The organism is Micromonospora sp. M71_S20 (assembly GCF_003664255.1).
Taxonomy (GTDB): Bacteria; Actinomycetota; Actinomycetes; order Mycobacteriales; family Micromonosporaceae; genus Micromonospora.
On record NZ_RCCV01000002.1, the window covers coordinates 681208 to 796550 of the forward strand.

The 115343-nt window shown below is 73.6% G+C and carries 99 protein-coding genes, 4 tRNA genes and 2 pseudogenes (2 of these 105 only partly in view); 36 read left to right on the plus strand and 69 right to left on the minus strand.

Annotated features, from left to right (window positions below; genetic code table 11):
- From DER29_RS24050 to DER29_RS24120, 16 genes are all read right to left on the minus strand, one after another.
- Window positions 1-516, minus strand: the 5' portion of a protein-coding gene (locus tag DER29_RS24050) for a hypothetical protein (protein WP_121399896.1). 174 nt of this gene lie to the left of the window's left edge; the window shows 516 of its 690 coding nt (coding positions 1-516); it begins with the start codon at window positions 514-516; its stop codon lies off the left edge, out of view.
- A complete protein-coding gene (locus DER29_RS24055) occupies window positions 513-1367 on the minus strand; it encodes an ATP-binding cassette domain-containing protein (protein ID WP_199729517.1) in 855 nt (284 codons plus the stop codon). Before DER29_RS24055 ends, DER29_RS24050 begins: the two co-directional genes overlap by 4 nt.
- A gap of 76 nt (window positions 1368-1443) precedes the next feature.
- Window positions 1444-2160: a 50S ribosomal protein L1 gene (rplA, locus tag DER29_RS24060; RefSeq protein WP_121399897.1), complete on the minus strand. Its 717-nt coding sequence runs from the start codon at window positions 2158-2160 to the stop codon at window positions 1444-1446.
- 80 nt (window positions 2161-2240) lie between these two features.
- Window positions 2241-2672, minus strand: a complete 432-nt coding sequence (gene rplK, locus DER29_RS24065; protein ID WP_121399898.1) for a 50S ribosomal protein L11 — start codon at window positions 2670-2672, stop codon at window positions 2241-2243.
- Window positions 2673-2856: 184 nt separating this feature from the next.
- Window positions 2857-3579, minus strand: coding sequence for a transcription termination/antitermination protein NusG (nusG, locus tag DER29_RS24070; RefSeq protein WP_088998338.1), 723 nt, complete (start codon window positions 3577-3579; stop codon window positions 2857-2859).
- Window positions 3580-3617: 38 nt separating this feature from the next.
- Window positions 3618-4010 (minus strand): preprotein translocase subunit SecE, encoded by a 393-nt coding sequence (gene secE / locus DER29_RS24075; protein WP_121399899.1) that lies wholly within the window; start codon window positions 4008-4010, stop codon window positions 3618-3620.
- Between the two features lie 213 nt (window positions 4011-4223).
- Window positions 4224-4296: transfer RNA gene (locus DER29_RS24080), tRNA-Trp, on the minus strand.
- Between the two features lie 128 nt (window positions 4297-4424).
- Window positions 4425-4817 carry a MaoC family dehydratase gene (locus DER29_RS24085; RefSeq protein ID WP_121399900.1) on the minus strand — a complete coding sequence of 131 codons (393 nt, stop codon included), beginning with the start codon at window positions 4815-4817 and terminating at the stop codon, window positions 4425-4427.
- 1 nt (window position 4818) lies between these two features.
- The gene (locus DER29_RS24090; RefSeq protein WP_121399901.1) at window positions 4819-5265 is read right to left on the minus strand and encodes a MaoC family dehydratase N-terminal domain-containing protein; all 447 of its coding nucleotides are present in this window, start codon (window positions 5263-5265) and stop codon (window positions 4819-4821) included.
- 126 nt (window positions 5266-5391) lie between these two features.
- Window positions 5392-5559, minus strand: coding sequence for a 50S ribosomal protein L33 (gene rpmG, locus DER29_RS24095; protein WP_013288652.1), 168 nt, complete (start codon window positions 5557-5559; stop codon window positions 5392-5394).
- A gap of 132 nt (window positions 5560-5691) precedes the next feature.
- Window positions 5692-5764, minus strand: a tRNA-Met gene (locus DER29_RS24100).
- A gap of 25 nt (window positions 5765-5789) precedes the next feature.
- A tRNA-Thr gene (locus DER29_RS24105) sits at window positions 5790-5862 on the minus strand.
- A gap of 96 nt (window positions 5863-5958) precedes the next feature.
- Window positions 5959-8487: a bifunctional diguanylate cyclase/phosphodiesterase gene (locus DER29_RS24110; protein ID WP_121399902.1), complete on the minus strand. Its 2529-nt coding sequence runs from the start codon at window positions 8485-8487 to the stop codon at window positions 5959-5961.
- 51 nt (window positions 8488-8538) lie between these two features.
- Window positions 8539-8682: a hypothetical protein gene (locus tag DER29_RS34255; RefSeq protein WP_158619077.1), complete on the minus strand. Its 144-nt coding sequence runs from the start codon at window positions 8680-8682 to the stop codon at window positions 8539-8541.
- Window positions 8683-9253: 571 nt separating this feature from the next.
- Window positions 9254-12022 carry a fibronectin type III domain-containing protein gene (locus DER29_RS24115; RefSeq protein WP_158619078.1) on the minus strand — a complete coding sequence of 923 codons (2769 nt, stop codon included), beginning with the start codon at window positions 12020-12022 and terminating at the stop codon, window positions 9254-9256.
- A 1596-nt stretch (window positions 12023-13618) separates the two neighbouring features.
- Window positions 13619-13702: transfer RNA gene (locus tag DER29_RS24120), tRNA-Tyr, on the minus strand.
- A 148-nt stretch (window positions 13703-13850) separates the two neighbouring features.
- Between DER29_RS24120 and DER29_RS24125 the strand changes: the two genes are divergently transcribed.
- A complete protein-coding gene (locus DER29_RS24125; RefSeq protein WP_089003198.1) occupies window positions 13851-14345 on the plus strand; it encodes a YajQ family cyclic di-GMP-binding protein in 495 nt (164 codons plus the stop codon).
- Window positions 14346-14572: 227 nt separating this feature from the next.
- Here the strand turns inward: DER29_RS24125 and DER29_RS24130 are convergent, their stop codons facing one another.
- The 8 genes from DER29_RS24130 to DER29_RS24165 form a co-directional block, all read right to left on the minus strand.
- Window positions 14573-15832, minus strand: a complete 1260-nt coding sequence (locus DER29_RS24130) for an MFS transporter (protein ID WP_121399904.1) — start codon at window positions 15830-15832, stop codon at window positions 14573-14575.
- Window positions 15833-15974: 142 nt separating this feature from the next.
- Entirely contained in the window at window positions 15975-16850 is an 876-nt protein-coding gene (gene htpX / locus DER29_RS24135; RefSeq protein WP_121400158.1) for a zinc metalloprotease HtpX, read from the minus strand.
- 169 nt (window positions 16851-17019) lie between these two features.
- Window positions 17020-18546 (minus strand): NADH-quinone oxidoreductase subunit N, encoded by a 1527-nt coding sequence (locus DER29_RS24140; protein ID WP_121399905.1) that lies wholly within the window; start codon window positions 18544-18546, stop codon window positions 17020-17022.
- A 40-nt stretch (window positions 18547-18586) separates the two neighbouring features.
- Complete coding sequence (locus DER29_RS24145; RefSeq protein WP_121399906.1) at window positions 18587-20092, minus strand: NuoM family protein; 1506 nt, start codon at window positions 20090-20092, stop codon at window positions 18587-18589.
- Window positions 20089-22035: an NADH-quinone oxidoreductase subunit L gene (locus DER29_RS24150; protein ID WP_121399907.1), complete on the minus strand. Its 1947-nt coding sequence runs from the start codon at window positions 22033-22035 to the stop codon at window positions 20089-20091. The genes DER29_RS24145 and DER29_RS24150 overlap by 4 nt, the downstream gene beginning before the upstream one ends.
- Complete coding sequence (nuoK, locus tag DER29_RS24155; RefSeq protein ID WP_121399908.1) at window positions 22032-22355, minus strand: NADH-quinone oxidoreductase subunit NuoK; 324 nt, start codon at window positions 22353-22355, stop codon at window positions 22032-22034. The genes DER29_RS24150 and nuoK overlap by 4 nt, the downstream gene beginning before the upstream one ends.
- Complete coding sequence (locus DER29_RS24160) at window positions 22352-22963, minus strand: NADH-quinone oxidoreductase subunit J (protein ID WP_121399909.1); 612 nt, start codon at window positions 22961-22963, stop codon at window positions 22352-22354. The genes nuoK and DER29_RS24160 overlap by 4 nt, the downstream gene beginning before the upstream one ends.
- The gene (locus DER29_RS24165) at window positions 22960-23586 is read right to left on the minus strand and encodes an NADH-quinone oxidoreductase subunit I (RefSeq protein ID WP_121399910.1); all 627 of its coding nucleotides are present in this window, start codon (window positions 23584-23586) and stop codon (window positions 22960-22962) included. Before DER29_RS24165 ends, DER29_RS24160 begins: the two co-directional genes overlap by 4 nt.
- 93 nt (window positions 23587-23679) lie before the next feature.
- Here DER29_RS24165 and DER29_RS24170 point away from each other — a divergent pair, with 93 nt between their 5' ends.
- A complete protein-coding gene (locus DER29_RS24170) occupies window positions 23680-24252 on the plus strand; it encodes a Uma2 family endonuclease (RefSeq protein WP_121399911.1) in 573 nt (190 codons plus the stop codon).
- Here the strand turns inward: DER29_RS24170 and DER29_RS24175 are convergent.
- Complete coding sequence (locus DER29_RS24175; RefSeq protein ID WP_121399912.1) at window positions 24233-24667, minus strand: ester cyclase; 435 nt, start codon at window positions 24665-24667, stop codon at window positions 24233-24235. The two genes, DER29_RS24170 and DER29_RS24175, sit on opposite strands and share 20 nt — an antisense overlap.
- Window positions 24668-24889: 222 nt before the next feature.
- Here DER29_RS24175 and DER29_RS24180 point away from each other — a divergent pair, with 222 nt between their 5' ends.
- The gene (locus DER29_RS24180) at window positions 24890-25909 is read left to right on the plus strand and encodes a glutathione S-transferase family protein (protein WP_121400159.1); all 1020 of its coding nucleotides are present in this window, start codon (window positions 24890-24892) and stop codon (window positions 25907-25909) included.
- 9 nt (window positions 25910-25918) lie between these two features.
- Here DER29_RS24180 and DER29_RS24185 read toward each other — a convergent pair whose 3' ends face one another.
- Together DER29_RS24185 and DER29_RS24190 are read right to left on the minus strand one after the other, a co-directional pair.
- The gene (locus tag DER29_RS24185) at window positions 25919-26881 is read right to left on the minus strand and encodes a complex I subunit 1 family protein (RefSeq protein WP_121399913.1); all 963 of its coding nucleotides are present in this window, start codon (window positions 26879-26881) and stop codon (window positions 25919-25921) included.
- A gap of 278 nt (window positions 26882-27159) precedes the next feature.
- Window positions 27160-27756: pseudogene (locus tag DER29_RS24190) on the minus strand (NADH-quinone oxidoreductase subunit C); the annotation flags it as partial.
- Between the two features lie 224 nt (window positions 27757-27980).
- On the opposite strand from DER29_RS24190, the gene DER29_RS24195 reads away from it, so the two are divergent.
- Complete coding sequence (locus DER29_RS24195) at window positions 27981-29027, plus strand: glucose 1-dehydrogenase (RefSeq protein ID WP_121399915.1); 1047 nt, start codon at window positions 27981-27983, stop codon at window positions 29025-29027.
- Window positions 29028-29034: 7 nt separating this feature from the next.
- Here the strand turns inward: DER29_RS24195 and DER29_RS24200 are convergent, their stop codons facing one another.
- A complete protein-coding gene (locus DER29_RS24200) occupies window positions 29035-30351 on the minus strand; it encodes a DUF2252 domain-containing protein (protein ID WP_121399916.1) in 1317 nt (438 codons plus the stop codon).
- A gap of 59 nt (window positions 30352-30410) precedes the next feature.
- On the minus strand, window positions 30411-31001 hold the full coding sequence (locus DER29_RS24205; RefSeq protein WP_121400160.1) for an NADH-quinone oxidoreductase subunit B: 591 nt from the start codon (window positions 30999-31001) through the stop codon (window positions 30411-30413).
- Between the two features lie 176 nt (window positions 31002-31177).
- On the opposite strand from DER29_RS24205, the gene DER29_RS24210 reads away from it, so the two are divergent.
- Window positions 31178-31744, plus strand: coding sequence for a SigE family RNA polymerase sigma factor (locus DER29_RS24210; protein WP_233600117.1), 567 nt, complete (start codon window positions 31178-31180; stop codon window positions 31742-31744).
- Window positions 31737-32924, plus strand: a complete 1188-nt coding sequence (locus DER29_RS24215) for a hypothetical protein (protein ID WP_121399918.1) — start codon at window positions 31737-31739, stop codon at window positions 32922-32924. Before DER29_RS24210 ends, DER29_RS24215 begins: the two co-directional genes overlap by 8 nt.
- 40 nt (window positions 32925-32964) lie before the next feature.
- Here the strand turns inward: DER29_RS24215 and DER29_RS24220 are convergent, their stop codons facing one another.
- From DER29_RS24220 to DER29_RS24230, 3 genes are read right to left on the minus strand one after another with little or no spacing between them, the layout of a single operon-like run.
- Entirely contained in the window at window positions 32965-34563 is a 1599-nt protein-coding gene (locus DER29_RS24220) for an aminotransferase class V-fold PLP-dependent enzyme (RefSeq protein ID WP_121399919.1), read from the minus strand.
- A gap of 27 nt (window positions 34564-34590) precedes the next feature.
- Entirely contained in the window at window positions 34591-36012 is a 1422-nt protein-coding gene (locus DER29_RS24225) for an MFS transporter (RefSeq protein WP_121399920.1), read from the minus strand.
- Between the two features lie 32 nt (window positions 36013-36044).
- On the minus strand, window positions 36045-36356 hold the full coding sequence (locus DER29_RS24230; RefSeq protein WP_121399921.1) for an MGMT family protein: 312 nt from the start codon (window positions 36354-36356) through the stop codon (window positions 36045-36047).
- A 13-nt stretch (window positions 36357-36369) separates the two neighbouring features.
- Between DER29_RS24230 and proB the strand changes: the two genes are divergently transcribed.
- From proB to DER29_RS24270, 8 genes are all read left to right on the plus strand, one after another.
- Window positions 36370-37527 (plus strand): glutamate 5-kinase, encoded by a 1158-nt coding sequence (proB, locus tag DER29_RS24235; protein WP_121399922.1) that lies wholly within the window; start codon window positions 36370-36372, stop codon window positions 37525-37527.
- Between the two features lie 11 nt (window positions 37528-37538).
- On the plus strand, window positions 37539-38783 hold the full coding sequence (locus DER29_RS24240) for a glutamate-5-semialdehyde dehydrogenase (RefSeq protein ID WP_121399923.1): 1245 nt from the start codon (window positions 37539-37541) through the stop codon (window positions 38781-38783).
- Window positions 38784-38911: 128 nt separating this feature from the next.
- Window positions 38912-39310, plus strand: a complete 399-nt coding sequence (locus tag DER29_RS24245; protein ID WP_121399924.1) for a YbaB/EbfC family nucleoid-associated protein — start codon at window positions 38912-38914, stop codon at window positions 39308-39310.
- Between the two features lie 2 nt (window positions 39311-39312).
- Window positions 39313-39639, plus strand: a complete 327-nt coding sequence (locus tag DER29_RS24250; RefSeq protein WP_121399925.1) for a WXG100 family type VII secretion target — start codon at window positions 39313-39315, stop codon at window positions 39637-39639.
- Window positions 39640-39666: 27 nt separating this feature from the next.
- Entirely contained in the window at window positions 39667-40161 is a 495-nt protein-coding gene (locus DER29_RS24255) for a hypothetical protein (RefSeq protein WP_121399926.1), read from the plus strand.
- Entirely contained in the window at window positions 40154-40771 is a 618-nt protein-coding gene (locus DER29_RS24260; protein ID WP_121399927.1) for a hypothetical protein, read from the plus strand. Before DER29_RS24255 ends, DER29_RS24260 begins: the two co-directional genes overlap by 8 nt.
- Entirely contained in the window at window positions 40768-41388 is a 621-nt protein-coding gene (locus DER29_RS24265) for a hypothetical protein (protein ID WP_121399928.1), read from the plus strand. Before DER29_RS24260 ends, DER29_RS24265 begins: the two co-directional genes overlap by 4 nt.
- Window positions 41389-41469: 81 nt before the next feature.
- On the plus strand, window positions 41470-41985 hold the full coding sequence (locus tag DER29_RS24270) for an SUKH-4 family immunity protein (RefSeq protein ID WP_121399929.1): 516 nt from the start codon (window positions 41470-41472) through the stop codon (window positions 41983-41985).
- 146 nt (window positions 41986-42131) lie between these two features.
- On the opposite strand, the gene DER29_RS24275 is transcribed toward DER29_RS24270, so the two are convergent.
- The 6 genes and pseudogenes from DER29_RS24275 to DER29_RS36115 all read right to left on the minus strand — a co-directional run.
- Window positions 42132-42953: a prenyltransferase/squalene oxidase repeat-containing protein gene (locus tag DER29_RS24275; protein ID WP_121399930.1), complete on the minus strand. Its 822-nt coding sequence runs from the start codon at window positions 42951-42953 to the stop codon at window positions 42132-42134.
- Window positions 42954-43052: 99 nt separating this feature from the next.
- Window positions 43053-44234, minus strand: coding sequence for an adenylyltransferase/sulfurtransferase MoeZ (gene moeZ, locus DER29_RS24280; protein ID WP_121399931.1), 1182 nt, complete (start codon window positions 44232-44234; stop codon window positions 43053-43055).
- 110 nt (window positions 44235-44344) lie between these two features.
- Window positions 44345-45070, minus strand: a complete 726-nt coding sequence (locus DER29_RS24285) for a DUF3152 domain-containing protein (RefSeq protein ID WP_233600118.1) — start codon at window positions 45068-45070, stop codon at window positions 44345-44347.
- Between the two features lie 239 nt (window positions 45071-45309).
- Window positions 45310-46260 carry a DUF3152 domain-containing protein gene (locus tag DER29_RS24290; protein WP_121399933.1) on the minus strand — a complete coding sequence of 317 codons (951 nt, stop codon included), beginning with the start codon at window positions 46258-46260 and terminating at the stop codon, window positions 45310-45312.
- 5 nt (window positions 46261-46265) lie between these two features.
- Window positions 46266-47240, minus strand: coding sequence for an alpha/beta fold hydrolase (locus tag DER29_RS24295; protein ID WP_121399934.1), 975 nt, complete (start codon window positions 47238-47240; stop codon window positions 46266-46268).
- A 38-nt stretch (window positions 47241-47278) separates the two neighbouring features.
- Window positions 47279-49018 (minus strand): annotated as a pseudogene (locus DER29_RS36115) (hypothetical protein); the annotation flags it as partial.
- 1560 nt (window positions 49019-50578) lie between these two features.
- Between DER29_RS36115 and DER29_RS24305 the strand changes: the two are divergent.
- Both DER29_RS24305 and DER29_RS24310 read left to right on the plus strand, forming a co-directional pair.
- Window positions 50579-51217, plus strand: a complete 639-nt coding sequence (locus DER29_RS24305; protein ID WP_088998297.1) for a TetR/AcrR family transcriptional regulator — start codon at window positions 50579-50581, stop codon at window positions 51215-51217.
- Window positions 51218-51282: 65 nt separating this feature from the next.
- On the plus strand, window positions 51283-51510 hold the full coding sequence (locus DER29_RS24310) for a DUF3107 domain-containing protein (protein WP_088960194.1): 228 nt from the start codon (window positions 51283-51285) through the stop codon (window positions 51508-51510).
- 60 nt (window positions 51511-51570) lie between these two features.
- Here the strand turns inward: DER29_RS24310 and DER29_RS24315 are convergent, their stop codons facing one another.
- Window positions 51571-52224: a ferritin-like fold-containing protein gene (locus tag DER29_RS24315; RefSeq protein WP_121399935.1), complete on the minus strand. Its 654-nt coding sequence runs from the start codon at window positions 52222-52224 to the stop codon at window positions 51571-51573.
- A gap of 316 nt (window positions 52225-52540) precedes the next feature.
- Between DER29_RS24315 and DER29_RS24320 the strand changes: the two genes are divergently transcribed.
- The 3 genes from DER29_RS24320 (at window position 52541) to DER29_RS24330 (ending at window position 56206) form a co-directional block, all read left to right on the plus strand.
- The gene (locus DER29_RS24320) at window positions 52541-54229 is read left to right on the plus strand and encodes a DEAD/DEAH box helicase (protein ID WP_121399936.1); all 1689 of its coding nucleotides are present in this window, start codon (window positions 52541-52543) and stop codon (window positions 54227-54229) included.
- A gap of 172 nt (window positions 54230-54401) precedes the next feature.
- Window positions 54402-55604 carry an SAM-dependent methyltransferase gene (locus tag DER29_RS24325; RefSeq protein ID WP_121399937.1) on the plus strand — a complete coding sequence of 401 codons (1203 nt, stop codon included), beginning with the start codon at window positions 54402-54404 and terminating at the stop codon, window positions 55602-55604.
- 185 nt (window positions 55605-55789) lie between these two features.
- On the plus strand, window positions 55790-56206 hold the full coding sequence (locus DER29_RS24330; protein WP_091627481.1) for a helix-turn-helix domain-containing protein: 417 nt from the start codon (window positions 55790-55792) through the stop codon (window positions 56204-56206).
- Between the two features lie 213 nt (window positions 56207-56419).
- On the opposite strand, the gene DER29_RS24335 is transcribed toward DER29_RS24330, so the two are convergent.
- Together DER29_RS24335 and DER29_RS24340 are read right to left on the minus strand one after the other, a co-directional pair.
- The gene (locus DER29_RS24335) at window positions 56420-57520 is read right to left on the minus strand and encodes a hypothetical protein (RefSeq protein ID WP_233600120.1); all 1101 of its coding nucleotides are present in this window, start codon (window positions 57518-57520) and stop codon (window positions 56420-56422) included.
- 182 nt (window positions 57521-57702) lie between these two features.
- Window positions 57703-59901 carry a RecQ family ATP-dependent DNA helicase gene (locus tag DER29_RS24340; protein ID WP_121399938.1) on the minus strand — a complete coding sequence of 733 codons (2199 nt, stop codon included), beginning with the start codon at window positions 59899-59901 and terminating at the stop codon, window positions 57703-57705.
- 292 nt (window positions 59902-60193) lie between these two features.
- Between DER29_RS24340 and DER29_RS24345 the strand changes: the two genes are divergently transcribed.
- Window positions 60194-61039, plus strand: coding sequence for a hypothetical protein (locus DER29_RS24345; RefSeq protein ID WP_121399939.1), 846 nt, complete (start codon window positions 60194-60196; stop codon window positions 61037-61039).
- Window positions 61040-61197: 158 nt separating this feature from the next.
- Here DER29_RS24345 and DER29_RS24350 read toward each other — a convergent pair whose 3' ends face one another.
- The 6 genes from DER29_RS24350 to DER29_RS24375 form a co-directional block, all read right to left on the minus strand.
- On the minus strand, window positions 61198-62325 hold the full coding sequence (locus tag DER29_RS24350) for a branched-chain amino acid ABC transporter permease (protein ID WP_121399940.1): 1128 nt from the start codon (window positions 62323-62325) through the stop codon (window positions 61198-61200).
- On the minus strand, window positions 62322-63212 hold the full coding sequence (locus DER29_RS24355; protein WP_121399941.1) for a branched-chain amino acid ABC transporter permease: 891 nt from the start codon (window positions 63210-63212) through the stop codon (window positions 62322-62324). Before DER29_RS24355 ends, DER29_RS24350 begins: the two co-directional genes overlap by 4 nt.
- Entirely contained in the window at window positions 63212-63976 is a 765-nt protein-coding gene (locus DER29_RS24360) for an ABC transporter ATP-binding protein (RefSeq protein WP_121399942.1), read from the minus strand. Before DER29_RS24360 ends, DER29_RS24355 begins: the two co-directional genes overlap by 1 nt.
- Window positions 63976-64719 carry an ABC transporter ATP-binding protein gene (locus tag DER29_RS24365; RefSeq protein ID WP_121399943.1) on the minus strand — a complete coding sequence of 248 codons (744 nt, stop codon included), beginning with the start codon at window positions 64717-64719 and terminating at the stop codon, window positions 63976-63978. Before DER29_RS24365 ends, DER29_RS24360 begins: the two co-directional genes overlap by 1 nt.
- A gap of 6 nt (window positions 64720-64725) precedes the next feature.
- The gene (locus DER29_RS24370) at window positions 64726-65925 is read right to left on the minus strand and encodes a substrate-binding domain-containing protein (protein WP_121399944.1); all 1200 of its coding nucleotides are present in this window, start codon (window positions 65923-65925) and stop codon (window positions 64726-64728) included.
- Window positions 65926-66572: 647 nt separating this feature from the next.
- A complete protein-coding gene (locus DER29_RS24375; protein ID WP_121399945.1) occupies window positions 66573-67697 on the minus strand; it encodes a glycerophosphodiester phosphodiesterase in 1125 nt (374 codons plus the stop codon).
- Window positions 67698-67837: 140 nt separating this feature from the next.
- Between DER29_RS24375 and DER29_RS24380 the strand changes: the two genes are divergently transcribed.
- Both DER29_RS24380 and DER29_RS24385 read left to right on the plus strand, forming a co-directional pair.
- Window positions 67838-69172, plus strand: a complete 1335-nt coding sequence (locus tag DER29_RS24380) for a TrkH family potassium uptake protein (protein WP_121399946.1) — start codon at window positions 67838-67840, stop codon at window positions 69170-69172.
- Complete coding sequence (locus DER29_RS24385; RefSeq protein ID WP_121399947.1) at window positions 69162-69830, plus strand: TrkA family potassium uptake protein; 669 nt, start codon at window positions 69162-69164, stop codon at window positions 69828-69830. The genes DER29_RS24380 and DER29_RS24385 overlap by 11 nt, the downstream gene beginning before the upstream one ends.
- Before the next feature lie 11 nt (window positions 69831-69841).
- On the opposite strand, the gene DER29_RS24390 is transcribed toward DER29_RS24385, so the two are convergent.
- The 7 genes from DER29_RS24390 to DER29_RS24420 form a co-directional block, all read right to left on the minus strand.
- On the minus strand, window positions 69842-71539 hold the full coding sequence (locus tag DER29_RS24390) for a serine/threonine-protein kinase (RefSeq protein WP_121399948.1): 1698 nt from the start codon (window positions 71537-71539) through the stop codon (window positions 69842-69844).
- 70 nt (window positions 71540-71609) lie between these two features.
- On the minus strand, window positions 71610-73163 hold the full coding sequence (locus DER29_RS24395) for a fused MFS/spermidine synthase (RefSeq protein ID WP_121399949.1): 1554 nt from the start codon (window positions 73161-73163) through the stop codon (window positions 71610-71612).
- 36 nt (window positions 73164-73199) lie between these two features.
- Window positions 73200-74243 (minus strand): hypothetical protein, encoded by a 1044-nt coding sequence (locus DER29_RS24400; RefSeq protein WP_121399950.1) that lies wholly within the window; start codon window positions 74241-74243, stop codon window positions 73200-73202.
- A gap of 192 nt (window positions 74244-74435) precedes the next feature.
- Complete coding sequence (locus tag DER29_RS24405; protein WP_121399951.1) at window positions 74436-75248, minus strand: inositol monophosphatase family protein; 813 nt, start codon at window positions 75246-75248, stop codon at window positions 74436-74438.
- Window positions 75241-75693, minus strand: coding sequence for a response regulator (locus DER29_RS24410; RefSeq protein ID WP_121399952.1), 453 nt, complete (start codon window positions 75691-75693; stop codon window positions 75241-75243). The genes DER29_RS24405 and DER29_RS24410 overlap by 8 nt, the downstream gene beginning before the upstream one ends.
- Window positions 75690-77441, minus strand: coding sequence for an ATP-binding protein (locus DER29_RS24415; RefSeq protein ID WP_233600121.1), 1752 nt, complete (start codon window positions 77439-77441; stop codon window positions 75690-75692). The genes DER29_RS24410 and DER29_RS24415 overlap by 4 nt, the downstream gene beginning before the upstream one ends.
- The gene (locus DER29_RS24420; protein WP_121400162.1) at window positions 77438-78616 is read right to left on the minus strand and encodes a PP2C family protein-serine/threonine phosphatase; all 1179 of its coding nucleotides are present in this window, start codon (window positions 78614-78616) and stop codon (window positions 77438-77440) included. Before DER29_RS24420 ends, DER29_RS24415 begins: the two co-directional genes overlap by 4 nt.
- 307 nt (window positions 78617-78923) lie before the next feature.
- On the opposite strand from DER29_RS24420, the gene DER29_RS24425 reads away from it, so the two are divergent.
- The gene (locus tag DER29_RS24425; RefSeq protein ID WP_121399954.1) at window positions 78924-81299 is read left to right on the plus strand and encodes a M28 family peptidase; all 2376 of its coding nucleotides are present in this window, start codon (window positions 78924-78926) and stop codon (window positions 81297-81299) included.
- A gap of 69 nt (window positions 81300-81368) precedes the next feature.
- On the opposite strand, the gene DER29_RS24430 is transcribed toward DER29_RS24425, so the two are convergent.
- The 6 genes from DER29_RS24430 to DER29_RS24455 all read right to left on the minus strand — a co-directional run bounded on the left by DER29_RS24430 (window position 81369) and on the right by DER29_RS24455 (window position 85686).
- On the minus strand, window positions 81369-81836 hold the full coding sequence (locus tag DER29_RS24430; RefSeq protein ID WP_121399955.1) for a hypothetical protein: 468 nt from the start codon (window positions 81834-81836) through the stop codon (window positions 81369-81371).
- Between the two features lie 99 nt (window positions 81837-81935).
- Window positions 81936-82583 carry a response regulator transcription factor gene (locus tag DER29_RS24435; protein ID WP_121399956.1) on the minus strand — a complete coding sequence of 216 codons (648 nt, stop codon included), beginning with the start codon at window positions 82581-82583 and terminating at the stop codon, window positions 81936-81938.
- Window positions 82580-83842 (minus strand): sensor histidine kinase, encoded by a 1263-nt coding sequence (locus DER29_RS24440; RefSeq protein ID WP_121399957.1) that lies wholly within the window; start codon window positions 83840-83842, stop codon window positions 82580-82582. Before DER29_RS24440 ends, DER29_RS24435 begins: the two co-directional genes overlap by 4 nt.
- A 91-nt stretch (window positions 83843-83933) precedes the next feature.
- Complete coding sequence (locus tag DER29_RS24445) at window positions 83934-84188, minus strand: Smr/MutS family protein (protein ID WP_088987488.1); 255 nt, start codon at window positions 84186-84188, stop codon at window positions 83934-83936.
- A gap of 216 nt (window positions 84189-84404) precedes the next feature.
- The gene (locus DER29_RS24450; protein ID WP_121399958.1) at window positions 84405-84773 is read right to left on the minus strand and encodes a M48 family metallopeptidase; all 369 of its coding nucleotides are present in this window, start codon (window positions 84771-84773) and stop codon (window positions 84405-84407) included.
- A 142-nt stretch (window positions 84774-84915) separates the two neighbouring features.
- Entirely contained in the window at window positions 84916-85686 is a 771-nt protein-coding gene (locus DER29_RS24455; protein ID WP_121399959.1) for an ROK family protein, read from the minus strand.
- A gap of 74 nt (window positions 85687-85760) precedes the next feature.
- Here DER29_RS24455 and DER29_RS24460 point away from each other — a divergent pair, with 74 nt between their 5' ends.
- From DER29_RS24460 to DER29_RS24470, 3 genes are all read left to right on the plus strand, one after another.
- A complete protein-coding gene (locus DER29_RS24460) occupies window positions 85761-87398 on the plus strand; it encodes an ABC-F family ATP-binding cassette domain-containing protein (protein WP_121399960.1) in 1638 nt (545 codons plus the stop codon).
- Window positions 87399-87436: 38 nt separating this feature from the next.
- Window positions 87437-87754, plus strand: coding sequence for a hypothetical protein (locus DER29_RS24465; protein WP_121399961.1), 318 nt, complete (start codon window positions 87437-87439; stop codon window positions 87752-87754).
- A gap of 74 nt (window positions 87755-87828) precedes the next feature.
- On the plus strand, window positions 87829-88554 hold the full coding sequence (locus DER29_RS24470; RefSeq protein WP_121399962.1) for a methyltransferase domain-containing protein: 726 nt from the start codon (window positions 87829-87831) through the stop codon (window positions 88552-88554).
- 24 nt (window positions 88555-88578) lie between these two features.
- On the opposite strand, the gene DER29_RS24475 is transcribed toward DER29_RS24470, so the two are convergent.
- Window positions 88579-89586, minus strand: a complete 1008-nt coding sequence (locus DER29_RS24475) for a LacI family DNA-binding transcriptional regulator (RefSeq protein ID WP_121400163.1) — start codon at window positions 89584-89586, stop codon at window positions 88579-88581.
- 135 nt (window positions 89587-89721) lie between these two features.
- On the opposite strand from DER29_RS24475, the gene DER29_RS24480 reads away from it, so the two are divergent.
- The 5 genes from DER29_RS24480 to DER29_RS24500 are packed head-to-tail and all read left to right on the plus strand — an operon-like array spanning window position 89722 to window position 95518.
- Complete coding sequence (locus tag DER29_RS24480) at window positions 89722-91236, plus strand: alpha-N-arabinofuranosidase (protein WP_121399963.1); 1515 nt, start codon at window positions 89722-89724, stop codon at window positions 91234-91236.
- 58 nt (window positions 91237-91294) lie between these two features.
- Window positions 91295-92623, plus strand: coding sequence for an ABC transporter substrate-binding protein (locus DER29_RS24485; protein WP_121399964.1), 1329 nt, complete (start codon window positions 91295-91297; stop codon window positions 92621-92623).
- A gap of 6 nt (window positions 92624-92629) precedes the next feature.
- The gene (locus tag DER29_RS24490; RefSeq protein WP_121399965.1) at window positions 92630-93595 is read left to right on the plus strand and encodes a carbohydrate ABC transporter permease; all 966 of its coding nucleotides are present in this window, start codon (window positions 92630-92632) and stop codon (window positions 93593-93595) included.
- 10 nt (window positions 93596-93605) lie between these two features.
- Window positions 93606-94505, plus strand: coding sequence for a carbohydrate ABC transporter permease (locus tag DER29_RS24495; protein WP_233600122.1), 900 nt, complete (start codon window positions 93606-93608; stop codon window positions 94503-94505).
- Complete coding sequence (locus DER29_RS24500; protein ID WP_121399966.1) at window positions 94502-95518, plus strand: glycoside hydrolase family 43 protein; 1017 nt, start codon at window positions 94502-94504, stop codon at window positions 95516-95518. Before DER29_RS24495 ends, DER29_RS24500 begins: the two co-directional genes overlap by 4 nt.
- A 116-nt stretch (window positions 95519-95634) precedes the next feature.
- Here DER29_RS24500 and DER29_RS24505 read toward each other — a convergent pair whose 3' ends face one another.
- Window positions 95635-97128, minus strand: coding sequence for an amino acid permease (locus DER29_RS24505; RefSeq protein ID WP_121400165.1), 1494 nt, complete (start codon window positions 97126-97128; stop codon window positions 95635-95637).
- 321 nt (window positions 97129-97449) lie between these two features.
- Between DER29_RS24505 and DER29_RS24510 the strand changes: the two genes are divergently transcribed.
- Both DER29_RS24510 and DER29_RS24515 read left to right on the plus strand, forming a co-directional pair.
- Window positions 97450-99114: a glycoside hydrolase family 10 protein gene (locus tag DER29_RS24510; protein ID WP_121399967.1), complete on the plus strand. Its 1665-nt coding sequence runs from the start codon at window positions 97450-97452 to the stop codon at window positions 99112-99114.
- A gap of 178 nt (window positions 99115-99292) precedes the next feature.
- On the plus strand, window positions 99293-99829 hold the full coding sequence (locus DER29_RS24515) for a phospholipase (RefSeq protein ID WP_121399968.1): 537 nt from the start codon (window positions 99293-99295) through the stop codon (window positions 99827-99829).
- Between the two features lie 74 nt (window positions 99830-99903).
- Here the strand turns inward: DER29_RS24515 and DER29_RS24520 are convergent, their stop codons facing one another.
- Entirely contained in the window at window positions 99904-102738 is a 2835-nt protein-coding gene (locus tag DER29_RS24520; protein WP_121399969.1) for an adenylate/guanylate cyclase domain-containing protein, read from the minus strand.
- Between the two features lie 100 nt (window positions 102739-102838).
- The gene (locus tag DER29_RS24525; RefSeq protein WP_121399970.1) at window positions 102839-103060 is read right to left on the minus strand and encodes a zinc ribbon domain-containing protein; all 222 of its coding nucleotides are present in this window, start codon (window positions 103058-103060) and stop codon (window positions 102839-102841) included.
- Window positions 103061-103116: 56 nt separating this feature from the next.
- Between DER29_RS24525 and DER29_RS24530 the strand changes: the two genes are divergently transcribed.
- From DER29_RS24530 to DER29_RS24540, 3 genes are all read left to right on the plus strand, one after another.
- Entirely contained in the window at window positions 103117-104697 is a 1581-nt protein-coding gene (locus tag DER29_RS24530) for a lytic murein transglycosylase (RefSeq protein ID WP_370040509.1), read from the plus strand.
- Between the two features lie 72 nt (window positions 104698-104769).
- Complete coding sequence (locus DER29_RS24535) at window positions 104770-105786, plus strand: GNAT family N-acetyltransferase (RefSeq protein ID WP_121399972.1); 1017 nt, start codon at window positions 104770-104772, stop codon at window positions 105784-105786.
- Window positions 105787-105883: 97 nt separating this feature from the next.
- The gene (locus tag DER29_RS24540) at window positions 105884-109162 is read left to right on the plus strand and encodes a lamin tail domain-containing protein (protein ID WP_121399973.1); all 3279 of its coding nucleotides are present in this window, start codon (window positions 105884-105886) and stop codon (window positions 109160-109162) included.
- 65 nt (window positions 109163-109227) lie between these two features.
- Here the strand turns inward: DER29_RS24540 and DER29_RS24545 are convergent, their stop codons facing one another.
- From DER29_RS24545 to DER29_RS24565, 5 genes are all read right to left on the minus strand, one after another.
- Window positions 109228-109959, minus strand: coding sequence for a multiprotein-bridging factor 1 family protein (locus DER29_RS24545; protein ID WP_233600124.1), 732 nt, complete (start codon window positions 109957-109959; stop codon window positions 109228-109230).
- Window positions 109960-110619: 660 nt separating this feature from the next.
- A complete protein-coding gene (gene hemB / locus DER29_RS24550; protein ID WP_121399974.1) occupies window positions 110620-111603 on the minus strand; it encodes a porphobilinogen synthase in 984 nt (327 codons plus the stop codon).
- 19 nt (window positions 111604-111622) lie between these two features.
- Window positions 111623-113203 (minus strand): uroporphyrinogen-III synthase, encoded by a 1581-nt coding sequence (locus tag DER29_RS24555; protein ID WP_121399975.1) that lies wholly within the window; start codon window positions 113201-113203, stop codon window positions 111623-111625.
- Window positions 113200-114195 carry a hydroxymethylbilane synthase gene (gene hemC / locus DER29_RS24560; RefSeq protein WP_121399976.1) on the minus strand — a complete coding sequence of 332 codons (996 nt, stop codon included), beginning with the start codon at window positions 114193-114195 and terminating at the stop codon, window positions 113200-113202. Before hemC ends, DER29_RS24555 begins: the two co-directional genes overlap by 4 nt.
- Window positions 114192-115343 carry the 3' portion of a glutamyl-tRNA reductase gene (locus DER29_RS24565; protein WP_233600125.1) on the minus strand. The gene runs 270 nt beyond the window's last position, so the window shows 1152 of its 1422 coding nt (coding positions 271-1422); the start codon falls outside the window, past its right edge — the gene reads right to left on this strand; its stop codon occupies window positions 114192-114194. The genes hemC and DER29_RS24565 overlap by 4 nt, the downstream gene beginning before the upstream one ends.

Genomic DNA, 115343 nt, shown 5'->3' on the forward strand with positions numbered 1-115343 from the left:
GACGACCGCGCCGACCCCGCCGAGCGCGAGCACCGCGACGCCGTAGCCGGCGCTGCCCGTGCAGGCGCGACTGGCCAGCGCCCCGAGCGCCACCGCCGCGGGTACGGCCAGCAGGTGCGCCCACAGCCCGACGGCGATCCCCACCGGCACCGACCGGTCGCCCGGCTCCACCGGACCGGCGACCCCGCCGACCAGCCACGGGAAGACCAGCGCGACGGCCACCGTGCCGAGCCCGGCCACGCCGGCCGCCAGCAGCCCGGCCAGTCGCTCCCGGCGCACCCCGACGAGCGCCTGGGCCAACCGGCGCTGCACGTCCGGCTCGACGTCCAGCAGCACCTTGGTCTGCCAGGCGAGCACCGGGAAGAGCACCACCGCCGAGACGCCGTACGCCTCCCCCGGCTGCGCCCGGCCGCCGCCGTAGAGGACGCCGAGGGCCACGAGGCCGGCCAGCAGCGGGGCCAGCGCCCGTCCCGTACGCAGGAAGCCCGCCAGCCGCAGCCGCAGCAGTGCGGTCACCGCGGCCCCCCGGTGGTCCCGCCCGTGGCCTCTGGCGCCCGGGCGACGGGCGGCGTGCCGGGGTCCACGGTCTCCGCCGGCGGCCCCTCGGCGCCGTCCGGGGCGACCCTGCCGGGCCGGGCGGGCCGGCGTACGCGAAGGATCCGATGCCCCTCGGCGCGCAGCCGGGCGACGGTGCCGTCGACCCGCGCCGCGGGGACCGCGACCTCGACCACCGCCAGCGCCGCGTCCGGCGACGGGGCGGCCTCGGTGACCGTGCCGTCCGCCACCGTCCAGCGGCGGGCACCGGGCAACCGGGCGATCTCGCCCCGGTGGTCGCTGACCAGTACCGACCCGCCCGCCGCCACCACCTCGTCGATCACCTCGGGCACGAGGTCCCGGGTCGCGGCGTCGAGGCCCTCCCACGGCTCGTCGAGCACCAGCAGGCCGGGCGGACGCAGCATCGCCTGGGCCAGGCCGACCTTCTGGGCGGTGCCCTTGGACAGCTCCGGCAGGCGGACCCGGCGGAACGCGGCCAGGCCTAGCCGGGAGGTCCAGTGGTTCACCGCGTGGGCGGCGGCCGCCGGGTCGAGGCCGGCGACACGTCCCATGGCGGTCAGGTAGTGCTCGACGGTGAAGGGCTGGTCGGCCGGGAAGCGCTCCGGGACCCACCCGACGTGCCGGGGTCGACCGGTGACCCGCCCCCGGCTCGGCCGCAGCACCCCGGCCGCCACCTGGAGCAGGGTCGACTTGCCCACGCCGTTGCGGCCGAGGACGACCACGACCTCACCGGGGCCGACCCGCACCGCGGCTTCCCGCAGCACCCACGGGCCCCGCCGCCGGTAGCGCAGCCAGACGTTCTCCAGGTGCACCGGCCGAGCATGCCACAACCGACACGGAACGGGGCGCCGCCACGATGTGGCGACGCCCCGTCACGGGTACGGATGCTCAGCCCTCGGCCGAGGCCTCCTGCAGGTTCTTCACCACGTTGGGGTCGACCGGGACGCCCGGGCCCATGGTGGTGGTCAGGGTGACCTTCTTGAGGTACTTGCCCTTCGCGGCGGACGGCTTGGCCCGCAGGACCTCGTCGAGGACCGCCGCGTAGTTGTCGATCAGCTGGGTCTCGGAGAACGAGGCCTTGCCGATGATCAGGTGCAGGTTGGAGTGCTTGTCCACCCGGAAGGTGATCTTACCGCCCTTGATGTCCGAGACGGCCTTGGTGACGTCCATGGTCACCGTGCCGGTCTTCGGGTTCGGCATGAGACCGCGCGGGCCCAGGATCCGCGCGATCCGGCCGATCTTGGCCATCTGGTCCGGCGTGGCGATCGCCGCGTCGAAGTCGAGCCAACCGCCCTGGATCCGGGCGACCAGCTCGTCGGTGCCCACCTCGTCCGCACCGGCGGCGGCGGCCTCCTCGGCCTTCGCGCCGGCCGCGAAGACGATCACGCGGGCGGTCTTACCGGTGCCGTGGGGCAGGTTGACCACGCCACGGACCATCTGGTCCGCCTTGCGGGGGTCGACGCCGAGGCGCATGGCGACCTCGACCGTGGCGTCGAACTTGGCGGTGGTGGTGTCCTTGGCCAGCTTCACGGCCTCGGCGGGGGTGTAGAGCTTCGACCGGTCGATGACCTCGGCGGCCTTGCGGTAGCTCTTGCTGCGCTGCATTTTCTGGTACTCCTGTGGTCTATGGCGGGCCGCGACTTCCCGCGCGCCCTCCCACGAACTGGATCTGGCGGTGACCGAGGTCAGTCGGTGACGTTGAGGCCCATCGACCGGGCGGTGCCGGCGATGATCTTCTCAGCCTGGTCGATGTCGTTGGCGTTGAGGTCGGCCATCTTCTTTTCGGCGATCTCACGCACCTGGGCGCGGCTGACGGAGCCGACCTTCTCCTTGTGCGGGACGCCCGAGCCCTTCTGCACGCCGGCGGCCTTGATCAGCAGCCGGGCGGCGGGCGGGGTCTTCAGCACGAAGGTGAAGCTGCGGTCCTCGTAGACGCTGATCTCGGCGGGGACGATGTCGCCCCGCTGGGACTCGGTCTGCGCGTTGTAGGACTTGCAGAACTCCATGATGTTCACGCCGTGCTGGCCGAGCGCGGGGCCGACCGGCGGCGCCGGAGTGGCCTGGCCCGCCGGCAGCTGAAGCGTGAAAGTCTTGACGAGCTTCTTCTTCGGAGGCATGTCTCTTCCTGGGGCTTGAAACTGGGAAAGGTGCCGGCCGCAGGCGCGCACGGTCAGCGCGATGCGACAGCGGCGACGTTCTAGAGTAGCGCAGCGTCCCGCCGCCGCCTGCGCCGAGGTCGGGCGGGGGGGCGGAACAGGTACGCCGGCGGCGGGCCGCTGCCCACCGCCGGCGCTCCCGACGTCAGATCTTGGCGACCTGGTTGAAGTTCAGCTCCACCGGCGTCTCGCGACCGAAGATCGACACCAGCACCTTGAGCTTCTGCTGGTCGGCGTTGATCTCACTGATCGTCGCCGGCAGCGAGGCGAAGGCGCCGTCGGTGACGGTGACCGAGTCGCCGACCTCGAAGTCGAGGACCTTGATCTCGGGCTTGGCCTTCTTCTGCTCGGTCTCGACGGCCGGCGCCAGCCACTTCAGCACCTCGTCGAGGGAGAGCGGGGCCGGACGGTCGGCCCGGTCCGTCGCGCCCACGAAGCCGGTGACGCCCGGCGTGTTGCGCACGCAGGAGTAGGACTCGGCGGTCAGCTCCATCCGGACCAGGATGTAGCCCGGGAAGACCTTGGCCTGGATCTGCGACCGCTTCCCGTTCTTGACCTCCACCTCTTCCCGGGTCGGCACCTCGACCTGGTAGATGTAGTCCTCCATGTCGAGGCTCGTGATCCGGGTCTCGAGGTTGGTCTTGACCTTGTTCTCGTAGCCGGCGTACGAGTGCACCACGTACCAGTCGCCCGGCGCGTAGCGCAGCTTCTGCCGCAGCTCGGCGACCGGGTCGTAGTCCTCGTCCGGCGCGGGCTCGGTGGTGGGGAACTCCGGCTCGCTGGCGGCCTCGACCGACTCGTCACCAGCCGCCGTCGCCACCGTGGACTGCTCGTCCGTGGTCTCGGCGGTCTCGTCGTACTCAGGCACGCTCGCTCACTTCCGTCACTATCGGCTCAGTCGGCCGGTCAGCTGGGGTTGCCGAAGACCCACAGCACGCCCTTCGCGAAGGCGAAGTCAAGGCCGGCCACGATCGTCAGCATCACCGCGACGAAGGCGACCACCACGGCCGTGTAGGTCAGCAGCTCCTTGCGGGTCGGCCAGATGACCTTACGCAGTTCGGCCACGACCTCGCGGATGAATCGGGCGATGCGGCCGAACAGGCCCACCCGATCGGTTTCCGCCTTGGTCTTCGGTCGGCTGTCCGCCGAATCCGCCTTCGCCCGCGAGCGCGTCGCGGTGCCGCCGCGGGATACCGGCTCCTCGGCGTCGGTGGCGTCGTCGTCGGCCACGTCGTCGACGACCTCGTCGTGCAGACGGTCGTCGCCGGCGTCCTCGCCGCGCCGCTTCTTGTCGGCCACTTCGCCCTCCGTCGCGGGATGTCGGGTCGCACGCTGTCGGGCGTGCGCGGCGCTTGGTCACGCCGGCCGGACCAACCGTCCCGCGACGGGCCGCGGCCGGCGGATCAGCCGGGAGGGCCCGAATGCCTCGGGGCCACCCCGCCGATGCCACCACCACGGGCCGGACGCCGCCATACGGCGGCGCGACCCACGGGAACGGTCAGGCCTGAGGCGCAGGGGTGACAGGACTTGAACCTGCAGCCTGCGGTTTTGGAGACCGCTGCTCTGCCAATTGAGCTACACCCCTGTGCGGCAATGCTCGCCCCGCCCGGTCATGCACGACCGTGCAGGGGTTACTTGCCCCACGGCGGACCAGTGTACGGGTAGCGGCACCACTTTCCCAACCGGTCTGCCCTTCGCGCGTCGGGAGCCTGGTCAGCGGGCCGTCCGGACGGTCGCCCGAGCCTGCGAGAGCACCTTCTCGCCCCGGCAGACGGCGGTCACGTCGAGCCTGGTCAGCCCGTCCTCGGTGACCTCCCGGACCACGGCCGTGACCTCGATCTCGGTGCCCTCGTCGTCGTCCGGGACGACCACCGGCCGGGTGAAGCGGACGTTGTAGTCGACGATCGCGTCGGGCGCCCCGGCCCACTCCGCCACCGCGCGGCCGACCAGCGCCATGGTGAACATGCCGTGGGCGATCACGCCCGGCAGACCCACCTTCGTGGCGGTCCGGTCGTTCCAGTGGATCGGGTTGAAGTCCCCCGAGGCGCCGGCGTAGCGGACCAGGTCCGCGCGCGTCACCCGGAACGTCCTGACTGGCAGCTCCATCTCAGCCCTCCCCGCGTACGACGAGCTTCGACCAGACGGTCACGACCGGCTCGCCGGCCGGGGTGGCGACCTCGGTGCGGGTGGTCAGGAAGCCGTGCCCGCCACGGCTGCTGACGTCGTCGATGACGCTGACGCAGACCAGCTCGTCCCCCGCCACCACCGGCCGGGTGTAGGCGAAGCGCTGGTCGCCGTGGACGACGCGGCTGTAGTCGACACCGAGGGCCGGGTCGTCGATGATCTGCTGGTTGGCCGCCATCGTGAGCACGATGGGGAAGGTCGGCGGGGCGACCACGTCCGGGTGGCCGAGCGCACGGGCGGCCTCCGGGTCGTGGTGGGCCGGATCGGCGGCGCCGATCGCCGTGGCGAACTCGCGGATCTTTTCTCTGCCCACCTGGTAGGGGGCGGTCGGCGGATACGTCCGGCCGACGAAGGACGGGTCCAGGGACATGCCGCGAACCTACACGCAAACGCCGATCGCCGATCCGTACGGTCGGCGGCGGCCGGAGCCGCGCCGTCCCTACGGACCGGCGATCGGGAAGTGCCTGAGGACCGGGCCGGCGGTGCCGGCCGTGGGTCAGCGGGTCTCGCGGTGGACCGTGTGCTTGCCGTCCCGCGGGCAGAACTTCTTCAGCTCGATGCGGTCGGGGTCGTTACGGCGGTTCTTGCGCGTGATGTAGTTGCGCTCCTTGCACTCCACACACGCCAAAGTGATCTTCGGCCGGACATCGGTCGCCTTCGCCACGGCGGAGTGCCTTCCTCGCTACGGGTAACAACTACGGCGCATCAGCCTACGCGCTGACGGCGCGGACATGCAAAGTGGGCGCCAGTGGCGCCCATCCCACCGACCGCCGGGAGCTGGCCCGGTGGACGAGAGTAGCGGTGGCCGGACTTGAACCGGCGACACAGCGATTATGAGCCGCTTGCTCTACCATCTGAGCTACACCGCCGTGGCGGGTCCAGCCGGACCCTCTGAGCCCCCTTACGGAATCGAACCGTAGACCTTCTCCTTACCATGGAGACGCTCTGCCGACTGAGCTAAGGGGGCCTGCGCGATCTCCCCGGGGGGTGACGCGCAGGGGATACATTACACGGCCCTGCGGCGGAGATGAAATCGGATCCCCCACAGGGGCGTTTCCGCAGGTCAGGGCACGGCCCGCAGCCGGGGCAGCTCCCCCGGGGAGATCGTCTCCGGGTCCACCTGGGCGCCGAACCAGGCCTCCAGGCGCTCGTACGGCAACGGGCGGCTGAACAGGAAGCCCTGGCCGATCTCGCAGCCGATGTCCTGGAGCAGTTCCAGGGTCAGCTCGCTCTCCACGCCCTCGGCGACCACGGCCAGGCCGAACTGCTGGGAGAGCGTGACCACCGCGTTGACGATCGCCAGGTCGCCCGGGTCCGTCGCCATGCCCTGCACGAAGGAGCGGTCGACCTTCACCTCGTGCACCGGCAGGCGGCGCAGGTGGGCCAGGGACGAGTCGCCGGTGCCGAAGTCGTCCACCGACAGCCGCACGCCGAGGTCCCGCAGCCGCCGCAGGGTCGGGATGGGCCGGTCGGTGCCGTCCAGCACCCCGGCCTCCTTGATCTCCAGCGTGAGCAGCTGCGGCGGTACGCCGTACTCGTCGAGCAGCTCCTTGACGCGGGCCGGGAAGTGCTGGTCGGTGAGCGTACGCGCGGAGAGGTTGACCGCGACGGCGAGCGGCTGGCCGGCGTGCGTCCAGTCCCGGCTGCGCCGCAGCCCCTCGCGGAGCACGAACTCGGTGAACCGGCCGAGCTGGCCGGTGTGCTCGGCCACCGCGACGAAGTCCTCCGGGGCGACCGTGCCGTGCGCCGGGTGCGCCCAGCGGGCCAGGCACTCCACGCCGACCAGCCGGCGGTCGCGCAGCGTCACCTTGGGCTGGAAGTAGACCTCCAGCTCGTCGGCGTCCAGCGCGCGCCGCAGGTCGCCGGCGAGGCCGAGCCGCCGCAGCGACCGCGACTCCAGCGTCGGGCTGAACAGCTGCACGCTGCCCGGCACGGACTTGGCCGCCGTCGCCGCCAGGTCCACCCGCTGCAACAGGGAGACCGCGTCGCTGCCGTGGTCGGGGTACACGGCGACCCCGACCGCCGTGTCCACGTCGAGGGTGAGCGCGTCGAAGACCATCTCGTCGCGGATCTGCTCGCGCAGCTGCGCGGCCAGCTCCATCGCCGCCTCGGCGCTCTCCAGACGCAGCGTCACCAGGAACTCGTCCCCACCGGCCCGCCCGACCAGGGCCGACGAGGGTACGCAGGAACGCAGCCGGTTCGCGACCTCCACCAGGACCTTGTCGCCGGCGGCGTGCCCGAGCGACTCGTTGACCTGGCGCAGCCGGTCGACGTCGAACAGCAGCAGGGCCACCACCTCGCCGGGCGCCCGGATCTTGACGGCCTCCTCCAGCGCGCCCGTGATCCGCCGCCGGTTGGGCAGCCTGGTCAGCGTGTCGTGGCTGGCGTCGTGCCGGAGCCGGTCGACCAGCCGCGAGTTCTCCAACGCCACCGCCGCGTGCGCCGCCACCGTCTCGAAGAGAGGCACGTCGGTGCGGACGAAGTAGTTGCTGTCGCCCAGCCGGTTGGCCACCTCCAGCGTCCCGATGACCGCCTGACCGGACCGCAGTGGCAGGACGATCACGTCCTTGACCCGGTGCGTCGAGAGCGGGGCGCGCAGGTCACCGTCGGTCGTCAGTCCTCGGCCGACGGCCACGGTGCGGCCCTCGTCGCGGGCCCGTTCCCGCAGGGCGGCCGGGGTCTTGGCGAAGTCGAGCAGACCGGGGGCGTCGTTGCGCGCGGTCAGCAGCACCTCGGGGTGCCTGCCCTGGGCGGGCAGCCAGAGCGTGGCGTACTCCGCCTGCATGAGCGCCCGCACGCGGCCCAGGAGGGCGTCGGGCAGGGTGCCGTACTCGCCGCTCTCGCTGACCGCGCGGCTCAGTTCGTACATGTCGGTGAGGGTGCGGTGCTGCCGGAAGAACTGCGCGTACGCCCGGTAGACGAAGGCCAGCGCGACGAGCAGCGCCCCCAACAGCAGCAACGACCACCAGGTGGCCGCGATGAGGATGAGGACGATGATGCCGATGGCGATATTGATCATCGCTGCCAGGAGCCCCGGCATCGACTGTCGGATCGCGCCCCGTCCCGCCTGCCAGCCCTGCAACAGGGTGTGCACGCCGGCGACCGAGGCCATGCTCAGCAGGTTCACCATGCTGGCCGCGAAGAACAGTTTGAGCCAGGTGGCCGGGCCGACATCCTCGACGGGCGGCAGGGCCTGGAGCACGAGGACGGCCAGGGACGAACCCGCGGCCGCGCGGCCCACGTTGAACCAGAACTTCGTCGGGCCGAACCGGTGCCTGAGGTGCGACACGGCCGACGCGACCGTGTAGATCATGACAACCGTCAGCGGTTCGACGAGATAGAACGCCAGGACCAGTGGGATCTCGGTCAGCGTCACGCCGAGGGACTGCCGCCGGACGGTGAAGTTCAGTACCGGGATCCCGGCGGCCACCATGGCCACGAGAAGTGGCAGCGCGAGCGACCACCCGCCGAACGGCTGCGGCGCGACCAGGCCGACCACCGTCGTGCAGACGATGGCCATCAGGGCCAACGGTCCGGTGATCAGCCACGCGTATTCAGTCGAGCGGGGGCCGGTGGGGCCACGACCCGCCATCCCGTGCCCCCTTACCGGCCCGCCGGTGTCACGTCATCGAGCGGTGGTCACTCAACGAGGCGCGGGCATGTTCCAGATGATGTCGGCGGTCTGGAAGTCTCCGGATCCCTGGAGGTCACCGACCAGGACGCCGCTCGCGAGAACGGCGAGCGCGAAAAGCGAGCCAAGCAGCCGGCCGGGCTTTCGACGAGACATGGTTGCTCCTGCAGGGGAAGTGTCACGGGGATGGTGGAGGTTCCACGATCGTGCCACAAGGCAGGTACCCAGAAAAGCGGTGCGCGTACCGCCGAGCCGAGCGTCGGCGACGTTCCGCCGTTCGGCCCAGCGGCCACCCCGACAGAGCCCTGATCACGGGGCTGAGTGGGCACTGTGCACTTCGCACATTGCGGATTGCGACCTTCCACGCAATTGGGGGAAGGTCGGGAGTCCGGGCGCACCCGCCTTCACCGTGGGTGACCTCCTGCCCAGGAGGAGGCCCGACCGGACATCGACCACCATACTCGTTCTGCGCCAGCATGCCACAGCTTCTGCCGGCGGCCCGACAAACCTCGTGCGCGGACGGGACCGGACGCCGGTGACCGGCAGAGCCACCGCTGCAAGCACCACCGGTCACAGCCCAACCGGAGCCGCCAACGGCAAGATCGGCCTGCCACAACCGGTCGGTCAACGGCTGGGCGCAGCCGGACTCGGTCAGACGAACGCCAACGGCCCCTCGATCAGCATTCCTGCTGGTCAGGGGCCGTTGACGCTCCTGGCGGTAGAGGATTCAGTGGACCTCGAAGCTGCGGGTGTCGCTGTAGCTGGCCAGGTGGTCGATGTCGGGCGGCATGTGAACCCGGTAGTGGTGGGTGCCCTTCGCGGAGGGCTGGATGGTGAACGAGTAGGCGCCGGTCCACGACAACGCCGTGCTGCTCACCGTGGACCAGCTTCCGTCCACGTAACGCTCCAGGCGCACCGTCTTGCCTGGGTGGGCCGGGGACACGCTGCCCGACAGGGTGACCGAGTCGCCGAGGGGCACGGACGTCTTCGACAGCGTGGCGGTGACGGTGGTCTTCACCCAGACCGTCGTGAGGCTGCTCTCCGAACCCAGGGCGGCCGTCGAGCCGCGGTACTGCCACTTGTAGTCCAGCCCCCACGAGGGCTTGTGGCTGTAGCTCGCCTCGCCTGAGTTGTCAGTGGTCGACGTGGTGATCAACGTCCACTGGCTGGTGCCCTTACGCCTGCCGTAGAGCCGCATCGGAGCGTTCGCGATACGCGCACCGGTGTCCGCGCGCACTGCCGTGCCCGACACCGTCACCGCCGATCCGTGCGCCAGCGACGTGGCGCTGGCCGCGATCGTGGTCGTGCTGCCGAGCAGGGTCACACCCGGTGCGGCCGACAGCTTGCCGTTGCTGTCCTTGACCCACACCGCGAACGTGTACGTCGTACCCGGTGCCAACCCCGTCGCCGTGGCACTGCTGCCCGTGCCCTCGTACACCGCCGTGCCGGCGGTTGGCGACGACGGCGCCGTCGAGCCCGTGGCACTTCGCACGATCACCTGGTCCAGATCTGTGATCGACGGCAGCGTCCAGGACAGCGTGGCCGAGCCGACACCACCGGTCGCCTTGAGATTCGACACCATCGGCGGGCCCTCGACGATGAAGCTGTACGTGGTGACCATGGAGGCGGTGCGGTCAGCCGTGAAGCTGCGGACGCTCAGGACGTACCTGCGGGCGGCCGGCGGTGTCCAGGTCAGCGCCGCGCTGCCATCGGCCTTGGCGGCAACGGTGCCGCCCGATCCGTCGCTGACCCACCATTGGTACGAGGTCGAGCCGGGCATGCGCGGCGTGAAGCTGAAGGTGCCCGGGGCGAGGCGACCGCTGCCGGTCGCCGGGAAGTCGGTCGAGGCGACCCGGGGCCCGTCCGTCACGGTCCAGGTCACGCCGTCCGACTCCGTCTGCACGCCGGCGGCGTTGCGGGCGATGACGGTGACGGCCTTGTAGCCACTTCTGGTCGGGGTGAAGCTGAAGGTGGCGGTGCCGTCGGCGGCCGGCCTGACGACCTGGCTGCTGGCCTCGTCGTAGTGGAGCGTCGCCACGTAGTCGACCACGTCGGCCATCCGGCTGCGGGCCGTGAAGGTCGCCGGCGTGCCCAGGTCGGTGCCGCCGGTGCGGGTCACCGTCGGTGCCGCGCCGTCGACGGAGATCGGTTGCCAGCGCGGATGGGAGAGGGTGCCGTCGGCGCTCCGGCTCTGGATCCGCAGGCCGGCGACGCCGGTCTCGGTGGCCGTCCAGGTCAGGTCGGCGGTGCCGTCCGGCCGGGCCGGAACGGTGATCTTCTCGATCGGCCGCTGCTCCAGGCTCGAGTATTCCGCCCAGTAGACGTACGCCTCGACGTTTGGCATCCGGGGCGCGAGGCGGAAGGCGAGCGACGACCCGATGACCACGCTGCCGCGCGTGTCCCCGGTGAGCGTCGGACCGTTGTCGACGATGAACCGGTAGGCGCGGTCCGCGTGCGCCGTGCCGTCGCGCGTGACGCTGTGCACGTGGAGGGTCTGCCAGCCGCCGCGCGTCGGAGCGATCATGACCGTCGCCTTTCCGGCGGCGTCCGCAGGCACGGTTCCCGATGGTCCGCCCTCGTCGATCCGCCATGCGAACGACGCTGTGCCGGCGACCGTGGCGGTGAACTCGAACGCGCCGGGCACGCCGACGTTGTAGTCGAGGTCCGGAGACAGGTCCTGGTACGCGGCAGAGAAGACCGACGGCCTGGTCTCCTTGACGTAGAACTCGTGGTAGGCCGGCTCTGACGAGTTGCCAGCCCGGTCGATGGCTCGGACGGTGAGCGAGTGGTGGCCGGCAGTTCGCGGGCTCCAGCGGACGGTCGCCGGCCCGCCGAGCCTCTCGGCGTTCACCGTGCCCTCGACGGTGTCTTCCGAGAGCTCGCCCGAGTAGAACCGGTACCGGTAGCTGACCGTATCGGCGGAGGCTGGGGCCAGCGCGAACACGCCGGGGACGCCGATCGCGCCGCTGGCGTTGTCCCAGCTGCCTGCGGGATATTCGGCAGAGGTGACGGTCGGTGCCGGGCCACCGCTGCGGTCGACGGTGAAATGGCACGTGTCGCTCCACGCCGACGCTGCCGCGCCGTCGAGGACCCGCACCCGCCAGGCGTACGTGACGCCGTCGAGCTGCTTCGCCTCGTCCTCGAGCTGGACGTAGACCTCGTTGCTCTGCTCGCCGACGGTGCGGAGCCACTGCTGCGGGTGCTCCGGGTCGGCCACGTCCCAGACCTGGAAGTCGGCCTCCAGATGGGAGCCCGCACCCGTACGGTCGAAGGTGCCCCGCAGCACGACGGCCTGGGCGGCGTTGAGCAAGACCGGGCTCAGGTACGGCCCCGGTGCGGCGGTGGCGCACGACTGGCCGGCGGTCTTCAGGTCAGTGGGTGCGCCCACGGCCGCGGTGGCCGGAGCCGCGGTGAGCCCCACGATCGTTCCGCAGCCAAGTGTCGAGGCCATGATCAGCGCCATGGCACGCTGACGAGCGCGCGGAGCGTTACGCACGTGGTCTCCCCATGATTGACGGGTGGCGATTATCAGCCGCGAAGAGGATCGCATGCCGCCGCGACGGAGGGGTGCCCCGGAGCCGTTGCCCGGCAAGCAGCGCGGGAGGTGCGGCACCGGCGACGTCCGGCAGGAATGCCGCCCTCAGCCGCAGATCCCCCCTTTCCGCGCCCGGCCACATGCTGGTGAGCGCGGCGTCAGCTACGCCCGAGCGGCGGCGAAGCTTGCAAGGAGGCGGGGCTTGCTACGTAGCAAACTTGCCTGCAAGCAGAGTTTCTAGCGGTATCGGACTGCACACACGGAAGCTGGATGCGGATCGAGCGATTCGAACCGGCGATCGGAAAGCTGCAACAGAGGCCAGTAACTCAGTAGATACTGCAAGTGTGGCGTGCATAGAACACCATGTGTGACGTGTGTAGAGTGCACTTCTATAAGCTCAGGTTTGGAAGGTGAGATGCGTTGCACGTTCAACGCATGGAGCTTCCACCGAAGATGTGGTGACCTGTCGTGTAGTGCGAGAGGTTCCCATGCAGGAACGGGCCCCCGCCGTGCCGTCGGAAGCGAAGGCGGGAGCCCGTCGGGCGGTCGGCCTACCTAACTAGCTAGGTGGGCCGACCCCCATCCCCACCCCTGAACATTTCCATGATCAGCGATGCCATGATGGGCGTGCTGAGCTTGAAGAGCCAACTGAGCGCGTCCAGCAGGCGGCGACGCCGGCAGGAATCGTTCCTACGGACCCGACCCCGCGCTTCGCGGGACCTGGGCCTCTTGGGGGACCTGGCCATACTCCACCTCCTCGCGGCGACATAAACGGATCGCCGCCAAGGTTCAGGAGGCGATCGGACCGGTTGCGCGTCGCGGGTCAGTCGAGTCTGACTCGGAAAGAATCATAGCCATACGGTCGGGAATAATTGCAAGCGACACTCCTCGAATTGACGCCAAACTCTGATCTTGGACGGACGATTCTTTGATGTGCCGCGTGGCTCCTTGACCAGGACCAGCATCTCCTGTAGCTGCGCCATTCGCGGTGACGCACTCCACAGCCCCGCTCTAAGCTCTCGCCACTGGGTATAGGCACCGCCATGGCGGATAAGCAAGGGAGCCAGGCTGGCAACGAAGCCATTTGCGGCCGGCGGGCGTGGACGACACGACCGTCGAGGCGCTAGGCAACTTGAGTAAGGCGCTGGAGACGTCTACCGAGTGCGGGGTCACTCGCCGACCGCCGCCCCGAACCCGCTGCTCCCGAGAGCGGCACGATCACGGCCAGGCGGTACGGAAGCCGACGGACCGGCCTAGTCGGCGCTCAGGGCTTCCGACTGCCGCGCCAGTCCAACCCCGGGACTGGCTGCCCCCGGCCTGCCTCCCGTAACCAGCGGCACGCCAGCGCGGAGCCCTCAGCCGGTCCCTACGTGCACGGCCCGCGACAGCCCGGCAAGCACCACCAACACCCACAGGCGCAGCCCAGAGGCGCATTCAGAGGCAAGATCGACCTGCCCACGATCTGCCCACAACCAGTCGTCAACGACTGGACGCAGCCGGACAAACGACAACGGCCCCCGATCAGCATTCCTGCTGGTCAGGGGCCGTTGGTGCACCTGGTGGCGGGTAGAGGATTCGAACCTCTGTAGCTTTCGCGACGGATTTACAGTCCGCTCCCATTGGCCGCTCGGGCAACCCGCCAGGGCACCCCACCGCGTCGTAACGCGGCAGCGGAAGCAAGGATAGCGGCTCCCCCCGGCACCGACGCAACCGGGTACCGTCAGGGGGTCGTACCGCTGGTCAGCGGGGGACGAAGGACCACAGACCGCCGGACAGCAGGAGCATGAGCATGGCAGCGAACCCGTCGTTCGACATCGTGAGCAAGGTCGACCGTCAGGAGGTCGACAACGCTCTCCGCCAGGCGGAGAAGGAGCTCGCGACGCGGTTCGACTTCCGGGGCACCGGCGCCGAGATCTCCTGGTCGGGCGAGGAGGCGATCAGCCTCCAGGCGGAGACCGAGGAGCGGGTGCGGGCGGCGCTGGAGGTCTTCAAGGAGAAGGTCATCAAGCGGAACATCTCGCTGAAGTCGCTGGACGCCGGCGACCCCCGGTCGTCGGGCAAGATCTTCAAGATCGACTGCAAGGTGATCCAGGGCATCGACTCGGACAAGGCCAAGGCCATCAGCAAGAAGATCCGCGACGAGGGCCCGAAGGGCGTCCAGGCCCAGATCCAGGGCGACCAGCTTCGGGTGACCGGCAAGAAGAGGGACGACCTCCAAGCCGTCATCGCGCTGCTCAAGGGCGAGGACTTCGGCGTCGCCCTCCAGTTCACCAACTACCGCTGACGGGTGCCCGGTCGGCCCTGCCACGACAGGGCCGACCGGGCGACGGACGGCCGACCCTGGCAACCCGGGTCGAGAGGACCGCACCGGGTCAGCGGGAGAAGACGAGCAGCAGCACCACCGTCAGGATTGCGCTGATGAGCAGGGAGCCGAGGCAGCCCACCCGGTTCGAGAAGAAGACGAACACGACCGGGTGGTACCCCGCAAAGGCGGCGGGAACCCTGGGGACGTCAGGCGGGCAGCAGCTCTTCGGTGCGTACCGCCGTGGCCTCCGCGCGGGCGATGGGCCCGGCGGGCAGGGCCGCGACCCCGGCCCCGACGGCGACCGCGGCCCCGGCGAAGACGAACGCCCAGGGCACCCCGCCGGCGTGGTCGACGATCAGGCCGGCCACCGCACCGCCGGCGGCGCTCGCCCCCACCGACATGGTGACCACCCAGGTGTACGCCTCGTTCAGCATGCCGGTCGGGGAGACCCGGCCGACCAGGGTGTTCTCCAGGGTCAGGGCGGGCGCGATCATGGCGCCCCCGATCACCAGGGCGGTGCCCAGCGCCACGGGGGTGGGCATCACCGCGAAGACGGCGAAGCTGGCGGCCACCCCGCCGAGCAGCAGCGAGAACTGCCGGGTCATGTTCCGGGCCGGCTTGCGGACACCGAACCAGAAACCGCCCACGGCGCTGCCGACGCCCCAGACGGCCAGCAGCACCCCGGCGAGGCTGTCGGGGTCGTCGGCGGTGTAGGCGGTGGCGAACGCCGGCACGGTCACGCCGGCCGCGCCGAAGGCGATGCCCAGGCTGGCGACGCAGAGGAGCAGGGCCGGGAAGCCGGGCACGCGCAGCGGACCGAGCCCCGTGGTCCGGTGCTCGCGCGGCGGTGGCCGCCAGCCGCGCATCACCCGGCCGAGGGCTACGGCCAGGGTGCCGACCAGGGTCACCACGGCCGCGCCGACCAGCGCGGCCCCGGCGTCGGCGAACAGGATGAAACCGGCGACCAGCAGCGGACCGAGCACGAAGACGATCTCGAAGAGCGTGGTCTCGGCGGCGAGGGCCGTGTTGCGCAGGTGCCACCGGCCCGACGTGGGCGAGGTGAGCTCGTTCCAGGCGCCCCGGATCGCGGCGGTCAGCGGCGGGTAGGTGGCCCCGGCGACGCCGGAGGCCACGAAGACCAGCGTCAGGCTGCCGGCGTCGGAGCGGGCGGACCAGAGCAGGCCGAGCAGGGCGAACGGGTGGGCTATGGCGGTACCGACGAGCACCGGGGTGGGCCCGATCCGGTCGGCGATCCGGCCGGCGACGGGACTCAGCGCGGCGCCGGAGAGGGCGTAGATGGCGCCGGCGACGGCCGCCAGCGAGTAGCGGCCGGTGACCTGTTCGACGACCAGCAGCAGCGCCAGCGGCGTCATGCCGATCCCGAGCCTGCCGATGATGCCGGTGAGCAGCAGCATCGGCGCTCCGGGGATCCGCCAGACGCCCAGGTACTGGCGCAGTGCGGCCACGATCGACCTCCAGGGGATGTAACGAGCGGGGAACCTTTCGACCCTAACGCCGCCGGAGGCGTGGAAGGAACGGTTAACGCGCTCACACGGCGTTCCGCCCGTGTCCGGCGGACCGGACACGGGCGGAAAGGTGATCAGCGCCTCAGCGCTGGAACTGCACGGGGCCGCTGTTCGCGGCCATCCGCTCCAGCCGGGCGACCCGCTCCTCCATCTTGGGGTGGGTGGAGAAGAGCGCCGCCACGCCGCCGCCCTTGAACGGGTTGGCGATCATGAGGTGGGCGGTGCTGGTGAGCTGCCCCTGGGCCGGCAGCGGCCGGCGCTGGGCGCCCATGTGGATCTTCCGCAGGGCGCTGGCCAGGGCCAGCGGGTCCTTCGTGAGCCGGGCGCCGGAGGCGTCCGCCTGGAACTCCCGGCTGCGGCTGATCGCCAGCTGGATGACGGTGGCCGCGATCGGCCCCAGGATGATGGTGAGCAGCAGCACGGCCGGGTTCGGGGAGTCCTCGTCGTCGCCCCCGCCCAGCGGGATGAACCAGGCGATGTTCGCCAGCATGGTGATGATGCCGGCCAGACCGGCCGCCACGCTGGAGATGAGGATGTCCCGGTTGTAGACGTGCGACAGCTCGTGCCCGATCACGCCCCGCAGCTCGCGGTAGTCGAGGATCTCGGTGATCCCCTGGGTGACGCAGACGGCCGCGTGCTGCGGGTTGCGCCCGGTGGCGAACGCGTTGGGCTGCGACGTCGGGCTCACGTAGAGGCGCGGCATGGGCTGCCCGGCCTCGGTGGCCAGCTCGCGGACCATCCGGTACAGCTCGGGGAACTGTGCCTCGCTGACCGGTTGCGCCCGCATCGAGCGCAACGCGAGCTTGTCGGAGTAGAAGTAGGTGACGCCGTTCATGACCAGCGAGACGACGACGGCGATGACCAGGCCGCCACTGCCGCCGAACCAGTAGCCCACCGCCAGGATCAGCGAGGTGAGCAGGCCGAGCAGCGCGGCGGTCTTCAGACGGTTGTGGTGCACGATCACTCCTTCGGTGCAGCACGGATCGCGCGGGATCCGCTGACCGGTTCAACAACCCGGTACCCGTCAACCATCCGTCTCATGGCTGTGAGTTGCCTGGGATGTCCGAAGTGCCCGTCGGGACTACCGCCCCGAAAGGCGGGTAGGCCGCCCCGACGAGGTTGCCGCGTCAGCGGACGGCGACGTCGAGCACGAGCTGCGGGGCGAAGCCGAGCACCAGCGCCGCCGCCGTCGCCACGGCCAGCACCACGCCGACCGTCCGGGCCCGCACGGGGACCACGGCCGGGGCGCCGCCGGGCCCGACGCCCGGCGCGGCGGCCCCGCCCACCGGGGCGGCCGGCCCGTCGGCCGGCGCGGCCCACAGGGTGGCGGTGAGGCGCAGGTAGTAGGCGAGGCCGATCACCGCGTTCACGGCCACCACCACGGCGAGCCAGCCCGCGCCACCGTCCAGCAGCGAACGGACCACTGTCACCTTCGCGAAGAGGCCGGCCAGGCCCGGCGGCAGGCCGGCGAGCCCGATCAGCGCCAGCCCGAGCGCCGCCGCCCGCCACGGGTGTCGCCGGGCCGCCCCGCGCAGGTCGTCGACCGTGCCGCCGTCCGCGCCCGCCGGGCGCAACGCCACCACGGCCGCGAAGGCCGCCAGCTCCAGCACCACGAAGAAGACGGCGTACGCGACGGCGGCCGCGTACGCGGCGGTGCGGGCGTCGGCGGTGCGCCCCGAGGCCAGCGCCAGCGCGCCGAGCGGGGCGAGGATGTAGCCGGCCTGGGCGACCGAGGACCAGGCGAGCAGCCGGACCGTACGCCGCTGGCGCAGCGCCACCAGGTTGCCGACGGTCATCGTCAGCACCGCGAGCAGGGCGAGCACCGGGCCGGTCACGTCGGCCGGCAGCGCGTGCTGCACCACGGCGAGCAGGGCCACCACGCCGCCCAGCTTCGAGGCGGTGGACAGGTACGCGGCCACCGGCAGCGGCGCGCCGTCGTAGGCGGCCGGCGCCCAGGCGTGGAACGGCACCGCCGCCACCTTGAACGCCAGCCCCAGCACCACCAGCGCCACGGCGGCCGTGGTGAGCGGCAGGTCCAGCAGGTCCGGCCGGTCGGCGAGGATCGCGCCGATCCGGCCCAGGTGCAGCCCGCCGGTGGCCGCGTAGAGCAGCGCCGCCCCGAGCAGCGTCAGCGTGGTGGCGACCACGCTGACCACGAAGAAGGTGACGGCCGCCTCGGCGCTGGCCAGGCTGTCCCGGCGCAGCCCGACGAGGACGTACAGCGGGAGGGTGAGCGTCTCCAGCGCCACGATCAGGGTGATCAGGTCGCCGGCCGCGCCGAGCACCACGCCGCCCGTCATGGAGCAGGCGAGCAGGAAGCAGTACTCCCCCGCCGGCGACTGCCCCGCCCGCAGCAGCGGGCCGGACAGCGCGAGCACGCCGAGGGTCAGCAGCGCGACGACGACGGCGACCAGGGCGGCCCGGCCGCCGAAGACGTACGAGCAGTCGGGGCCGACGCAGAACGTCCGCCGTTCGTTACCGGCACCGACCAGGGCCGCGCCGAGCGCCGTGGCCGTCGCGCCGACCGCAGCCGTCGCCAGCGTGACCCGGGCACGGGCCACCAGCAGGTCGGCGAGCAGCACCAGCACGGCCGTGCCGGCGGCCAGGTACGCCGGGAGCAGCGCCACGTTGTCGACGCTCTGCACCACGCTCATGCCGGCACCCCCTCACGTCCGTACCGTCGGCCCGGTTCGCTCACCGCAGCACCTCCACGAGGGCGTCGACGGGGGCCTCGGCGACGCCGAGCACCAGGGTCGGGGCCAACCCGACCGCGAGGGCGAGCAGCACCAGCGGCGCCCACGCGACCAGTTCCGCGCCGGCCAGGCCGGGGGTGAGCCGCCCGACCGCCGGGCTGGGCCGCCCGTGCGTCACCCGGCGCAGCAGCCGCAGCAGGTACGCCGCGGTGAGCGCCCCGCCGATTGCCGCCAGCACGCCCAGGGTGGTCCAGAGCGCCCGGCCCACCTCCACGGCCGCGACCACGGCGAACGCCTCGCCCCAGAAGCCGGCCAACCCGGGCAGACCGAGCGAGGCGACGGCGGCGAAGCCGAGCAGCCCGGCGAGCCGGGGAGCGGTCTCCCGCAGCCCGGACAGCTCGTCCAGCGACCCGGTGTGCGTACGGTCCTTGATCGCGCCGGCGAGGAAGAAGAGCAGGCCGGTGATCACCCCGTGCGCGACGTTGCCGATCAGGGCCGCCTGGATGCCGGTGGTGGTGAGCGTGGCGACCCCGAGCAGCACGAAACCCATGTGTCCGACGCTGGAGTACGCGATCAGCCGCTTCAGCTCGCGCTGGGCGAGGCAGACCAGCGACCCGATCAGGATGGCCGCCACCGCCAGCACGCCGAGCACCGGGGCGGCCCAGCGGGCGCCCTCCGGGGCCACCCCGACCGCGATCCGGATCAGCCCGTACGTGCCCATCTTGAGCAGCACCCCGGCGAGGACCACGCTGCCGACGGTGGGCGCCTGCGTGTGTGCGTCGGGCAGCCAGGAGTGCAGCGGCCAGAGCGGGCTCTTCACCGCGAAGGCCAGCGCGAGCAGCGTGAACGCCGCGAGCTGGGTGCCCCGGGACAGCCCCGTCCCCCCGGTGAGCGCCACCACGTCGGCCGTCCCGGCGGCGGCCACCACCACGTAGACGCCGACCAGTAGCAGCACCGAGCCGAGCAGCGTGTAGAGGGCGAACTTGCGGGCCGCCCGCCGCCGGTCCGCGCCGCCCCAGCCCGCGATGATCGCGTACATGGGGAGCAGGACGACCTCGAAGAAGACGAAGAAGAGCACGAGGTCGAGGGCGAGGAAGGTGCCGAGGATGCCGACCTCGACGACCAGCAGCAGGGCCACCAGCGCCCGCCCGCTGCCGCCGTCGGGCACCTTCCACAGGGTGTAGGCGCAGCAGAGCAGGGTGAGCAGGGCGGTCAGCACGACCAGCGGCCAGGAGATGCCGTCCACCCCGAGGTGGAAGCGCAGGTCCAGGCCGGGCACCCAGGGCAGGTCGAGCCGGTGCCACGGGCGCACGGCGGGGGTGTCGGCCGCGTACGTGGTCCGGCCGCGGTCGCCGAGGAAGAGCAGCGCGGCGGCCACCAGGGTCAGCGCGGCGACGGCCGTGCCGACCGCCCGGGCCGCGCGGTCCCGGGGCGTCGCCGCCACCGCCAGCGCGCCGAGCGCCGGCAGCGCCAGCACCGCCACCAGCAGGAACTCCCCCGTGGTCATGCGGAAACTCCGATCACGACGGCCGCCAGGCCGATCAGCAGCGCCCCGGCCAGCACGCCGACCGCCGCGCGGTGCAGCGCCGCGCGGTGCAGCGCCGCCAGACCGCCGCCGAGGCCGAGCGCGGCCCGGCCGCTGCCCTCGACCGCGCCGTCCACCACCACCTCGTCGGCGGTACGCGTCGCGCGCGCCAGCGCCTTCGTCGGGCGTACTACCAGGGCACGCTGGGCGTCGTCGAGCCGGAACGCGGCGGCGAAGACCGGCCGCAGCGGACCCAGCGCGGTCGCCGGGTCGGCGGCCGGGTCCCGCCGCCAGCGGAGCCAGGCGAGCCCCGCCCCGGCGGCCAGCAGCGCCAGCGGCAGCAGCAGTTCCGGGCCGACGTGGATCAGCAGGTGCTCCCCGGCCGGCGCGCCGGAGGCGGGCGTCAGCAGCAGCCGGCGGGCGAAGGCCTGGACGAAACCGGCGAGGCCGAGCAGGGCGGCCGGCACGGCGAGCAGCAGCAGCGGCCAGCGCATCACGGCGGGCGGGTCGTGCGGGTGGGCCAGCGGCATCCGCGCCTCGCCGAGGAAGGTGCGCAGCAGCAGGCGGGTGGCGTACCAGGCGGTGACCGCGACGCCGACCAGCCCGGCCAGCCAGACCAGCCAGCCGACCCAGACCGGGGCCGGACCGGTCCCGTGCAGGGCGGCTTCCTGGGCGACGGTCAGCACGCCGTCCTTGCTCCAGAAGCCCGACAGCGGCGGCACCCCCGCCAGGGCGCCCAGCCCGACCACCGTGCACCAGAAGGTGACCGGCATGCCCCGGCGCAGCCCGCCCATCCGGGACATCAGCGTGGTGCCCACCGCGTGGATCACCGCGCCGGCGGCGAGGAAGAGCAGCGCCTTGAAGGCGGCGTGGGTGAGCAGGTGGAACAGCGCGGCGGGCGGCGAGCCGACCGCGAGCGCGCCCGTCATGTAGCCGATCTGCGAGACCGTCGACCAGGCCAGCACGCGCTTGAGGTCGTCCTGGGCGGTGGCGGCGAACGCGCCGAGCAGCAGGGTGACCGAGGCCATGACGCCGAGCACGGCCAGCGCCACCGGGGTCGCCTCGAACAGCGGGTAGAGCCGGGTCACCGCGTACACGCCGGCGGCGACCATGGTGGCGGCGTGGATCAGCGCCGAGATCGGCGTCGGGCCGGCCATCGCGTCGGGCAGCCAGGTGTGCAGCGGGAACTGGGCGCTCTTGCCGGCCACCCCGGCCAGCAGCAGCAGGCAGGCGGCGGTCAGGGTGCCGGCGGCGTGGTCGTGGGCGAGCACGTCGGCGATCCGGAAGCTGCCGGCAGAGACGCCGAGCAGCGCGATGCCGAGCAGGAAGCCGACGTCGCCGACCCGGGTCACCAGGAACGCCTTCATCGCGGCGGCCGGCGGCTCCGGCAGCCGGCGGTCGTGGGCGATGAGCAGGTAGGAGCAGATGCCCATCACCTCCCAGCCGACCAGCAGCAGGATCAGGTCGCCGGCGACCACCACGAGCAGCATGGCGGCGGTGAAGAGGCTGATCTGCGCCGCGTACGGCGGGTAGCGGTGGTCGGTGTCGACGTCGTCGTGCGGGCCCCGCCGCAGGTAGCCGACCGAGTAGACCTGCACGGCCAGCGCCACCGCGGCGACCGCGACGGCGACCAGCGCGGCGGCGGAGTCCAGCCGCACCCCGAGGCTCACGGTCAGCCCACCCAGGTCCACCCAGGTGGTGGACGCCTCGGCGGGCCGGTCGAGGCTGACCAGCAGGGCGACGGCGAGCGCCAGCGCACCGGCCGCCCCGGCCACGCCGAGCGCGATCGCCACCCGCCGGGCCCGGTCGCCGCCGGTCCGGGGCCCGTCGGCGTCGCGCGGGGCCGGCGGCAGCAGCAGGCCGAGCAGACCCGCCACCAGCGGTACGGCCGGCAGCAGCGCGCCGAGCAGGGTGGTCGTGCTCACCGTTCCCCCTCCGGGCGCTCGGTCAGCGGCACCTCGTCGACGGCGACGGTGGTCCGCAGCCGGTAGAGCTGGAGCACGATCGCCAGGCCCACCCCGATCTCGGCGGCGGCCAGCACGATCACGAAAAGCGCGAAGACCTGCCCGCCGTGCGGCAGTTGCGCGCGCACGGTGGTGTCGGCGGTGACCAGGATCAGGTTGACCGCGTTGAGCATCAGCTCGACGGCCATCAGCACCAGCACCGCGTTGCGCCGGCGCAGCACGCCGTAGACGCCGAGGCCGAACAGCAGCGCGGCGGTGACGTACGGGATGACGGGTCTCACCGCGACCGCCCGCCGTCGTCGTCCGGACCTCCGTCGGCGACGGCCGCGCCCGACCGTCCGGCGCCCGGCCCGCCGGTGCGGGACCGGTCGGTGTCCGGCCCACCGGTCCTCGGCCGGCCGATGTCGGGACGGGAGATCACGATGGCGCCGACCAGGGCGGACAGCAGCAGCACCGAGAGCACCTCGAAGGGGAGCACCCAGCTACGGAAGATCTGGTCGCCCAGGCGTTCCGCGGTGCCCGCCTCGGGCAGCTCCACGGCCGTCCACCGGTACGCGTCGACCAGCAGGGCGGCCAGCCCGAGCCCGGTGCCGCCGCCGACCAGCGCCGCCGCCCAGCCGGGCCGGTCCAGGTCGTCGGAGGCGCCGATCGGGGCGCGGGTGAGCATCACCGCGAAGAGCAGCAGCACCACCACCGCGCCGACGTAGATCAGCACCTGCACCCAGGCCACCAGCTCGGCGGTGAGCACCAAATACATCCCGGCCAGCGCGCCGAGGCAGAGCACCAGGTAGAGGCCGGCCCGGACCAGGTGCCGCGTCGCCACCACCAGCACCCCCGAACCGACCGCCAGCGCGCCGAGGGCGAGCAGCAGCACGTCCGCACCGGTCATGCGCCGGCCTCGGACTCGGGGCGTACGGGCGGGGCGGCGGGACGGGCGGCGGGCGCGGCCGGGACCGCGGCCTTGCGCGCGGCGGCGGTCTCCTCCTTCGCCGGCTCACCGTTCGGGTCATGCGCGGGCGGCGGCGGCACGGTGCCCATCCACTGCCCGAGGTGGTCCTTGTCGTGCAGCAGGTCCTTGATGTCGTACTCGGAGTATTCGAACTCCGGCGACCAGTAGAGGGCGTCGAAGGGGCAGACCTCCACGCAGATGCCGCAGTACATGCAGAGCGAGAAGTCGATGTCGAACTTGTCGAGCACGTTGCGCTGGCGGGGGCGGGCGGCGCCGGGCACCGCCACCTCCTCCTTGTGCGAGTCGATGTAGATGCACCAGTCCGGACACTCCCGGGCGCAGAGCATGCAGACCGTGCAGTTCTCCTCCAGCAGCGCGATCACCCCGCGCGAGCGGGGCGGCAGCTCGGGGGCGACGTCCGGGTACTGCTGGGTGGTCGAGCGGCGCGTCATCGTCTTCAACGTGACCGCGAGCCCCTTCACCAGGCCCGCGCCCGGCAGGCCACGGTCTCCGCCGGCGCCGCCCGGCTCGCTGCGCTCGCTGCGGTCGGTCATGCCGACCATCCTGCCCTGTGGCCGCGGCGCGCGCGACCACCACCCAGGGTCTGCCGGCGGTACGGTGAGGCGGGGAGAACGACGCACCGGAAAGGGCTCGCCATGACCGCCGCGCTGCAGGGCGACTATCCGCCGCCGGGCGAGTGGACGGCCGACGACCTCGACCGCCTGCCCGACGACGGCCGCCGCCACGAACTCCTGGACGGAAACCTCATCATGTCGCCCTCCCCCACGCGACTCCACCAGTCGATCGCACTGATGCTCGGTGCGGCTCTTCAGGAGACCTGCCCGCCCGACCTCGACGTCACGCAGGGTGTCGAGGTGCGGCTCTCCCGCACCCGGGCCTTCATCCCCGACGTGCTGGTCACGGAGCTGGACGCGGCCTCGCGCAACCCCTCGCACTACCGGCCCCACGAGGTGATGCTGGTGGTCGAGATCGTCTCCGAGGGATCGCGGAGCATCGACCGGGTGCTCAAGCCCGCGCTCTACGCCGAGGCGGACATCCCCTACTTCTGGCGGATCGAGACCGAGTCGGGGATCGTCGTGCACGCCCACAAGCTCGACCCGGCCAAGCGGGTCTACGTCGAGCAGGCCCGGATGACCGACGGCATCCTCGTCCCGGAGCCGTGGGAGATCGACATCCCGCTCGCCAGGATCACGCCCCGGTCGCGCTGATCCCGCCCGCCGCGGGCGGGAGCATCTCGACGCCGAGCTGCTGGAGGAGCTGGAACAGCTCGTTGCAGCTCCACACGTCGATGATCCGGCCCGCGTCGTCGAAGCGCAGGAAGCTCGCCCCCGAGTAGCTGACCACCTGCCCGGTCGGCGGCACCGGGCCGAACGGCCCGGCCTGGGTGCCGGCCGCCCGCCAGTGCACCGCCACCCGGTCCCCGGCGGCCACCACGTCCACGATCTTGTAGCGCAGGTCGGGGAAGGCCGCGCGGCGTTCCCGGTGCCACGCCAGCGTCGCCTCCGGGCCGGCCCCGCCGAGCCCCGGGCACTCCGGCCCGACCAGCTCGTACGCGGACTCCTCCCGCCGGGCGTTCCACACGTCGGCGATGAAGCGCCGCGCCGCCGCCTCCACATCGATCATCGCGGCAGCCTATCCGCCGGCCGGGGCCGAGCTTGGGCGGCGGAGTCGGCACTCGGCGCGCCGGAGGGCGGCGCAGCCGCCATGATGGGACGAGGGACGGGCGACGACGGAGGGGCGGGCATGGGCGGCACGACCGAAGGCGGCACGACCGGAGGCGGCGCGGCGGGCGGCGGCGCGCCGGCGCACGCGGGCGGCACCGCCAGCGGCGGCGACGAGGTGCTGATGCGGACGGGCGGCAGGTACGTCGAGCCGGGCCGCGAGTTCACCCGGGACCAGCGCTACATCGCCACCCGGATCACCGCCGACGCCCGCGACGGCTGGCCGGTGGAACCCGGCCGGTACCGACTGGCGGTCAGCCGCGCCTGCCCCTGGGCGAACCGGCTGATCATCGTCCGGCGGCTGCTCGGGCTGGAGGACGCGATCTCGCTGGCGGTGGCCGGCCCGACCCACGACAAGCGGAGCTGGACGTTCGACCTCGACCCGGGCGGGCGCGACCCGGTGCTCGGCATCGAGCGGCTGGCCGAGGCGTACTTCGCCCGCTTCCCCGGCTACGAGCGGGGCATCACCGTGCCGGCGATCGTGGACGTGCCGTCCGGTCAGGTGGTCACCAACGACTTCGGGCGGATGAGCCTCGACCTCTCCACCGAGTGGACGGCGTACCACCGCGACGGGGCGCCCGACCTCTACCCGGAGCGGCTGCGCGACGAGATCGACGAGGTGAGCGCGCTGCTATTCCGGGACGTCAACAACGGCGTCTACCGGTGCGGCTTCGCCGGCGACCAGGCGGCGTACGAGAAGGCGTACCACCGGCTGTTCGACCGGCTGGACTGGTTGGGCGAGCGGCTGGCGGGGCAGCGTTACCTGGTCGGGGACACCATCACCGAGGCGGACGTGCGGCTGTTCACCACGCTGGTCCGCTTCGACCCGGTCTACCACGGGCACTTCAAGTGCAACCGGAGCAAGCTGACCGAGATGCCGGTGCTCTGGGCGTACGCCCGGGACCTGTTCCAGACGCCGGGCTTCGGCGACACGGTCGACTTCGACCACATCAAGCGGCACTACTACGAGGTGCACCGGGACATCAACCCGACCGGGATCGTGCCGCTCGGCCCGGACCTGGCGAACTGGCTGACCCCGCACGGCCGGGAGGCCCTCGGCGGCCGTCCCTTCGGCGACGGCACCCCGCCCCCGCCGCCCCCGCCCGCCGAGCGCGTCGACCCCGCCCACACCCCGCTGCGCTGACCGCGCGCCCTACAGCGCGACGCGGACGGCGGCGGTGAGGACCAGCTGGCCCAGGGAGACGGGGACCAGGACCAGCCAGCAGAGGCGCTGGAGCTGGTCCTCGCGCAGGCGGGGGTAGGACACCCGGAGCCAGATGATCAGGAACGAGACGGCGAAGACCTTCAACAGGGTCCACAGCCAGCCGAGCTGCGCGTCGGCGAACGGGCCCTGCCAGCCGCCGAGGAAGAGCACGGTGGTGAGCGCGGCGATCACCACGATGCCGACGTACTCGGCGAGCAGGAAGAACGCGAAGCGCAGGCCCGTGTACTCCGTCATGTAGCCGAAGACCAGCTCCGAGTCGGCGACCGGCATGTCGAACGGCGGGCGGCGGATCTCGGCGAGCCCGGCGAGGAAGAAGACGACCATGGCGGGGGCCTGCCAGAGCAGCCACCACGGCTGCCACGCCTCGACGATGCCGGAGAGGCTGAGCGTGCCGGCCGCCATCGCCACCGACGCGGCGGCCAGCACCAGCGGCAGCTCGTAGCCGAGCAGCTGGGCCGCCCCGCGCAGGCCGCCGAGGAGGCTGTACTTGTTGGCCGACGCCCACGCCGACATCAGCACCGCCACGACGCCCACGCCCACGACGGCCAGCACGAAGAACAGGCCGATGTCCAGCGGCTGCCCGACCAGGTCGTTCGGGCCGAGCGGGATCACCAGCAGGACCAGCAGGTAGGGCACGAGGGCGACCGCCGGAGCGAGCCGGAAGACCGCCCGGTCCGCCTCCCGGGGCGTGACGTCCTCCTTCTGCACGAACTTCACACCGTCGGCGACCAGCTGGGCCCAGCCGTGGAAGCCGCCCGCGTACATCGGGCCGAGCCGGCCCTGCATGTGCGCCATCACCTTGTGCTCGGCCTGCCCGACCAGCAGCGGCAGGGTGAGGAAGGCGACGAGCACGCCCCCCACCCGGATGACCAGCTCCAACCACAGTGGCATCAGGGCGTACCTCCGTCGTCGCCGGAACCCTCCGACGCGGCCGGCCCCTCCGGCGCGGGCCGGTCCGCCGGCGGGTCGGAGCGGACCGGCCGGTCGCCGGGCGCGCCGGGCGGCGGGCTGGCGTCGGCGGGTCCGGTAGCCGCCGGGTCGGCCGGTGCCGGGCCGTCGGCGGTGGCGGCGGGCCGGGCGGTACGGGGTGGGCGGGCCCCCGGGGCCGGCCGGGCGGGCCGCTCCCGGGCCGGGCGGGCCGGCGTGCCGCCGCGCGGCCCCTCCCCGACCCCGCCCGCGCCGGCAGGTGTCGGCGTCGTCCCCCACTCCCCCGGCGCGGGTACGCCCGGCGGGCGGATCGGCCGGCGCCCGCCGCCGGCCTCGGACTCGCCCGGTTCCTTCGCGCCCGGCCAGGGCTTCGCCACCCGGGAGGCGAGCACGAACTCCTTGCGCAGCGGGTGCCCCTCGAACTCGGGCGGCAGCAGCAACGGCGCCAGCCCGGCGTGGCCGGGAAAGTCGATGCCGAACATCTCGTGCGTCTCCCGCTCGTGCCATGCGGCACCCGGGTAGACGTCGACCACCGTGGCGACCACCGGGGCCTCCCGGGGCACCCGGGTGCGCAGCAGGAGCCCGTGCCGGCGGGTGGTGGACCAGAGGTGCGCCACCACGTCGAAGCCGCCGGCGAGCTCGTCGACGGCGGAAAGCCAGTCGAAGTAGTCGCAGGCCAGCTCCGCGTCGTCGCGGGCCGCGCGGAGCGCGTCCGGCCAGTTCACCGGCGGCACGTCGACGGTGGCGCGGGCGTGCGCCTGGCCGCCGGAGACCGACGGGGTCACCTCGGCGGGCGCGAGCAGCGCCGCCATCCGCTGCCCGACCTCTTCCGGAGTCATGCCGCTGATCCTAGGTGCTGCCCCGCGCCCCCCACCCAACCGAACGCCCCACCGGCTCCCGCCACCCCACCTCGCCACCCGGTCGATCATGCAGCCGTGTGCCCGGTCCGACCCGGTACGCAACCTCCGTCCCCCACCACAACTGCATGATCGCGAGGGCGGGGAGGCCGGGCGGTTCTGGGGCTTTGGCGGCGGGGGGACGGGCGGCGGGGAAGGATGAGGTCGTGCGCGCTGTGACTGTCAACCCGGGTGTCGCCGACTCCCTGCGGCTGGTCGACGATCATCCGGAGCCGCCGCCCGAGGAGGGCGCGATCCTGGTCGAGGCACTGGCGGTGGGGATCTGCGGCACCGACCACGAGATCATCGCCGGCGAGTACGGCGAGGCGCCGCCCGGCGCGGACCGGCTGGTGCTGGGGCACGAGTCGCTGGGCCGGGTGCTGGAGGACCCGTCGGGCACGCTGCAACCCGGCGACCTGGTGGCGGGCGTCGTCCGGCACCCCGACCCGGTGCCCTGCCCGAACTGCGCGGTCGGCGAGTGGGACATGTGCCGCAACGGTCGGTTCACCGAGCACGGCATCAAGGCCCTGCCCGGCTTCGCCCGGGACCGCTGGCGGCTGCAACCCCGGTTCGCCGTGGGACTGGACCGGGCCCTCGCCCCGGTCGGCATGCTGCTGGAGCCGACCAGCGTGGTGGCGAAGGCGTGGGAGCACATCGAGCGCATCGGTGCCCGCGCCGAGTGGCAGCCGCAGACCGTACTGGTCACCGGGGCCGGGCCGATCGGCCTGCTGGCCGCGCTGCTGGCCACGCAGCGCGGGCTCGCCGTGCACGTGCTGGACCGCAACACCACCGGGCCGAAGCCGGACCTGGTCCGGGCGCTCGGGGCGACCTACCACACCGTGTCCGTCTGCGAGCTGGACTTCGAGCCGGACGTGGTGCTGGAGTGCACCGGGGCGCCGGTCGTCGTCCTCGACGTGATGTACAAGATCGCGCCGACCGGCATCGTCTGCCTGACCGGCGTCTCCAGCGGCGGGCGGACCATCGACCTCGACGCCGGGGCGCTCAACCGCGCGCTCGTGCTGGAGAACAATGTGGTGTTCGGCTCGGTGAACGCCAACCGCCGGCACTGGGACCTCGCCGCAGCGGCGCTGGCCCGCGCCGACCGGTCGTGGCTCGACTCGCTGATCACCCGCCGGGTGCCGGTGGAGGCGTACGCCGAGGCGTACACCTCCGAGCCGGACGACATCAAGGTGGTGCTGGAGTTCGGCTCCTGACTTCCGCTCAGAGGCCGGGCAGCCGGCCGTTGCGGAACAGGTCGACGAAGAGCTGGTGGTCCTGCCGGGCGCGGACGCCGTACGCGTGGGCGAAGTCGACCAGGTGCGCCACGAAGCCCACCTCGTCGGCGTCCACCGCCGCGACGATCGCCTCCTCGGTGGAGTAGTCGACCAGGTCGTGGCTGGACTCGTCGTCGGCCACCGAGTGCATCCGGGCGACGGCCCGGCCCAGGTCGGCCAGCACGCCGGCCAGCTCCTCCGGCTCGTTCACGTCGGCCCAGTCGAGGTCGGCCGCGTACGGGGAGACCTCGGCGACGAGCTGGCCGGCACCGTCCAGCTCGGTGAAGCCCAGCCACGGGTCGGCGTGCGCCTGGAGGGCGCGCTGCGACTCGGCGGTGCGGTGCCCCTGGTGCTGGAAGTAGCCCGCGACCGTCTCGTCGGCGATGTGCCGGGCCACCGCCGGCACCTGGGCCTGCTTCATGTAGATGACGACGTCGTTCTCCAGCGCCTGGGTGTGCCCCTCCAGCAGCAGGTTGTACGACGGCAGCCCGGCCGAGCCGATGCCCACGCCCTTGCGCAGCACCACGTCCTTGATGTGCGTGGCGACGGGACGGAACTGGGCGGAGGAGGCGGGCAGCGTGCCGAGGTAGTCCTCGAACGCGGCGCAGACCCGCTCCCGGGTCTCGGCGTCGATCTCGTAGACGCCGTCGCCCAGCGAGAACCGGCGTTCGTAGTTGTCGATGGTGGTCTGCGTGGCGAGCAGGTCGACCCGGGTGTTGAGCCGCGCCTGCTGGAGCACCCGGCGGAGCACCCCGTCGGCGTTGTCCAGGGTGATCGAGCCGATCGCGTCGTCGCCGCCGGCCGCGATGGCGCGCAGCTCGGTCAGGTACGACCCCGCGAAGCCGGCGACGAGGTCGCTGATCGCCCGGTCCGAGAGCGCCTTGGCGTAGCCGAGCAGCGCCACGCTGGCCGCCAGCCGCTTCAGGTCCCAGCTGAACGGCCCCACGTACGCCTCGTCGAAGTCGTTGACGTTGAACACGAGCTGCCCGGACGCGTTCATGTACGTGCCGAAGTTCTCCGCGTGCAGGTCGCCGTGGATCCACACCCGGCTGGTCCGGTCGTCGAGGAACCGGTCGTCGGCGAAGTCGCCGACCTGGTCGGCGTAGAAGAGCGAGGCGCTGCCCCGGTAGAAGGCGAACGGCGACGCGGCCATCTTGCGGAACTTGCGCCGGAAGGCGGCCGGGTCGAGAGCCATCGACGCGCCGAACTCCTCGGTGAGCACGTCGACGATGTGGGCGGAACGCTGGTCGGCGGAGTGGTTCATGGTGCGCAGGCTAGCCCCCGCCGGCCAACCGGGACCCTCGTCCGACCGGACGGTACGGCTCAGGTGGTGGGCGGGCGGACCGGCGGGGCGGTCAGCGACTCCGCCGAGCGCGGCGGCACGCCGGTGGAGCCGGCGTCGGCCGGCGGGGCGTCGACCGGCGGGGCGAGCGCGTCCGGCCGGGGCACGCCGCCGATCCCGGACTGCTCGGCGGCGATCTTCTCCTGGAGGCGCAGGATGCCGTGCAGCAGCGCCTCGGGGCGGGGCGGGCAGCCGGGCACGTAGACGTCGACCGGGATGAGCTGGTCGACGCCCTTGGTCACCGAGTACGAATCCCAGTAGGGGCCGCCGCAGTTGGAGCACGCGCCGAACGAGATGACGTACTTCGGCTCGGGCATCTGGTCGTAGAGCCGCTTGATCGCGGGGGCCATCTTGTCGGTGACCGTCCCGGAGACGACCATGAGGTCTGCCTGCCGGGGCCCGTGCGCGAACGGGATCACGCCGAGGCGCATGAAGTCGTGCCGGCCCATGCTGGTGGCGATGAACTCGATCGCGCAGCAGGCCAGGCCGAAGTTGAAGACCCAGAGCGAGTAGCGGCGGCCCCAGTTCAGCACGAACCGGATCGGCTCACCGAGCACTCCCGGCACCTGCACGACCGCCCCCTTCCCGAGCACCGCCACCAGTCAACCACAGCCCGCGGCGGCCCCGGTCGACCCGTCGACGGCCCGTCCCGCCGTCGGATCCACGACCACGCCAGCCGCAACCGGCCGCAGCCCGGTGGAGTGTTACCGCCGCCAGACACCCACGGTGGCTCGAACGGGGAGGGACAGTGACAGTGACGATGGGGGCCCGCGCCAACGAACCACCTCCGACGGTCGACGCGCCGGCCGGCGGGGGCGGGGCGGCGATCACCTTCGACGACTTCTACCACGCGCACTTCCGCAGCGTGACCGCGCAGCTCTGCGCGTACACCGGAGACCTGGGCCAGGCCCAGGACCTGGCCCAGGAGGCGTTCTGCCGGGCGCTCGCCCGGTGGGACCGGCTGGTCCGCTACGACGACCCGGTGGCCTGGATCCGGCGGGTGGCCTGGAACCTCGCCCGCAGCCGGTGGCGTCGACTGCGTACCGCCCGGAGCCACCTGCTGCGGCAGCGGCGGGTGGAGACGCAGGTGCCGGGCCCGACGCCGGACCGGGTGGCCATCGACAGGGCGCTCGCGGCGCTGCCCGAGAAACACCGCCGGGCCGTCGTCCTGCACTATCTCGCCGACATGTCCGTCGCCCAGATCGCCGTCCAGGAGGGGGTGGCCGAGGGAACGGTCAAGTCGTGGCTGCACCGGGGCCGCGCCGTCCTGGCCACCCTGCTCGACGAGAACCCGGAGGGAGTCGGTCATGCCTGAGCAGGACCCGCTGCGGGCGCGCTTCGCCGCGTACCGCGGAGACGTGACGGACCGGATCGACGGTCCGGGCCCGGACGCGGCCCGGCGTACGCTGCGGCGTCGCCGCCGCGCCACCGTCGCGACCGGGGCGCTCGCCGTCGCGCTGGTGGTGACCCCGATCGCCGCCGTCGCGGCGCTGCGGGAGACCCCGCCGCCGGGACCGCCGGCGGCCACGCCGACGGCCGACCCGACCTGGTCCCCGTCGCCCGAGCCCTCGCCCGACGCGTCGCGGTCACCGTCGGCACCGACCGCGCCGGACGGCCGGATCACCGAGCGGCAGCTGCGTGCCGCCGCGCTCGACCTGCCGGCCTGGGCCGGCCGCAACTGCGCCGACACCACGCGGATCACCCTGCTGCCGGCCACCACGACGGAGGTGGACCGGCCGTACGTGATCAGCGTCACGCACGGCGACGTCGACGCCGACGGCGCCACTGAGACGCTGGCCCTGCTCGGCTGCCGCATCGGCGAGGCGTCGGCGAAGCAGGTGGTCGCCTTCGACCGGGACCCCGCCGGGCGGATCGTCACGCTGGGGCGGGTGGCCCGGACGCACGAGAAGGGTGACGGCGGCTTCGAGGACGTCCGCGCCGTCGCCGTGGCCGACGGGAAGGTCCGCGTCCAGGTCGCCGACATCCAGCCCTGTTGCAGCATCCCGGCGTACTGGGCGCGACAGCAGTGGCGGACGTACGGCTGGGACGGCGAGCGGTTCGCCCAGACCGGCGGTCCGACCACCTGGGGCCGGGACTCCCGCCTCACCGACCTCGCGATCTCGGCCGGGCCGCTCGTCCTCGGCCCGGCGGACCAGCTCGGCCGGCGGCCGGCCACGGTGACGTTGACCGTGACCAACCGGGGACCGGTCGACGCGGACCACGTCGCCTTCCACGAGCTGGAGGGCGTCGGCACGCCGGACGGCGGCGACTGGGACCGGTGCGAGCCGGCCCGGGGACGGTCGGACTGGCCGCCGTGCCTGACCGACGGGGTGCCGGTCGGGGAGCGCCGGAGCTGGACCTTCCGTTTCCGCGTCGGACCGGAGGGTCCCGGGGCGGACGTGTCGGCCCGGGTGGTCCACCACGGCGCCGATCACCGCCACTGGCCGGACCTCGCACCCGGCAACAACCAGGTCGACGTCCGCGTGGACAGGTGATCCGGCGGCGGCGTCCACCCTGCCGGGTGGACGCCGCCGCTCACCAGGTGGGACGTTGCAGCAGGCCGACGAACTCCACCAGCAGGCGTTCCCGCAGCGCTGGCGGCGCGGCGTCGAGCAGGGTGTTCACCACCGCCATCCGCCCCGGCGGCGAACCCACGGGTCCGGCGGCGTCGTCGGGACCGGCGGGACCGGCGGGACCGGCCGCGTCGGCGGCACCGGCCGCTCCGGCGGCACCGGCCGCTCCGGCGGCACCGGCCGCTCCGGCGGGGGTGGGGCCGGTCAGGCCCAGGCCGGCGGCCAGGCCCGCGACCAGGTCCGGGGTGAGCGCGTCGGGGGTGAGTGTGGTCGCGAGCGCGAGCAGCTCGGCGGGGAGCGTCACCGGCCCGGCGGCCCGGGTGGCGGCCACGGCGTCGGCCAGGTCCGGGCCGAACTCGGCCACCCGCGGCGCCACCGCCGCGGTCACCGTCAGGTGCACGCTCGGCGGCAGGTCGGCGTACGACAGCTGCGGCTGGGTGTGCCAGCCCCGGGCGGCCAGCTCGTCGACCAGCACGAAGAGGTCGAGGCCCGGATCGGTGGCGGTGAAGCAGACGACGGTCGACTCCGGCTCGGCCATCAGACGCAGCCCGTCGACCGCGCGGACGGCGTCGGCGAGGCCGGCGACGGCGTCCCGCGTGGCCGCCGCGAGCCGCAGGTACCCGTCGTCGCCGAGGTGCCGCAGGGTGGCGTACGCGGCGGCGATCGGCCCACCGGAGCGGGTGGAGGCGATGACCGGGTTGACCATCGTGTAGCCGGGCCAGTCCGCGTACGCGAAGTACTGCGGGGCGCGCAGCGCCGGATCGCGGTGCAGCAGCACCGACACGCCCTTCGGGGCGTACGCGTACTTGTGCAGGTCCACCGAGATCGAGGTGACCCCCGCGACCGCGAAGTCGAACGGCGGCACGTCCGCCCCGAGGCGGCGCAGGTACGGCAGGGTCCAGCCCCCGAAGCACGCGTCCACGTGGCAGCGCACCCCGGCGGCGGCGGCCGCTCCGGCGATCTCGGCGACCGGGTCGACCACGCCGTGCGCGTACGAGGGGGCGGAGCAGGCCACCAGCACGGTCTCCGGGCCGATGGCGGCGGCCACGTCGGCGGCGGCCGGCCGCAGCGTCGCCGCCGACACGGGCACCGTGTCCACGGCGACCCGCAGGTAGTGCGCCGCCTTGGCGAACGCGGCGTGCGCGCTGGCCGGCACCACGATCCGGGGCACGGCGATCTCCGGGTGGGCGTCCCGGGCGGCCTTGACCGCGAGGATCAGCGACTCCGTGCCGCCGCTGGTGACGCTGCCGACGACGTCCGGCGCGGCGCTGCCGGGGCCGCCGCCGAGCAGCCGGGCGGCCGCACCGACCAGCGCGTTCTCCATCGCCAGCAGCGACGGGAAGGCCGTCGGGTCGAGCCCGTTGACGTGGGCGCTGCCGGCATACGCGGCGGCGGCCAGCTCGTCCAGCCCCGGCACCGCCGGGTCGTAGACGTACGCGAACAGCCGCCCCCCGTGCGTGGGCCGGTCGGCGCCCCGCAGCGCCGACACCTCCGCCAGCACCCGCTCGGCGGGCAGCCCGTTGCCGGGCAGGGCCCGCCGGTCAGCTTCGTCGTCGATCATGGAGTCGTGGTGCCCTTTCCATGGGGTTCAGCGGCTTTCGTCCCCCACCACAACCGCATGATCGGCGGGGTGGGTACGGGCGGTCGGGTCGGCCTCGACGGCGGCCAGGCGGGCCGGGGTCAGGTCGTAGGGGCGCAGGGCGAGGACCGCCAGGCCCACCAGGAGGGCGGGGAGGACGGTGAAGCCGATCAGGATGCCCAGCCGGGCGGTGTCGGACTGGCTTGCCGCCGTGCCGGTGTCGGAGGAGACGTAGCCGCTGAGCTGGAGCACCAGGCCGAAGATGCCCGGCCCGAGGGCCAGCCCGAAGGTCTCCCCGGCCGTCCAGAGCCCGGTGAAGACGCCGGCCTGCCGCCGGCCGGTGCGCGCCGTGTCGTACGCGATGCAGTCCGGGAGCATGGCGAGGGCGAACACCTGCTGCCCGGCGTAGCCGACGCCGATCAGCGCGACCAGCAGGTAGACCGCGGGCGGGGGCAGCACCGGGGCGGCGACCAGGGCCAGCGCGCCCACCGCGAAGATCAGCGAGGCGGCGACCAGGGCGGCGAGCTTGCCGACCCGCGCCCCGACCCGGGTCCAGAGCGGCATCACCAGCAGCGCGGGCCCGACGAAGCAGGCGAACAGGACGGTCGGCCCGCCCTTGGGATCGCGCAGGATCTGGTCCGCGAAGTAGTTGACCCCGGCGAGGACGGTGGCCACCCCGGCGGACTGCACCACGAAGCAGACCAGCAGCGCCCGGAACGGTCGGTTGCGGGCGGCGACGGCGAGCTGGGCGCGCAGCGTCGGCTCGCTCTCCCCCACCGTGCCGCCGGGCGCGGAGCGGGTGCCGAGGAACGCGCCGAGCGCGCCGAGCACGATCAGAGCGGCGACGAAGAGCCCCATCCAGCGGTGCCCGGGGACGCCTCCCCCGCCGGCGTCGCGCACCAGCGGGGCCACCGCGCCGGAGACCAGGATGGCCAGCGCCAGCACCGCGATCCGCCAGCTCATCAGCCGGGTACGTTCGGCGTAGTCGCCGGTCAGCTCCGCCGGCATCGCCACGTACGGCACCTGGAAGAAGGCGAACGCGGTGGCGGTGGCGAGGAAGGCCACCGCCACGTACGCCCCGGCGGCCGGCCCGGCGCCGAACGGCGCGGCGAAGATGGCGGCGAAGAGCACGCCGAGGGCGAGCCCGGCGCCCAGCAGGTACGGCCGGCGGGCGCCCCAGCGCGACCGGGTGCGGTCGGAGATCCGGCCGGCGACCGGGTTGACCAGCACGTCCCACGCCTTCGGCAGGAGCACCAGCAGGGCCGCCGCGCCCGCCGCGACGCCGAGGGTGTCGGTCAGGTACGGCAGCAGGAGCAGGCCGGGCACGGTGCCGAACGCGCCCGTGGCCAGCGATCCGAGCGCATAACCGGCGTGCACCCGGCGCGGCAGCACGCCAGCGACCGGAGCAGCTCCACCCGAGGGCGCGTCCATGACGCCGAATGTTACTCACGTTATGGCACGGGTCACATCCCCTCCTCGGGGGACCAGCTCGCCCTCATGTCCACCCCGTCGCCGCGCAGCGGCGTCCCCTCGGCGCGCAGCCGGTCCCGCGCCTCCCGCTCGTGGCCGGGCGGCAGGCGGCCGGCCGCGTTCACCACCCGGTGCCAGGGCACGCCCCCGCCGTGCCGGGCCATGATCGAGCCGACCAGCCGGGCCGACGCCCGCCCCGAGCGTTCGGCCAGCGCGTCGGCCACCGCCCCGTACGACATCACCCGGCCCGGCGGGATCCGCTCGACCAGCTCCAGCACCGCCTCGACGTACTCGTCAGGTCTCACGACCGGCCACGATATGAGAACGCGCCGGGGCCCGCCCGCACCGACCACGCAGAATGGGCGGGTGCGCGACATGGTCACGGCGGCCCGGCGGGTCGTCGTCAAGATCGGTTCCTCCTCGTTGACCACCGCCGCCGGCGGGCTGGACGACGGGCGGGTCGACGCGCTCGTCGGCACCCTGGGCGCGCTCGCCGCCGAGGGCCGGGAGGTCGTACTGGTCAGCTCCGGCGCGATCGCGGCCGGCCTCGCGCCGCTGGGGCTGTCCCGGCGTCCGCGCGACCTGGCCACCCAGCAGGCCGCCGCCAGCGTCGGGCAGGGCCTGCTGATCGGCCGGTACGCCGCCGCCTTCGCCCGGCACGGGCTCACCGTCGGGCAGGTCCTGCTCACCGTCGACGACGTGACCCGGCGGGCGCACTACCGCAACGCGTACCGCACCCTGCGCAAGCTGCTCGACCTGCGGGCGGTGCCGATCGTCAACGAGAACGACACGGTCGCCACCGAGGAGATCCGGTTCGGCGACAACGACCGGCTGGCCGCCCTCGTCGCCGCCCTGGTCCACGCCGACCTGCTGGTGCTCCTCTCCGACGTGGACGCCCTCTGGACCGGCGACCCCGCCAGCCCGGGCTCCAGTCGGATCAGCGAGGTGCTCGACGAGCGGGACCTGACCGGGATCGACATCGGCGGCGCCGGCCGGGCCGGCGTGGGCACCGGCGGCATGGTGACGAAGGTGGAGGCGGCCCGGATCGCGACCGGATTCGGCATCCCGGTGGTGCTGACCGCCGCGCCGCTGGCCGCCCCGGTGCTGGCCGGCGAGCCCGTCGGCACCCTGTTCCACCCGAGCCGCCGCCGCCCGACGGCCCGGCTCTTCTGGCTGGCCCACGCCACCACCCCCCGGGGGCGGCTGCATCTCGACCCGGGCGCGGTCGCGGCGGTGGTGGGCCGACGCAAGTCGCTGCTGCCCGCCGGGATCACGGCCGTGGACGGGGCGTTCACCGCCGGCGACCCGGTCGACCTGGTGGACGTCGAGGGCGCGCCGGTCGCCCGGGGACTGGTCAACTACGACGCGGTCGAGCTGCCCGGGCTGCTCGGCCGGTCCACCACGGAACTCGCCGCGGCGCTCGGCCCGGCGTACGAACGGGAGGTCGTCCACCGCGACGACCTCGTACTGCTGTGAGGAGTGCGGCGATGAGCGTGAGCGAACAGGCCCGACGGGCGCGTACGGCGGCGGAGGCGCTGGCCGTCGCCACGCGTACGGCCAAGGACGCCGCGCTGGTGGCGATGGCCGACGCGCTGGTGGCGCGTACGCCGGAGATCCTGGCCGCGAACGCGACGGACCTGGCGGACGGGCGCGAGGCCGGGCTGAGCGAGGCCGTGCTGGACCGGCTGGCCCTCGACGCGGGGCGGGTGGCCGGCATCGCCGACGCGCTGCGGCAGATGGCCGCGCTGCCGGACCCGGTGGGCGAGGTGGTCCGGGGCTCGACCCTGCCCAACGGGCTGGAACTGCGCCAGATCCGGGTGCCGTTCGGCGTGGTGGGCATCATCTACGAGGCCCGGCCGAACGTGACGGTCGACGCCACCGGCATCTGCCTGAAGTCCGGCAACGCGGCGCTGCTGCGCGGCTCCTCGTCGGCGGCCAACTCCAACGCGGCCCTGGTCGCCGTGCTGCGGGACGCGGTGGGCGACGCGGGCCTGCCGGCGGACGCGGTGCAACTGCTCGACGCCACCAGCCGCGACTCGGTCAAGGAGCTGATGCGCGCCCGGGGCCTGGTCGACGTGCTGATCCCGCGCGGCGGCGCGTCCCTGATCCGCACGGTGGTGGAGGAGTCCACCGTGCCGGTGATCGAGACCGGGGTGGGCAACTGCCACGTCTACGTCGACGCCGCCGCCGACCTGTCGAAGGCCGTCGCCATCGCGCTCAACGCGAAGACCCAGCGGCTCTCCACCTGCAACACCGCCGAGTCGCTGCTCGTGCACGCGGCGGTCGCCGACGCCTTCCTGCCGCCGGTGCTGGCCGCCTTCGCCGAGGCCGGCGTCACCGTGCACGGCGACGACCGGGTCGCCGCCCACTCGGCCGCGGTGCGACCCGCCACCGACGAGGACTTCGCCACCGAGTACCTCTCGGCCGACATCTCGGTGGCCGTCGTCGACTCGCTCGACGCGGCGGTCGCGCACATCCGGCGGTACGGCACCGGGCACACCGAGGCGATCGTCACCGACTCGACCACCGCCGCCCGGGATTTCGTCGCCCGGGTGGACGCGGCGGCCGTGATGGTCAACGCCTCGACCCGGTTCACCGACGGGGGCGAGTTCGGCTTCGGCGCCGAGATCGGCATCTCCACGCAGAAGCTGCACGCCCGCGGCCCGATGGGCCTGCCCGAGCTGACCTCCACCAAGTACGTGGTGACCGGGAACGGCCACCTGCGCGGCTGACCCTCCCCCGACGCTCGCATGTGCCCGGACGGCCGGAGGCGTCACCGCCGGGCGGCGGGGCCACCGCCGGATTGCGGGTGACCGCTAGTCTGGGTCGGGTTCGGCACGGCTTGTCTTGGGGAGGCGGCATGCTGGGCGAGAGTGCCCTGGAACAGCAACTGGCGCAGGCGCGGGCCGCGCTGCGCGAGGTGGGTGGCGCCGCCGCACCCCGGGAGCGTTCGGAGTCGGTGGCCGAGGCCGCCGACGGCCGGATCCGGGTCACGCTCGGCACCGACGGCCGGGTCAGCGCCGTCGACATCGACCCGCGGGTGCTCCGGGAGGGCTCGGAATACCTCGCCGCCGAGCTGCGCCAGGCGGTCAACGCCGCGCTCGACGGCCAGGACGACGGGGTCGCCGCCAGCGAACCGATGCCCGACCTCGCCGCGATGACCGCCACGATCGAACGCCTCCAGGACCAGGGCCTGCGGCAGATGCGGGAGATCAGCCAGGCCGTCAGCGAGACAATGCGGAAACTGCACGGGAGCTGAGCGTGGAGAGCCTCGACGTCGACATCGACGCGCTGGGTCGCGGCGCGGACGAGCTGGAGCAGGCCAAGGAGTCCGTCCGCCAGGTCTTCGAGGGCTTCCAGGCGGCGGTCGGCGGCTACGCCGCGGCCTTCGGCGGCGACGACATCGGGTCGCTGCTGGGCGTCGCCCACCAGGCGTGCGTGGACGCGCTGGCCGAGTGCCTCGGCACCAACATCACCGAGCTGGAGAGCTACGTCGACGGCCTGCGCGGGATGGCCGACGGCTACCGCGCCGCCGAGGAGAACGTGGCCGCGTCCTTCCGCTCGATCCTCGGCTCGCTGGGCGGTTGAGCCGCCCGGCCTACGAAAGGAGTCGCGGTGGGTCTGACGCTCCCGGGTGAGCTCGCCTCCCTGCTCTCGATGCTCGGCTACGAGTGGCCCCAGTCGGACGAGACGGCGATCTTCCAGCTCGCCGGGGAGTGGACCGGCATGGCCGGCCAGATCTCCGGCTCGGTCGCGCAGCTGGAGTCGGCGGCGCGCACGGTGCTCGACAACAACCGGGGCGAGAGCTTCACCGCCTTCGCCGGCGAGTGGAACGACAAGGAGTCGGCCGCCCGCAACGTCGCCGACGTCGCCCGCCCGGCCACCGTCATCGGCGTCGGGCTGATGGTCGCGGCGGGCGTGGTGCTGGCCCTGAAGATCCAGGTGATCGTCCAACTGGCCCTGCTGGCGATCCAGATCGCGCAGGCCATCGTGACGGCGGCGGTCACCTTCGGGGCGTCCCTCCTCCAGATCCCGATCTTCAAGATGATCACCGGTCTCATCATCGACCAGCTCATCGGCATGGCCGTCGAGACGGTGCTCAATGGCTAGGAAGCGGACCAGCCCGCCCCGGCAGACGCAGGCCAAGGGCGCCCGCGTCGTCTCGGCCTACCTGGAGAACGCCGACGTCTTCCGCACCGCCAAGTCGGCCGGCACGAAGCCGAAGGGCCCGGCGGTGCTGGTGCTGAAGAACCGGCCGGACTTCGACAGGCGGGACTTCGACCGCAAGGCCCGCGACCTGCAACGGCTCGGCCAGGACGGGGCGCTGAAGAAGGCGCCGTCGGACCGGGACAGCAACAAGGTCTACGACCCCGCCACGGGCAAGCGACGCACCCGCACCAACGTCTACCGGGACCGGATGATCCGCAGCCTGACCAAGGACGGCCGCCTCACCCAGGACATGGGCACCCCGGAGACGAACAAGTACCTGGCCAACAAGAACGTGGTGGAGCGCCTCTACGCGGGCAAGGGGCCGATCACCGCCCGGGGCCAGGGTTACGACCCCGACCACATCCAGGAGCTGCAACTGGACGGAACGGACACGTACGATAACCTCAGGCCGATGGACGCCTGGACGAATCGCCAGCTCGGCAGCGACATCTCCGTCGCGCTGCGGGACGTTCCCGAGGGCACCCCGGTCATCGTGAAGGTGATCCCGTGACCGGCCCGCAGGACCCGGCGCGCCTCGACCGCATCCGGGAGAAGCTCGCGCTGCTGCGGCGCCTGGAGGCCGAGCACGGCTTCGGCGTGGTCATCGGCGAGCCGACCCCGCTGGAACCGATCCCCGACCTGCCCGGCGTGGCCGAGGTCTACGCGCTCTTCGGCCGGCTGGCCGGCGACAACTTCCGGTTCGAGACGCCCGAGGAGATCCGCAGCCCCGCAGCCTGGGCGGCCCGCACGGTGGACGAGGACGACCCGATGGGCAGCCCGCTCGCGGTCGGCCACGAGGTGCACAGCATCCCGCCCCGGCTGCGCGGCGAGATCGGGGCGGGGGCGCCGATCCGCCTCGACACCGAGGATCTCGACGTCTACTGGATGGAGCCGGACGACTACGTCTTCCAGTACGAGCACCCCGACGAGGACGTGGAGTTCACCGTCGTCGCGCCCGACGTGGCCACGTTCTTCGACGAGCACGTGCTCGGTCCCGCCTATCCGGAGCTGGTGGCCGTCGTCCTCGGGCCCGGCGTCCGGGACCAGCGGCTCCGCAAGGGCCCGCACGCCGGTGAGTACGCCGACAACTGGCGGCGCCTGCTGATCGCCGCCGACCTGTCGTCCTGACGCCGCTGCGCACCCGGCGTCCCGGCGCCGCCACCCGCGACGCCCGCACACCGTCCACACCCGAGACGCGAAGGACCAACGATGGCCGCTGACCCCCGGTTCCGCTCACTGTGGAACGAGGACGAGCTCATCCCGTACCCGCGCGAGGCGTGGCTGGAGGGGGGATTCGACCCCGACATGCTGCCCGCCGGCGACGAGATCCCGCTCGACGTGGCGGTCGTCTACACCGCGTTCCTCGAAGGCGACATCGAGCTGTTCGACACGATCCAGCTCAGCACCGAGGACGGCTCGCTGGACATCCGGCTGATCGTGGTGGGCGCGGTCGCCGACAACCCCGACCTGCTCTACGTGCTCGACCCGAGGACCGGCGAGATCCTCCAGTTCGACCTGGAGCAGCAGGACGTCCAGGCCGTCAACAGCAACTTCCGCACCTTCGTCGAGTTCCTCTACCAGTTCGCGCTCTTCGTGGAGGCCGACGAGGGCAAGCCGGGCCGGGCCGAGCGGGCGGAGACGCTGCGCACCGTCCTGGAGAGCATCGACCGCGCCGCGTTCGCCCCGGACGCCTGGTGGCCGCTGGTGATCAGCCAGCTCAAGTGAGGCCGGCCGGTCCGGTGCCCGGCTGACGGGGAGTGCGCTCCGGGCGTCCGCGCCGGCGACGCCGACGTGCGCCACCCCCGGGCCGGCGACGCCGAGGTGCGCCAGCCGCGGCGACCGCCCGACGGCGACGGCCGACGGATCGAGGCTCAGCGGCAGGCCCGGATCGCGCTCAGCGTGGTGTGCACGTCGAACTGGTGCCCGTCGTCGCTGGACCATCCGCCGTCGCTGCGCTGGGTCTCGGCCAGCCGCCGCCGCGCCCGCCCCAGCAGCCAGTCCTGCCCGTCGATGCCGACGCGGCGCAGCGTCGCGGCCAACCAGGCCACGTCGCCGGGAGACATCTCCGGCACCCGTTCCGCGAGGATCACCTGGATCCGCGCCGCCTCGTGGAACATCTCCTGCCGGTGCAGGACCGCCGCGCTGAGCCAGCCGCCGGGCAGGAAGGACGGCCAGCCGCCGTCCGGGCGCAGCCGGGCGACGAGCGACTGCGCGGCGGCGTGCACGACGCCCGCGTACGCGCCGCCGACACGGTGGTCGAGCGGTCCGGCCGCCCGCGCGTCCAGGCCGGCGACGGTCAGCCAGAACCCGGCGTTCGCGGTCAGGTGGAACCCCGCCTCGGGGTCGCCCGGCCGGGCCCACTCGGGGGCGACGTCGGCCAGCGCCGGGTCCTCCTCCCAGCCGCCGTCGGGCAGCTGACGGGCGGCCAGCCAGTCCAGCGCCCGGCGGGCGGCCGGACGGCCGAGCGCACCGAGATCGTCCAGCTCGGACAGGCGGAAACAGGTGGCGTCCACCGAGGAGACAGCGCCGTCCAGCGTCGGCGGCCAACCGCCGTCAAGCGCCTGGCCGACCTCGGCGTCGTCGAGCAGTTCGGGAGGTGGCGGCGCGCCGGTGCGCAGCCGGGACAGACGGGCGCGGTCCACCGCGTCCCCGTGTGCCACGACGAACCCGACCGCCGCATCGATGTCGACCACGGCGGCAACGCTACCTGCGCAAACGTGATCGCGCCTCGGCGAATCGGCCGAGGTCGCGGGGGTCGGGACGGCCCGCCGCGACCTCGGCCGACGGCGCGGTCAGTACGCCGGCAGCGACGGGTCGATCTGCTTGATCCAGGAGAGCACGCCGCCCTGCACGTGCACCGCGTCGCGGAAGCCGGCCGCCTTGAGCGCGGCGAGCGCCTCCGCCGAGCGGACCCCGGACTTGCAGTGCAGCACGATCTGCCGGTCCTGCGGCAGCTTGGCGAGCGCCTCGCCCGAGATGATCTCGCCCTTGGGGATCAGCGTCGCGCCGGGGATCCGGACGATCTCGTACTCGGCCGGCTCGCGGACGTCGACGAGGAAGATGTCCTTCCCGGCGTCCTGCCACTCCTTGAGCTCAAGCGCGGTGATGGTCGCGTCGACCACCGCCTCCTGGGCCTCCACCGACACCGCGCCGCAGAAGTCCTCGTAGTCCTCCAGCAGGTCGGTGACCGTGGGGTTCTCGCCGCAGAGCACGCAGTTCGGGTCCTTGCGGACCTTGATCTTGCGGTACTCCATCTCCAGGGCGTCGTAGACCATCAGCCGGCCGACCAGCGGCTCCCCGATGCCGGCGAGCAGCTTGATCGCCTCGTTGACCTGGATGGAGCCGATCGACGCGCAGAGCACGCCGAGCACGCCGCCCTCGGCGCAGGAGGGGACCATGCCGGGCGGCGGGGGCTCCGGGTAGAGGCAGCGGTAGCAGGGGCCGTGCTCGGCCCAGAACACCGACGCCTGGCCGTCGAAGCGGTAGATCGACCCCCAGACGTACGGCTTGCCGAGCAGCACCGCCGCGTCGTTGACCATGTAGCGGGTGGCGAAGTTGTCGGTGCCGTCGACGATCAGGTCGTAGCGGGAGAAGATGTCGCGGACGTTCTCGCGGTCCAGCGCGGTGTTGTGGATCTCCACGTTGACCAGCGGGTTGATCTCGCGGATCGAGGACGCGGCCGACTCGGCCTTGGAGCGGCCGACGTCGGAGACGCCGTGGATGATCTGGCGCTGGAGGTTGGACTCGTCGACGGTGTCGAAGTCGATGATGCCGAGCGTGCCGACCCCGGCGGCGGCGAGGTACATCAGGGCCGGCGAGCCGAGGCCGCCGGCACCGACACAGAGCACCCGGGCGTTCTTCAGCCGCTTCTGCCCCTCGACCCCGACGTCCGGGATGATCAGGTGGCGCGAGTAGCGGCGGATCTCGTCAACGGTCAGCTCGGCGGCGGGCTCGACGAGCGGGGGCAACGACACGGTGGACTCCCCGGGATCGGCTGAAGGCGAACCGAGCCATTGTCACTCGCACCGAGCTCGGTCGGCCATGAGGAGCGACACGTCGCCCGAACTGCGGGAAGGGGAATAACTCAGGTGCCGGGAACGACCTCGCCGTCGTAGCGCGAGCCGTCGACGTACGGCCAGGCGTTGGCGGCGCAGCCGTCCAGCCCGTACGTCTGCTGCTGCATCACCGGGGCCGGCTCGCCGGGGCCCGGGCAGGCCTGGTGCACCTCGCCCAGCTCGTGGCCCACCTCGTGGTTGACCACGTAGGCGCGGTAGATCTCCAGCGGCGCCCCGTAGTCGGGGACCGCCTCCAGCCAGCGCGCCAGGTTGATGATCACCTGGCCCGGGAGTTGGCAGGAGGTGTAGCCCTCGGTGCTCAGCCCGCCCTCGGCGCACATCCGCTCCGAGGTGCCCGGTGTGGCGAGGTAGACGGTGAAGTCGGCGTCGGCCGCCTCCGCCACCCGCCGCAGCCGCAGCTCCTCCGAGGCGATCCAGCTGCGGGGATCGCCCAGCACCTCGTCCACGGTGGCGGCGAAGGCGGCGACGTCCTGGCCGGTGCCCTGCTCCACGGCCACCCGGTAGTACCGGACCGGCCCGTCGGTGCCCCGCACCGGGGAGTCGCCGGGCGCGGCGGTGAAGTCGCCCGTACCCGTGCGGGGGTAGGCGGGCGGCCGTGCGGGCTTGTCCGCCCCCGCCGCGTACGACGTCCGGTTCCCGTCGCCCGAGGTCGGCACGGTCGCGCGGTCGCCGGTCCGGGTCAGCGTCACGGCGGCGGTCGCCGCGAGCAGCAGGGTCACGCCGAGCCCCACCACCCGCCGGTCCCGGAGCGGGGCCGGCGGACGCCACCACCGCGCCGGCACGGGTGACGACGGCCGGATCGGCGTCGGGCGGCGTGCCGGGCCAGGCGGGTCGGAAGGGGACGACGACGTCATGCGTCGAGCGTCCCACGCTAATCGGTCATTACGCGCGATAAACGCGAATCCTGCTCATCCCCCCGGGGTTGCTTCGGGCCGTTCCTCCCGGCCCGCGCCCGGCACCCGATCGCCGCCGGTCAGAGCCGTGGGCCCGCGTACCGGCGACCGTCGCGGTACGGCCACGGGTTCGCCACGCAGCCGTTGAGGAAGAGCGTCTGCTGCATCATCACCGGCGCCACCCGGCCCCTGCCGGGGCAGCGCTCGTGCCGGTGGCCCAACTGGTGCCCGACCTCGTGGTTCACCACGTACGTCCGGTAGACCGAGAGCGGCACCTTCGCGCTGACGTAGTGCGGCACCGAGAGCCGCCAGCGGTCCAGGTTGATGATCACCTTCCCGGGCGCCCGGCACGACGTGTAGGGCCGCCCGCCCACCCGGATGTCCACCCCTCCGGCGGCACACAACCGGCCCGCCGTCTTCGCCGTGGCGAGGTAGACCGTGAAGTCGTGCCGGGAGGCGGCGCGTACCTGCTGCAACCGCAGCCCGCCGTCGACCCAGCTCCCCGGCCCGGCGAGCGCCCGCTCGACGGCGGCGGCGAACTCGCCCGCGTCCTCGCCGGCGCCCGACTCCACGGCGACCCGGTAGCGGCGCAGCGTGCCAGCGTCACCCAGCACCGGGCCGACCCGGTCGTCGTAGCCGAAGCTGCCCCGGCCCGCCGACGGCACCGGCCCGGGCAGCCGGAGCACGGCCGGCGGAGGCTCGACGGCCGAGGGCGACGCGGCGGGCGACGACGGCAGCGGCGAGGCCGCCCCCGGCGCGAGCATCGGCGCGGGAGGTAACTGCTCGGCGGTGAGCGTCTCCGCGCCGACGTCGGCGCCCCGCCGGTCGGCGATCACCGCCACCGCCGCGCCGACCGCGAGCACCAGCGCGACCAGCTCCACGAGACGGCGCCGACGCGCCGGACGGCGGTGCCGCGGGCGGGTCAGGTCCACGCCGCCGTCCCGTGGCGGCGCCCCGGCGGGGGCACGGCGGCGGCCCTCGGCGGGGGCGGGGGCACGGCGGGACGGGGTGGGGTGACGGGCGGGGGACATCCCGGTCAGCCTGCCATGTCGGACCGCCGGGCGGTGTCCCCCGTTTCGGTGAGCAGGCCCAGCACGGCCCGGGCCACCAGGCGCGGCACCTCCAGTTGCGCCACGTGGCCGACCCCGTCGAGCATCAGCAGCCGGCTGTCCGGGACGACGCGGGCCGTCTGCGGGGCCACCCGCACGTCCACCAGCCGGTCGGCCCGCCCGCCGACGACCAGGGTGGGCGCCTCGACCGTCGCGGCGAGCCGCCACAGCGACCCCGACCCCGGCAGGTACGACCGCAGGAAGCTGGAGACCAGTCCCCGGAACGTCCGGACGTACGCGGCGGCGTAGTGCGCGGCCTCGTGCCGCACCCGGATCTCCTCCAGCGCCTCCTGACGGCGCTGGTCGCAGATCCGGCTGAGGTCGGCGACGCAGGACTCCATCACCTGCTGGGCCATCACCTCGGGCGCGATCTGGGCCAGCCGCCAGGCGGCGAGGCGCTCGCCCCGGGGGATCGCCAGCAGCGGCAGCATCCGGCCCTGCAACGAGCGCCGGAAGTCCAGGAACGGCAGCGCCGGCGAGATCAGGGTCAGGCTCCGGACCAGGTCCGGCCGCGTCCCCGCCACCTGCACCGAGATGGCCCCGCCCAGCGAGTTGCCGAACAGGTGCACCGGCCCCCGGCCGGAGTGTTCGATCCAGCGGATCACCCGGTCGGCGAAGGCCGGCACGGTGTACCGGCGACCCGGCTCGCTGCGGCCGAACCCCGGCAGGTCGATGGCCTGCCCGTCGAGGTGGTCGGCGAGCAGGTACGCCAGGTCGGTCCAGTTCTGCGACGAACCACCGAGCCCGTGCACGTAGAGCGCCGGCTCCGCGTCGGGCGCGGTGGCCGGCGTGTCCCGGACGTACGTCACCGTGCCGTCGAGGCGTACCTCCCGCCCCGGCCAGGGCGGTGGGACGGAGTGCTCGGGAAGGAGGTGGTCCGGCCGGAGGGTGGCGCGCTTCATGACTCCAGTCTGCCCGGGGCCGCAACGACCGGCAGCGCTCAGGCCAGCAGCGCCTCGAGCCGGCGGTTGACCGCGGCCAGGGTGGCCCGGACGACCGCCTGCCGGGGGTCACCGGCGACCAGTGCGGAGCCGACGAGCTGCTCCACCCAGCCGTCGCAGACCAGCAGCACCACGACCGTGGCCACGTCGCAGTTGCCGAAGGGCACCACGGCGGCGTGCTCGACGAAGCAGCGCCCACGGTCGGGGCCGGCGTCGGGGCCGGGCTCGCCGCCGCGCAGCAGCTCGTCCACCGCCGCCGCCGCGGCCACCGCGCAGAGCCGCAGCACGTACCCGTCGACGGCCGGCCCGGTCGAGTAGCCGGCGGCGCTCTCCCCACCGGCGAGCAGGCGTACCTCCACGGTGGCGTCGAGCCCGAAGGTGCTCACCTGGACGTGGTCGATCACCACCCGGGGGCCCACCGCGCCGCCGGTGTCCAGCGGCCGGGACGGCGCGGTCTCCGTCGTCGTCACCTGCCCACCCGAGTACGACGTGCCGACGGTCGCCGGGGCACCGGCCGGAGTTCCGGCCGGGGCGGCGGAGACCGAGCCGGGCTCCTCCACCGTGGCCCGGCCCCGGTGCGGGGCGACGGGTTGCCGGCGCCGGCGCGGGGTCTCGGGCGTCGCCTCGGGACGCTGTTCGGCGCGGGTCGCGGCGGCCTCCGACGGGCTGCCGGGCGCCCTGCCGCCGGGCACCCGGGGCTCGGCGGAGGACGGCTCGGCGGGGCGTGCCGCGACGCCCGCCGACCGGGAGTCGGCGCCGCGCGGCTCCGCCGAGCGACGGCGCACCGGCGGGGCGGGTGCGGCCGGCATGCCGGGCAGGTTCTGCGGCGCGGCGGCCAGCCCCATCCGGTCCTGGAGCAGGCGGGCGACCTGCCGACTCACCTCGGCCGGGTCGGCCCCGTCGGCGAGGTCGAGCCGCAGGCTGTGCGCGCCTGCCGGGGTACGGCGCAGCGCCGCGTCGCGGACGCCGGCCACGCCGCGGACGGCGTCGAGGATGGCGTTGACGTCGAAGCCCTCCGGGCGCTCCCGCAGCGGGGCGGGCTCGTCGTCGCGGCGCAGATGGGTGGCGATGCGGGCGAGTTCGGGGGTCTCGGCGGGTGGCTCCACGGCTGGCGGCTCCGGCACGACGGGCACGTCCGGCTCGGCGGGGACGCGCTGCGGCAACACCGCCGATGCGGGGTCCGGCGCCTGGTCGACGGCGGCCGGCTGGGCCGTCGGTGCCGGTTCGGGGGCGGACCGGCGGGCCGCGTACGGGGGTGCGCTCGCCGGGGCGGGCGCGGGCGGGGTGGCCTCACGCCGCCCGAATCCGCTGGTGGCGGCCTCGGCGACGGGCCCGGCGGCGGTCTGCGCAACGCCCGGGGACCTCGGGGCCGGCTCCGCGCTCTCCGGCCGGAGCCGGAACGGGCGGGTGACCCCCCGGTCCGGGGTGTCCTCGGCGCGGGGCGCCGCGGCGGCGCTTTCCGGGGCGTACGCGAGCGGGGGCGCGCCCGCCGGCGCGGGGACCGACCCGCCCGACGCCCAGGCCGGTCGCTCGGTCGGGGTCGACGGTTCGGCCTCGGGTCCCGTGGGCCGGTCGACAGGGGCGGGCGGTCGCTCGTACGCCGGCCGGTGCACCGGCGCGGTCTGGGCGACGTCGTAGGGGCGGCCGGGCTCGCGGGGCGGATCGTAGGGGCGGGGAGCCTCGCCGCGCGACGGCTCGTGCGGTCGCTGCGGCTCACCGGCCCAGGCCGGCGGCTGTTCCTCGCGGGATCGGCGGCCGACGGGCTCCGGCTCCTCGCGGGACCGGCGACCGACCGGCTCCGGCTCCTCGCGGGACCGGCGACCGACCGGCTCCGGCTCCTCGCGGGAGCGACGACCGGCCGGCTCGGCCTCATCCCGGGACCAGGGCGGCGCCCACGCGGCACCCCAGCTCGGGCGGTTCCAGTTCGGGCCGGTCCAGTCCGGTTCGGTGCTCGGCGGCCACTCGGCGGCCGACTGTCGCGAACCGCCCGGTTCGGAGCGCGACGACGGTTCCCGGTCGCCGCCCGGAACGTGCTGCGCACCGGCCGCCGGCTCGGCGACCGGGGACCGGTCGGCACCCGGCTCCGCGCCGAAGCCACGCCCGCCCCGCTCGTGCCCGGTGGCACCCGCCGTGCGGTCCTGGTCGAACCCGCCGGCCGTGCGGTCCTGGCCGGCGGCGCCCGGCGTCCGCTCGGCGCGGGGCCCGCCCGGGGCGCGGTCCTGGCCGAACTCCCCCGCCGCGTCGTGCGTGCCGGCGGCGACCGGGTCGGCGCCCCGGTCCTCGCGGAAGGCGCGGTCCGCGCCCAGCGCGCGGTCGACGCCGGCGACCCGGTCGCCGGCGGTCGCGCGGTCGACGGTGGCGGGCGCCGCATCGACCGGGCGCTCGGCGGGCGGGCGCTCGGCGGGCGGCGGGAAGTGGCGCGGGTCGGAGGCCGACGGCTCCGGCGCGTAGTGGTCGCTCCAGCCGCGCGCCGGGCCGGCGGCCGACGGGGGCTCGTCGGCCGCGGCACGGTCGACCGTCGGCGCGTGGAAGCCGGGCGGCACCTCGAAGCCGCTGGCGGCGGTGCCCACCGGCGGGACCTGGACGGCGGGGGGCGCCGACGTCGGCAGGCCCGGCTCCGACCAGCGGTTCTGCCGGCCGGCCGACGGGTCCTCGGAGGATCGCCGGGCCGGGCCGGACTCGGGGTCGGTGAACCCGTGCTGCGTCCGGGGCGGCTGCTCGGCCGTCGGCGCCGGGCGCTGAGCGGGCACCACCAGCCGGTCGTTGCCCGGGTCGCGGCGCTGTTCGCCGAGGATGCCGGGCGGGGCGCTCACCGGGGCCTGGCGGTTGACTGGCGCGTCGTCGGCGGCATGGTCGACGCCGTTGGCGTGGTGGCCGTTGACCCGGGCCGGCGGCTCGGCCCCGGCCGGCGGGCCGGGCAGCGGTGGCGGCAGGTCGCCGTGCCGCGGCGACGAGGCGGCCCAGCCGGGGGTCGGCTCGGGCGGACCCCACGGCGAGGCCGGCTCGCGAGGGCTGGAGATGTCCCCGCCCCGGGACCAACTGGCCGCCGGGGGCGCCCACCCGCTGCCGGAACGGGCCAGGTCGTCCTGCGGACCCGTCCCGTCGCCGTGCTCTCCCGGGGTGGCGGCACCGGGTTGCCCTGTTTCACTCACCGCGCGCTCCTTGGTCGCCCCCGCTGAGGCTACCGTGTGGTGACAGTGGCGATAAGTTACAGCGGCGGGCCAATTCCGCGACGGGTCCCCGGGCCCCGACCGGTTCGGGTGAATTGCCGGCTCGTACGAAGAGACTCGGAGGTTCCCATGACCGCTGTGGGGAACGGTGCCCAGACCGCCGGCCGGCCCACCCGCCTGCCCCGCTCCGCGCGCCGCAAGCAGCTGCTCGCCGCGGCCCAGGAGGTGTTCGTCGCCCAGGGCTACCACGCGGCCGCGATGGACGACATCGCCGAGCGGGCGGGAGTCTCCAAGCCCGTGCTCTACCAGCACTTCCCCGGCAAGATGGAGCTCTACCTCGCCCTGTTGGACACGCACTGTGACGCGATCCTCGCGAAGGTCGACGACGCCATGCGCGGCACCAACGACAACAAGGAGCGGGTCGGCGCGTCGGTGCGCGCCTACTTCGACTTCGTCGACCACGAGAGCGAGGCGTTCCGCCTCGTCTTCGAGTCGGACCTGCGCAACGACCCGGCGGTGCGCCAGCGCGTCGAGCGGGTGGAGCAGGGCTGCATCGCGGCGATCACCGACACCATCATCTCCGACACGGGGATCAGCCGGGCCCACGCCGAGCTGCTCGCCTCCGGCCTGGTCGGCGCGGCCGAGACCGCCGCGCAGTTCTGGCTGGCTCGTGGCCGGCAGCTGCCCAAGGCCGAGGCGGAGGCACTGGTCGCGGCGCTCTCCTGGCGGGGCATCGCCAGCTTCCCGCTGCAAGGTGAGTCAGCCTGAACATCCGGCCGCGAGATCGGATAGCCTTCCCATCGGCGGCTCTTTCGCCCGAATGAGGAGGCACAGTGGAGGTCAAGATCGGCGTGCAGTACGCGCCCCGCGAGCTGGTCCTGGAGAGCGCGCAGTCGCCGGCCGAGATCGAGCAGATCGTGACCGACGCCTTCGGCAAGGACGAGGGCACCCTCTCCCTGACCGACGAGAAGGGCCGGCGGGTGATCGTGCCGGTCAACAAGGTCGCCTACGTCGAGATCGCCGAGGCGTCGCCGCGCGCGGTCGGGTTCACCGTCCGCTGAGTGGTCCGGTCGGCCGCGACGGGTGGCCCGACGATCGCCCGTCGCGGACGCCGGCCGCGGTCAGTTGTTCAGCCCGGCGGCGGCCATCCGCGTGGCGTGCGCCGCGGTCAGCCGCCCGAACAGCCCCGGCACGTCCACCCGGCCGCTCTGTGCCACGAGCGCGGTGAGCGCCCCCCGCTCGGCGGCGGCCACCCGGCCGGCCTGTGACAGCGCCTCGCCGACCAGTCGCCGCGCCCACATCGAGAGCCGGCCGGCCACCCTCGGGTCGGCCTCGACGGCCGCCCGGATCTCGGCGACGGCGAAGTCGGCGTACGACGAGTCGTGCAGCACGTCGAGGACGAGCTGACGGTCCGGCTCGGCCAGGGCCGCGGCGATCTCCCGGAGGAAGTCGTCGGTGATGGCGTCGCCCACGTACGCCTTCGTCACCGCCTCCGCCCAGTCCCTCGGCTCGGTCGAGTCGTGGTACGCCTGGAGCGGCTCGACGTACGGCGCCATGGCGTCGTCGGGAAGCACGCCGAGCGCGGCGAGCCGGTCGGCGAGCCGCCGGTAGTTGCCGATCTCGGCGGCGGCCATCTCGCCCAGCGCCGCCCGCCGGCGCAGGTCGGGGGCGAGTCGGGCGTCGACGGCCATCCGTTCGAAGGCGAGCAGCTCACCGAAGGCCACCAGGCCGAGCAGGTCGACGACGGCATGGTCGGGCAGATCGGTCGCGGACACGAGCGCAGGCTACCGCCCGTCGGCAACCGGGCCAGAAGTGACACAGGTCACCTGGGTGACCCCCGGCGTGGCGCGCGCGCATGGAATCAGGACGCCTCCGGGTCGGTTCAGGTAGCATGGAGCAGTTGCCACGGGCGCCGACCTGACCCAGGCTGATCCGAGCGATCAGCCGGCCCGGTCGAAGTGTGAGGCCCGCGGCGCGCGTGCGGCCCGGTCCGGCGAGGCATTCAGCCGCCGACCGTGTGGCCCGCGCCACACCGAACGCGCCCTGAGGACATGACGGGGCGCACCCACGAGAGGGCACCCCCAAATCCATATGAGCGAGCTGACTCAAGACCTCATGGACGGCCAGGAACTGGCCGCCACCGCTCCGGTGCGCCCGGAGGCACCCACCTTCGCCGAGCTGGGCGCGCGTCAGGAGACCGTCGACGCGCTGGCCGCGGCCGGCATCACCCGCGCCTTCGCCATCCAGGAGTACGCGATCCCGATCGCGCTGCGCGGCGTCGACATGATCGGCCAGGCGCCCACCGGCACCGGCAAGACGCTCGGCTTCGGCGTACCGCTGCTGGAGCGGGTGTTCGCGCCGGGCGAGGGCAGCGACGGCGTGCCGCAGGCCCTGGTCGTCGTACCCACCCGTGAGCTGGGCATCCAGGTGGCCAAGGACCTCGCCGCCGCGGGCCGGACCCGGGGCGTCCGGGTGCTGCCGATCTACGGTGGCGTGGCGTACGAGCCGCAGATCGACGCGCTACGCAAGGGCGTGGAGATCCTGGTCGGCACCCCCGGCCGCCTGATGGACCTGCAGAAGCAGAAGCACCTGCGGCTGGACCGGATCCGCGCGCTGGTGCTGGACGAGGCCGACCGGATGCTCGACCTGGGCTTCCTCGACGACGTCGAGAAGATCCTGGCGATGCTGCCGGAGGACCGGCAGACCATGCTCTTCTCGGCGACCATGCCGGATCCGATCGTCACCCTGTCCCGGCGCTTCCTGCGCCAGCCGATGACGATCCACGCCGGGCACACCGCCGAGACCGGGCCGTCGCCGCAGACCGAGCAGCTGGTCTACCGCACCCACTCGATGAACAAGGTCGAGATCGTGGCCCGCATCCTCCAGGCGGAGGGGCGCGGACTGACCATGATCTTCACCCGCACCAAGCGGGCCGCCGACCGGGTCGCCGAGGACCTCGACTTCCGGGGTTTCGCGGTCGCCGCCGTGCACGGTGACCTCGGGCAGGGCGCGCGCGAGCGGGCGCTGCGGGCGTTCCGGGCCGGCAAGATCGACATTCTGGTCGCCACCGACGTGGCGGCGCGTGGCCTCGACGTCAGCGGCGTCACCCACGTCATCAACTACGACTGCCCCGAGGACCAGGACACCTACACCCACCGGATCGGTCGTACCGGCCGGGCCGGCGCGACGGGCGTCGCGGTGACCTTCGTCGACTGGGACGACATGCCCCGCTGGCGGATCATCGACAAGACGCTGGGTCTGGAGATGCCGGAGCCGGCGGAGACGTACCACACGTCCCCGCACCTCTACACCGACCTGCACATCCCCACCGACGTCAGCGGCACCCTGCCGACCGCCGAACGCACCCGCGCCGGGCTGTCGGCCGAGGTCGAGGAGGACCTCGGCGGCGGACGGTCCCGTCGGGGCGAGGGCGGCCGGGGTTCCCGCCGTGGCGAGCGCAGCGAGCGTGGCGAGCGTGGCGAGCGTGGCGAGGGCCGTGGTCGCGGCGAGCGCCGCGCGGGCCGCGCCGGCGGTGCGACCGACGCGCCGGTGACCGACGCGCCGGCCGACGCCGCCGAGGAGGGCTCCCGCGTCCCGCGTCGCCGTCGGCGTCGCCGCGCCGGAGAGACCGTCGCGGGCGAGTCGACCACGGTGATCGCCGCCGAGGCCACCGACGCCCCGGCCGCCGCCGAGGGCGAGGGCCCGAAGCCCCGCCGCCGCCGGCGCCGTCGTGGGGGTGGCTCCGCCGCCGGTACGCCGGCCGAGGCGACCGCCGACTGACCGCCGTACGTCACCCGAGATCCCCCGGACCGGTGCACCCGGTGCCGGGGGATCTCCTCGTCCGGGCCGTGCCCCGCCGGGCGGACGCGACACCACACCGGCAGGCCTGCGTCGGACACCGCCGCCGGACCGCGTGCCGGAGAGAACGCCGGTCGACCAGGAAGATGGAGCAATGCCCGAACCGCTGGACGCCGCCCTGACCGAGGTCCGGGCACTGCTGCTCGACCCGGCGCTCACCCGTGCGGTGGCCGCCGGACGCCGACGTGGACACCGCCCCTCGATGGTCCGCGCCGAACTGCGGCCGGTCGTGCTCAAGGCGGGCCCCCGGTTGCAGATCTCCACCTCCGACGGCTCCCGCCCGTACACCCGCAACGTGGCCCCCGGCCCGGAGGCGGACGCGGCGGTGGACGCGCTGCTGGCCGAGCCGTTCGGCAACTGGCACGTGGAGACGGCCGACGCGACGCTCCAGCTGCGGGTCACCAAGTCCGGCGAGGCGCAGGTGCACCGGGCCGCCGCCGTCCGGCCCGCCGCCGAGCCGGGCGGGCACGACCGGGCGAAGGAGTACCTGCTCGACCCCGGCGACCCGATCTTCGCCGAGATCGGCGGCTCGGCCGCGAAGCGCCGCCAGGTCGACGCGTTCCTGCGGGCGCTGGCGGCCACCCTCCCGGATGACCTGACCGGCCCGCTGCGGGTGGTCGACCTGGGCTGCGGCAACGCGTACCTGACCTTCGCCGCGTACCGGTGGCTGGCACAGCGGGGCGTCGACGTCGAGTTGGTCGGTGTGGACGTCCGGGAGGACCAGCGGCGACGCAACACCGAGCTGGCCGAGCGGCTGGGCTGGGCCGACCGGGTCAGGTTCGTGGCCGGCACGATCGCCGACGCCGTCGTGGAACCCGCCCCCGACCTGGTGCTGGCCCTGCACGCCTGCGACACCGCCACCGACGAGGCGCTGGCCCGGGCGGTGCGCTGGCGGGCCCGCTGGGTGCTCGCCGCGCCGTGCTGCCACCACGACGTCGCGGCCCAGCTGCGTGCCCGGCCGGCCCCGGCCCCGTACGAGCTGCTGACCCGGCAGGGCATCCTCCGGGAGCGCTTCGCGGACGTCCTCACCGACGCGCTGCGGGCCGGGCTGCTCCGGCTGCACGGCTACCGGGCCGAGGTGGTGGAGTTCGTCGACTCCCGGCACACCCCCCGCAACCTGCTCATCCGGGCACGACGCACCGGCACCGCGCCGACCGCCGCCCAGCGGACGGAATACCGGGAACTGGTCGAGCAGTGGGCGGTCACCCCACGGCTGGAGGCGCTGCTGCCGCCGGCGCCCGCGCCGAACACCGCCCCCGACGCCCCGGCGCCCGACGACGTCGCGGCCGCCCGCTGACCGGACGTCGCCCGGGCCGCCTGCCCGCCTGAGCGGCGGCCCTCGGGTGTGATCCGCGCCATTCCGGGGGCGGAACATCCCATACACGAGCCGGTCTGGTCGGTCAGTCAATTGTTTCCCTACCTTTCCGTACTACCCTCAAGGGCGCACCGCCGGGTGCCGGCCGGGAGGGAAGACCCGCAGGGATGGGTTCCGTAGAGGTTTCGCCGCAGATGGCCTTCGCACGTTTCGTGCGGCGCGCCATCGACGACGCCCGCGAGGAACGCGGCTGGACCGTCACCGACCTGGCGTCCCACACGGGCGTCGGTCGGTCGACCGTGTTCCGTTGGCTCGCCGGGGACTGGCAGGACTACCCCGAACTGGCGAAGGTGCGCGGCTTCTGCGCAGCACTGGACCTGCCGGTCGCGGCGGCGTTCCGCGCGCTCGGCCTGCCCGACGCCGGTCCCGCGCCCCGCCGGCGCGTCGACGACGGCCCGGTCGAGGCGGACGTCCGGGTGATCCTGCAACGGTTGGCCGACCCCACCGTGCCCGCCGAGGAGAAGCACCACATCCGCGACCTGCTGCGCTACCTGGCCCGCCGCCCGATCCGCCGCGCCGGCTGAGCGGCCCACCGGCGCGAACGCGGCCCACCCGATCCACCGTGCCGCCCGATCCACCGTGCCGCCGTGCCGCTGTGCCGCCGTGCCGCCGCCAGGCTCCCTCCCCGGCTTCCCCCCTGGTGATCAGGACGCCATGGACGCTACCCGGCGCTCTTGACGTCCACGGTGTCCTGATCACCTTCGGCTGATGCGGCCTCGGGCCGGCATCCGGCGAGGTCAGGGCACGGTGAGCGTGAACTCGGCGGTCCGCACCACGCCTGCGACCTGGAAGTCCAGGTAGAGCCGGTACCGGCCCGGGTCGGGCGCGGTCACCCAGAACGTCACCGCGCCGTCGACGGGCTGCGGTTCGGGGTGGACGTGCAGGTAGCCGAGATCCCCCTCGCGCAGGGCGACCAGGTGCCCGTACGCGCCGAGGTAGCGCTCCAGCGCCGGGCGTCCGCCGGCCGAGTCGACGCGGAAGGCCAGCGGCACGGTCACGCCGGCCTGCGGGGTGCCCTGGTAGCTGACGGTGAACCCGTCGACCGTGGCGGAGGACGCCGGTGCCGGCAGCGGCCTCGGCTGGTAGCCGCCCGGCGCGGTCAGGTCGACCCCGAGGGTCACCGCGGTCTGCCGGCCGTCGTCGGCGAGCGCGGTGAAGTCGGCGTACGCCCGCCAGACCCCCGGCTGCGGCAGGGTCAGCGGCACCGACCAGGTGCCGTCTGCCGCCATCGTCGGGTGCAGGTGCTGGTAGCCGGTCAGGTCGCGACGCACCACGATCAGGTGCATCGGCTTGTCGTGCACGACCGCGAACCGGGTCACCGGGCGGCGTTGCGCGTCCCGCACCAGGAAGCGCAGCTCGCCCGGGCGGCCGGCGGTGAACGCGGCGGCCACGGGGGTGAGCGTGTAGCCCGCCGAGCTGATCGAGAGGCCGGCGGCCTGCGCCGCCGCGGCCTGGTCGACGCCGTGCTCGTGGGCGCCCGTGCCGGGCGCGTGGCTGTGACCGGTGAGGGCGCTGTCCGCTCCCACCGCCGCGGACGGGCCGCCGCCTTCGAGGCGACCGAGGCCGAAGCCGAGCAGGACGGCGAGCACCAACCCGCCGACGACCAACGCCAGCCGGACGGTGCTGCGATCCGGCACGGCCGACACGTACTCCGCCTCGGCGGGCGCCTGCTCCAACGAGGCCGGCGCAGCGCCCGACGCGACCGGCGCAGGGCTCGACGCGACCGGCGCCTGGTCCGGCGCGGTCGGCACGCGCTCCGGCGCGGTCGATGCGTGGTCCGGCGCGGCCGACACCCGGTCAGGCACCGCCGCCGTCCCGGTCGCGAACGGGCTGCTCATCGGTCATGCCGCCCACGCTACCGCCCGTGGCCACCGCGCCGGCCCGCCGGTGGCGCGGCGTGGCGACGGTCGCAGTCCGCCCCCGCCGGGAACTTTCCCTGCCGGTCCGGCCACGACGTCGCCGCCGCTCGGGCCTCTCCGCGGCGGCATCGGCGGCCGGGCACGGCCGACGGAGACGGCTGTCAGCCGGCCACGGCCAGCGCGAGCGGGAGCACGTCGGGGGCGCCGGCCCGGCGCAGCTCCCGGGCGACCATCGTCATCGTCCAGCCCGAGTCGACCAGGTCGTCGACGAGGAGCACCGGCCCGTCGAGCCCGGCGAGGGCGTCGGCCAGCTCGTCCGGCACGGCGAAGGCGCCGTGCAGGGCGCGTACCCGCTGGGCGCTGTTGCCGCGCGGGCCGCCGGCCGGCGCGCCCGTCGGCGTCACCTGGCCGAGCAGCGGCAACCGGCCCACGGCGGCGATCCGCTCGGCGAGCGAGCCGACCAGCCGGGGCCGGCCGCGCGAGCCGACCGCGACCACACCGACCGGGCGGCGCGGCCACCGCTCGTCGCCGTGCGCCCACGCCTTGAGCACCTCGACCACGGCGGCGGCCACGTCGTCGGGGACGACGGCGTCGGCCGCCTCCGGCCCGACCAGGTCGCGCAGCCGGCCGCCCCACCCCAGGTCGGACAGCCGCCCCACCGCGCGCCCCGGCAGCGCCTGCTCCGCCGGGGCGATCCGCCCCTTCAGCGGTACGCCCACCGCCTCCAGCCCGGTCGGCCAGAGCTTCTTCGGCGTGATCTCCACCCCCGGCCGGCCGAGGAAGGTCTGTGCGGCGGTCAGCGCCACGTCCGACACGTCGGCTGTGAACAACGGGCCGGCGCAACGGTCGCACCGGCCGCAGTCGGCGGCCCCGGCGTCGTCCAGGCACTCACGCAGGTAGCGCAGCCGGCAGTCGGGGGTCCTCGCGTACTCCCGCATGGCCTGCTGCTCGGCGGTGCGCGCCTCGGCGACGCGGCGCAGCCGGGCCTCGTCGTAGACCCAGGGTTCCCCGGTGGCGAGCCAGCCGCCGCGCACCCGGCGGACCGCGCCGTCGACGTCGAGCACCTTGAGCATCAGCTCCAGCCGGGCCCGGCGCAGGTCGACGATCGGTTCGAGCGCCTGGGTGGAGAGCGGGCGGTCGGTACGCAGGGCGGCCAGGACGGCGCGGACCTGCTCCTCCGGCGGGAAGGCGAGCGAGGCGAAGTAGCGCCAGATGGCGGCGTCCTCGGTGCCGGGCAGCAGCAGCACCTCGGCGTGCGCGACGGCCCGGCCCGCGCGGCCGACCTGCTGGTAGTACGCGATCGGCGACGGCGGCGCGCCGAGGTGCACCACGAAGCCGAGGTCGGGCTTGTCGAAGCCCATGCCCAGCGCGCTCGTGGCCACCAGCGCCTTGATCTTGTTGTCCAGCAGGTCCTGCTCGGCGGCCCGCCGGTCGGCGTCCTCGGCCTGCCCCGTGTAGGAGGCGACGGCGTAGCCCCGGGAACGCAGGAACTCCGCGGTCTCGCCCGCCGCGGCGACCGTCAGCGTGTAGATGATGCCCGAGCCGGGGAGCCGGTCCAGGTGGTCGGCGAGCCACGCCAGCCGGTACGCCGGGCTCGGCAACTCGACCACGCCGAGGCGCAGCGACTCCCGGTCCAGGCTGCCGCGCAGCACGAGGGCGTCGCCCAGCTGCTCCGCCACGTCGGCGGTGACCCGGGCGTTGGCGGTGGCCGTGGTGGCCAGCACCGGGGTGCGCTCGGGCAGGTTGCCCAGGAAGGTACGCAGCCGCCGGTAGTCCGGCCGGAAGTCGTGCCCCCAGTCGGAGACGCAGTGCGCCTCGTCGACCACCAGCAGGCCCGTGGTGGCCGCCAGCTTCGGCAGCACGGTGTCCCGGAAGTCCGGATTGTTGAGCCGCTCCGGGCTGATCAGCAGCACGTCCACGGCGCCGGCGTGGATCTCGGCGGTGATCTCGTCCCACTCGTCGAGGTTGGCGGAGTTGATGGTGCGGGCCCGGATGCCGGCCCGGGCCGCGGACTCGACCTGGTTGCGCATGAGCGCCAGCAGCGGCGAGACGATCACGGTGGGCCCGGCGACGCCGTCGCCGGGCAGCGCCCGCTCGCGCGCCGGCGCGGAGACACCGCCCCGGCCTCCCTCGGGCGGCGGGCCACCGCCCTGGTCGCGCTCGCGCAGCAGGGCGGTGGCCACGAAGTAGACCGCCGACTTGCCCCACCCGGTGCGCTGCACGCAGAGGACCCGACGGCGGTCGACCACCAGCGCCTCGATCGCCCGCCACTGGTCCTCCCGGAGCCGGGCGTGCTCGCCGGCCAACCGCCGCAGCACCGCCTCGGCCCGCTCCCGTACCGCCGTCCGATCCTGACTCATCCGGCATTTCTACCAGCTACGACGGACGTTCCCGCCGGCCGAGAGCGGACGGGCGGCCAGGGACGTCGCGTCCGCGCCGGTCCGCCGGCCATGGACGGCCCGCGTCCGGCGTCGGGACGGGCACCCGGCGCCCGGGGAGGGGCGACACGGCCCGGCTGTCAGAACCGGACCAACGGTGGCGATCCGCCGATCCGGGCGCACACGGCGCCCACGGCGCGGGCGGGCGGCTGACGGTGACCTCGTGCCAAGATCTGCGGCGGCGACAGTCCAACCAGGAAAGAGAACAATGCGAATGACGCAACGAACCGGCACCGCCGGACGGGTCCGGCGGGTCGCGACGGCCGCGGCCGTCCTGCTGGCCGCGACCTCCCTGCTGGCCGGATGTGGCGACGACGACACCCAGGACTCCCCGGCGGCCTCCTCGCCGGTCCCGTCGGCATCCCCGTCGGCCAACCCGAAGAGCACGCTCCTGGCCGCGGTGCCGGACGAGGAGGACCCGGCCTTCCGGTTCAGCGGCAGCGACCCGACCGGTGTCGTCACCGGCGTGGTGGACCCGGCGGGCAAGGGCATGGACCTCACCGTGACCGAGAAGGACGAGAAACTCGACTTCACGATGAAGCTGTCCTTCCGCCTGATCGAGCAGCGCTCCTGGATGAAGGTGAGCTTCGACGGCGCCGAGGAGCTCAGCAGCATGCTGAAGCTGCCGAAGAAGTGGATGGAGCTGGACCACGCGAAGCTGACCGACCCGGCCAGCGTGCCCTACTACGAGGGTGCCGACCCGGGCAACACCGGCGCGATCCTCGGGGCGGCGGGGGACACCGTGACGGACCAGGGCGGCGGGACCTACACCGGGACGGTGGACCTGACCCACGGCGAGCACGTGCGCCAGGCCATGGCGGACGCCGTGGACGTCGACGCGCTCGGCGCCGCGGCGAAGACGATCCCGTTCACGGCCGTCGTCGGGGCGGACGGGAACCTCACCTCGCTCACCCTGGAGATCCCGGCGGCCGGCAAGAACAAGGCCACGAAGTACGTCGTGAAGTACTTCGACTTCGGCAAGGCCCCGAAGGTCGTCGTGCCGACGGGCAGCCAGGCGCAGAAGGCGCCGGCGTCGGCGTACGAGCTGCTGAACGGCTGACGTACGCGGACACGGGCAGACGGGGTCGCGGTCGCACGAGGGGGCCGCGGCCCCGTCGCGTACGCGTTGGCGCTCCCGTCCACGCGCAGGCCCCGCCGATGACGAGCCGTCGCCGGGCGGCGGCAGCTTCGTCATCGGCGGGGCCTGAGCCCGCGCCGTCAGGGGCGGCGGGACGGGGTGCGCAGGGAGTGCCGCAGGAGTGCCAGGCGCGGGGCGAGGCTGGCCAGGCCGCCGGGGAAGAAGTAGACGGCCAGGATGAAGACCGTGCCGAGCACGAAGAGCGGCTGGGACAGCGGGTTGCTCAGGAACGCCGGCAGGGCCTCCACCGCGTCGGACGTGCCGAACGCGACCAGCCGGTGGTCCAGGTACATGTAGAGGATGCCGCCGATCACCGGGCCCCACCGGGTGCCCGGCCCGCCGAGCACGACCATGACCAGCAGCGCCAGGGTCCACTCGGAGGAGGTGATGTGTGGCGAGGCGCCGCCCACGATCAGGACGTAGACCGCGCCGCCGGCCGCCGCGAGGCCGCCGGCCAGGGTGAACGCCACCAGCTTGAACCGGTACGGGTCGAGCCCCAGCACCCCGATCCGCCGCTCGTCGTCGCGCAGGCCGGCGAGCACCCGCCCGGTCGGCGAGCCCGACACCCGGTGCACCACGAAGACCACCACGACCAGGTACGCCAGCGCCAGCCAGTAGAGGTTGACGGTGTTGGTGACCCCGACCAGCCCCTCGGGCAGCCCGGACACGTCCAGCGGCAGCCCTTCCTCGCCGCCGGTGAGCCCGCCGAAGTCGCGGGCCACCAGGATCGCCCCGACCTGGGCGAAGGCGAGCGTCACCATGGCGAACGCGATGCCGACCGTACGCAGCGCCACCGCGCCGAGCAGCGCGGCGAGGATCGTCCCGCCGGTGATCGCGAGCAGCGCGGCCTGCCACAGCGGCAGTCCCGCCTTGGTGACGAGGATGTCGGTGCCGTAGACGCCGGCGGCGAAGTAGAGGGCGTGCCCGAAGGAGAGCATCCCGGTCCGCCCGAAGAGCAGGTCGTACCCGGCGGCCAGCCCGCCGAAGACCAGGCAGACGGCGAGCAGTTGCAGAGTGCCCGGGGAGTTGAGCGCCCCCTCGAAGACGCCCGGCAGGTGCAGCGTGGAGTAGGGCAGGATCAGCGCGACCAGCAGCGCGACCAGCGGCAGGAACGGGCGCAGCCCGTGCCACCGCCGGCGCCCCGGCGTCAGCTCGTCGGGCACCGCCGCGGGCGGCGCCGGAACCTCGGGGCTCTTGACCTCGGTCATGCCGTTGCCACCTTTCCGGCGATGCCCTGCGGGCGCAGCAGCAGCACCACGGCCAGCAGCGCGACCACGCAGATGTCGCCCAGCCCGGAGGTGCCGTAGTAGTTGACGAACTGTTGGGTCAGGCCGACGGCGACCGCCGCGTACGCGGACCCGATCACCGAGCCCATCCCGCCGATGACCACGACGATGAACGCGAAGATCAGCAGCGAGCCGCCCTGTCCGGGCGAGACGGTGCCGAAGTAGACGCCGCCGAGCGCGCCGGCCAGCGCCGCCGCCGCCCCGCCGATCGCGAAGACCAGGGTGAACGCCTTGCGCACGTCGATGCCGAGCGCGGTGACCATCTCCCGGTTCTCCACGCCGGCCCGGATCACCAGGCCGTAGCGGGTCCAGCGGAGGAAGGCCAGGATCGCGCCGAGCACCAGCACCGCGGCGATGATCAGCAGCAGGCCGCCGTTGGGCACGTTGGCGCCGAGGATTCCGGTGACCTGCCGGGTCCACTCGGGGCGCGGGAACGGCCGGGCGTCCGCGCCCCAGGTCGCCTGGAGCAGCGCCACGCCGGCCAGCGAGAGGCCGACGGTGACCAGCACCTGCTCGATGGTGCGGGAGTAGAGCGGCCGGATCAGCACCAGCTCGACGAGTACCGCCACCAGCGTGCCGGCGGCCACCCCGAAGGCGACCGCGACCACGAAGCCGAAGCCGTCCGATCCGGCCCCGGGCAGGTTGCCGGCCGCCCACCAGGTCCCGTACGCGCCGACGCCGAGGAAGACGCCGTGTGCGAAGTTGAGCACGTCGGCCAGGCCGAAGACCAGGGAGAGTCCGCTGGCGACCAGGAAGTAGAGCGCCGCCAGGCCGAGCCCGGTCAGCGTCAACAGGATGACGGTGTCCATCAGTGCTGGTCCTTCCGCGCACCGGCCGGCGTACCGGCGGGGTGATGCCCCTCCGCCGAGCCGACGCCCAGCAGCGACTTGGTCAGGGCTGTCTCCAGCAGCAGTTCCTGCGCGTCGCCGGTCCAGGCGACCTGGCCGGCGGCCAGCACGACCGCGTCCCGGGCGAGCCGCCGGACCACGGCGAGGTTCTGCTCGACCAACAGCACCGGCACGGACTCGGCGACCCGTTCCAGCACCTCGGCCACCTCGGTCACCACCTTCGGCGCGAGCCCCTTGGTCGGCTCGTCGACCAGCAGCAGTCGGTTGTCGTTGAGCAGCACCCGGCCGATCGCGAGCATCTGCTGCTGCCCGCCGGAGAGCGAGCCGGCCCGTTGCCGTCCGCGCCGGTCCAGCTCGGGAAAGAGCGCGAAGACCTTGTCGTACGCCGGGGTGCTGCCCCGCCGCTCGGCGAGCCGGAGGTTCTCCGCGACGGTGAGCCCGGCGAAGACGCACCGGTCCTCCGGCACGTAGCCCAGCCCCCCGCGGACCAGCCGGTGGGTCGGCCGGGCCAGCAGGCTCTGGGCGCCCATCCGGACGGCGCCCCGGACCTCGCCGGCGGGCGGGGTGAGGCCGACGATCGCGCGCAGCGTGGTCGTCTTGCCGACGCCGTTGCGCCCGAGCAGGACGGTGACGCCGGTCGGGGCGACCGTGAAGGACACCCCCTGGAGGATGTGCAGCCCGGCGATGCGGACCGACAGGTTCTCCACGCTGAGAATGGGTTCCACTAGAGCGACTCCCCCAGGTAGGCCTCTTGCACGGTGGGGTTGGCCATCACGGTCTCCGGGGTGTCGCAGGCCAGCAGCGCGCCGTGGTGCATCACGGCGATCCGGTCGGCCAGCTCCAGGATGACGTCCATGTGGTGCTCGACCATCAGCACCGACCGGCCGCTGTCGCCGGTGAGCGAGCGGATCACCGAGACCAGCTCGGGCACGTCCTCGGCGCTGACCCCGGCCATCGGCTCGTCGAGCAGCATGACCCGGGGCTCCCCGGCGAGCAGCAGGGCGATCTCCAGCTTCCGCTTCTCGCCGTGGGCGAGGGTGCCGGCCAGCGCCGTACCCCGGTGGGCGAGGCCGACGCGGTCGAGCGCCGCGTCGGCGGCGGCGGCGACCTCCCGGTCGGCCGCCGCCCGCCGCCACAGCTTCATCGAGCCCCCGCGGTGCGCCTGCACGGCGAGCCGGACGTTCTCCCGCACGCTGAGCGAACCGAAGACCGAGGATGCCTGGAAGGTGCGGCCGAGGCCGAGACGGGCCCGCTTGTGCGGCGGCAGGGAGCCGATGTCCTGCCCGTCGAGGGTGATCCGACCTTCCGTGGCCCGGCGTATGCCGGTGATCAGGTTGAACAGTGAGGTCTTGCCGGCGCCGTTGGGCCCGATGACGCCGAGGAACTCCCCGGGCGCCAGGTCCAGGTAGACGCTGTCGACGATGGCGACCTCACCGATCCGCCAGGTCAGACCGCGGGTGGCGAGCATCCGGTGTCAGCCCTTCATCGCCACGGCCGGCGGTGCGGACTCGTCCCCGGTCAGCGCCTTCTGGGCGGTGGCCGTGAACGCGGTGCCGCTGCCGGACAGCTTGGCCTGGAACATCGGCTGGAGCAGCGCGTGGTCCTCGGCGCGGATGGTCATCTTGCCCTTGACCCCGTCGAAGCTCCAGCCCTCCAGCGCCTTGACCATCTTCTCGACGTCGTCGCCGCCCTCTTCGATGGCGCGGACGACCATCTGCGCGGCGGCGAAGCCGTCCGGGTGGAACAGGTCGACGGTGCCGACCTTGGCCTTCAGCGCCTTCACGGCCTCGTTGTCGGAGGCCCCGTCGAAGTAGTGCGACAGGAAGGAGATCTTGCTGCCGGCGGCGCCGAAGGTCGGCCACGAGGCGCGGATGTCCAGGCCGGTGACGACCGTGGTGGCGGAGAGTACGCCCTGCTGGTCGAGCGTCTGCCACATCGCGGGGGCGGTGGTGCCGGCCCAGGCGACGAAGAGCAGGTCCGGCTTGGCGGACTTGATCTGGCTGGCGAACGGGGTGAACTCGGTGGCGCTGGCCGGCGCCCGGACGCTGCTGACGGCAGCGCCCGCGCCGCCGATGACGGCCTTCACGGCCGCCTCGTTGGCGTCGCCGAAGGCGCCGTCCTGGGCGAACACCACGACCTTCTTGCCGGCCGGGTCGCCGATGAACGACTTGGCGGTGACCACGTCCTGGTACGACTGCCGCCCGGACCGGAACGTGTACTTGTTGGCACCGGTCACCGCGTCGGTGGCGGCGGGCCCGGAGATGAAGAGGACCTTGTTCTGGGCGGCGATCGGGGCGACCTGGAGGGCCACGCCGGAGGCCGTCGAGCCCGCGATGATCTTGTTGCCCTTGCCGATCAGGTCCTTGGCCGCGGAGACCGCCTTCGCCGGGTCACCCGCGTCGTCGACCTCGGTGACCTCGACGGCCCGGTCGCCCACCTTGTTGGTGCCCTTGGTGGCGAAGTCGAGGCCGGCCTTGAATCCCTCGATGTACTGCTTGCCGTAGCTGGCGAGCGCTCCCGACTGGGAGTAGACCAGGCCAACCTTCACCGGGGCGGCGCTGTCGCCGCCACCGGAGGCGGTGTCCTGCGGGCTGCCACAGGCCGTGGCGGCGAGCGCCGCGGCCATCATCGTGGCGGCGGAGAGGAACACCCGCCGCGTCGTCCGGACCGTCATTGCGACTCCACGTGAGGACTCGGAGGTAGGGAACTCATATGACGGCTCACGCTAGAAGTGACGTCACCCACGGGCTATGTGGTCGAAACACACAAGTAACAGGGGTGGGGTGGCCGAGGGGTACAACGATCGCGGTGCGGCAGTGACCTCGCGCGTGCGCGATGGGTGCCCGGGCCATCGACGGAAGTGATGCTGTGTCTCCGCGCGCCACCGATACCCGCCGAATGCCGTATTCCTCCCGCCGCCCGACCGGTTCGCCGCCCGACCGGTTCGCCGGCCACCGCCCGGGACGACGGGACCGCGGGACAACCACCTGCGAGATCTTGGTAGGAAGACGCCCCTGGCGGGGCCGTTCCGTACCAAGATCTCGGGCGTTCGCCGCCTGACACCCCCGTGAGTCACCGGCCGGGGTGAAGAACCTCGTTTTCTATCGGCCCGCCCCCACAGGTGGGGCAGCTCGACAGCGTCCGCGCGCAGCCACCCCCGGTACACCTGAACCGCCTACGACATCAGCTCGACAGCCTCGCGAAGCCCGGGTGCCAGCGGGCCAGGTGCCAGCGGCCGGGTGCCTGGCACCCCAGACGACGGCGCCGGCCCGCCGCCCCCGGGGAGTGGGGTGGCGGGCCAGCGAGCGGTGACGGAATCGGTCAGCGCCGGGCGAGACCCTCCCGGGCCGCGACGGCGGTGTCCGGGTGGTCGGTGAAGACGCCGTCGAGGCCGAGGCTGAGGAACAGCTCGTACTCGGCCTGGATGTCGCCACGGGCGTTCGGGTCGGCGCCGATCCGCAGGTCGGCCGGCAGGAACTGGTTCTCCGCCCGGAACGTCCAGGCGTGCACGATCAGCCGTTCCCGGTGCGCGTCCCGGACCAGGGTGGTCGGGGCGAGCAGCCTGCCGGCGGCGTCACGCGGGACGATCAGGTTCTTGTTCGCCCCGACCCCGTCGGCGTACGAGGCGATCCACTTCAGGCCGGCCGGCTTCGCCAGGTCCTGGTAGGTGCGGGCGTCGCCGGCGACGGTGAAGTCGTACGGGCGGCCGGTGGCGTCGAGTAGCTGCGCGAGCCTGACGTCGACCATCCGGTTCAGCTTGCGCAGGTTCGCCGTCTCGAACGACTGGACGATCACCGGAGAGTTCCGGTGGGTCAGCCTGTTGCGCCGCAGCACCTCGACCAGCGGCTCCTCCAACGGCAGCCCGATGGACGCGAAGTAGCTCGGGTGCTTGGTCTCCGGATAGACGCCGATCGTCCGGCCCCGCGCCCGCCCCTCGGCGCGGGCCAGGTCGATGACCTCCTGGAGGGTGGGCACCTGGAACTGGCCGTCGAAGGCGGTGTTGGCGACGCGGACCTTGGGCAGCCGCTCCTTGGCCCGCAGCGTCCGCAGCTCCGCGAGGGTGAAGTCCTCGGTGAACCAGCCGGTGACCGCGACGCCGTCGATGCTCTTCGTGGCCCTGCGGGCGGCGAACTCGGGGCGGGCGGCCACGTCGGTCGTACCGCTGATCTCGTTCTCGTGCCGCGCCACCAGCGCGCCGTCGCGGGTGGCGACGAGGTCCGGCTCGATGTAGTCCGCGCCCTGCCGGATCGCCAACCGGTAGGCCTCCAGGGTGTGTTCGGGCCGGTAGCCGCTCGCGCCCCGGTGAGCGATCACCAGGGGCCGGTCCGTGGCCCGGTCCCGCTCGGCGGCGGGCGCCGGGGCGGCCGAGGCGGTCACCGTCGGCACGGCCACGGCTGCCGCCAGCAGGGCGCCGGCCACACCGAGGGCGGAAAGGGTACGTCGCAACGCCGTCTCCTTGTCGTCGAGGAATCCGCCTCAGCAGACACGCCCGGACTGACGGCGAGTTGGTCGGCGCCTGGCCGGCGGGTGAACCCCGGCCTGCCGGTTTCCACACCCGACTCGCGGCGGAAAAGGAAGATTGTCTGGTGCGCCGGCTCCTTCGTCACCCCGTGCGGCTCGTGCCGCTCGGCTTCCTGGTGACGATCCTGGTCGGCACCGGGCTGCTGATGCTGCCCTGGGCCACCAGCGAGCACCGGCACACCCCGTTTCTGACCGCCCTCTTCACCGCCACGTCGGCGGTCTCGGTGACCGGGATGGCGGTGGTGGACACCCCGAACTACTGGAACGAGTTCGGGCTCGTGATGATCACCGTGCTCACCCAGGTCGGCGGCCTCGGCATCGTGACCGGTGCCACCCTGGTGATCCTCGTGGTGGCCCGGCGGCTGGGGCTGCGCAGCCGGCTGCTGGTGCAGGCCGAGACAGCCGAGTTCGGCATCGGCGACGTACGCCGGCTGCTGCTGCGCATCGCCGGCCTCGCGCTCGCCTGCGAGGCCGTCATCACCGCGATCCTGACCGCCCGGCTGCGGATCAGCTACGACTACCCGTTCGGCCGGGCCCTCTGGGGCAGCGTCTTCCACGCCGTCCAGGCCTTCAACAACGGCGGGTTCGCCCTCTACACCGACAGCCTGGTCGCCTTCTCGACCGACGCCTGGGTCACCCTGCCGCTGGCGTTCGGCACCATCGTCGGCGGGATCGGCTTCCCGGCGCTCTTCGAGGCGGTACGGGAGTGGCGGCAGCCGACGCGGTGGGCGGTCGCCACCAAACTGACCGTCTGGGGCAGCCTGACGCTGCTGGTGGTGGGCTTCCTCGGCCTGCTGGCCATCGAGTGGGCCAACCCGCGGACCCTGGGCATCTACGCCTGGTCGGAGAAGCTCCTCGTGGCGTTCGCCCAGAACTCGTACATCCGCACCGGCGGTTTCAACGTCCTGGACATGGACGGACTGGAGGAGGAGAGCTACCCCCTCGTCATCGCGCTGATGTTCATCGGCGGCGGCAGCGCCAGCACGGCCGGCGGGATCAAGGTGGCCACCTTCTTCCTGCTCGCCTTCGTCATCCGGGCGGAGTTGCGGGGAGAGCCGGACGTGACGGTCGGGAACCGCCGGGTGGCCACCGCCAGCCAGCGGCAGGCCATCACCGTCGCCCTGCTCAGCGTCGCGCTGGTGGTCTGCGGCACCGTGCTGCTGGTCTTCCTCACCGAGGGGGTTCCCGGCTACGCGGCGCTGTTCGAGGTGACGTCGGCGTTCACCACCACCGGCCTCAGCGTCGGGATCGCCGCGTCGCTGCCGGAGAACGGCCAGCTCGCCCTGATCATTCTCATGTTCGTCGGCCGGATCGGGCCGCTGACCCTCGGGTCGGCGCTCGCCCTGAACACCCGCCGGCGGCTGTACCGCTACCCGGAGGAGCAACCCATTGTCGGCTAGGAAGACGGACGGAAGCGGCGTCGTGGTGATCGGACTGGGCCGGTTCGGGTGCCACCTGGCCGGCGCGTTGACCGCGATGAACCACGAGGTGCTGGCCATCGACCGCAATCCGGACCAGGTGCAGCGGTGGTCGGCCCAGCTCGACCGCGTCGTGCAGGCCGACACCACCGAGGAGGGGTCGTTGCGCCAGCTCGGCGTGGCGGACTTCGGCCGGGTGGTGGTCGCCATCGGCGCCTCGCTGGAGGCGAGCGTGCTGACGGTGCTGGCGCTGGCCGAGCTGGGCGTACCGCAGATCTGGGCGCGGGCCACCTCGACCAAGCACGCCAAGATCCTGGACTCGGTCGGCGCGCACCACGTGATCTTTCCCGAGGCGGAGACCGGCGAACGGGTGGCCCACCTCATCGTCAGCAGGATGCTCGACTTCATCGAGTTCGGCGACGACTTCGCCATCGCCAAGGTGTGCACCCCGGAGACGATGCTCGGCCGGCCGCTCGCGGAACTGACGCCCACCGCGCGCTACGGGGTGCGCGTGGTGGGCGTGAAGCTGCCCGGGGAACGTTTCCGGTACGCCACCGACGCCACCGTGATCGCCCCGGGCAGCATGCTGATCGTCGAGGGGGACATCGAGCAGGTGCAACGATTCGCGGAACTCAGCTGACCCCGGCGGGCTCAGTCGTCGTCATCGTCCTCGTCCCTTTCCGTGTCCCTTTCCCTTTCCGTTTCCTGGCTTACTTTTTTTCCACCACCTGCCCCCTTGCCCTTGCCGGAGTTGTCGGACTTCGCCTTCGACCCGCCGGAGCTTCCGCCCGAACTGCCGCCGGAACTCCCGGCCGACGTGCCGGCCTTCTTGGTCGGGGGCTTGGCCGGCGCCTTCGTCGGCGCCTTGGTGGGCGCCACGCTGGGCGCCGCACCGGCCACCCCGGAGACCTGCGCCGCGCAGGTGTCGTCGCCGAGGCGGAACTCCAGCGGCAGCGGGTTGACCCCGGCGTGGCGGCCGGTCAGGGTGAGCTTCTCGGAGGCCCCGGGGGCCAACGCGGCCCGCCCGGGGGCGGGCTCCACGAGCACCGTGCGCCCCTGCTGGCGCACCGGGACGGGCGTCGCCTTCGTCACCGTCTGCTGGCCGGGGAAGGCGAAGCTCAGCCGCCAGTCGCGCAGCTCCCGCGTGCCGGTGTTGGTCAGGGTCAGCTCGGCGGCGAAGTCCTTGCCCGAGTCCGTGCGCAGCGCGTAGGAAACCCGGCAGGGCGGCGTCGTCGGCGCCTGGGCGCCCATCCGCGCCTGGGTCGGCTGGTCGATTCCTCCGCTGGCCGGGCTGCGGGAGGTGAAACCCCACAACCCCGCCGTCACCGCCACCAGCCCGGCGGCGGCCACCCCCGCCTCGATCCGCCGGCGCCGGGTCGCCGCCCGCCGGTTGCGCGTACGGGAGAACGGCAGCGCGTCGGTCGCGGCGGACCAGGGCAGGATCGTGGTGCCGGCGGCGGCCAGCGCGTCCTCGTCCACGGGCCCCGCCGCCGGGGAGACCGGCACCGCGGCGATCATGCCGGCGGCCTCGGCGAGCGTCCGCGCGACCTCCGTGGTGGCCGGCCGGTCCCCCGGGCGCTTGGCCAGGCAGCGGCTCACCAACTCGCGCACCTCGTCGGGCAGCCCCGGCACCGGCGGCATCGGCTCCGGCTCGTTGTACATGTGCGCGCGCAGCATCTGCGTGGTGGTGCTCGCCTGCCAGGGCAGCCGACCGGTGAGCATCCGGTAGAGCAGCAGGCCGACCGCGTACACGTCGGTGGCCGGGGAGACCTGACCGTTGTCGAGCCGCTCCGGGGCCAGGTACGCGGGCGTGCCGAGCAGGGCGCCGTCCGGCCCCTTCTCCTTCTCCCCCACCAGCGCGGAGATGCCGAAGTCGACCACCTTCACGCCGGTGGCGGTCAGCATGACGTTGCCCGGGGTGACGTCGCGGTGCACCACGCCACGGGCGTGCGCGGTGGCCAGCGCCGAGGTGACCTCCGCGCCGATCGTCACCGCCTCCCGCCACGGCAGGCTGCCCCGGCGCAGCCGGCCGGTCAGCGACTCCCCGTCGACCAGCTCCATGACGACGTACGGCACCGTCAGGCCGACCTGCTCGGACTCGCCGTAGTCGTAGACGTTGGTGATGTTGGGGTGGCACAGCCGGGCCGCGGCCTGCGCCTCGATCCGGATGCGGTGCCGGAACGCCCTGTCGGCGGCCAGCCGCGACGCGAGCACCTTGACCGCCACCTGCCGGCCGAGCACCTCGTCGTAGCCGCGCCAGACGACGGACATGCCGCCCGCCCCCAGCTGTTCGATCAGCCGGTACCGCTCACCCAGCAGTTGCGCGCCGTCCCGGATCGGTCCACCCATGAGGATCGTTGTTGCCCCGGACCGGCCCGGCTACACCTCAAGGGTCGGAATCGGTCAGGGATTCACCCGTTCAGGCGGTGGCGAGGAGCTGGTCCACGGGCGCGTAGTCGTCGGTCAGCACCAGCGCCTCGCCGACGAACGCGGTGAGGTCGGCGCCTGCCAGCAGGTTGGCGCCCTCCCGCAGTTCCGCCAGCCGGGCGCGGACCGCCGCCAGCGGCAGCGGGGCGTCGGAGGCGACGATGAGGAAGTTCGAGCCCTCCCGACCGGCGAGCGCCGCCGCCGGGGCGATCAGGGCGACGTGCCGGAACTCGGCGGCGACGGTGGCCAGCTCGCTGCGGATGAAGCGCAGCGGCGGGTAGTCGATGACGTTCTGCACGTAGACGCCGCCCGGTCGGGTCACCCGGCGGACCTCGGCGGCCATCTCCCGGGTGGCGAGGTGCCAGGGCACCACCAGGTGCCCGAACGCGTCGCCGACCACGAGGTCGCGGCTGTCGGTGGCCTCCCCGGCGACCAGCATCCGGGCGTCACCCACCACCGCCCGCAGGTCCGGCCCCTGGCGTACGCCGAGCTGACGCTCGCCCAGCTCCACCAGTCCCCCGTCGATCTCGAACACGACGTTGTCCGTGCCCGGACGGGTGGCGGTCAGGTAGCGGGGCACGGTGAACCCGCCGCCGCCGAGGTGCAGCGCGTCGAGCCGCTGCCCCTTCGGCGCGACCACGTCGGCCACCGCCCCGATCCACCGGGTGTACGCGTACTCCAGGTGGGTGGGGTCGGCGAGGTCCACGTACGAGTGCTGGGCCGAGTTGAGCAGCAGGGTGCGGCCGGAGTCCCGGGCGGGATCGGCCTCCACGCTGGCGCAGTGGTAGGCGGTCTCGATGTCGCACGGGTTCGGGGCCACCGTGGTCAGCCCGGCGCCGACGAGGCCCAGCACCGCCAGGGCGGCCTTGGCGCGGGCAGGGCCGGGCAGCTCCGCGCGGTCCTGGCGGCGCAGCCACACCCCGAGGCCCAGCCCGGTGAGCCCGAGCGAGGCCGCCAGGGCGAACAGGATGACCGTGCTGGGCAGCGCGGCGACCAGCACGAACCCGGTGCCCAGGGTGGCCGTGATGCCGCCCAGCGTGCCGATGCCGGAGAGCCGGCCGACCACCTGCCCGGTACGCCGCAGGTCGGCGAGCTGGAGCTTCACCACCAGCGGGGTGACCGCGGCGAGCAGGGCCGCCGGCACGAAGACGGCGAGCGCGACGAGCAGCAGGATGGCCGAGGCCGCCCCGCCGCGCAGCACCTCACCGGCGTACCGGACGACGGGCAGGGTGACGGCGGTGGCGATGCCGGCCAGCACCAGCGCCGGGGCCAGCAGGGCCCTCGGGTTGCGCCGGTCGGCCAGCCAGCCGCCCGTCCACGCGCCGTAGGCGATGGCGGCCAGGGCGATGCCGATGACCGAGCTGGTCACCTGGAGGGTCACCCCGACGTACGGCCCGACGAGCCGCAGGGCGACGGTTTCCAGCACCAGGACTGCGCCGCTGGAGAAGAAGACCAGGAACGCGGCGAGGCCGTTGGGCAGGGCCCGGGCGGTCGAGGCCGCCGGTGTGGCGGGCGGGACCGTGACGTCGGAGGATGCGGAGCTCACCCGCGCGATGGTACGCAGGAAAACTGGGCCACCGGGTCAGTACATCGAGAGATGAACATGGTTCGTGTGGTCGGCGGCGGGGCTGCCGCTGCCGCCGTACGCCCGCCATCCGGTGCCGGGGTGCCAGATCTGCCGATACCAGATCACGTAGAGCACGCCCAGCCGGCTCGCGTTGCGCACGTGCCAGGCGGCGAGGCTGTCCCCGTACGCCTTGTCCCCGCCGGTGGCGGTCTTGTCCTCGAACCCGCCGGCGGCGGCCGAGAAGTCGCAGGCCCGGCCCTTGGGGTGCTCGCCGGAGCCGCCGCTGCGATAGCAGGAGACGTACCGCTTGTAGCCGGCCGCCTGGGTCTGCTTGAGGGCGTTGAGCGTGCGCGGGGTGATGCAGCCGGAGGTGGTCGGGTCGTTCACCGAGCAGGACTCCGACGGCCAGGACCCGTCCGAGTTGCGGGGGGCCGGCTTCGCCGAGGAGGAGCTGGCGCCGCTGAACCCGCCGCTGCTGCCCGAGCTGACCTCCGCGAGCGCCGCCTCGGCCTCCTTCTTCTTCTTCGCCATCACCGCGAGCTGCTTCTGCTGCTCGCGGACCTCGGTGTCGATGGCGATCTTGGCCTGCCGGGCCTGCTCGCGTGCCTGGGTCAGGTCGCGCAGCCGCCTGCCGTCGCGCTGCGCCATCAGGTCGAGGCTGGCCGCCCGCTCCAGGAACGCCTCCGGCGAGGCGCTGTCGAGCAGCATCGACGTGGGCGTCAACCGACCCAGCCGGTACGACTGGGCGGCCACCTCGCCGACCTGCGCGGTCAGCTCGACCAGCCGGACCTCCAGCGTGCCCAACTGCCCGGTCAGCTGCTTCTGCCGCGCCTTGGAGTTCTCCAGCTTCCCCTTGGCCTCGATGTGTGCCTTGGCGGTGGCCTCCAGGGCGTCCCGGAGCTTCTTGGTGCCGCCCTCGTTGGGCTCCGCGTACGCCGGCACGGCACCGCCGGCGAAGAGCATCGTCACGGCGACGAGCAGGGCGATCAGCGGGCGGCGGGCACGCCGCCCGGCCGGCGGGGCGGTCAGCGGACGGTGGCCGTCAGGCCCGGCGGGCATGGTCCTGCGCACGAAAGCATCCTTCCGTCGGCCGCCGGCCCCGGACGACGGCGTGGCGCGGCGGCGGCCCCCGCCGGGCGCCGGACGGCGGCCTGCTGGCGGAGACCGGCGGTCAGGATACCGGACGGAGCACGGCGGACCGGGCCCGCGAAGGCCCGGAGCATCGAACATCGACGCAGTGTCGCATCGACGTCACGCACCGCCGAGCAGCGCCTCGCGTACCCCCACCCAGATCTGCTCGCTCGCGGCGACCAGGAGGCCGTGGCCGTCGTCCCCCGGGCGGTAGTCGGTGCCGTCGAAGCGCCGGGCGACCCCGCCCGCCGCCCGGACCAGCAGGGCGCCCGGGGCGTGGTCCCACGGCAGAGTGCGCCAGAAGAGCACGAACTGCTGGTCGCCGGTGAGCACGTCCAGGTATTCGCGGCCGGCGCAGTGCTGCCCGGGGAGCAGTTCACCGAGCCGGTTGCCGCCCGCCTCGACCCGCGCCCTCGACGCAGGGGGCAGGAAGTGGGACATCGCGACGCCGCGCAGCGCGTGGAGTTCCGTCGTGCCCTCGTCGGTGCGCACCGGCCGGCCGTCGAGCCGGGTCCCCTCGCCGGCGCGTGCGACGGCCAGCGTCCCGGCGAGCGGGTCGAGGATCCAGGCGGCGACCGGATCCCCGTCGGTCAACAGCGCCACCATCAGCGCGAACGGCTGCCGGCCGGCGGCGAAGTTCGAGGTGCCGTCGACCGGGTCGACCAGCCAGACGTCGCCGGAGCCGCGCAGGTGCTCCAGCAGGGCCGGGTCGTCGGCGACCGCCTCCTCGCCCACCACGACCGAGCCGGGGCGCAGCCGGCGCAGCGCCGTCGAGATCATCTCTTCGGCGCGGCGGTCGGCGACGGTGACGAGATCGCCCGGCGCCTTCTCGCTGATGTCGGCGTCGTCGAGCTTGCGGAACAGCGGAAGCACGACCTGGTCGGCGGTCTCGCGCAGCAGACCGCCGACGTCGTCGAGCAGGGTGTCAGCCACGCGGCGGCAGCTTGACCACGCTGACGAAGAACTCGTCGATCTGCCGGACCACCGAGATGAAGCGCTCGAAGTCCACGGGCTTCGTCACGTACGCGTTGGCGTGCAACTGGTAGCTGCGCAGGATGTCCTCGTCGGCCTGGGAGGTCGTCAGCACCACCACCGGGATCCGGCAGAGTTGCTCGTCCTTCTTGATCTCCTCCAGCACCTCCCGCCCGTCGCGGCGGGGCAGGTTCAGGTCGAGCAGGATCAGGTCCGGCTGCACGACGTCGGCGTACTGGCCCTCCCGCCGCAGGTAGGCGAGCGCCTCGGCGCCGTCGGAGACGACGGTCAGCCGGTTGCGGAGCTTGTGCTCATCGAACGCCTCCTGGGTCATCAACACGTCACCCGGATCGTCCTCGACCAGCAGGACCTCGATCGGGCTCTTGCCGTCCGCCGGCGCGGTCATCCCACCGTCTCCCTCATGTCACCCGTTCTACCGCCTTCCGGCACCCGGTCGGGCCCGTCCGTGGTCTCCGTCTCGTCGGCGCGTCGGTCGGCCTGCGCCGGGGCGCCGCCCGTGCCGGCCTCGGCGGCGGGCCCGTCGCCGTCCCCGGTCACGGCCTCGCCGGTCGCCGGCTCGTCCGCCGCCGACGCGGCGGCCGCCTCGACGTCCTCGGGGAGCGCCGGGAGGGTGAAGCGGATCGCCGTGCCCTCCTCGGTGTCCGTGTCCACCCAGACCCGGCCGCCGTGGTACTCCACGATCTTCTTGACGATCGCCAGCCCGATCCCGGTGCCCGGGTACGCGTCCTTGGCGTGCAGCCGCTGGAAGATGACGAAGATCTTGTCGGCGAACTCCGGCTCGATCCCGATGCCGTTGTCCTGGCAGCTGAACTCCCACTCGTCGCCGACGAGGCGGGCCGAGACGTGCACCTTCGGGGGCACGTCGGGGCGGCGGAACTTGACCGAGTTGCTGACCAGGTTGGCCAGCAGGTTGGTCAGCAGCGGCTCCTCGCCACGGATGACCGGCAGCTCGTCCCAGGTCAGCTCCGCGTCGGCGTACTGGCGGGCCGCCTCGGTCTGGCCGGCCACGTCGCCCATGACCTTGTTCATGTCGACCTCGGTGAAGCCGGTGGTGAGCCGGCCGATCCGGGAGAAGGCGAGCAGGTCGTTGATCAGGCGCTGCATCCGCTGCGCGCCGTCGACCGCGAACGCGATGTACTGGTCGGCCCGCTCGTCCAACTGCCCCGCGTAGCGACGCTGGAGGAGCTGGCAGAAGCTGGCCACCTTGCGCAGCGGCTCCTGGAGGTCGTGCGAGGCGACGTACGCGAACTGCTCCAGGTCGCGGTTGGAGCGGGTGAGTTCCTCGGCCTGCTTCTGGAGCTGGCTGTTGACCCACTCGATCCGCTCCCGGGCCTCCCGCACCTCGGCCAGGTCCTTGGCGATCTTGCGCCGCATGGCGTCCACGTCTTCGGCGAGCCGGACGAACTCGGGTGGGCCGGCGCCGGCGATGCCGTGCTGGTAGTCGCCCTCGGCCACCTCGCGGACCTGGTCGGCGAGCCCGGTCAGCGGGCGGATGACCATCCTGTCCAGGGAGACCAGCAGCATGCTGCCGGCGATGATCACCACCGCGACGGCGGCGATCAGCAGGACGACCAGCAGGTTGCTCGTCCGCAGGACGTCCTCGGCGCTGCGCTGCCGGGCCTCGAAGATCTCCTGCTGGAGGTGGTCGACGGCGTCGCGTACGTCGTCGAACTGTTCCCGCGCCTGGTCGGTGACGAGCGCCTGCCCCGCGGTGGTGCCGTTCTGCTGCGTCGTGGTGATCACCGGCAGCGCCACCGCCTGGCGCCACGCCTCGGCCCGTTCCTCGACCGCCCGGATCTCCTGCCGAAGCTCCGGGTAGTCGCCGACCAGCCGCTGCATCGAGGAGACCAGGTCCTGCTCGCGCTTGCGGCCCGCCTCGTACGGCGTCAGGTCGGCCGGGTTGCCGCTGACCGCGTAGCCGCGGACCGCCGTCTCCTGGTCCAGCAGCGCGTTCAACAGCTCCTGCGCCTGCACCCGCAGCGGGCCGGTCTTGTTCAGGATCGCGTCGATGTGCGTCCGGTTCTTCGCCGCCAGGGCCACCTCGCCGGCGGCCAGCCCGATCAGCAGGACGGCAACGACGGTGAGCAGCGTGACGACCCGCCGGCGCAGGGTCCAGTCGCCGATGCGCGTCACCGGCCGCCGCCCCGGCTGACCAGGAGCATGGCGACGTCGTCGGCGAACGGACCGTCGTTGAGCTGCTCGGCGCGCCCGACCAGCCAGGCCGGCAGCTCCGCCAGCGGCACCGCGAGGGTCGCCGGGTCGGCGAGCAGTCCGCTGAGGCCCGGCACGTCGAGGCGCTCGTCGCCCTCGCCGGTCCGGCCCTCGATGAGGCCGTCGGTGTACATCAACAGGGACCAGTCATCGGTGTCGAACTCCAGGTCGTAGGCCACGGGCCGGCGGGGTCGTACGCCGAGCAGCAGGCCGCCGGGTGCCGGAACCGGCACCACCTTGCCCCCGGCGAGCAGCAGCGGCGGCGGGTGCCCGGCCAGCCGGACGGTGGCCCGGTTGGCGTCGAGGTCCAGCCGCACGGTGGCGACGGTCGCGAAGATCTCCTGGAGCCGGCGCTCGCTCATCAGCACCTGTTCCAGCGCCGGGAGCACCTCGTCGTCGGGCACGCCGGCGAGGATCAGCGCCCGCCAGGCGACCCGGAGCTCGACGCCGAGGGCCGCCTCGTCCACGCCGTGCCCGCAGACGTCGCCGACGATCAGGTCGAGCCGGTCGGGCCGGGTCTGCACCACGTCGTAGAAGTCGCCGCCGATGAGGGCGGCGTGCCGGCCGGGCCGGTAGAAGGTGTGCACCGCGACCACGTCCGTGGTCATCAGCGGCTGGGGCAGCAGGCCCCGTTCGAGGCGGGCGGACTCGGCCTGGCGCAGCTCGACCTCGCGCAGCCGCCGGGCGTTCTCGTCGGCCCGCTTGCGCTCCACCGCGTAACGCAGCGCCCGGGTCAGCAGCACCCCGTCGACCTGGCCCTTGACCAGGTAGTCCTGGGCGCCCTCGGCGACCGCGACGATGCCGAGGTGCTCGTCGGAACGGCCGGTCAGCACGCAGACGGCGGCGCCGCTGGACATCTCCAGCACCTGACGCAGCCCGTCGAGGCCCTGCGCGTCGGGCAGGCCCAGGTCGAGCAGGACGCAGTCGACGCCCATCACGCGCTGCCGCGCCTCGCTGAGGCTGGTCGCCACCAGCAGGTCGATCATCGAGTTGGTCTCGGCGAGCAGCTCGCCGACCAGGAAGGCGTCGCCCTCGTCGTCCTCCACCAGCAGCACCCGCAGCCGCTCGCCGGGAGGCAGGTTGGGATGACGTCCCATGCCGCCGTGCGGGTACGGCACGACGGAGGAACCGGCCAGGCCGGTCCCCCGGTGCGGCCGGGTCACCGCCGCGAGACGCGGGAGATCGCTGGTGATGTCGGGCTCCTTCCGAGTGCCCTGCTGATCCTGTATTAGACAACGTTCGCACACAACACGACGGGCTCCGTATGCGCGGGCATGGGTCGGATCACTACGCGGCGAGGGGCAAAGCGGACGTCTGCGCCCTCCCGGCCCGCACCGGGAGTCCCGCTGGCGGTCGCCGGGGTGCAGGATGGTGCCCACCCGAGCCCCGTCCCGAGGAGACCCCGTGGGCGCACCCCCCATCCGCCCCGCCGACCGCGCGTTGGCCCGGCCCCGTCGCCGGCTGGCCGCCGCCGCGGCGGCGCTCGCCGCACTCGTCGCCGTCGGCGCCGGCACCCTGCTCGACCTGCGCACCCCCGCGCCGCGCCCGGCCGACGCGCCGCCGGGCGAGTTCAGCGCCGCCCGGGCGTACGAGCACGTCGAGGTCGTCGCCGCGCGGACGCACGTGGCGGGCAGCCCGGCGAACGACCAGGTCCGCGCGCACGTCGAGGGGGTGCTGCGCGGCCTCGGCCTGGAGACCGAGGTGCAGGACACCGTCGCGCCCGAGGCCGGCCAGCTCAGCGGGGCGGCCGGCGGGGCCACCCTGGCCCGGGTCCGGAACGTGGTGGCCCGGCTGCCCGGCACCGACCCCACCGGCAAGGTCTTCCTCGTCGCGCACTACGACTCGGTGCAGTCCGGGCCGGGCGGCAACGACGACGCCGCCGGCACCTCGACCATCCTGGAGGTGGCCCGCGCCCTGGCCGCCGGCCCCCGGCCGCGCAACGACATCGTCTTCGTGCTCACCGACGCCGAGGAGGCGTGCCTGTGCGGGGCGGCGGCGTTCGCGTCCGGCCACCCGCTGGCCGCCGACGGCGGCGTGGTGCTCAACCTGGAGGCGCGCGGCTCGACCGGCCCGGTGATCATGTTCGAGACTTCGCGGGACAACGCCGCCCTGGTGGACGCCTTCGGCCGGGCCGCGCCGCACCCCGTGGGCACCTCGTTCGCCGTGGAGATCTACCGCGCGCTGCCCAACGACACGGACTTCACCGCGTTCCTCGACAACGACTTCGTCGGGCTGAACTCGGCGTACATCGACGGCGGGGCGATCTATCACACCCCGCTGGACACCCCCGCCGCCATGGACCGGGCCAGCCTCCAGCACCACGGCGACAACGCCCTCGGCCTCGCCCGCGAGTTCGGCCGGGTCGACCTGAGCGCGCTGGACTCCGGGCACGACGCCACCTACTTCCCAGTCCCGGGCGGGCTGGTCCGCTACCCCGGCTGGCTGGTGCTGCCCCTGGCGCTGCTCGCGCTCGCCGCCGTGGTGGCCCTCGGCTGGCTCACCCTGCAGCGGGGCCGCGCCACCGGAGGCCGGCTCGCCGCCGGGTTCGGGCTGGCGCTGCTGCCGCTCGTGCTCGCCCCGCTCGCCGCGCAGCTGCTCTGGGCGGCGGTCACCGCGCTCCGGCCCGGCTACGCCGAGCTGCTCGACCCGTACCGGCCGACCTGGTACCGGCTGGCCGTGGTGGCGCTCGCCGCCGCCGTCCTGTTCACCTGGTACGCGCTCACCCGCCGCCGGGTCGGCCCGGCCGCGCTCGCCATCGGCGGGCTGGGCTGGCTGGCCGTGCTCGGGGTGCTGCTCGCCGTGCTGGTGCCCGGTGGGGCGTACCTGGTCACCCTCCCGGCCCTGGCCGGCGCGGTGGCCGGGCTGGTCGCGCTGGGCGTGCGGATCGACGGTCCGTGGCCGGTGGTCGCGTCGACCCTGGCCGCCGCGGTGGCCGTGGTGATCCTGCTGCCCACCGTCGTCCTGCTCTTCCCGGCGCTCGGCATGGCGATGGGCGGGGTCGCGGCGCTGGTCGCGGTGCTGCTCGGCCTCGCCGCGCTGCCGGTGGTCGACCTGCTGCACCCGCAGGCCGGCGGGCAGCGCGGGCTGGTCGCCGTGCGCGCGCGCCGGCTCGGCGCGCTGCCGGCCGCCGCCACCGCGCTGGCGGCCGTGGTCCTCGCCGGGGTCGGGTTCGCCGTCGACCGCTTCGACGCCGCGCACCCCGCGCCCACCCACCTGATGTACGCCCTCGACGCCGGCACCGGCCAGGCCCGCTGGCTCAGCCACGAGGAGGACCCCCAGCCCTGGACCGACGGCTACGTCGACGGGGTGACCGAGGTCGCCGACTTCCCCGGCCTCGGCGACGCCGAGCTGCGCGCCGGCCCGGCGCAGGCGGCGGACCTGCCCGCCCCCAAGCTGGAGGTGCTCGCCGACACCACTGCCGGTGCCGAGCGCACCCTGCGCCTGCGGCTCGTCCCGCAACGCCAGGTCCGGCTGACCACCCTGCACGTGGACGCGGCGACGGCGACGGTGCTGCGGGCGGAGGTGGCCGGCCGCGCGGTGCCGGTGGAGGCCCGGGAGGGCCGCTGGGGCTTCGGCCTGGTCTTCCACGCCCCGCCGCCGGAGGGGATCGAGGTGACGCTGACCGTCGCGCCGAAGGCGGGGCAGGTGGCGCTGCGCGCGATGGACGCCAGCGACGGCCTGGACGCCCTGCCCGGCTTCCGCCCGCGCCCGCCGGACGTGGGGATCGTGGGCTCGCACAGCTCGGAGATGCTGGCCGTGGCCCGCACCTATCCGCTTTAGGGCAGGCGGGTGTGGCTCGTGTCCGAGCCACACCCGCACCTGTCAGCAGCGGGTCGCCGTGACGTCAGCTCAGCCGCGCGTCACCGTGACGTCGGCGCTGAAGGCACCGCTGCCGTTGCCCGGCTTGTCGTCGTTGATCCGCAGGTACAGCGTGCTGCCGGTGCCGTAGTAGGTGAACGTCGTGCCGGTCCCGGCGTACCGGTAGTTGCCGTTGGTCTTGGCCAGCAGCGAGAAGGCGCGGGCGTTCGTCATCGGGAACTTCGAGTCGTTGGCCATGTTCGTCCAGCCCTGTGGACCGTTCTCCCCGGTGAGCCAGACCCCGGACCAGATCAGCCCGGAAGCGCTGATCTGGGCCCGGTCGCCGTTCTGCAACCAGCAGCCGGAGTTGACGTCGTACGACGCCTCCTCGACCTGCTTGGTCTCCTCGCAGACGATCGTGCTGGTGGCCGCCGCCTGTGCCGGCGTCACACCGACCAGCGCGCTGCCCGCCACGGCCGCCGCCACCGCCAGCCGGACCGATACCGTTCCGAACCTCATGTCGTCCCCCTCCAGATGGTTGCCGTTACGGAGATCAACACTAGGAATTTGGAGGTCGGGGCACCTCAGTGCGAGCACGTAATTGGTGTCGGCCAGGGGTCAGTCCGCCAGGAAGGTCAGCACCGCGAGCACCCGCCGGTGGGTGTCCGGCTCGTCGGCCAGGCCGAGCTTGGCGAAGATGCTGCGTACGTGGGTCTCCACGGTGCGCTCGGAGAGGTGGAGGTCGGCGGAGATGCCCCGGTTGGCCCGGCCCGCCGCCATCCGGGCCAGGATCTCCCGCTCACGCGGTGACAGCGCGCCGACACCGACCGACACGCGCGGGCGGCGCAGCAGCCGGTCGACCACGATCGGATCGATCGCCGTGCCCGCCGCCGCTACCTCGCGCACGTCGCGGAGGAACCCGGGGACGTCGGTGATCCTGTCCTTGAGCAGATAGCCGATCCCGCCGCCGGGCTGCTGGAGCAGGGCCAGCGCCTCCCGGTGCTCCAGGTGCTGGGACAGCAGCAGCACGGCGACGCCGGGGTGACGCCGGCGTACGGTCAGCGCGGCGCGGACGCCCTCCACGGTGAAGCTGGGCGGCATGCGGATGTCGACGATCGCGATGTCCGGCTGGTGCCGGGCGACAGCGGCCAGCAGTTGCTCGCCGTCGCCCACCTCGGCCACGACCGTGATGCCGTGCCGCTGAAGCAACAGCGCCAGGCCGCTGCGCAGCAGTACGGAGTCGTCGGCCAGAACGGCCCGGGTCATGACGCCGCGAGTGGCATGACGGCGCGTACCGTCGTGCCACGCCCCCGGGCGCTCGACACCCGCATGGTCCCGCCGCACGACTCGACACGCTCCCGCAGGCCGTGCAGCCCGCCACCGGGCACCGCGTGCGCGCCGCCGATCCCGTCGTCGTGGACGGCGACCTCGACCCGGCCCTCGCTGGCGGTGAGCGTGACGGACACCCGGCCCGCCCGGGCGTGCTTCTGGCTGTTCGTCACCGCCTCCATCGTGACGAAGTAGGCGGCGACCGCGACCGGTTCGGGCAGCGTGAGGTGGCTGACCCGATCGTCGACCAGGACGGGGACCGCGGCGCGCTCGGCGATGGCGGCCACCGCCCCGGAGAGGCCGTGGCACACCAGGGCCGCCGGGTTCATGCCCCGGACGAGGTCGCGCAGGTCGGCGATCGCCTGCTCGACCTCCGCCGCGCCGCGCGCGACCAGGGCGGGATCGTCCTGTCGCAGCATCATGGCGGCGGCGAGCAGCCGCTGTTGCACTCCGTCGTGCACGTCACGCTCCACCCGGCGGCGCTCCCGGTCGCGGGCCCGGAGCAGGTGGCGGCGCTCGGCGCGGTGCATGCTGAGCGCGGCCCCGACCGGGATCAGCGCCGCACCGAGGGCGTAGAGCGTGGTCGGCCAGTGCCCGGAGCCGTAGGCGACAGTGCTCAGCATCGCCGTGCACAGGCCGTTCGCTGCCAACGCGGCCCAGAACGGGGCGTACACGTGCCGTTCGGCGCGGTCGGCCCGGCGGTACCGCACGATGAACAGCCCGGCAAGGAACGCGCCGACCAGCGGATAGGACCACGCCCGCAGGTGCAGCAGCTGACCGGTGCTCAGCGCGCCGGCTGCCATCGCCCCGGCGACGAGCACCGGCCAGTACGCGTAGCCGGCTGCGGCGACGAGCCGCTCCCACCGCCCCCGCAGTCGGCTCGACGACACGATGAGACCGGCATGCAGGTGCATCGGGTCGTGCACGATGCTCAGCATCATGCCGGCGGTGAACAGGGCGGGCAGGGTGACGCGACCCCAGGCGTCCAGCAGCCACACCAGGCCACAGGCCACCAGCAGCGGCCCGACGCGGTTGTCGGGGCGCTCCCGCCACAGCCGCAGTCCCACCTCGACGTGCAGGACCCCGGTGACGGCGAGGCAGGCCAGCTCCCAGGGTTCCGTCCAGTACAGCGCCAGCAGCGGTCCGCACAGCAGCGTCACGGTCGCGACGCGGAGCGGCCACCGTAGAAGTTCCATGATCAGGATGTTGCCGCGTGGTCGCAAGCATCGGTGTACGTCCGTCGGCAGCCCGACTTTCCGCCCCCGAGTGGGTCGGGAAGCGGAATTCCTACTTCCAGCGGAAGTGGACGAAGAGGCGGCCGAAGTTCTTCGAGTCCTTCTCGACGCGGTGGTAGAGCTGCTTGACGTCCTTCTGGTCGAGGAAGCGCAGCACCCGCTTCTTGAGCTGGCCGGAGCCCTTGCCGGGGATGATCTCGACGAGGGTGGCCTTCTTCGCCACGGCCTCGTCCATGATCCCGCGCAGGGCCCGGTCGATGTCCTGGCCCTTGTTGAAGATGTCGTGCAGGTCCAGCTTCAGCTTCATCGCGCACCCGCCGGCAGCTCACGTCCCATGACGCCGATGGTAGGCGCCCCGCGGCGTCCACCGCGATGCCCGGTGATCAGGACGGCATGGACGTTACCCGGCAGTTTCATGGTCCATGGCGTCCTGATCACCCCGACGCCTGGCGTTGCGCGTTCCGTGACGAGGACGCGGGCGGGGCAGCTCTGCCGAGCTGCCCCGCCCTGTGCGCCCGCTCTGTCAGCGGCCGCCCTCGACCCGGGCCTGCACCCGGTCCAGGGCGACGCGGTAGTCGTCGTTGCCGCTGTGCATGGCCGCCGCGATGCGCAGGTGCCGCAGCGCGTCGGCGTGCCGGTTGAGCCGCTCCAGCGTGCGGCCCAGCACGTGGTGGGCGTAGTGGTCGGCGGGGTCCCGGTCGATCAGCTCCCGCAGCTGCGCCTCGGCCCGGTTGAGCTGGGCCGACTGGAAGTACGCGCGGGCGAGCAGCTGGCGCACCGAGGCGTTGCCGGGCTCGGCCGCCACGATCGGTTCGAGCAGCCGGGCCGCCCCGGTCGGGTCACCGGCCTCGAAGAACATGGTCGCCCGCCGGTACTCGGCCAGAAGGTCCATCCGACCCACCCCCTCGTGTCGCGCCACTGTCCCGACGCTGGCACAACATCCGCCGTACCGCGACTGTTCCCGGCCGGGAACCGCCGGCTCCGGCCGGCGATCGCGGCGTCACCGGAGCCGACGGCGGGGGACGGGAGGCGGGTCAGGTGGAGGCGCCGTGCCGGCCGGCGGCCAGCTCCCAGGCGCGGACGCCACCGACGATGCCGGCGGTGTTGGGCACCACCACCACGTCGTCACCCATCCGGGCGAGCTGCTCGGGGCGGATCAGCCGGGAGTTGCCGCCGCCCAGGTAGAGCCGGTCCCAGCGGAACACGGGGCGCAGCCCGTCCACGACCTGCCGGATCCGGCGGGACCAGAACGCGTCCCCGAGCCGGCGCCGCTCCGGCTCCCCCACGTACGTGTCGTAGGTGGTGTTCCAGCGCACCGGGGCGTGGGACAGCTCCAGGTGCGGGGCGAGCACCCCGCCGTCGAAGAGCGCGCTGCCCAGCCCGGTGCCGAGGGTCAGCACCAGCTCGCAGCCGGTACCGGCGACCACCCCGGCCCCGTGCACCTCGGCGTCGTTGAGCACCAGCGCCGGTACCCCGAACGCCTCGGCGAGCGCGGTGCGCGCGTCGTACCCGGACCACTGGGCGACCAACCCCGGGTCGACCTTCGAACGCGGCCCGGAGCGCGTCACGTAGTGCGGGGTGGCCACCACCACCCCGTGCCGGATCATGCCCGGCAGGCCGACGGTGAGCCGGTCCGCCGTGGGCAGCCGGCCGGCCAGGTCCAGCAGCGTCTTCACGAAGAGCGCCGGCGGCAGGGGGTACGGCGTGGGTACCCGCAGCGGCTGCGCGCGCATCGTGCCCGCCTCGTCCAGCACCGATGCCTTGATCCCGCCGCCGCCACAGTCGATCGCCAGAGTGGTCACCACCCGAGCAGTGTGCCGCGTACCTCCGGAGCGTGGAGCACGGGTGGGCGATCGGGGCGGGATAGGGTCGGGCACTGATGAGCGCGACGATGATCGTCAAGGGGCTGGCCGCGGGGCACGGGGACCGGGCGCTGTTCGCCGGGTTGGACCTGGTGGTCGCGCCGGGGGACGTGGTGGGGCTGGTCGGGCCGAACGGGGCCGGCAAGTCGACGCTGCTGCGTACCCTCGCCGGGTTGTTGCCGGTCGAGGCCGGCAGCGTGACGCTCAGCCCGCCCACGGCGAGCGTCGGGCACCTGCCGCAGGAGCCCGAGCGGCGGCCCGGCGAGACCGTGCGGGACTTCCTGGCCCGGCGCACCGGGGTCACGGCCGCGCAGGCCGCGCTGGACGAGGCGACGGTCGCGCTCACCGACGGCGCGCCCGGTGCCGACGACGCCTACGCCGAGTCCCTGGAGCGCTGGCTCGCCCTCGGCGGGGCGGACCTGGAGGAACGGGCCGAGCAGGTGGCCGCCGAGCTGGGCCTCACGGTCGACCTGGAGCACCCGATGACCGGCCTCTCGGGCGGTCAGGCGGCCCGGGCCGGGCTGGCCTCGCTGCTGCTCAGCCGCTACGACGTCTTCCTGCTCGACGAGCCGACCAACGACCTGGACCTGGCCGGCCTGGAGCGGCTGGAGGAGTTCGTCACCGGGCTGCGCGCCGGCACGGTGCTGGTCAGCCACGACCGGGAGTTCCTCGCCCGCACGGTCACCCGCGTGCTGGAGCTGGACCTGCACCAGCAGCAGATCCGGCACTACGGCGGCGGCTACGCGGGCTACCTGGAGGAACGCGAGGTGGCGCGCCGGCACGCGCGCGAGGACTACGAGGAGTACGCCGACACCCGGGCCGGCCTGGAGGCGCGCGCCCGCACCCAGCGGGCCTGGATGGAGAAGGGCGTGAAGAACGCCCGCCGCAAGGCCACCGACAACGACAAGATCGGCCGCAAGTTCCGCGCGGAGGCGACCGAGAAGCAGGCGGCCAAGGCCAAGCAGACCGAGCGGCTGATCGAGCGGCTGGAGGTGGTCGAGGAGCCGCGCAAGGAGTGGGAGCTGCGGATGGAGATCGCCGCCGCGCCCCGCGCCGGCGCCGTCGTGGCCTCGCTGCGCGACGCCGTCGTACGCCGGGGCGACTTCACCCTCGGCCCGGTGACCCTCCAGATCGACTGGGCCGACAAGGTGGCGGTGACCGGGGCGAACGGCTCCGGAAAGTCCACCCTGCTCGCCGCCCTGCTGGGCCGGCTCCCCCTCGACTCCGGGCACGCCGCGCTCGGCCCCGGCGTGGTGGTCGGCGAGGTGGACCAGGCCCGGGGACTCTTCCTCGGCGACGTGCCGCTGATCGACGCGTTCGGCGCCGCCGTACCGCAGCTGTCGCCGGCGGACGCGCGCACGCTGCTGGCCAAGTTCGGCCTGCGCGCGGGACACGTGCTGCGGCCGGCGGCGACCCTGTCGCCGGGCGAGCGGACCCGGGCGGCGCTGGCGCTGCTCCAGGGGCGCGGGGTGAACCTGCTGGTGCTGGACGAGCCGACGAACCACCTGGACCTGCCCGCCATCGAGCAGCTGGAATCGGCGCTGGCCAGCTACCCGGGCACGCTGCTGCTGGTCACCCACGACCGGCGGATGCTCGAAGCCGTGACGACCAACCGGCGGCTGCGGGTGGCCGCCGGACGGATCGCCGAGGATTGATCCGTGCCGACCCGCTCGCGGCGGGTGAGAATGACTCCATGCTCAAGTGGGAGTACGCGCTGCTGGTCCGCCGCCGCCAGGCGGCCACCACCGACATCGGCTGGGAGATCGTCTTCGTCTGGTACGGCCCGGATGGCTCCATGGTCGACGTGACGCCCTACGGCGACACCGCGCTGGCCCACCTCAACCGGGCCGGTGACCAGGGCTGGGAGCTGGTCGCGATGAGCGAGGACCCGTCCCTGCCCGGCAACAGCGAGCTGCACCGCTACCACCTCAAGCGGCCCAAGCCGGCCGCCCCACCGCCCCGGCAGCGGATCCGCGGTGGCGGACGCCCCCGGCGGACGATCGGCGGCTGACCGGCCGCACTGCTCGGGGCGTCCGGGGCATAACGGGCGGGGATCCGGGTAACGGCCGGCGGGAGGTGGCCCGGATGGTCGCGCTGGCACAGCACCCGCCCTCGGCCGAGCGGCTGCGGGCGGTCGACGGATTCCTCGCAGAGGCGTGGGTCGACCAGGCCCGGCACGACGACCGGCTGCGCGACCTCGCCGTCGAGGTGCGCTTCGACCGGGGGGTGGCCCACCTCAGCGGGGAGGTCGCCGGGCAGGACGAGCTGCGCCTGGTCCGGGACCGGGTCGGCCGCCTCGCCGGGGTGCTCGGCGTCTGGTGCCGGGTACGCGTCGGCGGGCGCGACCCGGTGGTGGTCGACCTGGGCTGCGGCGCCACCAAGCAGTGGCCGGGCAACCTGGGGCTGGACCTCTTCCCGGCCCCCGGGGTGGACGCGGTGGCGGACCTGTCCGGCTCGCTGCCGCTGGCCGACGACTCGGTGGACGTCTTCTTCGCGGTGCACATCCTGGAGCACCTGATCGACTTCCTGCCACTGGTCGACGAGTGCCACCGGGCGCTCCGGCCGGGCGGCGTACTGCACGTGATGAGCCCGTGGTGGCGGCACGTGAACGCCGTCGCCGACCCGACCCACGTCCGGCTGCTCGACGTGCAGACGGTCAAGGGCATCTGCCTGCAACGCCCGCCGGGCACCCCGCGCTGGTATCCGCTGCACGTCGGCTGCGACGGCGCCTCGATCTTCGCCGACCTCACCCCCCTGCCCCCGGACGCCGACGGCCCCACCCCCGCCCACCTGGCCCGCTTCTTCGACTGACCCCGACCCACCCTCCTTGGGGGGTCAGCGGCCCAGGGTGCTTTCGCGGGGGGCCAGACGCCAGGGGGCGGAGAGTTCCCTCGGCGGGGCGGTGCGGTCGCCGTCGATGCGGCCGGCGAGCAGTTCCACCGCCAGCCGGGCGATGCGCTCCTTGTCCGGCGCGATGGTGCTCAGGGTGGGCACGGAGAAGCGGCCGTCCTCGATATCGTCGAAACCGGCCACCGCCACGTCCTCGGGGACGCGCAGGCCCGCCTCGTGCAGGGCGCGCAGGACGCCCAGGGCGAGGGTGTCGTTGAAGCAGAAGACCGCGTCGGGGCGTACGCCGGAGGTCAGCAGGCCGCGCATCGCGGCGGCGCCGTCCGCGCGGTGCCAGGCCGGCGCGGGCGCCACCAGCCGCTCGTCGTACGCGAGGCCGGCGTCGGCGAGCGCGGCGGTGTAGCCGGCGAGCCGGAGCCGGGCGCTGGCCCCCTCGGGGGTGCGCTGCGAGCCGATGGCGGCGATCCGGCGGCGACCGAGACCGGCCAGGTGGGCGGTGATCTCCCGGGCGGCGCCCACGTTGTCGATCCCGACGTGGTCGGCGGGACCGTGGTCGACCCGCTCGCCGAGCAGCACCATCGGGGTGCCCGCCAGCCCGGTGAGGTCCTCGGCGGTGAGCGCCAGCGGGCTGAAGATCAGCCCGTCGATCAGGTGCTCGGTGATGCCCGACGCGACCACCCGCTCCTGCTCCCGGCCGCCGCCGGTCTGGTCGATCAGCACCGTCCAGCCCAGCTCGGCCGCGGCCGTGACGACGTGCCGGGCCAGCTCGGCGAAGTAGGGGATGTCCAGCTCGGGGACCGCGAACGCGATGACCCCCGTGCGCCCCTTGCGGAGGTTGCGCGCGGAGAGGTTGGGCCGGTAGTTCAGCTCGGCGATGGCCTCCTCGACCCGGGCCCGGGTGTCGGGCCGGACGTGCACGTAGCCGTTGACCACGTTGGAGACGGTCTTCACCGACACGCCGGCCCGCTGCGCCACGTCCTTGAGCCTGTGCCGCACCACGTCGCCCTCCCCCATGGGGCGCACTTTACCGCGTAGGGGCCTCTTTACAACGTTGCTTACAACGTTGTACAAACCAGGAGCACCAGGTGACCACGGTCACCCGGGACCGGCAACGAGGAAAGGTGGCAACCCTTGCGGACCGCGCAGCTCACCATCGACCCGGCCTTCGCCGTCGGACCGGCCGACCGGCGGCTCTTCGGCTCGTTCGTCGAGCACATGGGCCGCTGCGTCTACGGCGGGGTCTACGAGCCCGGGCACCCTGCCGCGGACTCGCGCGGGCTGCGCGGCGACGTGCTGGAGCTGACCCGGGAGCTGGGCGTCTCCGTGGTCCGCTACCCCGGCGGCAACTTCGTCTCCGGCTACCGCTGGGAGGACGGTGTCGGCCCGGTCGGTGACCGCCCCCGCCGGCTCGACCTGGCCTGGAAGACCATCGAGACCAACGCCTTCGGGCTCGACGAGTTCATGACCTGGGCCGCCGAGGCGGGCGTCGAGCCGATGATGGCCGTCAACCTCGGCACCCGGGGCGTGCAGGAGGCCTGCGACCTGCTGGAGTACGCGAACCATCCGGGCGGGACCCAGCTGTCCGACCTGCGCCGCAAGCACGGCGCCGAGCAGCCGTACGGGGTGCGGCTCTGGTGCCTGGGCAACGAGCTGGACGGCCCGTGGCAGGTCGGCCACAAGACCGCCGACGAGTACGGCCGGCTGGCCGCCGAGACCGCCCGGGCCATGAAGATGATCGACCCGTCGATCAGCCTCGTCGCCTGCGGCAGCTCCAACCGGACGATGTCCACCTTCGCCTCCTGGGAGGCGACCGTGCTGGAGCACACCTACGAGCACGTCGACTACATCTCCGCGCACACCTACTACGACCCGTCCGACGGCGACCGGGCCAGCATCCTCGCCTCCGCCGTCGACATGGACAACTTCATCCGCGAGGTCGTCGCCACCGCCGACCACGTGGCCGCCAAGCAGCGGCACCGGCGGAAGCTCAAGATCTCCTTCGACGAGTGGAACGTCTGGTACCAGTCCCGCCTCCAGGCCGACCTGGACCGGCGCGGCTGGGTCGAGGCGCCGGCGCTGATCGAGGACGACTTCACCGCCGTCGACGCGGTGGTGGTCGGCGACCTGCTGATCACCCTGCTCCGGCACGCCGACCGGGTCGGGGTGGCCTGCCAGGCCCAGCTCGCCAACGTCATCGCCCCGATCCGCACCCGCACCGGCGGTCCCGCCTGGCGGCAGAGCATCTTCCACCCGTTCGCGCTGACCGCCCGACACGCCCGCGGCACGGTGCTGCGTACCGAGCCGGTCGGCCCGACCTACGAGACGAAGCGGTACGGCGAGGTCCCGGTGCTCGACACGGTCGCCGTGCACGACGAGGAGACCGGCGAGCTGACCGTCTTCGCGGTCAACCGGGGCGACACGGACCTGGAGCTGCACCTCGACCTGCGCGGCCTCGCAGGACTATCCGCTTCATCCCACCTGAGCCTCGCCGCCGGGGACGACCCGACGGCGACGAACACCGAGGCCGAGCCCGACCGGGTGACGCCCCGGCAGTTGCCCGACCCCACCACCGACGGCGGCCGGTGCTCCGTGCGCCTTCCGGCCGTCTCCTGGAACGTGCTGCGCTTCTCCCCCGTCGGTGGCTGACACCGCACCGGTCCTGAGCAGGCACAATTCATCCCGTCCCCCAAGGAGCAAAATCCCCATGATGCAGAACGAAATGAGCCGGCGGCGCCTGCTCAGCCTCGGCCTCGGGCTCGGCGCCGCGGCCTCGCTGACCCTGGCCGGTTGCGGCGGTGGCGACGACGACGCGGGCCCGGCGGCCGGCAACGGCGGCAAGGACTACACCGGCCCGAAGGTGGACCTGAAGCTGTGGAACGGCTTCACCGGCGGCGACGGCGACATCTTCAAGGCGCTGGTGACCCAGTTCAACACCGAGCACCAGAACATCGCCGTCTCGATCGCCACGTACCAGTGGGAGGACTACTACAACAAGCTCCCCGGCGCGGCCTCCAGCGGCGCCGGCCCGGACATCGCGGTCATGCACATGGACCAGCTCGCCACGTTCGCCGCGCGCGGCGTGATCACCGAGCTGGACGACGTCGCCAAGACCCTGGAGCTCTCCGAGGGCGACTTCGCCCCCACCGTCTGGAAGGGTGGGCTCTACAACTCCAAGCGGTACGGAATCCCGCTGGACATGCACCCCCTCGGCTTCTACTACAACAAGGGGGTCATGCAGAAGGCCGGGCTGGACCCGAACAAGCCGCCGACGACGAAGGACGAGTACACCGCCGCGCTGACCGAGCTGAAGAAGTCCGGTGTGCAGGGCTTCTGGGTCAGCCCGTTCCAGTTCACCGGCGGCATGACCTTCTACTCCCTGCTGCACCAGTGGGGCGGCAGCGTCTTCGACGCCGAGGCCACCAAGGCCACCTTCAACTCCGACCAGGCCGTCGAGGCGTGCACCTGGCTGACCGACCTGATCAAGCAGGGCCACTCCCCGGCCAACGTCGGCCAGGACGCCGACTACCTGGCCTTCAAGAGCGGCAAGAACGCCTTCAACTGGAACGGCATCTGGCAGATCAACGACCTGAAGAAGAGCCCGGACATCCAGTGGGGCGTCGCGCCCCTGCCGCAGATCGGCACGCAGCCGGCCGCCTGGGCGAACTCGCACAACTTCACGATCGTCAAGCAGCGGGCCAACGACGCCAACAAGGTCTCCGCGGCGAAGGTCTTCATCAACTGGCTCAGCCAGCACTCCCTCGACTGGGCCAAGGGCGGCCAGGTGCCGGCCCGCAAGGCCGTGCGGGACAGCGCCGACTTCAAGGCGTTGGCCGAGGTCAACGCGCTCGCCCCCGAGCTGGAGTACGCGGCCTTCCCGCCGGCGGCCCCGGGCCTCGGCGAGGTCATGACGACCTTCTACAACTCGTTCAACGAGGCGGCGCTCGGCAAGAAGTCGCCGAAGCAAGCGCTGGACGACGGGGTGACCAAGGCGAACAAGCAGCTGGAGGACAACCGCAAGAAGTACGGGAGCTGAGTTCCCGTGGCGGACGTGATCGAGGCGGGGGCGGCGCGCGACGGCGCGCCGCCCCCGGCGGCCGACGCCGCCCGCCGGGGCGCCCTCGCGCGCCGGGCCGGACGGGCGACGCCGTACCTCTTCCTCGCCCCGTACCTGCTGCTGTTCGGGGTCTTCGGCCTGCTGCCGATCCTGCTCGGCCTCTGGCTCAGCGTGCACCAGTGGGACTTCCAGCTGCCCAACCGGCCCTTCGTCGGGCTGGACAACTACCAGGAACTCTTCTCCAGCGACTCGGCCGTCTACGGCGACTGGTGGCAGAGCGTCCGGGCGACGGCGATCTTCACCGTCTTCGCGGTGCCGCTGCTGGTGGTCGTCCCGCTCGGGCTGGCGCTGCTGCTGAACCGCTCGTTCCCGGGCCGGACCTTCTTCCGGGCGATCTACTTCGCGCCGTACGTGCTGGGCGTGGCGGTGATCGGCCTGCTCTGGCGGTTCCTGCTCGACGCCAACCTGGGCCTGGTCAACCGGCTCGCCGGGATGGTCGGGCTGCCGGCCGACACCCCCTGGGTGACGGACGTGCCGTGGGCGTGGGTCTCGCTGGTCGGGGTGACCGTGTGGTGGACCTCCGGCTTCAACGCGGTGATCTACCTGGCCGGGCTCCAGGACATCCCGCAGGAGCTGTACGAGGCGGCGAAGGTGGACGGCGCGAGCGCCTGGGAACGGTTCCGCCACGTCACGCTCCCCGGGCTGCGGCCGGTGCTGCTCTTCGTGATCACCACGACCGTGCTCGCCTCGGCGAACGTCTTCGGTCAGTCGTTCCTGATCACCCAGGGCGCGCCGGGCACGGAGACCCGCACGGTGGTCTGGTTCATCGTCGAGGAGGGGCTGCGGGACAACGACGCCGGCCGCGCCGCCGCGATGAGCATCGTGTTCGCGCTGATGCTGGCGGTCGTGAGCATCGCCAACTTCCGCCTCTTCCGCTACCGGGAAGACTGAGGGGACCGCCATGACGACGCCCACGCGCACCACGCGCGCCCCCGCGCCGACCAGCGCCGGCGCCCCGGCGACCGGCCGCGCCCCGGGGACCGCGCTGCGCCGGACCGCGCTCTACGCCACCCTGGTCGCGCTCGCCCTGGTCTTCCTGCTGCCGCTGGTGTGGATGGTCATCACCTCGCTGAAGACCTACACCGGGGCCCAGCAGATCCCGCCGACCTGGCTGCCGGACCCGATCTCCGGGTACGGCTACGAGCAGATCCTGAACAACGCGGCCAACCCCGTGCTGCGCTGGTTCGCCAACAGCATGCTGGCCGCCACCGCGCACGCGCTGCTGGTGCTGGCGACCGCCTCGATGGCCGCGTACGCCCTGGCCCGGATGCGGTTCCGCGGCCGTGGGGTGCTCTTCGCGCTGATCGTCGGGACGCTGTTCATCCCGCCGACCTCGCTGATCATCCCGAACTTCCTGATCGTCGACGAGCTGAACTGGATCGACACCCTGAGCGTGGTGATCGTCCCCGGGGCGGCGAGCGCGTTCGGGGTGTTCTTCCTGCGGCAGTTCTTCCTCTCCCTGCCCCGGGAGCTGGAGGAGGCCGCGGTGCTGGACGGGGCCAACCAGTGGCAGATCTTCTGGAAGGTGGTGCTGCCGCTGTCCAGGCCGGCGCTGGCCACGCTGGCGGTGCTGTCGTTCCTCACCAACTGGAACGACTTCCTCTGGCCGATCTTCGTGCTGTTCAGCCCGGAGACGCTCACCCTGCCGCCGGGCCTGGGCCTGCTCCAGGGCTCCTACGTCACCGACTACCCGGTGATCATGGCGGGGGCGGTGCTGGCCAGCGTGCCGGTGCTGATCCTCTTCGTGCTCGCCCAGCGGCACATCATCCAGGGCGTCTCCCGCAGCGGGCTGAAGGGATGACGGTCGGGACGGCCCGGCGGCGCGGCGCGGCGGCGGTGCTCGCCGCCGCGCTGCTCGCCGCCGGTTGCGGTGGTGGAGAAGAACCTTCGAGCACGGGAGACGACGCGCGCATGTTCACCAACCCGGTCGTACGCACCGACGCGCCCGACCCGCAGGCGATCCGGGTGGGCGACACCTGGTACCTGTTCCACACCAACGCCGGCGGCCGCAACGTCCCGGTGCTCACCTCCCGGGACCTGGTCGACTGGACCCCGGCCGGGGACGCGCTGCCGGAACTGCCGGCCTGGGCGGACGCCGGGAAGACCTGGGCACCCGAGGCGATCGAACTGGCCCCGGGCCGGTTCGCGCTCTACTACACCGTCGCCGGGCGCGAGTCGGGGCGGCAGTGCGTCGGGCGGGCCGTGGCGAGCGCGCCGCAGGGGCCGTACCGGGACGACTCGACCGGCCCGCTGATCTGCCAGGCGGAGCTGGGCGGGGCGATCGACGCCAGCCCGTTCCGCGACGCCGACGGCAGCCTCTGGCTGCTGTGGAAGAACGACGGCAACGCCATCGGGGTGGACACCTGGATCTGGTCGCAGCGCCTCTCGGACGACGGGCTGCGCCTGGTCGGCGAGCCGACGAAGCTGCTGAAGCAGACCGAGCCGTGGGAGGGCACCCTGATCGAGGGCCCGTTCCTGCACCGGCAGGACGGGAAGCTGTTCCTGTTCTTCGCCGCGAACGCCTACGACCGGGCCGAGTACGCGGAGGGCTACGCGGTCTGCGAGTCGCCGGCCGGGCCGTGCGTGAAGGCCCCGGAGAACCCGATCCTGAAGACCAACGAGGTCGCCTCCGGGCCGGGGCACGCCTCGATGGTGGTCAAGGACGGGCGCAACTGGCTGCTCTACCACGCCTGGCCGCCCGGTCAGGAGGGCACCGTCGACCCGGGCCGCCAGGTCTGGCTCGACGAGGTCGTCTGGACCGACGGCAAGCCCGTCGTCAAGGGCCCGACGGCGGGGCCCCAGCTGAGGCCCTGACGGCCGGAGACACCGACAGCGCGGCACCCGACAGGATCGGGTGCCGCGCTGTCCTCGTACGCCAGGGGAAGCGCGACCGAACCGCGACGGCCGACCCCACCCCGCGGCCAGCCGGATCAGACGGAAGCCGGTTCTCGGGAGTCGGCGGACGAGGAACGCCGGGCGAGGCGGTTGCGGCGGTAGCCGTAGCCGAAGTAGATCAGCACGCCGAGCAGCATCCACGCGGCGAACCGCAGCCAGGTCTCCACCGACAGGTTCAGCATCAGGTAGAAGCAGGCCAGCGCCGACACGATCGGCAGCACGGGGGAGAACGGCACCCGGAACGGCCGGTCCAGGTCCGGGCGCTTGCGGCGCAGGATCGGCACCGCGACAGAGACCAGCACGAACGCCGCGAGCGCGCCGATGCTGACCAGGTCGGCCAGGGCCGACAGCGGCAGGAAGCCGGCGAGCAGCGCGACCGCCACCGTCATGACGGCCGAGATCCGGTACGGGGTGCCCCAGCGCGGGTGCACCTTCGCGATCGACGGCGGGATCAGCCCGTCGCGGCTGATGGCGAAGCCGATCCGGCCCATGGCCACCAGGTCGACCAGGATCACGCTGGTCAGGCCGGCGACGGCGGCGATGGAGACGAGGATGCCGGCCCACTCGGCGCCGACCGCGTTGAAGGCCGCCGCGATCGGGGCGCCCCGGTCGATCTCGGTGTACGGCACCATGCCCACCACGACCAGCGAGACGCCGATGTACAGCACCGTGGAGATCAGCAGCGTGCCGAGCAGGCCGAGGGTGAGGTCCCGGCGGGGCCGCTTCGTCTCCTCGCCGAGGTTGGCGACCGCCTCGAAGCCGGTGTACGCGAAGAAGACCACCGCGGCGGCGCTGAGCACGCCCACGAAGCCGAACACCGAGGGCTCCAGGCCGAAGAGCGCCTGGGTGACGGGCTGCTTGATGCCGTCCTCGCTGCCGTCGGCGGGCTTCGCCGACGGGATGAACGGGGTGAGGTTGGCGGCCTTCACGAAGAACAGGCCGGCGACCACGATGAAGACGCAGATGGCGACCTTGACCAGCACCAGCAGGTTGGTCACCCGGGCCGACTCGCGGATGCCGACGATCGCCACGACGCCGAGCAGCAGCACGATGCCGATCGCGCCGACGTTGACGACGCTGCCCTCCTCGCCGAACCACGCGGTGGGCAGGCCGACGAGTTCGGCCAGGTAGCCGGACCAGCCGCGCGCCACCACCGCCGCGCCGAGGGCGAACTCCAGCAGCAGGTCCCAGCCGATGATCCAGGCGACGATCTCGCCCATGGTCGCGTACGCGTAGGTGTAGGCGCTGCCGGCGGCCGGCACGCTCGACGCCAGCTCGGCGTAGCAGAGGGCGGCGAGCAGGGCGACCAGGCCGGCGATGGCGAACGAGATCACCACGCCGGGCCCCGCGCTGTCGCGGGCCTCGATGCCCGTGAGCGTGAAGATGCCGGTGCCGATCACGATGCCGATGCCGAAGCCGGTGAGGTCGCGGGCGCCGAGCCGGCGCTTCAGGCCGGGCCCGCCGTCTTCGCCGTCGGCCTCGCTCTGCGCGATCACGTCCCCGATCGGTTTGGTACGCAGCACGGACACCGTGGTCACCCCTCCCACCGTCCGGACCACCCTGGTGGCGGCCGGTGACCGGCGATGCTACCCAGGATGGACCCCCTCAATCCCCACGTCTCGGGTCATTCGGGCCACCACCCGCCGTGTGCGTCCCGCCACGGCGCGTCCCGTGAGCCCGGCCACAAAGGGGAGCCGACGTCGACGGACGGATCGATCCCGTCCAGACTCTTGCGCAGAGCCCGTGAGGTGTGAAAATTTCCTACCAGCGGCAGATTTTCAACGGCGAATCTTGCCGTCTGTGCCGCGACGAACCCCTGACACGGGAGCCCCAACGAAGGGACACACCGCATGAAGGCAACTCGGCTCGGAGCCGCCGGGCTGGCCGCCGCACTGCTCGGCGCGCTCGTCGCCGCCACCCCGGCGAGCGCGGCCCCCGACGCGGCGACCACCGCCGCCTCCACCACCTCCTGCGTCACCGACCCGGCCACGCCGAAGCGGCAGTTCCGGGCCATGTGGATCTCCTCGGTCGTCAACATCGACTGGCCGAGCAAGGCGTCCCAGACCTCGCCGGACCGCGTCGCCACGCAGCAGGCCGAGTACCGCCAGCTGCTCGACCTCGCCGAGCGGCTCAACCACAACGCCGTGGTCGTCCAGGTCCGGCCGACCGCCGACGCGTTCTGGCCGTCGCCCCACGAGCCCTGGTCGGAGTACCTGACCGGGGTCCGCGGCGAGAACCCGGGCTGGGACCCGCTGAAGTTCGTGGTCGAGGAGGCGCACAAGCGCAACCTGGAGTTCCACGCCTGGTTCAACCCGTACCGCGTCTCCATGCCCGCCCCGGGCGGTGCCGGCGCCGACATCAACCAGCTCGCGCCGAACCACCCGGTCCGCGAGCACCCCGAGTGGACCTTCGCCTACCCGCCGGCCGGCGTCGCCGGCAGCCGGCTCTACTACAACCCCGGCATCCCGGAGGTCCGCGAGTTCGTGCAGACCGCGATGATGGACGCGGTCAAGCGGTACGACGTCGACGGCGTGCACTTCGACGACTACTTCTACCCCTACCCGAGCGGCACCCACCAGGTGCCCGACGACGCCACCTTCGCGGCGCACAACCGGGGCTTCACCGACAAGGCCGACTGGCGGCGGGACAACATCAACCTGCTGATCCAGGAGATGAACGCCAAGATCAAGGCCGAGAAGCCGTGGGTGAAGTTCGGCGTCAGCCCGTTCGGCATCTGGCGCAACCAGTCGGCCGACCCGCTGGGCTCGGACACCACCGGCAGCCAGTCGTACGACATCATCTCCGCCGACACCCGCAAGTGGGTCAAGGAGGAGTGGATCGACTACATCGTGCCGCAGCTCTACTGGTACATGGGCCAGTACCCGGCCGCCGACTACACCCGGCTGGTGCCGTGGTGGGCGGACGTGGTCAAGGGCACCCGGGTGCAGCTCTACATCGGGCAGGCCGACTACAAGAGCGGTGACCCGGCCTACGGCTCGTTCTGGATGAACCCGCAGGAGCTGTCCAACCACCTCACGCTGAACCGGCAGTACCCGGAGGTCCTGGGCAACGTCCACTTCTCGGCCGTGCAGGTGCGGGCCAACCGGCTCGGCGCGACCGACATCTACGCCGCCGAGCACTACTCCCGCCCGGCGCTGATCCCGACCATGCCGCACCTGCCGAAGAAGCCGCTGCTCATGCCGGTGGTCACCAAGGCCGCACGGCAGTCCGACGGGGTCCGCCTGAACTGGCTCCAGCCGGCGGACGGCGTGGGCCCGCTCGGCACCGCCACGTCGTACGCGGTCTACCGCTTCGACGGGGTCGGCCTGGCCGGCCGGTGCGACTTCGCCGACGCGGCGCACCTCGTCGACACGGTCCGCGCCGACGCGGGCACCCGGACGCAGTCCTGGGTGGACACCACCGCCGAGGCCGGCAAGCGGTACACCTACTACGTGACCGCGCTCGACCGACTGGCGAACGAGAGCCCGGCCAGCCCGCCGGCGTTCGTCCGCTGACGTCCCACCGGATGCCCCGGGTGCCCTGGCACCCGGGGCATTCGTCTGTTTCGACGCCTGTCACCAAATGTTCGCGGGCACCGCACCCCCCGGAGCCATTCATGATCGACACTGTTCGGCACTCCGGTGACCCGCCGGTAACCCCCGTCCCGCCCGCACATCCCCCGCGGAGGTACCCGTGCCCAGACGCCTCACCACCCTGTTCGCCTCGGCCGCGCTCACGATGCTCTTCGTCTTCGGGGTCTCCTCCCCCGCCGCCGCCGTCACGACCTCGCAGAAGCTGTCCGTCCTCTCCAGCTGGACGCAGACGAGCGCCACCAGCTACAACTCCTGGAACTCCGGCCGGCTCAACCAGGGCGCCTGGGCGGCGTACGGATTCAACTGGTCGACCGACTACTGCTCGTCCAGCCCGGACAACCCGCTCGGCTTCAAGTTCAGCCTCTCCTGCTACCGGCACGACTTCGGCTACCGCAACTACAAGGCGATGAGCCGGTTCTCGGCCAACAAGGCCCGCCTCGACAGCGCCTTCTACGCCGACCTGAAGCGGGTCTGCGCCACGTACAACGCCGCCGTGCGGCCCGCCTGCACCAGCCTCGCCTGGACGTACTACCAGGCCGTCAGCGCCTTCGGCTCCGTCGCCGCCGTGCAGCAGGCCGACATCGACCGCGCCGCCCGGATGAAGGCCGACGCCGAGCGCCGCGCCGGCCTGAGCTGACCGACCCGTACCGCCCAGGGGTTCGCGTCCCCGGCCCGCCCGGGTGACGCGGACCCCGACCGGCGGGGGTGTCGTCAGGCGTGGCCGGTGTGGTGCCGGCGACGGTCCGAGGCGACGGGCTGGCGGGGAGCCACGCGGGCGGGAGCGGCGCCGAACCTCGCCGAGCCCACCGCCAGGTCCGGATGCTCGACCGCGAGGGCCAGCGCCGCCGCCTCCTCCAGCCCCAGCTCGGTCCCCTCGCCGTACGCGTCGTCGAAGGTCGCGTCGCCCAACTCCCGACGCAGCTCCCCCTGCCGCTGCGCCCAGTACCCGCCGTAGATGCCCGGGGCGCAGCGCATGCTCGCCCGGGTCGCCCCCGCCGCGCCGAACAGGCGGGCCGCCGTCAGCCCGTCGCCACCGACCGCGCAGCGCACCGCCATCGCGTTCAGCGTGTCGCAGGCCCGACCGTGGAAGCCGTGGCTCATCCGCGACCGCAGCGCCACCTGGAGGTGCTCGTGCGCGGCGACCAGGTCCCCGCGCGCCAGGGCGACCATCCCGAGCAGCATGTCGACCGAGCGGCGCCCCCGCTCCACCGGGCGCGCCGCCTCCACCGGACGGGCCGCGCCCAGCAGCTCCGCCGCCTCGTCCAGGGCGCCCCGCCGCCAGAGCAGCTCGGCCAGGCTGAACACCCCGAAGAGCGCGTCGCCGAGCACCTCCTGGCCGGAAGCCCAGTCGATCACCTCGCGGCAGATCCGCTCCGCCTCCGCGAACTGTCCCATGTCGACCAGCGGGGCCGCCCGCCCGGCGAGCACCCGGGCGAGCAGGCCGGCGTCGCCCGCCTGCCGGGCCGCCGCCTCCGCCCGCTGGGAGTAGCGCAGTTCCTCGCCGAACTCGCCGTCCGCGCCGGCGTGCAGCGAGTGCATGTGGTACGCCGCCGCCAGCTCGGCCTCCGGGATCCGCTCCCCCGTCTCGGCGATGCGCCCGTACAGCCGGAACAGCCAAAGCCGCCCCTCCCGGGCCAGGCCCCGCTCCCGCCACCACTGGTCGAGGCCCCCGGCCAGCCGCAGGCCGGCCCGGGCACTGCCGCCGGTGGCGCACCAGCGCAACGCGGCGCGCAGCTCGCCGGCGAGCGGGTCGAGGGCGTAGAGCGACAGGGTCACCGGCCGCCCGTCCGGCCCCAGGTGGGCGCGCTCCAGCGCGTGCGTCGACCATGCCACGTGCCGGTCGCGGGCCGACCGCTCCTCCCCCGCCTCCACCAGCCGCCGCGCCGCGTACGCCCGGATGGGGTCGAGCATCCGGTAGGTGCTGCCCGAGGCGTGCGGCTCCGCCAGCACCATCGACTTGTCGACCAGCACCGAGAGCGGATCCAGCGGGTCGTCGCCGAGCAGCCACTCCACCGTCGCCAGGTCGACCGGGCCGGCGAAGACCGCCAGCCAGCGCAGCAGCCGGGCGGCGCGCGGCCCCAACGTGCGGTACGACCAGGTGACCGTGGCCTGCATGGTCAGGTGCCGTTCGGTGGCGGAACGCTGCACCGCCCGGACGGCCGGGCTGGGCGGCACCATCCCCACGGCCGCCGCCACCAGGTCCACCGTGTCCTGCCGGTCGCCCGGCCGGTCCGGCTCCACCGGGAGATCCGGGTCCTCCCGGCCCGCGTCCAGGGTGCCCAGCACGTCGTCGAGGCGCTCGGCGAGCTGCCCCACGGAGAGCACCCGCAGCCGGGCGGCGGCCAGCTCTATGGCGAGCGGCAGCCCGTCCAGCCGCCGCACCACCCGCCGCAGGTCGGCCGACTCGCCCGGGTCCGGCGGCCGGCCGCCCCGGGCCGCCGCCGTCCGGTCCAGCAGCAGCGCGACCGCGTCGCTCTCCGCCCCCTCCGTCGGCGGGTCGACCGACAGCGACGGGATCCGCCAGACCACCTCGCCCGGCAGGCCGAACGACTCCCGGCTGGTGGCGAGCACCCGGACGCCCACCCCGCCGGCGAGCAGCCGGGAGATCACGTCGGCCGAGGCGGCCGGCTGGGCGTCGCAGGTGTCCAGCAGGACGAGCATCCGGCGCGCGGCGGCGTACTCGACCAGCGTGTCGACCATCGGGCGGCCCGGCTCGGGACGCAGACCGAGCACGGCGGCGACCTCGAACGCCACCAGACCCGGGTCGGTGACCGCGGCGACGTCGACGAACCAGACACCGTCCGGATGGGACTCCACGAGGTCGACGGCGAGCTCCACGGCCAGCCGCGTCTTGCCCGCACCACCCGCGCCGAGGACGGTGACCAGCCGGTGCGCCTCCACCAGCCGCTTCAGCTCGGCCCGCTCGGCGTGCCGGCCGACGAACGAGGTCACCGGGGTCGGCAGGTTGTGCGCGGTCGCGTCGGCGGTGCGGGGCCGCGGGAACTGCCGCTCCAGGCCGGGCGCGACCAGTTGGTAGAGCCGCTCCCGGTCGTCGAAGCCGCGCAGCCGGTGCAGGCCGAGGTCGATCAGGGACGCGTCGGGCGGCAGCGGCTCCGCGTGCCGCGCCGCCGCAGCCGAGCAGAGCACCTGCCCGCCGTGGGCGGCGGCGGCGACCCGGGCCGCACGGTGCACCTCCGGGCTGACGTACTCGCCGTCACGCGGCTCCGCCCAGCCGGTGTGCAGGCCCATCCGGACCCGGGGCACGGCGTCGGCGGTCGGCCACTCGTGGCTGGCTAGCGCCCGCTGCGCGGTCAGGCAGGCGGTCAGCGCGGCGGTCGCGTCGTCGAAGGCGAGGAAGAACGAGTCCCCCTCGGTCAGCAGCTCCGCGCCCTCGGTCGCGGCGATCGTGCGGCGCAGCAGGCGGCGGTGCTCCCGCAGCACCGGCGGGTAGTCCGGCCCGAGCAGCTGGGCGAGCCGGGTGGAGCCCTCGATGTCGGTGAAGACGAAGGTCACCAACCCGCTCGGGAGGTGGATCCGTGGCGACATGGTGGAACCTCCGCCCGTGACGTCGGACTCATGCTGCCTGATACCGGACCATCACGCATCGTGAGAACGGTCGGGCCCGGCCCGACTACGGACCCACCGGTCAGCAGCCGCAGCCACCGCCGCAACAACCTCCACCGGCCGGCGCCGGCGCGCCACCGGCCGCACCGCCACCGCCCCGGCCGGTGACCGCGACGGTGGAGAGGAGCTTGACCGTGTCGGCGTGCCCCTGCGGGCAGGACGCCGGCTCAGCGGCCTGCGCCATCGGACGGTTGACCTCGAAGGTGTCGCCGCAGGCGCGGCAACGGAACTCGTACCGGGGCATGGCACCAGGGTACGACCGGTCCTGACGTACGGGGGGACATGGGTGATACTCAACTTGTGGCGGACGGCGAGGACAGGACGACCCTTCGGCCCCTGCGGCCGGCGGCACCGATCGACGGACCGCTCGCGGGTTCCGGCGCCGCGCCCGAACCCGCGACGCGGTTGCCGCGTCCCCGCCGCCCCTGGCTGAGGTCCACGGCCGCCGGCGACACGAAGCCGGCCGCCGACACCACGCAGGCCACCGAGCCCACCGCCGAGGCGAAGCCGGCCACCGAGCCCACCGCCGACGCGAAGCCGGCGGAGAAGGCGAAGCCGGCCGAGAGCGCGACGCCGGCCGCCGATGCGAAGGCGGTCACCGAGACCAGGCCGGCCGCCGAGCCCACCGCCGCGGCGCGGCCGGTGGAAGAGGCGAAGCCGGGCGAGAAGGCGACGCTGGCCGAGAAGGCGAAGCCGGGCGACGGGCCGGCCACCGACACGGAGCCGGCCACGACCGGGAAGCCGGACGACAGCGCCGGCACGGCCGCGAAGCCGGGCGACGGGACCGCCCCGGGCACGAAGAGCGGCGGCGTGGCCGGGGCCCCGACGACCGGGTCCGGGGCGAAGAGCGGTGACGACGCCGGCGCGGCGTCGGCCACGGGCGCGGGCGACCTCGCCGAGACGAAGGTCGACGTGCCCGCCACGAAAGCGGCCACCGGGCCCCGGCGCCGCCGGGTGCAGTTCGCGCACGCCGTACGCCGGCCGCCGCACCGCATCGCGATGACCGCCGCCCGCGCCACCCGCGACTGGTCGCGACGGCCCAGCGGCCGGCTCACCCTGCCCGGGGTGTTCCTGCTCGCCCTGGTCGCGGCGACGGCCGCGGCGGGCGCGCTGCTGGTGCCCGCGACGGCCCGGGGACCCCGTCCGGTCGCGGTCGACGCCACCTCCTTCGCGCCGACCGCCGTTCCGCAGGCACCGCTGCCCGGCGGCACGCCACTACCCGGCGGGACGGCGCTGCCCGGCGGGACGGCGCTGCCCGGCGGCACGCCGCTGCCCGGCGGGACGATGCTGCCCGGCGGGACCACCGGCCGGCCGTCGGACGCGCTCGCCGGCTGGGCCGCCCAGGTCGGGCCGAAGGTCGGCATCTCGCCGGTGGCCATGCAGGCGTACGGCTACGCCGAGGTGGTGCTCGCCCAGACCAACCGCAGCTGCGGGTTGAGCTGGACCACCCTGGCGGCCATCGGGTTCGTCGAGTCGGGGCACGGCCAGGCCAACAACGCCCGGCTCGGCCAGGACGGCAAGGCGCTGCCCGAGATCATCGGCCTGCCGCTGGACGGCAACGGCGGCCGGATGCGCATCCCCGACACCGACCGCGGTGTGATGGACAAGGACCCGGTCCTCGACCGGGCGGTCGGGCCGATGCAGTTCATCCCGACGACCTGGCAGGAGATCGGGGCCGACGCCGACAACGACGGCGTGAAGGACCCGCACGACCTGGACGACGCCGCCCTCGCCGCCGGCAACTACCTCTGCAAGGGCGGCCGGAACCTGACCATCCCGGCCGACTGGTGGAACGCGATTCTGTCCTACAACGACGTCCGTCGGTACGCCCAGGACGTCTACGACACCGCCAACCGGTACGGACAGGCGAGCCGCACGTGAAGTGATCGTCCGCATACATTGGAGAACTGGACACTTCCCCCGGGCAGCGGTTAGCGGCAAGCTAGACGGGTGATGGTGCGCGAGTGGGACCCCAGGACCGCGTCGTCCGCCGAGATCGCGTCGCTGCTGGACACGCTGAACGCGGTCCTGGCGGCCGATCTGCCGCAGGATCCGCCGTGGCGGGAGAGTTCCATGCGGGAATACCTCGCCGAGGTGATGCCCGGCGAGCGGCGAATCTCCTGGGTCGCCCAGGCGGAGCCGGCGGCCGACGGCAGCCCGGGGGCGATCCTGGGCCACGTGCACGTGCTGCTGCTCGGCGACATCGGGGTGCTGGAGGTGCTGGTGCACCCGTCGGAGCGGCGCACGGGCCTCGGGCGGGACCTCGTCCTGACCGCCGCCCGGCGGGTCTACCAGGAGGGCTTCCAGTCGATCGGGGTGGAGGTGGTCGGCGACACGCCGGCCGTCGCCTTCTACGAGTCGCTCGGCTTCTCAAAGGAATACGTCGAGACCCGCAGCGTGCTGGACCTGTCCGGCGTGGACTGGGCCGAGCTGTCCGAGATGGCCACCGGCATCAGCGCGGGCTACCACCTGGAGTTCCACCCCGGCGGCCCGCCGGACGAGCTGATCGAGGCGTACGCGCGGGCCAAGGCCGAGGTGCGCGACGTCGAGGACGGCGAGCTGCGCCCCAGCTCCTACGACCCGCAGCGGCTGCGGGACAGTCTGGACTGCCTGCACCGGCGGGGCATGAAGCCCTACATCGTGCTCGCCCTGCACGAGCAGACCGGGGAGGTCGCGGGGCTGACCGAGGTGGTCGTGCCGGTCCAGCATCCCACCCGCGCCGACCAGTACGACACCATCGTCGTGCAGGACCACCGGGGCTACGGCATCGACCGGGCGATCAAGGCCCGGATGCTGATGGAGCTGCGCTCGGCGGAGGCGGAGCTGACCGAGGTGCAGACCTGGAACGCGCAGGCCAACGAGGCCATGCTCAAGGTCAACGCCGAGTTGGGCTACCGCCCGGACCGCGAATGGTGCGAATACAGCATCGACGTGGCCGAGCTGGTGCACCGCCTCGACGCCGGACGCTGACCGGAACGTTCACTATTCCGTCCGCTGGGGGATGGACGGCGGTCAGCACCGACCCTTAACGTGCGTTAGTTCCCCGTCCACCCATCGTGGAGGCCTCATGCGCCCGCGCCGCACTCTTGCCGCGCTCGCGACCGCCACCGCCGCCGTGACTGTCGCGGCTGTCGGCGTCGCACCCACCGCGGCCAGCGCCGCGCCCACCGACCTCTTCATCTCCGAGTACGTCGAAGGCTCGTCGAACAACAAGGCGATCGAGCTGTTCAACGGCACCGGCGCCGCCGTCGACCTGGCCGCCGGCGGCTACCAACTCCAGTTGCACTTCAACGGCTCCACCACGCCGACCAACTTGGCCCTCACCGGCACCGTCGCGGCCGGCGACGCCTTCGTCCTCGCCGCCGCCTCGGCCGCGCCGGGCATCCTGGACCGGGCCGACCAGACCACGAGCGCCAGCCTGTTCAACGGCGACGACGCCATCGTGCTGCGTCGGGGCGGCACCGTGCTCGACTCGATCGGCCAGGTCGGCGTCGACCCGGGCACCGAATGGGGCGCGGGCGTCACCAGCACCGCCGACAACACGCTGCGTCGGTCGGCCGCCGTGACGTCCGGCGACACCGACCCCGCCGACGCGTTCGACCCGGCCGCGCAGTGGGCCGGCTTCCCCGTCGACACGTTCGACGGCCTCGGCACGCACGCCGTCGACGGCGGCGGCCCGGTCGACGCGCCCGCCACGCTCACCTGCGGCCCGACGCTGGTGACCTCCGCCGGCACGGCGGCCACCCGGGAGGTCACCGCCACCGACGCGGACGACCGGATCGTCGACCTGGCGGTCACCTCGGTCAGCCCGACCCCGGCCACCGGCTCCGTCAGCCGCTCGGCGGTCAACCCGGCCGACACGGTCGGCGGCACCGCCCGGGCCACGGTCGGCACGAGCGCCGACCTGGCCGCCGGGGCGTACACCGTGGTGCTGACCTCCACCGACGCGGACGGCGACACCGCCACCTGCACCCTGGCCGTGCAGGTCACCCGGGAGCTGACCGTCGGCGAGGTGCAGGGCCCGACCACCGACGGCGAGGCCGGCCCCGCCGACCGGTCGCCGCTCGCGCCGGCGTCCGGCAACGGCACCAGCAGCACGTTGTACGACGTACGCGGCGTGATCACCCAGCTCACCCTGGCGCGCGACTCGGGGGGCCGGGACCAGCGCGGCTTCTTCCTCCAGAGCCGCTCGGACGCCACCGACGGCGACCCGACCAGCTCGGACGGCATCTTCGTCTTCATGGGCTCGTTCACGTCGCTGATCGGCGGCTACGTGCCGACGGTCGGCGACGAGGTGGTGCTGCGCGCCCGGGTCTCCGAGTACTTCAACTTCACCCAGCTCTCCGGCGCGTCGCTGGTCCGCCGGATCGCCTCGGGTGTGGACGTGAACGCCGAGGTCGAGGTGACCGACGCGGTGCCGCCGGTCGAGGTGGCGGCGGCGCAGCGCTTCTTCGAGCGGCACGAGGGCGCCCGGCTGCGGGTGCGCGCCGGCAGCGGCGCGGTGAGCGGGCGGAACGTCTTCGCCTCCACCGCCGACGCGGAGATCTTCGTGATCGACCGGGACGACCCGCTGCTCGACCGCGCCGACGCGTACGCCCGCCGGGTGTTCCGGGACGCGCATCCGCTGGACAACGACCCGACCCGCCGCTTCGACGACGGCAACGGCCAGCGCATCCTGCTCGGCAGCATGGGCGTCAAGGGCAGCACGGGCGACAGCGCCGCGCTGCTCCCGCCCGCGCGCACCTTCGACACGCTGACCGCCGACGCGGTCGGCGGGCTCTACTACTCGTTCGAGAAGTACGGCGTGCAGGTCGAGGCGGCCGCGTTCACCGGCGGGGCCGACCCGTCGAAGAACAACCCGCCGAAGCCGGCCAACCGGTCGGAGGAGGTCGCGGTCGCGACCTACAACGTCGAGAACCTGTACGACTACCGCGACGACCCGTTCGACGGCTGCGACTTCGCCGGCAACGCCGGCTGCACCGGGGTGCGCCCGCCGTTCGACTACGTCCCGGGCAGCGAGCAGGAGTACCGCGAGCAGCTCGCCGCGCTGGCCGACCAGATCACCACCGACCTGCACTCCCCGGACCTGATCCTGGTGCAGGAGGCCGAGGACCAGGACATCTGCTCTGTCTCCGGCGGCGCTCTGGTCTGCGGCAGCACGGACAACGCCGACGGCGCGCCGGACAGCCTCCAGGACCTGGCGCTGGTCATCGCGGCCGCCGGTGGCCCGGCCTACCAGGCCGCGTACGACCGCACGGGCGCGGACGCCCGGGGCATCACTGCAGCGTTCCTGTTCCGCACCGACCGGGTGTCGCTGGCGGCGCCCACCGCCGGCGACCCGCTGCTGGGCTCGGCGCCGACGGTGCGGTACCGGGGCGCGGGGCTGCCGGGCAACGCGGACGTGCAGAACCCGAAGGCGCTCAACGCGGTGCTCCCCGCCGACGTGGACACGTCCACCGGCAAGGACGGCGACAACGTCTTCACCCGCGCCCCGCAACTCGGCAAGTTCACCGTCGCGGCCGCCCCCGGCTCCGCCGAGCGGTACACGCTGTGGGCGGCGAGCAACCACTACTCGTCGGGCCCGGACAGCCGGGTCGGGCAGCGCCGGGAGCAGGCCGCGTACGGGGCCGCGATCGTCACCGCCATCGAGGCGTCGGACCCGCACGCGCGGGTGGTCTACGGCGGGGACCTCAACGTCTTCCCCCGCCCCGACGATCCCATCGCGACGGCGGCGGAGCCCACCCCGTCGGACCAGCTCGGGCCGCTGTACGAGGCCGGCATGCGCAACCTCTGGGACGACCTGCTCGCCGACGCGCCGTCGTCCGCCTACTCGTACAGCTTCGAGGGGCAGGCGCAGACGCTGGACCACCTGTTCGTGAACGGCGCGCTGCACCGGGACCTGGTGCAGATGCGGGCGGCGCACGTCAATGCCGACTGGCCGGCCGACCACGCGGCCGACGGCAGCCGGGGTTCCAGCGACCACGACCCGCAGGTGGCCCGCTTCCGTTCCCGGGCGTCGTTGAGCGTCAGCGACGCGTCGATGGTCGAGGGCGACCGGGGCAGCCGGCCGCTGACCTACACGGTCACCGTGTCGCGCCCGCTGTCCCAGTCGGTGCTGCTCTGCGCCGCCACCTACGGCACCACGGCTCAGGCAGGTGCCGACTACGACCCGTACGTCGGCTGCAAGGTCCTGGCCGCCGGGCAGACCTCGCTGGCGTTCCCGGTGGCCGTACGCGGTGACCGGAAGCGGGAGGCGGACGAGAAGCTGAACCTGGTGGTGGCCGGGGTGCCGGGCCTGCGCCTGGCCGACCCGCTCGCCGTGGGCACCATCACCGACGACGACTGACGTCACGCCGGAGCTCGTCCCGACGGCCCGCCGCCCAGGAGTCCCCTGGGCGGCGGGCCGTCCGCTCACCACGGGAAACGCGAGTCGGGCACCCGCGGCGGTGGGGGCACGCGCGGCGGCGGGGGCACGCTTCGGTACTTCGCCACCCGCACCTCCCACTGGCTGCGCCGCCGCATGGCGTCGCGGACCCTGCGGTCGCGGTAGAACGTCTCCGGCGGGCGGGCCAGCCCGTAGATGTCCGCCCACCACTCGCCCGGCTCCGGGTCGAGAATGGTGTCCAGGTGCGAGGGGTAGCGACGCCCCGCCCCGTCCCGGGTGTCCTGCCAGTCCCGCATCGGCTTCAGCACCCGACCGAACTCGTCGACGACGGCCAGCCGGAACCCGGCGACCCCGATGATGCGGCGCAGGAGCAGGATGCTCGGCACTAGCCGGCCCGCCTCGATCCGCCCGACGGTGGAATGGTTCACCCCCGCCCACCGGGCCAGTTCCCGCTGGCTGAGGCTGGCGTACCGCCGGACCGCCCGGACGATGCCCGCGGCCGGCCACGGGGTGTCGAACGGCTCGGTCAGCATCACGGACCGCTCCCGCGATTCCGCCGCCTGGTCGGAGCCCGCCGTCTGGTCGACGTTCGCCGGCCCGGCGGCACCCGACAGCCCGGCGGCACCCGACAGCCCGGCGGAGCCGGACGGCCCGGCGGGACCCGACGGCCCAGCGGGAGCGGACAACTGGTCGGAGCCAGGCAGTTGGTCGGAATCCTGGGACCGGTCACGTTCCGGTTCGACGGGAAGCTCGGTCATCCCGTCACGGTCCCGGCCGCGACGCCTCTCCCGCAATCCCGCCCGCTCCGCCTGTGGAAAACGCAGCCGCCTGTGGAAAACCAGCGACGGGTCCTGCCGCTACACCCGGGAAAGCTCTCCAGTAAGACGGTAACGCTCCGTAACAGATGCAGTATCTCAGCCGTTCACTACCCTAAGTTAAGACAGCCTCGGTCCTGAAGAGGGCTGGACCACCGCCGATGACGTCGACAGCGCCGTGAACTGCTAATTCAGCGCTAAGACCTCTCGGGGCCACCCAACCCCCGCGCGCTCTTTGCTCTGCATTCCCATACGCACCAGGCACGCAGGGTTGCTGGTGCGTATCAGGATGCAGAGCAAAGCGTCCGAAGGGCGGCGGCATCCGGCACACAGGGCGACTACTCAGCGTTATGGATGAGCGCCTGCTGCTGACGTGCGAGGCGGGCGCCTGCTCGAAGCCGTGACCAGCGCCGATGCCCGTGTATGCCAGCGACGACGACAGCACCAGCATCAGCACCAGCCCCTCGACCTGGACGACGAGCGGGCAGGTGAGGATCCGGCGAGTGCCCGGGAGGGGCGACGGAGGAGGCGGCCCGCTGTCGTCCCCGGTCGGCGCCGGCACCATCCCCACGAAGGGGCCGGACCAGGCCAGGCCAGGCCAGGTCAGTAGCGCTGGCGGAGGAGTCCGGCGGCCTCGACCGCCCAGTAGGTGAGGATGATCTGCGCGCCGGCCCGACGGATCGAGGTCAGCGTCTCCATCATCACCCGCTCCCGGTCGATCCAGCCGTTGGCGGCGGCCGCCTCGACCATCGCGTACTCGCCGGAGACCTGGTAGGCGGCGACCGGGACGTCCACCGCCGCGCGGACCGCCGACACCACGTCGAGGTACGGCAGCGCCGGCTTGACCATCACCATGTCGGCGCCCTCGGCGACGTCCAACTCGACCTCGCGCAGCGACTCCCGCAGGTTGGCGGGGTCCTGCTGGTAAGCGCGGCGGTCGCCCTCCAGGGCCGACTCCACCGCGTCCCGGAACGGGCCGAAGAAGGCCGAGGCGTACTTGACGGCGTACGCCAGCACGGCCACGTCCTGGTGGCCCGCGGCGTCGAGCGCCCGGCGTACCACGGCGACCTGGCCGTCCATCATCCCGGACGGCCCGACCACACCGACCCCGGCGGCGGCCTGGGCGACCGCCATCTCGGCGTACGCCTCCAGCGTGGCGTCGTTGTCGACGCTCCCGTCGGGGGCCAGCAGGCCGCAGTGCCCGTGCGAGGTGAACTCGTCCAGGCAGAGGTCGCTCATCACCACCGTGGCGTCGCCCACCTCGGCCACGACGTCGCGGATCGCGACGTTGAGGATGCCGTTCGGGTCGATCCCGCCGGACCCGGTGGGGTCCCGCCGCTCCGGCACGCCGAAGAGCATGATGCCGCCGACGCCCGCCTGGACCGCCTCGGCCGCGGCCTTGCGGAGCGAGTCCCGGGAGTGCTGGAGCACCCCCGGGAGCGACGCGATCGCCCGCGGTTCCGTCAGCCCCTCCTTGACGAACATCGGCACGACCAGCTCGGCCGGGTCGACACGGGTCTCGGAGACCAGCCGCCGGATGGCCGCGTTGCGGCGCAGCCGACGGGGCCGGATCTCGGGGTACGGCATCACGGACCTCCTGCTACGACTACCGGAACCTCAGGGCGGTCGGCCCCTGCACTTTCGAGCCACGACGCTGCTTCGCCGGCATGGCGGCGAGCTTCTCGCGCAGCTCGACGGCGTAGGCGGCGAGCGCCTCCACCAGATCGGGGACCGAGGCGTGCGGCGGCTGGACGTCGACCCGAAGGCCGAACTCCGTCGCGGTCTCCGCTGTCTTGGGCCCGATCACTGCAACGACGGTACGGGCGTGCGGCTTCCCCGCAATACCCACCAGATTGCGCACCGTCGAGCTGGACGTGAAGAGCACCGCGTCGAAGCCACCCGACTTGATCGCGTCCCGGATCTCGGCGGGCGGCGGGGCGGCCCGGACCGTCCGGTAGGCGGTCACGTCGTCGACCTCCCAGCCGCGCTCGGTGAGCCCGGCGGCGAGGGTCTCGGTGGCGATGTCGGCGCGCGGCAGCAGCACCCGACCGACCGGGTCGAGGATCTCGTCGTGCGGCGAGAACTCGGCGAGCAGCCCCTCGGAGGACTGCTCCCCGGACGGGATCAGCTCGGGCTGGATGCCGAACGCGCGGACGGCGTCGGCGGTCGCCTCACCGATACACGCGATCTTGACGCCGCCGAAGTGCCGGGCGTCGAGGCCGTGCTCGGCGAACTTCTCCCAGACCGCGCGGACCGCGTTGACGGAGGTGAAGATCACCCAGGCGTACCGGCCGTCGACCAGGCCCTTGACCGCCCGCTCCATCTGGGCCGGGGTCCGCGGCGGCTCGACCGCGATGGTCGGCACCTCGCAGGGGATGGCCCCGTACGCGCGCAGCCGCGCGCTCATCACGCCGGCCTGCTCCTTGGTGCGGGGCACGAGGACCTTCCAGCCGTACAGCGGCCGGTTCTCCCACCAGCTCAGCTTGTCCCGCTGGCCGACGCCCTCGCCGACGGTGAGGACCACCCGGCCGGTGAAGCCGAGCGCCGCCGCGACGAACGAGTCGACGGTCGAGGTGGTGGTGTACTGCGTCTCGCCGGTGCCGTCGCCGGTCACCCCGACGCCGGTGGTGCCGTCCACCCCGGCCGCGAGCAGCCCGTCGCGGATCGCGGCGAGGTCACCGGCGTCCACGGCCAGGGCCAGCGAGCCCCGCCCGACGGCCGCGGCCAGCGCGTCGAAGTCCAGCGCGCTGACGTCCTCGACGTCGGCCGCCGTCCGTACGCCCGGCAGCGGCACGCCCGCGTAGGTCGCCACCCCCTCGGCCTGGCCAACGCCGGGGACCACCTCGAAGTGCGCGGCGGTCCGCGCGACCGCCTGCACCTCCTTGACGACCGACTCGTGGCCGAACGGGTCGCCGGCGACCAGGTGCACCGCGTTCAGCCCGGAACGGGCCGCCGAGATCAGCACCTTCGCCACGTCACCCGGCGCGCCCTCCGCCGGGGTGAACTGAGCGTCCTCCCTGGCCTGGGCGCGGACGGCGTCGAGCAGCGACTCGGGGACTCCCCGGTCGTACACCACCTGGTCGGCGTCGACCAGGGCGTCGTGCGCCCGGCGGGTCAGCAGGCCCGGGTCGCCGGGACCGGCCCCGACGAAGGCGATGCGGCCTACGGGCTTACGGGTGCGGGTCATTCTGTGCTCCCAAATTGCTGGGTCCCCGGGCCGGCGTGTCCATCGTGGCCGAGGATCGAGTCGGCGCCGAGGTCGAGGAGTTCGGCGGCGAGTGCCTTGCCGATCTCCGCCGCGTCGGCGAGCGTTCCGGTGCGGGACAGCCGGAGGTCTCTCGTACCGTCCGGACTGATCACCGCCCCGCGCAGATAGATCTCCTGGACGACATCGCCCTCGGCACCCGAGCCGGTTGGCTCGCCTTCGGCGACGACGGCGTAGGCGGCGACCGGAGCGGAGCATCCGGCCTCCAGGGTGGCCAGCAGCGCCCGTTCCGCGGTGACCGCGGCGTGGGACGGTGCGTGGTCGAGCACGGCGAGCAGCTCGACCAGGTCCGTGTCGTCGGCCCGGCACTCCACCGCCAGCGCGCCCTGGGCGGGCGCGGGCAGCATCAGCATCGGGTCGAGCGTCTCGGTGATCGCGTCGGTACGCCCGATCCGGGCCAGCCCGGCCCGGGCCAGGACGACCGCGTCGAGGTCGGCCTCCGGGCCGAGCACCCGCGCGAGGCGACTGTCGACGTTGCCGCGGATCGGGGTGACCTCCAGCTGCATCCCGAGGGCGTGCAGCTGGGCGATGCGGCGCAGCGCGCCCGTGCCCACGGTCGCGCCGGAGGGCAGTTCGGTGAGCGTCCGGCCGTCCCGGGCGACCAGCGCGTCCCGCGGGTCCTGCCGCGTCGGCACCGCCGCGATGTGCAGCCCGGCCGCCGCCGCGGTGGGCAGGTCCTTGTAGGAGTGCACCGCGAAGTCGATGGTGCCGGCGGTCAGCGCGTCGCGCAGGGCCGAGACGAAGACACCGACGCCGAGCCGGTGCACCGGCGCGGACGAGCGGTCGCCGGCGGTGACCACCTCGACCAGCTCGACGGGCCGGCCGGTGGCGGCGGTCAGGGCCTCGGCGACGTGGCCGGACTGGGCCATCGCCAGCTTGCTGCCCCGGGTACCGAGGCGCAGGGGCGTGCTCATCGCTCACCTCCGATGGGCGGGACGTCGGCGGAACCCGTCGACGGTGGAATGTCGGCGTGACCGACGGGCGGCGGGACGTCGGCGAGGCCGAACGGCGGCGCGGCGTCGCCGGCCACGATGTCGGGAACGTTGTCGACCGGGGACGTCTGCGGCACCTGGAGGTCGAACAGCTCGCGCAGCAGGGCCGCGTACTGGTCGCCGCCGGGTTCGGCCGCCAGCTGGCGCACCCGCACGGTCGGCTGGTGCAGCAGCCGCTGCACGACCCGGTGCACCGTCCGGGCCACCTCGGCGCGCTGGTCGTCGGTGAGGTCCGGGCGGCGCTGGGCGAGCCGGCGCAGCTCGGCGCCGACCACGTCGTCGGCGCGGCCCCGCAGGGCGGCCACCGTGGGCGCCACGTCGGCGCCGCGCAGCCAGGTGAGGAAGGCGTCGACCTCGCCGGCCACGATCCGCTCGACGGCGGCGGCGTCGGCGGCGGCGGGCCCGTCGGCGAGCAGCGTCGCCATCCGGTCGATGTCGATGACCTCGACGCCGGGCAGCTCGGCGACGCCGGCCTCCACGTCGCGCGGCACGGCCAGGTCGAGCAGGACCAGCGGCCCCCGGCCGGGGTCGCGCCGGGCGAGCGCCCGGGTCACCACGTCACGGGTGAGGACCGCTTCGGTGGCCGCGGTGGCGGCCACTACGATGTCCACTGTGGAGAGAACGGTGGTCAGCTCCGCCATCGGTGTCGCACTGGCCCCGTACGCCTCGGCCAGCCGGACGGCCCGGTCGGCGCCCCGGTTGGTGACCGTGAGCGGCCCGGCGCCCAGCCGGGACAGCGTGGCGACGCCCAGCGAGCCCATCGCGCCCGCGCCGACCACCAGCGCGGGACGGCCGGCGAGGTCGCCGTCGAGGTGCCCGGCGGCCAGCTCCAGCGCGGCGGTCACCACGCTCTGGCCGGCCCGGTCGATCCCGGTCTCGGCGTGCGCCCGCTTGCCGACCCGCAGCGCCTGCTGCATCAGCTCGTGCAGCAGCCGCCCGGCGCTGTCGGCCCCGGTCGCGGAATGGTAGGCGTCGCGGAGCTGGCCGAGGATCTGCGCCTCGCCGACCACCATCGAGTCGAGCCCGGCGGCGACCCGGAAGACGTGGTCCACGGCAGCGGCGTCGAAGTG

Excerpts from the sequence above, each read along its gene's own strand:
- DER29_RS24465 (WP_121399961.1), top strand. The coding sequence starts at position 87,437 with ATGCTCAAGTGGGAGTACGCGCTGCTGGTCCGCCGCCGCCAGGCGGCC.
- DER29_RS24165 (WP_121399910.1), bottom strand. The coding sequence starts at position 23,586 with ATGGTCGGCATGACCGACCGCAGCGAGCGCAGCGAGCCGGGCGGCGCC.
- DER29_RS24420 (WP_121400162.1), bottom strand. The coding sequence starts at position 78,616 with ATGGGACGTCATCCCAACCTGCCTCCCGGCGAGCGGCTGCGGGTGCTG.
- DER29_RS24085 (WP_121399900.1), bottom strand. The coding sequence starts at position 4,817 with ATGGAGCTGCCAGTCAGGACGTTCCGGGTGACGCGCGCGGACCTGGTC.
- DER29_RS24355 (WP_121399941.1), bottom strand. The coding sequence starts at position 63,212 with ATGGACACCGTCATCCTGTTGACGCTGACCGGGCTCGGCCTGGCGGCG.
- DER29_RS24535 (WP_121399972.1), top strand. The coding sequence starts at position 104,770 with ATGGTGCGCGAGTGGGACCCCAGGACCGCGTCGTCCGCCGAGATCGCG.
- DER29_RS24215 (WP_121399918.1), top strand. The coding sequence starts at position 31,737 with ATGCCTGAGCAGGACCCGCTGCGGGCGCGCTTCGCCGCGTACCGCGGA.
- DER29_RS24320 (WP_121399936.1), top strand. The coding sequence starts at position 52,541 with ATGAGCGAGCTGACTCAAGACCTCATGGACGGCCAGGAACTGGCCGCC.
- DER29_RS24125 (WP_089003198.1), top strand. The coding sequence starts at position 13,851 with ATGGCAGCGAACCCGTCGTTCGACATCGTGAGCAAGGTCGACCGTCAG.
- DER29_RS24410 (WP_121399952.1), bottom strand. The coding sequence starts at position 75,693 with ATGACCGCGCCGGCGGACGGCAAGAGCCCGATCGAGGTCCTGCTGGTC.
- DER29_RS24145 (WP_121399906.1), bottom strand. The coding sequence starts at position 20,092 with ATGACCACGGGGGAGTTCCTGCTGGTGGCGGTGCTGGCGCTGCCGGCG.
- DER29_RS24485 (WP_121399964.1), top strand. The coding sequence starts at position 91,295 with ATGATGCAGAACGAAATGAGCCGGCGGCGCCTGCTCAGCCTCGGCCTC.
- DER29_RS24555 (WP_121399975.1), bottom strand. The coding sequence starts at position 113,203 with ATGACCCGCACCCGTAAGCCCGTAGGCCGCATCGCCTTCGTCGGGGCC.
- DER29_RS24545 (WP_233600124.1), bottom strand. The coding sequence starts at position 109,959 with ATGACCGAGCTTCCCGTCGAACCGGAACGTGACCGGTCCCAGGATTCC.
- DER29_RS24390 (WP_121399948.1), bottom strand. The coding sequence starts at position 71,539 with ATGGGTGGACCGATCCGGGACGGCGCGCAACTGCTGGGTGAGCGGTAC.
- DER29_RS24170 (WP_121399911.1), top strand. The coding sequence starts at position 23,680 with ATGACCGCCGCGCTGCAGGGCGACTATCCGCCGCCGGGCGAGTGGACG.
- DER29_RS24510 (WP_121399967.1), top strand. The coding sequence starts at position 97,450 with ATGAAGGCAACTCGGCTCGGAGCCGCCGGGCTGGCCGCCGCACTGCTC.
- DER29_RS24450 (WP_121399958.1), bottom strand. The coding sequence starts at position 84,773 with ATGGACCTTCTGGCCGAGTACCGGCGGGCGACCATGTTCTTCGAGGCC.
- DER29_RS24520 (WP_121399969.1), bottom strand. The coding sequence starts at position 102,738 with ATGTCGCCACGGATCCACCTCCCGAGCGGGTTGGTGACCTTCGTCTTC.
- DER29_RS24460 (WP_121399960.1), top strand. The coding sequence starts at position 85,761 with ATGAGCGCGACGATGATCGTCAAGGGGCTGGCCGCGGGGCACGGGGAC.
- DER29_RS24175 (WP_121399912.1), bottom strand. The coding sequence starts at position 24,667 with ATGATCGATGTGGAGGCGGCGGCGCGGCGCTTCATCGCCGACGTGTGG.
- DER29_RS24260 (WP_121399927.1), top strand. The coding sequence starts at position 40,154 with ATGGCTAGGAAGCGGACCAGCCCGCCCCGGCAGACGCAGGCCAAGGGC.
- DER29_RS24140 (WP_121399905.1), bottom strand. The coding sequence starts at position 18,546 with ATGAGCGTGGTGCAGAGCGTCGACAACGTGGCGCTGCTCCCGGCGTAC.
- DER29_RS24305 (WP_088998297.1), top strand. The coding sequence starts at position 50,579 with ATGACCGCTGTGGGGAACGGTGCCCAGACCGCCGGCCGGCCCACCCGC.
- DER29_RS24435 (WP_121399956.1), bottom strand. The coding sequence starts at position 82,583 with ATGACCCGGGCCGTTCTGGCCGACGACTCCGTACTGCTGCGCAGCGGC.
- DER29_RS24110 (WP_121399902.1), bottom strand. The coding sequence starts at position 8,487 with ATGGCGGGTCGTGGCCCCACCGGCCCCCGCTCGACTGAATACGCGTGG.
- DER29_RS24290 (WP_121399933.1), bottom strand. The coding sequence starts at position 46,260 with ATGTCCCCCGCCCGTCACCCCACCCCGTCCCGCCGTGCCCCCGCCCCC.
- hemB (WP_121399974.1), bottom strand. The coding sequence starts at position 111,603 with ATGCCGTACCCCGAGATCCGGCCCCGTCGGCTGCGCCGCAACGCGGCC.
- DER29_RS24180 (WP_121400159.1), top strand. The coding sequence starts at position 24,890 with ATGCGGACGGGCGGCAGGTACGTCGAGCCGGGCCGCGAGTTCACCCGG.
- DER29_RS24200 (WP_121399916.1), bottom strand. The coding sequence starts at position 30,351 with ATGAACCACTCCGCCGACCAGCGTTCCGCCCACATCGTCGACGTGCTC.
- DER29_RS24470 (WP_121399962.1), top strand. The coding sequence starts at position 87,829 with ATGGTCGCGCTGGCACAGCACCCGCCCTCGGCCGAGCGGCTGCGGGCG.
- DER29_RS24245 (WP_121399924.1), top strand. The coding sequence starts at position 38,912 with ATGCTGGGCGAGAGTGCCCTGGAACAGCAACTGGCGCAGGCGCGGGCC.
- DER29_RS24495 (WP_233600122.1), top strand. The coding sequence starts at position 93,606 with ATGACGACGCCCACGCGCACCACGCGCGCCCCCGCGCCGACCAGCGCC.
- rplA (WP_121399897.1), bottom strand. The coding sequence starts at position 2,160 with ATGCAGCGCAGCAAGAGCTACCGCAAGGCCGCCGAGGTCATCGACCGG.
- DER29_RS24330 (WP_091627481.1), top strand. The coding sequence starts at position 55,790 with ATGGGTTCCGTAGAGGTTTCGCCGCAGATGGCCTTCGCACGTTTCGTG.
- DER29_RS24325 (WP_121399937.1), top strand. The coding sequence starts at position 54,402 with ATGCCCGAACCGCTGGACGCCGCCCTGACCGAGGTCCGGGCACTGCTG.
- DER29_RS24270 (WP_121399929.1), top strand. The coding sequence starts at position 41,470 with ATGGCCGCTGACCCCCGGTTCCGCTCACTGTGGAACGAGGACGAGCTC.
- hemC (WP_121399976.1), bottom strand. The coding sequence starts at position 114,195 with ATGAGCACGCCCCTGCGCCTCGGTACCCGGGGCAGCAAGCTGGCGATG.
- DER29_RS24350 (WP_121399940.1), bottom strand. The coding sequence starts at position 62,325 with ATGACCGAGGTCAAGAGCCCCGAGGTTCCGGCGCCGCCCGCGGCGGTG.
- DER29_RS24525 (WP_121399970.1), bottom strand. The coding sequence starts at position 103,060 with ATGCCCCGGTACGAGTTCCGTTGCCGCGCCTGCGGCGACACCTTCGAG.
- DER29_RS24500 (WP_121399966.1), top strand. The coding sequence starts at position 94,502 with ATGACGGTCGGGACGGCCCGGCGGCGCGGCGCGGCGGCGGTGCTCGCC.
- DER29_RS24240 (WP_121399923.1), top strand. The coding sequence starts at position 37,539 with ATGAGCGTGAGCGAACAGGCCCGACGGGCGCGTACGGCGGCGGAGGCG.
- rplK (WP_121399898.1), bottom strand. The coding sequence starts at position 2,672 with ATGCCTCCGAAGAAGAAGCTCGTCAAGACTTTCACGCTTCAGCTGCCG.
- DER29_RS24440 (WP_121399957.1), bottom strand. The coding sequence starts at position 83,842 with ATGGAACTTCTACGGTGGCCGCTCCGCGTCGCGACCGTGACGCTGCTG.
- DER29_RS24090 (WP_121399901.1), bottom strand. The coding sequence starts at position 5,265 with ATGTCCCTGGACCCGTCCTTCGTCGGCCGGACGTATCCGCCGACCGCC.
- DER29_RS24160 (WP_121399909.1), bottom strand. The coding sequence starts at position 22,963 with ATGACCGGTGCGGACGTGCTGCTGCTCGCCCTCGGCGCGCTGGCGGTC.
- DER29_RS24540 (WP_121399973.1), top strand. The coding sequence starts at position 105,884 with ATGCGCCCGCGCCGCACTCTTGCCGCGCTCGCGACCGCCACCGCCGCC.
- proB (WP_121399922.1), top strand. The coding sequence starts at position 36,370 with ATGAGAACGCGCCGGGGCCCGCCCGCACCGACCACGCAGAATGGGCGG.
- DER29_RS24335 (WP_233600120.1), bottom strand. The coding sequence starts at position 57,520 with ATGAGCAGCCCGTTCGCGACCGGGACGGCGGCGGTGCCTGACCGGGTG.
- DER29_RS34255 (WP_158619077.1), bottom strand. The coding sequence starts at position 8,682 with ATGTCTCGTCGAAAGCCCGGCCGGCTGCTTGGCTCGCTTTTCGCGCTC.
- DER29_RS24295 (WP_121399934.1), bottom strand. The coding sequence starts at position 47,240 with ATGAAGCGCGCCACCCTCCGGCCGGACCACCTCCTTCCCGAGCACTCC.
- DER29_RS24185 (WP_121399913.1), bottom strand. The coding sequence starts at position 26,881 with ATGCCACTGTGGTTGGAGCTGGTCATCCGGGTGGGGGGCGTGCTCGTC.
- DER29_RS24225 (WP_121399920.1), bottom strand. The coding sequence starts at position 36,012 with ATGGACGCGCCCTCGGGTGGAGCTGCTCCGGTCGCTGGCGTGCTGCCG.
- DER29_RS24340 (WP_121399938.1), bottom strand. The coding sequence starts at position 59,901 with ATGAGTCAGGATCGGACGGCGGTACGGGAGCGGGCCGAGGCGGTGCTG.
- DER29_RS24430 (WP_121399955.1), bottom strand. The coding sequence starts at position 81,836 with ATGAGGTTCGGAACGGTATCGGTCCGGCTGGCGGTGGCGGCGGCCGTG.
- DER29_RS24445 (WP_088987488.1), bottom strand. The coding sequence starts at position 84,188 with ATGAAGCTGAAGCTGGACCTGCACGACATCTTCAACAAGGGCCAGGAC.
- DER29_RS24365 (WP_121399943.1), bottom strand. The coding sequence starts at position 64,719 with ATGCTCGCCACCCGCGGTCTGACCTGGCGGATCGGTGAGGTCGCCATC.
- DER29_RS24400 (WP_121399950.1), bottom strand. The coding sequence starts at position 74,243 with ATGCCCGCCGGGCCTGACGGCCACCGTCCGCTGACCGCCCCGCCGGCC.
- DER29_RS24345 (WP_121399939.1), top strand. The coding sequence starts at position 60,194 with ATGACGCAACGAACCGGCACCGCCGGACGGGTCCGGCGGGTCGCGACG.
- DER29_RS24220 (WP_121399919.1), bottom strand. The coding sequence starts at position 34,563 with ATGATCGACGACGAAGCTGACCGGCGGGCCCTGCCCGGCAACGGGCTG.
- DER29_RS24370 (WP_121399944.1), bottom strand. The coding sequence starts at position 65,925 with ATGACGGTCCGGACGACGCGGCGGGTGTTCCTCTCCGCCGCCACGATG.